Annotated in this window: 87 protein-coding genes, 1 tRNA gene and 2 pseudogenes (1 of these 90 cut by a window edge); 30 read left to right on the top strand and 60 right to left on the bottom strand. The window is 66.4% G+C overall.

Features of this window, described 5'->3' with window-relative positions:
• From ACIBW7_RS39140 to ACIBW7_RS39125, 4 genes are all read right to left on the bottom strand, one after another.
• Positions 1–2,382: the 5' portion of a type I polyketide synthase gene (locus tag ACIBW7_RS39140; RefSeq protein WP_397055500.1), read on the bottom strand. It extends 13,566 nt beyond the left edge of the window; 2,382 of the gene's 15,948 nt are visible here — the first part of the coding sequence; it begins with the start codon at positions 2,380–2,382; the stop codon falls past the left edge of the window.
• Positions 2,379–13,220 carry a type I polyketide synthase gene (locus ACIBW7_RS39135; RefSeq protein WP_397055498.1) on the bottom strand — a complete coding sequence of 3,614 codons (10,842 nt, stop codon included), beginning with the start codon at positions 13,218–13,220 and terminating at the stop codon, positions 2,379–2,381. Before ACIBW7_RS39135 ends, ACIBW7_RS39140 begins: the two co-directional genes overlap by 4 nt.
• Before the next feature lie 52 nt (positions 13,221–13,272).
• Entirely contained in the window at positions 13,273–27,978 is a 14,706-nt protein-coding gene (locus ACIBW7_RS39130; RefSeq protein ID WP_397055496.1) for an SDR family NAD(P)-dependent oxidoreductase, read from the bottom strand.
• A gap of 905 nt (positions 27,979–28,883) precedes the next feature.
• Positions 28,884–28,957, bottom strand: a tRNA-Met gene (locus ACIBW7_RS39125).
• A 100-nt stretch (positions 28,958–29,057) separates the two neighbouring features.
• Between ACIBW7_RS39125 and ACIBW7_RS39120 the strand changes: the two genes are divergently transcribed.
• Positions 29,058–29,471 (top strand): VOC family protein, encoded by a 414-nt coding sequence (locus tag ACIBW7_RS39120; protein WP_397055494.1) that lies wholly within the window; start codon positions 29,058–29,060, stop codon positions 29,469–29,471.
• Position 29,472: 1 nt separating this feature from the next.
• On the opposite strand, the gene ACIBW7_RS39115 is transcribed toward ACIBW7_RS39120, so the two are convergent.
• Together ACIBW7_RS39115 and ACIBW7_RS39110 are read right to left on the bottom strand one after the other, a co-directional pair.
• A complete protein-coding gene (locus ACIBW7_RS39115; RefSeq protein ID WP_397055492.1) occupies positions 29,473–30,189 on the bottom strand; it encodes a hypothetical protein in 717 nt (238 codons plus the stop codon).
• A gap of 50 nt (positions 30,190–30,239) precedes the next feature.
• Positions 30,240–30,707 carry a MarR family winged helix-turn-helix transcriptional regulator gene (locus tag ACIBW7_RS39110; protein WP_397055490.1) on the bottom strand — a complete coding sequence of 156 codons (468 nt, stop codon included), beginning with the start codon at positions 30,705–30,707 and terminating at the stop codon, positions 30,240–30,242.
• Positions 30,708–30,788: 81 nt separating this feature from the next.
• On the opposite strand from ACIBW7_RS39110, the gene ACIBW7_RS39105 reads away from it, so the two are divergent.
• Positions 30,789–32,048 carry an FAD-dependent oxidoreductase gene (locus tag ACIBW7_RS39105; protein ID WP_397055488.1) on the top strand — a complete coding sequence of 420 codons (1,260 nt, stop codon included), beginning with the start codon at positions 30,789–30,791 and terminating at the stop codon, positions 32,046–32,048.
• Here ACIBW7_RS39105 and ACIBW7_RS39100 read toward each other — a convergent pair.
• A complete protein-coding gene (locus tag ACIBW7_RS39100; RefSeq protein ID WP_397055509.1) occupies positions 32,021–33,559 on the bottom strand; it encodes a flavin-containing monooxygenase in 1,539 nt (512 codons plus the stop codon). The genes ACIBW7_RS39105 and ACIBW7_RS39100 overlap by 28 nt on opposite strands.
• A 96-nt stretch (positions 33,560–33,655) precedes the next feature.
• Here ACIBW7_RS39100 and ACIBW7_RS39095 point away from each other — a divergent pair, with 96 nt between their 5' ends.
• Positions 33,656–34,678: an AraC family transcriptional regulator gene (locus ACIBW7_RS39095; RefSeq protein ID WP_397055486.1), complete on the top strand. Its 1,023-nt coding sequence runs from the start codon at positions 33,656–33,658 to the stop codon at positions 34,676–34,678.
• Here the strand turns inward: ACIBW7_RS39095 and bla are convergent.
• Positions 34,667–35,575: a class A beta-lactamase gene (bla, locus tag ACIBW7_RS39090; RefSeq protein ID WP_397055483.1), complete on the bottom strand. Its 909-nt coding sequence runs from the start codon at positions 35,573–35,575 to the stop codon at positions 34,667–34,669. The genes ACIBW7_RS39095 and bla overlap by 12 nt on opposite strands.
• A 118-nt stretch (positions 35,576–35,693) precedes the next feature.
• Entirely contained in the window at positions 35,694–36,623 is a 930-nt protein-coding gene (locus ACIBW7_RS39085; protein ID WP_397055481.1) for a zinc-binding dehydrogenase, read from the bottom strand.
• Between the two features lie 134 nt (positions 36,624–36,757).
• Here ACIBW7_RS39085 and ACIBW7_RS39080 point away from each other — a divergent pair, with 134 nt between their 5' ends.
• Both ACIBW7_RS39080 and ACIBW7_RS39075 read left to right on the top strand, forming a co-directional pair.
• Positions 36,758–39,643 carry a BTAD domain-containing putative transcriptional regulator gene (locus ACIBW7_RS39080; RefSeq protein ID WP_397055479.1) on the top strand — a complete coding sequence of 962 codons (2,886 nt, stop codon included), beginning with the start codon at positions 36,758–36,760 and terminating at the stop codon, positions 39,641–39,643.
• Positions 39,644–40,027: 384 nt separating this feature from the next.
• Positions 40,028–40,731, top strand: a pseudogene (locus ACIBW7_RS39075) (flavodoxin family protein).
• Here ACIBW7_RS39075 and ACIBW7_RS39070 read toward each other — a convergent pair.
• Positions 40,722–40,850: a hypothetical protein gene (locus ACIBW7_RS39070; RefSeq protein WP_397055477.1), complete on the bottom strand. Its 129-nt coding sequence runs from the start codon at positions 40,848–40,850 to the stop codon at positions 40,722–40,724. The pseudogene ACIBW7_RS39075 and the gene ACIBW7_RS39070 overlap by 10 nt on opposite strands.
• A gap of 212 nt (positions 40,851–41,062) precedes the next feature.
• Here ACIBW7_RS39070 and ACIBW7_RS39065 point away from each other — a divergent pair, with 212 nt between their 5' ends.
• The 3 genes from ACIBW7_RS39065 to ACIBW7_RS39055 all read left to right on the top strand — a co-directional run bounded on the left by ACIBW7_RS39065 (position 41,063) and on the right by ACIBW7_RS39055 (position 43,997).
• Complete coding sequence (locus ACIBW7_RS39065; protein ID WP_397055475.1) at positions 41,063–41,608, top strand: YdcF family protein; 546 nt, start codon at positions 41,063–41,065, stop codon at positions 41,606–41,608.
• Positions 41,609–41,671: 63 nt separating this feature from the next.
• Complete coding sequence (locus ACIBW7_RS39060) at positions 41,672–43,264, top strand: GMC oxidoreductase (RefSeq protein ID WP_397055473.1); 1,593 nt, start codon at positions 41,672–41,674, stop codon at positions 43,262–43,264.
• A 10-nt stretch (positions 43,265–43,274) separates the two neighbouring features.
• On the top strand, positions 43,275–43,997 hold the full coding sequence (locus ACIBW7_RS39055) for a VIT family protein (protein WP_397055471.1): 723 nt from the start codon (positions 43,275–43,277) through the stop codon (positions 43,995–43,997).
• A gap of 50 nt (positions 43,998–44,047) precedes the next feature.
• Here ACIBW7_RS39055 and ACIBW7_RS39050 read toward each other — a convergent pair whose 3' ends face one another.
• Both ACIBW7_RS39050 and ACIBW7_RS39045 read right to left on the bottom strand, forming a co-directional pair.
• A complete protein-coding gene (locus ACIBW7_RS39050; protein ID WP_327095830.1) occupies positions 44,048–44,206 on the bottom strand; it encodes a hypothetical protein in 159 nt (52 codons plus the stop codon).
• A gap of 11 nt (positions 44,207–44,217) precedes the next feature.
• A complete protein-coding gene (locus ACIBW7_RS39045) occupies positions 44,218–44,709 on the bottom strand; it encodes a hypothetical protein (RefSeq protein ID WP_397055468.1) in 492 nt (163 codons plus the stop codon).
• A gap of 143 nt (positions 44,710–44,852) precedes the next feature.
• Between ACIBW7_RS39045 and ACIBW7_RS39040 the strand changes: the two genes are divergently transcribed.
• Positions 44,853–45,044: a heavy metal-associated domain-containing protein gene (locus ACIBW7_RS39040; RefSeq protein ID WP_062990687.1), complete on the top strand. Its 192-nt coding sequence runs from the start codon at positions 44,853–44,855 to the stop codon at positions 45,042–45,044.
• Here ACIBW7_RS39040 and ACIBW7_RS39035 read toward each other — a convergent pair.
• From ACIBW7_RS39035 to ACIBW7_RS39025, 3 genes and pseudogenes are all read right to left on the bottom strand, one after another.
• Positions 44,993–45,220 (bottom strand): annotated as a pseudogene (locus ACIBW7_RS39035) (helix-turn-helix domain-containing protein); the annotation flags it as partial. The gene ACIBW7_RS39040 and the pseudogene ACIBW7_RS39035 overlap by 52 nt on opposite strands.
• Positions 45,221–45,236: 16 nt before the next feature.
• Entirely contained in the window at positions 45,237–46,811 is a 1,575-nt protein-coding gene (locus ACIBW7_RS39030) for a Na+/H+ antiporter (RefSeq protein WP_397055466.1), read from the bottom strand.
• Between the two features lie 35 nt (positions 46,812–46,846).
• Entirely contained in the window at positions 46,847–47,872 is a 1,026-nt protein-coding gene (locus ACIBW7_RS39025; protein WP_397055464.1) for a DUF418 domain-containing protein, read from the bottom strand.
• A 198-nt stretch (positions 47,873–48,070) separates the two neighbouring features.
• Between ACIBW7_RS39025 and ACIBW7_RS39020 the strand changes: the two genes are divergently transcribed.
• Both ACIBW7_RS39020 and ACIBW7_RS39015 read left to right on the top strand, forming a co-directional pair.
• Positions 48,071–48,541 (top strand): MarR family winged helix-turn-helix transcriptional regulator, encoded by a 471-nt coding sequence (locus ACIBW7_RS39020; RefSeq protein ID WP_397055462.1) that lies wholly within the window; start codon positions 48,071–48,073, stop codon positions 48,539–48,541.
• Positions 48,538–48,906, top strand: a complete 369-nt coding sequence (locus ACIBW7_RS39015) for a DUF5313 family protein (RefSeq protein ID WP_397055460.1) — start codon at positions 48,538–48,540, stop codon at positions 48,904–48,906. Before ACIBW7_RS39020 ends, ACIBW7_RS39015 begins: the two co-directional genes overlap by 4 nt.
• A 238-nt stretch (positions 48,907–49,144) precedes the next feature.
• Here the strand turns inward: ACIBW7_RS39015 and ACIBW7_RS39010 are convergent, their stop codons facing one another.
• Positions 49,145–50,362: a cytochrome P450 gene (locus tag ACIBW7_RS39010; RefSeq protein ID WP_397055458.1), complete on the bottom strand. Its 1,218-nt coding sequence runs from the start codon at positions 50,360–50,362 to the stop codon at positions 49,145–49,147.
• 216 nt (positions 50,363–50,578) lie between these two features.
• Here ACIBW7_RS39010 and ACIBW7_RS39005 point away from each other — a divergent pair, with 216 nt between their 5' ends.
• The gene (locus ACIBW7_RS39005) at positions 50,579–51,136 is read left to right on the top strand and encodes a TetR/AcrR family transcriptional regulator (RefSeq protein WP_397055456.1); all 558 of its coding nucleotides are present in this window, start codon (positions 50,579–50,581) and stop codon (positions 51,134–51,136) included.
• A 132-nt stretch (positions 51,137–51,268) separates the two neighbouring features.
• Here the strand turns inward: ACIBW7_RS39005 and ACIBW7_RS39000 are convergent, their stop codons facing one another.
• The 13 genes from ACIBW7_RS39000 to ACIBW7_RS38940 all read right to left on the bottom strand — a co-directional run bounded on the left by ACIBW7_RS39000 (position 51,269) and on the right by ACIBW7_RS38940 (position 63,522).
• Positions 51,269–52,150 carry an aminoglycoside phosphotransferase family protein gene (locus tag ACIBW7_RS39000; RefSeq protein WP_397055454.1) on the bottom strand — a complete coding sequence of 294 codons (882 nt, stop codon included), beginning with the start codon at positions 52,148–52,150 and terminating at the stop codon, positions 51,269–51,271.
• A gap of 46 nt (positions 52,151–52,196) precedes the next feature.
• On the bottom strand, positions 52,197–52,919 hold the full coding sequence (locus ACIBW7_RS38995; protein ID WP_397055452.1) for a hypothetical protein: 723 nt from the start codon (positions 52,917–52,919) through the stop codon (positions 52,197–52,199).
• Between the two features lie 116 nt (positions 52,920–53,035).
• Positions 53,036–53,992 carry an MlaD family protein gene (locus ACIBW7_RS38990; protein ID WP_397055450.1) on the bottom strand — a complete coding sequence of 319 codons (957 nt, stop codon included), beginning with the start codon at positions 53,990–53,992 and terminating at the stop codon, positions 53,036–53,038.
• Positions 53,989–55,026 carry an MlaD family protein gene (locus ACIBW7_RS38985; protein ID WP_397055448.1) on the bottom strand — a complete coding sequence of 346 codons (1,038 nt, stop codon included), beginning with the start codon at positions 55,024–55,026 and terminating at the stop codon, positions 53,989–53,991. The genes ACIBW7_RS38990 and ACIBW7_RS38985 overlap by 4 nt, the downstream gene beginning before the upstream one ends.
• Positions 55,023–56,111 (bottom strand): MlaD family protein, encoded by a 1,089-nt coding sequence (locus ACIBW7_RS38980; protein ID WP_397055446.1) that lies wholly within the window; start codon positions 56,109–56,111, stop codon positions 55,023–55,025. The genes ACIBW7_RS38985 and ACIBW7_RS38980 overlap by 4 nt, the downstream gene beginning before the upstream one ends.
• Positions 56,111–57,118, bottom strand: coding sequence for an MlaD family protein (locus ACIBW7_RS38975; protein ID WP_397055444.1), 1,008 nt, complete (start codon positions 57,116–57,118; stop codon positions 56,111–56,113). Before ACIBW7_RS38975 ends, ACIBW7_RS38980 begins: the two co-directional genes overlap by 1 nt.
• Complete coding sequence (locus ACIBW7_RS38970; RefSeq protein WP_397055441.1) at positions 57,106–58,110, bottom strand: MlaD family protein; 1,005 nt, start codon at positions 58,108–58,110, stop codon at positions 57,106–57,108. The genes ACIBW7_RS38975 and ACIBW7_RS38970 overlap by 13 nt, the downstream gene beginning before the upstream one ends.
• Positions 58,107–59,141 (bottom strand): MlaD family protein, encoded by a 1,035-nt coding sequence (locus tag ACIBW7_RS38965; RefSeq protein WP_397055439.1) that lies wholly within the window; start codon positions 59,139–59,141, stop codon positions 58,107–58,109. Before ACIBW7_RS38965 ends, ACIBW7_RS38970 begins: the two co-directional genes overlap by 4 nt.
• Positions 59,142–59,144: 3 nt before the next feature.
• Complete coding sequence (locus tag ACIBW7_RS38960) at positions 59,145–60,011, bottom strand: MlaE family ABC transporter permease (RefSeq protein WP_397055437.1); 867 nt, start codon at positions 60,009–60,011, stop codon at positions 59,145–59,147.
• Positions 60,011–60,850 (bottom strand): ABC transporter permease, encoded by an 840-nt coding sequence (locus tag ACIBW7_RS38955; protein ID WP_397055435.1) that lies wholly within the window; start codon positions 60,848–60,850, stop codon positions 60,011–60,013. Before ACIBW7_RS38955 ends, ACIBW7_RS38960 begins: the two co-directional genes overlap by 1 nt.
• A 199-nt stretch (positions 60,851–61,049) precedes the next feature.
• The gene (locus ACIBW7_RS38950; protein WP_397055432.1) at positions 61,050–62,141 is read right to left on the bottom strand and encodes a calcium:proton antiporter; all 1,092 of its coding nucleotides are present in this window, start codon (positions 62,139–62,141) and stop codon (positions 61,050–61,052) included.
• Between the two features lie 122 nt (positions 62,142–62,263).
• On the bottom strand, positions 62,264–62,659 hold the full coding sequence (locus tag ACIBW7_RS38945; RefSeq protein ID WP_397055430.1) for a nitroreductase/quinone reductase family protein: 396 nt from the start codon (positions 62,657–62,659) through the stop codon (positions 62,264–62,266).
• Positions 62,660–62,718: 59 nt separating this feature from the next.
• The gene (locus ACIBW7_RS38940; RefSeq protein WP_397055427.1) at positions 62,719–63,522 is read right to left on the bottom strand and encodes a transglutaminase family protein; all 804 of its coding nucleotides are present in this window, start codon (positions 63,520–63,522) and stop codon (positions 62,719–62,721) included.
• A gap of 102 nt (positions 63,523–63,624) precedes the next feature.
• On the opposite strand from ACIBW7_RS38940, the gene ACIBW7_RS38935 reads away from it, so the two are divergent.
• Positions 63,625–64,275 carry a phosphate signaling complex PhoU family protein gene (locus ACIBW7_RS38935; protein WP_397055425.1) on the top strand — a complete coding sequence of 217 codons (651 nt, stop codon included), beginning with the start codon at positions 63,625–63,627 and terminating at the stop codon, positions 64,273–64,275.
• Here the strand turns inward: ACIBW7_RS38935 and ACIBW7_RS38930 are convergent.
• Positions 64,272–65,180 carry a LysR family transcriptional regulator gene (locus ACIBW7_RS38930; RefSeq protein WP_397055423.1) on the bottom strand — a complete coding sequence of 303 codons (909 nt, stop codon included), beginning with the start codon at positions 65,178–65,180 and terminating at the stop codon, positions 64,272–64,274. The two genes, ACIBW7_RS38935 and ACIBW7_RS38930, sit on opposite strands and share 4 nt — an antisense overlap.
• A 70-nt stretch (positions 65,181–65,250) precedes the next feature.
• Between ACIBW7_RS38930 and ACIBW7_RS38925 the strand changes: the two genes are divergently transcribed.
• Complete coding sequence (locus ACIBW7_RS38925) at positions 65,251–66,399, top strand: TDT family transporter (RefSeq protein ID WP_397055421.1); 1,149 nt, start codon at positions 65,251–65,253, stop codon at positions 66,397–66,399.
• 4 nt (positions 66,400–66,403) lie between these two features.
• On the opposite strand, the gene ACIBW7_RS38920 is transcribed toward ACIBW7_RS38925, so the two are convergent.
• Entirely contained in the window at positions 66,404–67,228 is an 825-nt protein-coding gene (locus ACIBW7_RS38920) for an acyl-CoA thioesterase (RefSeq protein WP_397055419.1), read from the bottom strand.
• Between the two features lie 29 nt (positions 67,229–67,257).
• Positions 67,258–67,857: a TetR/AcrR family transcriptional regulator gene (locus tag ACIBW7_RS38915; protein WP_397055417.1), complete on the bottom strand. Its 600-nt coding sequence runs from the start codon at positions 67,855–67,857 to the stop codon at positions 67,258–67,260.
• A 70-nt stretch (positions 67,858–67,927) separates the two neighbouring features.
• On the opposite strand from ACIBW7_RS38915, the gene ACIBW7_RS38910 reads away from it, so the two are divergent.
• Positions 67,928–68,815 (top strand): oxidoreductase, encoded by an 888-nt coding sequence (locus ACIBW7_RS38910; protein ID WP_397055415.1) that lies wholly within the window; start codon positions 67,928–67,930, stop codon positions 68,813–68,815.
• A 4-nt stretch (positions 68,816–68,819) separates the two neighbouring features.
• On the opposite strand, the gene ACIBW7_RS38905 is transcribed toward ACIBW7_RS38910, so the two are convergent.
• Together ACIBW7_RS38905 and ACIBW7_RS38900 are read right to left on the bottom strand one after the other, a co-directional pair.
• Complete coding sequence (locus ACIBW7_RS38905) at positions 68,820–69,704, bottom strand: RNA polymerase sigma factor (RefSeq protein WP_397055413.1); 885 nt, start codon at positions 69,702–69,704, stop codon at positions 68,820–68,822.
• Between the two features lie 84 nt (positions 69,705–69,788).
• Positions 69,789–70,661, bottom strand: coding sequence for a haloalkane dehalogenase (locus ACIBW7_RS38900; RefSeq protein WP_397055411.1), 873 nt, complete (start codon positions 70,659–70,661; stop codon positions 69,789–69,791).
• A 273-nt stretch (positions 70,662–70,934) separates the two neighbouring features.
• Here ACIBW7_RS38900 and ACIBW7_RS38895 point away from each other — a divergent pair, with 273 nt between their 5' ends.
• A complete protein-coding gene (locus ACIBW7_RS38895; RefSeq protein ID WP_397055409.1) occupies positions 70,935–72,050 on the top strand; it encodes an HNH endonuclease family protein in 1,116 nt (371 codons plus the stop codon).
• Between the two features lie 35 nt (positions 72,051–72,085).
• Positions 72,086–72,310, top strand: coding sequence for a hypothetical protein (locus tag ACIBW7_RS38890; RefSeq protein ID WP_397055407.1), 225 nt, complete (start codon positions 72,086–72,088; stop codon positions 72,308–72,310).
• A 6-nt stretch (positions 72,311–72,316) separates the two neighbouring features.
• Here ACIBW7_RS38890 and ACIBW7_RS38885 read toward each other — a convergent pair whose 3' ends face one another.
• The 3 genes from ACIBW7_RS38885 to ACIBW7_RS38875 are packed head-to-tail and all read right to left on the bottom strand — an operon-like array spanning position 72,317 to position 74,162.
• Complete coding sequence (locus ACIBW7_RS38885; RefSeq protein WP_397055405.1) at positions 72,317–73,336, bottom strand: NAD(P)-dependent alcohol dehydrogenase; 1,020 nt, start codon at positions 73,334–73,336, stop codon at positions 72,317–72,319.
• On the bottom strand, positions 73,333–73,725 hold the full coding sequence (locus ACIBW7_RS38880; RefSeq protein ID WP_397055403.1) for a cupin domain-containing protein: 393 nt from the start codon (positions 73,723–73,725) through the stop codon (positions 73,333–73,335). Before ACIBW7_RS38880 ends, ACIBW7_RS38885 begins: the two co-directional genes overlap by 4 nt.
• Complete coding sequence (locus tag ACIBW7_RS38875) at positions 73,722–74,162, bottom strand: hypothetical protein (protein ID WP_397055401.1); 441 nt, start codon at positions 74,160–74,162, stop codon at positions 73,722–73,724. The genes ACIBW7_RS38880 and ACIBW7_RS38875 overlap by 4 nt, the downstream gene beginning before the upstream one ends.
• Positions 74,163–74,285: 123 nt before the next feature.
• On the opposite strand from ACIBW7_RS38875, the gene ACIBW7_RS38870 reads away from it, so the two are divergent.
• Positions 74,286–75,113 carry a helix-turn-helix domain-containing protein gene (locus tag ACIBW7_RS38870; RefSeq protein WP_397055400.1) on the top strand — a complete coding sequence of 276 codons (828 nt, stop codon included), beginning with the start codon at positions 74,286–74,288 and terminating at the stop codon, positions 75,111–75,113.
• Positions 75,114–75,557: 444 nt separating this feature from the next.
• Here the strand turns inward: ACIBW7_RS38870 and ACIBW7_RS38865 are convergent, their stop codons facing one another.
• From ACIBW7_RS38865 to ACIBW7_RS38840, 6 genes are all read right to left on the bottom strand, one after another.
• Positions 75,558–76,481, bottom strand: coding sequence for a LysR family transcriptional regulator (locus ACIBW7_RS38865; protein WP_397055399.1), 924 nt, complete (start codon positions 76,479–76,481; stop codon positions 75,558–75,560).
• 286 nt (positions 76,482–76,767) lie between these two features.
• Positions 76,768–78,336: a hypothetical protein gene (locus ACIBW7_RS38860; protein ID WP_397055398.1), complete on the bottom strand. Its 1,569-nt coding sequence runs from the start codon at positions 78,334–78,336 to the stop codon at positions 76,768–76,770.
• Positions 78,321–79,085 carry an ABC transporter ATP-binding protein gene (locus tag ACIBW7_RS38855; protein WP_040687208.1) on the bottom strand — a complete coding sequence of 255 codons (765 nt, stop codon included), beginning with the start codon at positions 79,083–79,085 and terminating at the stop codon, positions 78,321–78,323. Before ACIBW7_RS38855 ends, ACIBW7_RS38860 begins: the two co-directional genes overlap by 16 nt.
• A gap of 105 nt (positions 79,086–79,190) precedes the next feature.
• Positions 79,191–80,399 carry an FAD-dependent oxidoreductase gene (locus tag ACIBW7_RS38850; RefSeq protein WP_397055397.1) on the bottom strand — a complete coding sequence of 403 codons (1,209 nt, stop codon included), beginning with the start codon at positions 80,397–80,399 and terminating at the stop codon, positions 79,191–79,193.
• 180 nt (positions 80,400–80,579) lie between these two features.
• Positions 80,580–81,227, bottom strand: a complete 648-nt coding sequence (locus tag ACIBW7_RS38845) for a PadR family transcriptional regulator (protein ID WP_397055395.1) — start codon at positions 81,225–81,227, stop codon at positions 80,580–80,582.
• Positions 81,228–81,282: 55 nt separating this feature from the next.
• Positions 81,283–83,316, bottom strand: a complete 2,034-nt coding sequence (locus tag ACIBW7_RS38840; RefSeq protein ID WP_397055393.1) for a DHA2 family efflux MFS transporter permease subunit — start codon at positions 83,314–83,316, stop codon at positions 81,283–81,285.
• Between the two features lie 177 nt (positions 83,317–83,493).
• Between ACIBW7_RS38840 and ACIBW7_RS38835 the strand changes: the two genes are divergently transcribed.
• The 3 genes from ACIBW7_RS38835 to ACIBW7_RS38825 all read left to right on the top strand — a co-directional run bounded on the left by ACIBW7_RS38835 (position 83,494) and on the right by ACIBW7_RS38825 (position 85,246).
• Positions 83,494–84,369: an oxidoreductase gene (locus ACIBW7_RS38835; RefSeq protein WP_397055391.1), complete on the top strand. Its 876-nt coding sequence runs from the start codon at positions 83,494–83,496 to the stop codon at positions 84,367–84,369.
• 50 nt (positions 84,370–84,419) lie between these two features.
• A complete protein-coding gene (locus ACIBW7_RS38830) occupies positions 84,420–84,875 on the top strand; it encodes a transcriptional regulator (RefSeq protein WP_397055389.1) in 456 nt (151 codons plus the stop codon).
• Between the two features lie 71 nt (positions 84,876–84,946).
• Entirely contained in the window at positions 84,947–85,246 is a 300-nt protein-coding gene (locus ACIBW7_RS38825) for a DUF3817 domain-containing protein (RefSeq protein ID WP_397055507.1), read from the top strand.
• Between the two features lie 376 nt (positions 85,247–85,622).
• Here ACIBW7_RS38825 and rdgB read toward each other — a convergent pair whose 3' ends face one another.
• The 10 genes from rdgB to clpS form a co-directional block, all read right to left on the bottom strand.
• Positions 85,623–86,234: an RdgB/HAM1 family non-canonical purine NTP pyrophosphatase gene (rdgB, locus tag ACIBW7_RS38820; protein ID WP_397055387.1), complete on the bottom strand. Its 612-nt coding sequence runs from the start codon at positions 86,232–86,234 to the stop codon at positions 85,623–85,625.
• Complete coding sequence (gene rph, locus ACIBW7_RS38815) at positions 86,234–87,004, bottom strand: ribonuclease PH (RefSeq protein WP_040687192.1); 771 nt, start codon at positions 87,002–87,004, stop codon at positions 86,234–86,236. The genes rdgB and rph overlap by 1 nt, the downstream gene beginning before the upstream one ends.
• Positions 87,005–87,046: 42 nt before the next feature.
• Positions 87,047–87,811, bottom strand: coding sequence for a cyclic nucleotide-degrading phosphodiesterase (locus ACIBW7_RS38810; protein WP_397055384.1), 765 nt, complete (start codon positions 87,809–87,811; stop codon positions 87,047–87,049).
• Positions 87,812–87,889: 78 nt separating this feature from the next.
• On the bottom strand, positions 87,890–88,606 hold the full coding sequence (locus tag ACIBW7_RS38805) for a rhomboid family intramembrane serine protease (protein ID WP_397055383.1): 717 nt from the start codon (positions 88,604–88,606) through the stop codon (positions 87,890–87,892).
• A gap of 90 nt (positions 88,607–88,696) precedes the next feature.
• Positions 88,697–89,659: a PLP-dependent cysteine synthase family protein gene (locus ACIBW7_RS38800; RefSeq protein WP_397055381.1), complete on the bottom strand. Its 963-nt coding sequence runs from the start codon at positions 89,657–89,659 to the stop codon at positions 88,697–88,699.
• Between the two features lie 8 nt (positions 89,660–89,667).
• Positions 89,668–89,940, bottom strand: coding sequence for a MoaD/ThiS family protein (locus ACIBW7_RS38795; RefSeq protein ID WP_040687190.1), 273 nt, complete (start codon positions 89,938–89,940; stop codon positions 89,668–89,670).
• A gap of 33 nt (positions 89,941–89,973) precedes the next feature.
• Complete coding sequence (locus ACIBW7_RS38790) at positions 89,974–90,396, bottom strand: Mov34/MPN/PAD-1 family protein (protein ID WP_040687189.1); 423 nt, start codon at positions 90,394–90,396, stop codon at positions 89,974–89,976.
• A gap of 173 nt (positions 90,397–90,569) precedes the next feature.
• Complete coding sequence (locus ACIBW7_RS38785) at positions 90,570–91,643, bottom strand: P1 family peptidase (protein WP_397055378.1); 1,074 nt, start codon at positions 91,641–91,643, stop codon at positions 90,570–90,572.
• 18 nt (positions 91,644–91,661) lie between these two features.
• On the bottom strand, positions 91,662–92,231 hold the full coding sequence (locus ACIBW7_RS38780) for a DUF2017 domain-containing protein (RefSeq protein WP_397055376.1): 570 nt from the start codon (positions 92,229–92,231) through the stop codon (positions 91,662–91,664).
• A 23-nt stretch (positions 92,232–92,254) separates the two neighbouring features.
• Positions 92,255–92,575 (bottom strand): ATP-dependent Clp protease adapter ClpS, encoded by a 321-nt coding sequence (gene clpS / locus ACIBW7_RS38775; RefSeq protein ID WP_040687186.1) that lies wholly within the window; start codon positions 92,573–92,575, stop codon positions 92,255–92,257.
• A gap of 120 nt (positions 92,576–92,695) precedes the next feature.
• Here clpS and ACIBW7_RS38770 point away from each other — a divergent pair, with 120 nt between their 5' ends.
• The 4 genes from ACIBW7_RS38770 to ACIBW7_RS38755 all read left to right on the top strand — a co-directional run bounded on the left by ACIBW7_RS38770 (position 92,696) and on the right by ACIBW7_RS38755 (position 97,940).
• Positions 92,696–93,991 carry a nicotinate phosphoribosyltransferase gene (locus tag ACIBW7_RS38770; protein WP_397055505.1) on the top strand — a complete coding sequence of 432 codons (1,296 nt, stop codon included), beginning with the start codon at positions 92,696–92,698 and terminating at the stop codon, positions 93,989–93,991.
• 308 nt (positions 93,992–94,299) lie between these two features.
• Positions 94,300–94,866, top strand: a complete 567-nt coding sequence (locus tag ACIBW7_RS38765; protein ID WP_397055374.1) for a nicotinamidase — start codon at positions 94,300–94,302, stop codon at positions 94,864–94,866.
• Positions 94,867–94,988: 122 nt separating this feature from the next.
• Positions 94,989–97,034 (top strand): ATP-dependent DNA helicase, encoded by a 2,046-nt coding sequence (locus ACIBW7_RS38760; protein ID WP_397055372.1) that lies wholly within the window; start codon positions 94,989–94,991, stop codon positions 97,032–97,034.
• 195 nt (positions 97,035–97,229) lie between these two features.
• Positions 97,230–97,940, top strand: a complete 711-nt coding sequence (locus tag ACIBW7_RS38755) for a methyltransferase domain-containing protein (protein WP_397055370.1) — start codon at positions 97,230–97,232, stop codon at positions 97,938–97,940.
• A 73-nt stretch (positions 97,941–98,013) separates the two neighbouring features.
• On the opposite strand, the gene ACIBW7_RS38750 is transcribed toward ACIBW7_RS38755, so the two are convergent.
• The 3 genes from ACIBW7_RS38750 to glgP all read right to left on the bottom strand — a co-directional run bounded on the left by ACIBW7_RS38750 (position 98,014) and on the right by glgP (position 102,984).
• On the bottom strand, positions 98,014–98,559 hold the full coding sequence (locus tag ACIBW7_RS38750) for a DoxX family protein (protein ID WP_397055368.1): 546 nt from the start codon (positions 98,557–98,559) through the stop codon (positions 98,014–98,016).
• Positions 98,560–98,671: 112 nt separating this feature from the next.
• The gene (locus tag ACIBW7_RS38745) at positions 98,672–100,033 is read right to left on the bottom strand and encodes an NCS2 family permease (protein WP_397055366.1); all 1,362 of its coding nucleotides are present in this window, start codon (positions 100,031–100,033) and stop codon (positions 98,672–98,674) included.
• Between the two features lie 380 nt (positions 100,034–100,413).
• Positions 100,414–102,984 carry an alpha-glucan family phosphorylase gene (gene glgP, locus ACIBW7_RS38740; protein WP_397055365.1) on the bottom strand — a complete coding sequence of 857 codons (2,571 nt, stop codon included), beginning with the start codon at positions 102,982–102,984 and terminating at the stop codon, positions 100,414–100,416.
• A gap of 199 nt (positions 102,985–103,183) precedes the next feature.
• Here glgP and ACIBW7_RS38735 point away from each other — a divergent pair, with 199 nt between their 5' ends.
• Genes ACIBW7_RS38735 through glgB form a run of 3 tightly spaced genes read left to right on the top strand, consistent with a single transcriptional unit; the run spans position 103,184 to position 108,053 of the window.
• Positions 103,184–103,858: a LysE family translocator gene (locus ACIBW7_RS38735; protein WP_397055363.1), complete on the top strand. Its 675-nt coding sequence runs from the start codon at positions 103,184–103,186 to the stop codon at positions 103,856–103,858.
• A gap of 38 nt (positions 103,859–103,896) precedes the next feature.
• Complete coding sequence (locus tag ACIBW7_RS38730; RefSeq protein WP_397055361.1) at positions 103,897–105,900, top strand: maltotransferase domain-containing protein; 2,004 nt, start codon at positions 103,897–103,899, stop codon at positions 105,898–105,900.
• Positions 105,897–108,053, top strand: coding sequence for a 1,4-alpha-glucan branching protein GlgB (gene glgB, locus ACIBW7_RS38725; protein ID WP_397055359.1), 2,157 nt, complete (start codon positions 105,897–105,899; stop codon positions 108,051–108,053). Before ACIBW7_RS38730 ends, glgB begins: the two co-directional genes overlap by 4 nt.
• 694 nt (positions 108,054–108,747) lie before the next feature.
• Here the strand turns inward: glgB and ACIBW7_RS38720 are convergent.
• From ACIBW7_RS38720 to ACIBW7_RS38710, 3 genes are all read right to left on the bottom strand, one after another.
• On the bottom strand, positions 108,748–109,596 hold the full coding sequence (locus ACIBW7_RS38720) for a tetratricopeptide repeat protein (protein ID WP_397055503.1): 849 nt from the start codon (positions 109,594–109,596) through the stop codon (positions 108,748–108,750).
• Positions 109,597–109,657: 61 nt separating this feature from the next.
• Complete coding sequence (locus tag ACIBW7_RS38715) at positions 109,658–110,035, bottom strand: DUF3817 domain-containing protein (protein ID WP_397055357.1); 378 nt, start codon at positions 110,033–110,035, stop codon at positions 109,658–109,660.
• A gap of 88 nt (positions 110,036–110,123) precedes the next feature.
• On the bottom strand, positions 110,124–111,302 hold the full coding sequence (locus ACIBW7_RS38710) for an acetyl-CoA C-acetyltransferase (RefSeq protein WP_397055355.1): 1,179 nt from the start codon (positions 111,300–111,302) through the stop codon (positions 110,124–110,126).
• Between the two features lie 196 nt (positions 111,303–111,498).
• On the opposite strand from ACIBW7_RS38710, the gene mce reads away from it, so the two are divergent.
• Both mce and ACIBW7_RS38700 read left to right on the top strand, forming a co-directional pair.
• Positions 111,499–111,972, top strand: coding sequence for a methylmalonyl-CoA epimerase (gene mce / locus ACIBW7_RS38705; RefSeq protein WP_397055353.1), 474 nt, complete (start codon positions 111,499–111,501; stop codon positions 111,970–111,972).
• Positions 111,973–112,058: 86 nt separating this feature from the next.
• Positions 112,059–113,063 carry a hypothetical protein gene (locus tag ACIBW7_RS38700; RefSeq protein ID WP_397055351.1) on the top strand — a complete coding sequence of 335 codons (1,005 nt, stop codon included), beginning with the start codon at positions 112,059–112,061 and terminating at the stop codon, positions 113,061–113,063.
• Between the two features lie 1,213 nt (positions 113,064–114,276).
• Here the strand turns inward: ACIBW7_RS38700 and ACIBW7_RS38695 are convergent.
• Positions 114,277–114,585 carry an ATP/GTP-binding protein gene (locus tag ACIBW7_RS38695; RefSeq protein ID WP_397055349.1) on the bottom strand — a complete coding sequence of 103 codons (309 nt, stop codon included), beginning with the start codon at positions 114,583–114,585 and terminating at the stop codon, positions 114,277–114,279.
• Positions 114,586–115,343: the final 758 nt, after the last annotated feature.

Below are 115,343 nucleotides of genomic sequence, written 5' to 3'. Positions count from 1 at the left end.
GACAGCTTCGAACTCGGCCAGCATCGGGTCCATCCGGTGGGAATGGAACGCATGCGACACCCGCAACCGCGATGTCTTGCGCCCGCGGTCGGCGAACCACTGCTCGAGCGCGGTCACCGCGTCCTCGTCACCGGAAACAACCACGGCCACAGGCGAATTCACCGCAGCGATGGACACTCCGTCGACGAGCGCCTCGGACACCTCGCGCTCGCTCGCCGCGACAGCCAGCATCGCACCGCCTTCCGGCAGCTGCCCCATGAGGCGACCACGCGCCGCGACCAGTCGGCACGCGTCCGGTAGCGACCACACACCAGCGATGTGCGCGGCGGCCAGCTCACCGATCGAATGCCCGATCAGGACATCCGGTGTCACGCCGAACGAGTCCAAGAGCCGGCTCAGCGCGACTTCGTATGCGAACAGCGCGGGTTGAGTGAACTCTGTCCGATTCAGCACACTGACATCAGCAGGGTCACCATCGGCCGGCTGACCAGTGAACATCACCTGTTTGAGCGAACCGTGCAGTAGGGGATCGAACTGCTCGCAGATCTCGTCCAACGCGGAAGCGAACACCGGGAATGCCTCGTACAGTTCACTTCCCATGCCGACCCGCTGCGCGCCCTGCCCGGTGCACAGGAAGGCTGCCTTACGCGTGACCGCCCGCCCCGTCGCCACGCCATTGGCGGAGCTCGCCGATCCGTGTTCGGCGAGTACTGCCAGTCCGGCGAGCATCGTGTCCCGGTCGTCGGCCACTACCGTGCCCCGCCAATCCAGCCGGGCACGGGTAGTCGACAGTGAATAGCCGATGTCATCGATTGTCAGGTCGGGGTTTTCGGTCACCCACGTCAGCAGTTTGGCCGCCTGCGCACGCAAGCCGTCCTCGGTTTTCGCCGACAGCGGCCACGGGGAGACACCGGACCCCACTGCCTGCGCGCCGCGGTCGACAGCATCGTCCGCCCGCTCGGCAGGGACCTCCGCCAGCGCGGCGGCCTCCTCCAGAATCACGTGCGCGTTGGTGCCGCTGGCACCGAAGGAGGACACGCCCGCGCGACGCACCCGCTCCCCCGCGGGCCACGGTTCCGCCGTGGTGAGCAGCCGCACCGTTCCCGCCGACCAGTCCACATGCGGGGTCGGAGCATCGACATGCAGTGTCGCGGGCAGCATTTCGTGGCGCAGCGCCTGCACCATCTTGATCACACCGCCGACACCGGCTGCGGCGGAGGTGTGTCCGATGTTCGACTTGAGCGAGCCGATACGCAGCGGATCTCCGGCGCGATCGCGACCATAGGCGGCGATCAGCGCCTGCGCCTCGATCGGATCTCCGAGGCTGGTGCCGGTGCCGTGCGCTTCGACCGCATCGACGTCGGCGGGCGTCAGACCGGCACTGGCGAGAGCCTGCGCGATCACCTTTTCCTGCGAAGGACCGTTCGGCGCGGTCAGCCGGTTGCTGGCGCCGTCCTGGTTGACCGCACTGCCGCGGATAACCGCGAGGACCCGGTGGCCGTGACGGCGTGCATCCGACAATCGCTCGACCGCGAGCATGCCGAGGCCCTCGGAGAATCCGGTCCCGTTCGCCGCCGCCGCGAAGGCCTTGCATCGGGCGTCGGGGGACAGCGCCCGCTGCCGGCCGAAGGCGATCAGCAGGGTGGGGTCGGACATCACGGTGACCCCACCGACCAGGGCGAGCGAGGTTTCGCCCTGACGCAGGGCCTGACACGCGAGGTGCAGCGCGACCAGCGACGACGAGCACGCGGTGTCCACCGAGATCGCCGGACCTTTGAAACCGAAGGTGAAGGCGACGCGCCCGGACAGGACGCTGGCCGAAACACCCGAGTAGGCATGGCCCTCCGATTCGGCGGTCAGGCCCGGCGAACCCACACGGGGGCCGTAGTCCTGATGGATCACGCCGGCGAACACACCGGTGTCGCCGCCGCGCAGCGACGCCGGATCGATGCCGGCGTCCTCCAATGCCTCCCATGCCGCTTCCAGGAACAGACGCTGCTGCGGATCCATCGCCGCGGCCTCGCGCGGACCTATTCCGAAGAATCCCGGATCGAAATCGCCCGCCGCATCCAGGAATCCACCTTCCCGGGTGTAGATGGTGCCCGGCGTTTCGGGGTCGGTGTCGAACAGACGCTCGAGGTCCCAGCCTCGATCGGCCGGGAAAGGACCGACGGCGTCGGTGCCGGAAGCGACCAACTCCCACAGCCGAGCCGGAGTGTCGACGCCGCCTGGATATCGACAGCTCATGCCGACGATCGCGATCGGTTCCCCGGCACGTTCTTCCAGGTGCTGGATGTGCTTCTTGGCGGCGCGGAGATCTCCGGTGAGCTTGCGCAGATACCGGCTGAGCCGTTCCTCGTTGCTGGTCTCGGGGTTGCTCATGCTGGGCCAAACTCCTCGTCGATCAGGTCGAAAAGCTCACTGTCGGAATGGAATTCGAGGTCGTCGTAGTCACCTTCCGGCGACTTGCCGGTCAGGTAGGTGCGCAGGCGCTCGTTGACGCCCCGCAATCCGGCGACGATCTCGTCGTTGTCGCTGCCGCCCGCGATAATCCGCTCGAGCATCGCCTCGAGCCGCGCGATGTCGTCGGACACCGTCGATGTCGGTTGCGTGGGTTGCGCAGGTGCCGTCACCACGGTCTGCGCCAGCAAGAACTCGGCGATATCTCCCGCGGTGGGGTAGTCGAACACCAGGGTCGAGGGCAGCGAGAGCCCCGTCACCTTCGAAAGCCGGTTGCGGAACTCCACTCCACCAAGGGAATCGAAGCCGAGTTCGTCGAAGCCGCGATCGGGTCCGATATCGTCGACCGACCCGTAACCCAGCACCGCCGCCACGTGTTCGCGCACCAGGTCCAGGACGACCCCGCGTCGCTTCGCCTCCGCCACACCGTGCAGACGCTCCCCGAGCGACGGTCCGTCACTCGATGTCGTGGCCGACCGGCCACGTGCGCGAACGAACCCGCGCAACGCTGCCGGGACCGCATCGGTATGCGCTTCCAGGCGCAGTTTGTCGGTATCCAAGTGCAATAGCGCTGACACCGGTTCCACGGCGGTCAGCGATTCGTCGAACAACCGCAGGCCGTCGGTGCGGTCCAGCGGGGCCAGGCCCAGTCGCTCCAACCGGCCCATGGCGGTGCGATCCAAAGCGCCGGTCATGCCGATGTCCTGCTGCCACGGACCCCAGGCGAGCGCGAGTCCCGGTAGCCCTTCGGCGCGGCGTCGCACCGCGAGGGCGTCCAGGAAGCTGTTCGCGGCGGCGTAATTCGCCTGCCCCGCCGAACCGATCATTCCGGCGATCGAGGAGAACAGCACGAACGCCGACAGATTCATGTCCCGGGTGAGCTCGTGCAGATGCCACGCCGCATCGGCCTTGGGCGCGAACACCCGATCGACCTGGTCAGCGGTGAGGGTGTGGAACGTGCCGTCGTCGAGCACGCCCGCGGCGTGCACGACGCCGGTGAGCGGGTGCTCCGCCAGCAGATCTGCAAGCGCGTCGCGGTCGGTGACATCGCAGGCGGCGATCCGCACCTCGGCGCCGTATCCGGACAGTTCCGTCGCGAGTTCCGCCGCGCCGTCCGCTCGCTCGCCACGGCGAGATACCAGCAGTAGCCGTCGCACGCCGTGCGCGGTGACCAGGTGCCGGGCCAGCAGCGCGCCCAATCCCCCGGTCCCGCCGGTGATCAGCACCGTCCCGGACCCGAACGAAACCTGTCCGGCCGCAACGGATGTCGCCGCCTCCAGCCGCGGTGCCAGGACACAGTCGCCCCGCAATGCCAGCTGCGGCTCTCCGGTCGCGATCGCGGCTCGGATCGAGTCGGCCGAAATATGCTGCGCGCCACCGGATTCGGCTGTGTCGAGCAGCACGATCCGCTCCGGATATTCGGTCTGAGCGCTACGTATCAGCCCCCATACCGCGGCCGATGCGGTATCCGGCACCTCATCGGGCAGGGCCGCCGCCCGTCCGGTCACCACAACCAGCTGCGACCGCGCGAACCGCTCGTCGGTCAGCCAACCGCGCACCAGGTGCTGGGCTGCCTTCACCCGATCGCTCGCGGACGGCTGCGAATCACCGTGCAGTGCAGCGGATTCGGACCAGACAACGACATCCGGGACAGTCGCGGCCGAAGCGAGCCCCGCCAGATCCGGATACCGCTCGTCGATTCCGGGCACCTGCGCGGTTCCGAGCACGGCTGCGCTCCCGATCGGGGCGATCCCGTCAGGCGTCCCGACCGCTGACCAGCGCAACGCGTACCGGGCCGCACGTCCACCCGACAGTGTGGCGCGGAACTGCTGCACGTCGTAGGAGCGCATGACCACTTCGTCGACGGAAACCACCGGATTTCCGTGTTGGTCGATCGCTACGACGGTGATCGCCTCACCGCTGCGCTGGATAGCCATCACCCGCAACGTCGTGACCTTGGATGTGGTGTGGAATTGCGTCGCGCCCCAGCGGAACAAGAGTTTGCCCTCGGCGGGATTGCCCTTGTCGTCCGACCAGATCAAACCGACAAGTCCGGCATGGAGTGCCATGTCGAACAGCGCCGGATGCAGCTGGAACCGTTCGGCCGAGACTTCCTGATTCAGGGTGACCTCGGAGAACATCGTGTCGCCACTGCGCCATGCGGCGTCGATGCCGATGAAGGAGGCACCGTATTCCAGTCCGGCGACACGCGCCACCTGGGCCGGAATCCAGTCGGCGGCCACCGGTTCGGCGTCGATCGGCGGCCACGGGCCGTTGCGCAACATGTCCATGAGTCCGATGTCGAGCAGCTGTTGACCGCTCAGCACGCCGCTGGCATTGCGCATCCACTCGCCGTCGGCGGCGTCGGTCAGGCGGTAGTGGAACGTGAACGATCGACGTCCCGTTGGATCCGGTTCCCGCACCAGTACCTGGAGTTCGACATCGCCGTCTGCCGGCGGGAGGATCGGCGCCTCGAGGGTGAGCTCTTCGACGGCGCCGCAACCGATTCGCCGACCTGCGACCAGCAGCATCTCCATGAGCGCGGCGCTCGGGACGAGCACCACACCGTAGGTGGTGTGATCGGCGATCCACGGATGGGTGCGCAGCGAGAGCCGTCCCGTGAACAGCCACTCGTCACGCTCGGCCACCCGCACCACGTCGGTGAGCAGCGAATGTTCCGACGCATTCCGGGGCTCCGCGAGGCCGGGTTCGAGCCAGTACCGCCGATGTTCGAAGGCATAGGTGGGCAAGGCGATTCGGGATACCCGGAGGGTGGTGAACAATCCGTCCCAGTCGACGGCGACCCCTGCGGTATGCGCCTGGCCGAGCATCGTGAGGAACTGCTCGACCTCGTCGTGATCCCGGCGGGCCGCCGCGGCCACCACAGATCGAGCCTCGACGTCCTCGGCAAGCGTGTGCCGCGTCATCGCCGCCAGCACCGCGTCGGGTCCGACCTCGAGGAACCGGCGCACACCCGAGTCCACCAGCGTCTCGACACCGGGCGCGAAACGCACCGCGGCGAGCACCTGCGCCACCCAGTACCCCGGATCCAGGATCTCGGCGCCCGCGATCCGGCCGGAAATGTTGGACACCAACGGAATACGTGGGGCGTTGCAGGTTACTCCCGCAACCAGGGTGGCGAACTCGGCCAGCATCGGCTCCATCCGATGGGAATGGAACGCATGCGACACCCGCAACCGGCTCGTCTTGCGACCCCGTTCGGCGAACTGCCGATCGATGTCGTCGACGGCGTCCTCGTCACCCGAGAGCACCACGGCCGCAGGCGCATTCACCGCTGCAATCGACACCCGGTCGCCGAATCCGGCGATCGCCGCGCCCGCTTCGGCCTCGGACGCGGCGACCGCGAGCATCGCGCCGCCCTCCGGCAGCGCCTCCATCAGCCGCCCTCGCGCCGCGACCAGTGCGCAGGCGTCTTCCAATGACCACACACCAGCCACATACGCCGCGGCCAGTTCACCGATCGAGTGCCCGATCAACAGATCCGGGACGACTCCGAACGACTCCAACAGCCGATACAGCGCCACTTCGAAAGCGAACAGCGCGGGCTGGGTCAGTCGTGTCCGATCCAGCATCCCGGTATCCTCGGCCACGCCCTGATCGTCGATCAGGTGTCCGGTGAACATCGCTTGCTTCAGGGAACATCCGAGCAGCGGATCGAACTGGGCACACACCTCGTCCAGTGCCGCGGCGAATACCGGGAAGGCCTCGGCGAGACCCGCGCCCATACCGACCCGCTGCGCGCCTTGACCGGTGAACAGGAAGGCGGTCTTCCCGGAGCCCACCGTGCCGGAAACCACTCCGGCAGAGGAGGATCCGGCGGCCAACTGCGCCAGCCGCGCCAGCAGTTCGTCGCGGTCACCGCCCAGGACCGCCGCCCGCGACTCGTGCTGCGCACGTGTCGTCGCGAGCGAATACGCCACATCCACCGGATCGGCGTCGGGGTGATCGATCAGCCACTTCCGCAGTTTCGCCGCCTGTCCCCGGAGGGCGGTCTCATTCTTGGCCGACACCAGCCAGGGCACCGTGCGTGGACGGTCGTTAGCCGGTGGCGCGACGACCGACGCTGGGGCGGGCGCTTCCTCGAGGATCGCGTGTGCGTTGGTGCCGCTGACACCGAACGACGACACGCCCGCTCGACGGACCCGGCCGCCGACCGGCCACGGCTGGGCCTCGGTCAACAGCTGGACATCGCCCGCGGACCAGTCCACATGCGGGCTCGGCTCGTCCGCATGCAGTGTCTTCGGCAGGGTTTCGTGGCGCAGCGCCTGCACCATCTTGATCACGCCACCGACACCCGCCGCAGCCACGGTGTGGCCGATATTCGACTTGATCGATCCGATCCGCAGCGGTTGTCCAGCACGATCCTGCCCATACGCCGCGATCAGCGCTTGGGCTTCGATCGGATCACCCAACGCCGTGCCGGTACCGTGCGCCTCCACGGCGTCGATGTCCGAGGGCTCGAGCCCGGCATTCGCCAACGCCGCCGCGATCACCCGCTCCTGTGACGGACCGTTCGGCGCGGTCAAGCCGTTGCTCGCGCCGTCCTGGTTCACCGCCGTCCCGCGCACGAGGGCGAGGACGTTGTGACCCAGGCGGCGGGCGTCGGAGAGACGCTCGAGCACCAGCACACCGACGCCCTCGGAGAAGGCGACACCGTCGGCCCCCGCGGAGAACGCCTTGCAACGACCATCGGGCGAGAGACCGCGCTGCCGCGCGAAATCGACGTAGAGGTAAGGACTGGCCGCGACCGTCACGCCGCTCGCCAGCGCCAGCGAACTCTCCCCCTGGCGCAGTGCTTGGCAGGCCAGATGCAGCGAGACCAGCGACGACGAGCAGGCGGTGTCCACGGTGACCGCCGGGCCTTCGAGACCGAGGACGTATGCCACCCGTCCCGACATCACGCTGCTCGTGGTGCCGGTGAGCCGGTAGCCCTCCAGGTCACCGGCCACCCGATCGACATAGCCCGAGTAGCCCGCTCCGACATACACGCCGGTGTCGCTGCCCCGCAACGACGTCGGATCGATGCCCGCGTCCTCCAGAGCTTCCCAGGACACCTCCAGCAGCAGACGTTGCTGCGGGTCCATCGCGGATGCCTCCCGTGGACCGATCCCGAAGAATCCCGGGTCGAAATCACCTGCGTTGTAGAGGAATCCGCCGCGTCGGGTGTAGACGGTACCGGGCTTGTCCGGATTCGCATCGAACAGCCGCTCCAGATCCCAGCCCCGATCCGACGGGAAATCGCCGGTCGCGTCGGTTCCGGAAGCAACGAGATCCCACAACTGGTCCGGTGATCCGATGCCGCCGGGGAACTGGCAGGCCATGCCCACAATCGCGATCGGCTCGTCCGCCCGGACTCGGCGGACGGCCTTCCTGAGGGGTTCGCCCACCGTCGGCTCGACGCGGGATTGCACCAGCTTCGCCACCGCCGCCGGGGTCGGATGATCGAACACCAGCGTCGACGGCAACTGCAGGCCGGTGGCCTTGCCGAGCCTGTTCCGGAACTCCACGCCACCCAGCGAATCGAAACCGATCTCGTCGAAGCGCTGGTCGGGCCGGATGTCGGCGGCCGAATCATGCCCCAGCACCGCCGCCGCCTGGGTGAGCACGACCTCCAGTACCACCTCGCCACGCCGCGCTTGCGGCACATCCGCCAACCGGGCGGCCAGCGAGCCCGCCGCCGCGGCGACCGCCGCCTGTTGCGTCGGGCGCGTCGAACGCCGCGCGAATCCGTGCAGCACCGCCGGAACCGCGTCGACATCGGACTCGCGACGCAAGACACTCGCGTCGAAGCGGATCGGAGCCAGACGCGCCTCCGAGTGCGCGAGCGCCGCGTCGAAAAGTCGCTTCCCTTCGGCATTTTCGAGCGGGCTCAGACCCAAGCGATCCCACCGCGCGAGGGCGGCGCGGTTCAAGCCACCGGTCATACCGCCGGCCTGGTTCCACGGTCCCCACGCCAGCGCCGTGGCGGCCGGCCCCGCGGCCCGCCGCCGCTGTGCCAACGCGTCCAGGAAACCGTTCGCCGCGGCGTAGTTGCCCTGCCCCGACGAACCCAGCACCGTCGCGATCGACGAGAACACCACGAACGCGGACAGATTCAGACCACGGGTCAGCTCGTCCAGATGCCATGCCCCGTCGACCTTCGGTGCCAGCACCCGGTCCACCTGATCAGCGGTCAGCGACTCGACGGTGCCGTCGTCCAGAATTCCCGCGGTGTGCACGACTGCGGTCAGTCCGGCGATCGAATCCAGCAGGTTCCGCACCGCGTCGCGGTCGGCGACATCGCAAGCGACTACCCGAACCTCGGCCCCAGCCTGCGCCAACTCGGCGGCCAACTCGGCGGCACCGGGCGCGTCGGATCCCCGGCGTGAGGTCAACACCAGACTGCGCACACCGTGCTCGGAAACGAGATGACGGGCGAACAACGCACCCAGTCCACCCGTGCCGCCGGTGATCAGCACGGTCCCATCCCCGAACGACGATCGCATCCCAGGGTCCGTGGCAGCGGACGCGCGCACCATCCGGGGAACCAGAATCTCCGTACCACGGACTGCGGTCTGCGGCTCGCCCGAAATCAATACCGCCGCAATGTGTTCCGCATCGAGCGGCCGGACCGGATCCGCGTCGACGAGAACGAACCGTCCCGGATGCTCCGACTGCGCACTGCGCACCAATCCCCACACCGCCGCGGCGGCCGGATCCGGAGCCTCGTCGGCCAACCCCACGGCGCCTGTCGTCACCACAACCAGCCGGACCTCGGACAGACGTTCCTCGGCGAGCAAGGACTGCACCGTCGCCAGCGCGCCATGCACGCTTGCCCGCACCGATTCCGGACCACCGACGGCCGAACCTGCCACGATCGGCTCGGTTGCCCGCCACACCACCACACCGGGAATACCTTCGGCCGCAACGACATCGGCGACCGACGCATATTCCGTGTCGATCCCCGCCACCGTCGTGTCCCCGAGTACCGCCAGGGATGGCCGACCGACTCCGGCAACCGACTCCGCGGTGGGCTCCCAACGCACCTGGTACAGGCCCGCCTCGTCACCGGCGAGGCTGCTCCGGAATTCCTTCACGTCGTACGGACGCATAACCACGGCGTCGACCGACACGATCGGATTGCCGTCCGGATCGACCGTCGCGACCGAAACGGTCTCGGGTCCGGTCGCGACCGCAATGACCCGAAGCGACGTCACCTCGGCCGGCCACTGTCCGCCATCCGTTGCCGACCTGTGGAAACGCGCACCACCCCACCGGAACAGCAACCTGCCGGTATCGGGGTCGGAATCCGCATCGCGCCACAGCAACCCGGAGAACCCCGCGTGCATGACCATATCCAGCAGGGCGGGGTGCAGGTCGTGGCGTCCCAGCTCCGGTGCTGCCTCGGTGTCCAGCACAATCTCGGAGAACACGGTGTCGTCGCGTTGCCACGCGGCACGCACACCGACGAACGCCGGGCCGTACTCGAGCCCTGCGAGCTTCGCGATCCGCTCCGGCAGCCCCGCAGTGTCCACGGCCTCGGCATCGACCGGCGGCCATTGCTCCTCCCGCAGCCGAGACAACAACGCCGAATCACCATCCCGCTGAGCCCCGAACGCACCGGTGGCGTTATGAATCCATTCGGCATCGGAGGACTTGCGGAAATAGAACTCGAACTGACGCCGCCCGGACTCGTCCGCGGCCTGCACCAGCACCTGCAACTCGACCTCGTCGTCCGCGGTCGGCAGAATCGGCGCCTGCAACGTGAGCTCCTCGACCACCCCGCAACCGATCCGACGGCCCGCGACGAGGAGGAACTCGATGAACGTCGCGCTCGGCACGACCACTACGCCGTAGGTCATGTGATCGGCGATCCACGGATGCGTACGCAACGAGAACCGGCCGGTCAACAACCACTCGTCGGTACCCGCCAACCCGACCACACCCGTCAGGATCGGATGATCCGTCGACGACGACGACGCATCGACAGCACCCGGCAACCAGAATCGGCGGCGTTGGAAGGCATAGGTGGGCAACGGAATCCGACGCGCCGCACCCCCCACGAACAACGAACGCCAGTCCACCCGCGCACCCGCGACATGAACCTGCGCCAGGACAGTGACGAACTGCTCCACCTCATCGACCGACCGCCGAGCGGCCGCCGCCACCGAAGACGCCGACTCGACGTCCGGGTGCTCGGCCAGACAGTCACGCGTCATTGCCGCCAGCACCGCATCAGGTCCGATCTCCACGAACCGCCGCACACCTGCCTCGACCAGAACGTCGATCCCCGGAGCGAACCGGACGCACCCCCGCACCTGCTCGACCCAGTACTCCGGATCGGTCAGCTCCGCAGCGACCACGACCGCCGAAACATTCGACACGATCGGCAGCGACGGCTCCCGATACGTCAATCCTGCGGCGACAGAACGGAACTCGGCCAACATCGGATCCATCCGCGCCGAGTGGAACGCATGACTGACCCGCAACCGATTCGTTTTCACACCCTCGGCGGACAGCAGCCGCTCGATATCACCGATGGCATCGACGTCCCCGGACAACACCGTCGACGACGGATCGTTCACCGCCGCGATCGACACCCGGTCGGCGAAATCGGCGACGATATCGACAGCTCGTCCTTCGCCGATCGCCACCGCGAGCATTGCCCCGCCCCCCGGCAAGGCACCCATCAACCGGCCCCGGGCCGCCACCAGCGCGCAAGCATCCGAGAGCGACCACACCCCCGCCACATACGCCGCCACCAACTCGCCGATCGAATGCCCGATCAGCACATCCGGTGTCACACCGAACAATTCGATCAACCGGAACAACGCCACCTCGAACGCGAACAACGCCGGCTGAGTGAATTCCGTCCGATCCAGCACACCCCCGGCATCAGCGAACATCAACTCTCTCAGCGAACACCCCAACAACGGATCGAACTCCGCACACACCTCGTCCAACGCCGCCGCGAACACCGGAAACGCCCCGTACAGGCCCGCACCCATCCCCACCCGCTGCGCACCCTGCCCCGTGAACAAGAACGCGGTCCTATCGGAACCGGCATTCCCTTCGATCGTGCCGTGCGAACCCGCGGCCAGATCGGCCAGACCGGCGAGCAGTTCGTCCCGGTCGCGCCCCACGACCGCACCGCGCCGGTCCAACTGTGCCCGCGAGGTCGCCAGGGAATACGCCATATCCCGCACATCAACGTCGGGATCGTCGATCAACCACTGCCGCAGTCGATCCGCCTGGGCACGGAGGGCTTCCTCGGACTTGGCCGATATCAACAGCGGAACGACATCGGCCACGATGGGTTTCGTGGCCGGTTCCAGCTCGGATTCGTCCGCCGACGCTACGGTGACCGGATGGGTGGGTGCTTCCTCGAGGATGAGATGTGCGTTGGTGCCGCTGGCTCCGAACGACGACACCCCGGCTCGCCGGATCCGGTCCCCCACCGGCCACGGCTCGTTGTCCTGCAGTAGCCGCACCGTGCCCGCGGACCAATCCACGTGCGGGGTGGGCGCATCCACGTGCAACGTCTTCGGTAGCACGCCGTGCCGCATGGCCTGAACCATTTTGATCACGCCGCCCACCCCCGCGGCAGCCGAGGTGTGACCGATATTCGACTTCAACGACCCCAGACGCAACGGCGCGCTCTCGCGCCGCGCGCCGTACGCGCTGATCAGTGCCCGCGCCTCGATCGGATCCCCGAGCATCGTGCCGGTGCCGTGCGCCTCTACCGCGTCGATATCCGACGGGGCCAGGCCCGCGTTCGCCAACGCGGCCGCGATCACTCGTTCCTGCGACGGACCGTTCGGCGCGGTCAAGCCGTTGCTCGCACCATCCTGATTGACAGCACTGCCACGCACCACCGCCAGCACGGTGTGACCGAGCCGCTGTGCGTCCGAAAGACGCTCCAGCACAAGCACTCCGAGACCCTCGGAGAATCCGGTTCCGTCAGCAGCCGCCGCGAATGCCTTACAGCGCGCATCGGGCGACAACGCACGCTGACGCGCGAACGCGATCAGCAAAGCCGGATCCGACATGACGGTCACCCCGCCCGCCAATGCCAGCGACGTATCGCCCTGCCGCAGTGCCTGGCACGCCAGATGCAACGCCACCAGCGACGACGAGCAGGCGGTGTCGACCGATATGGCCGGGCCTTTGAAGCCGAACGTGTACGCGATCCGACCGGACAGCACAGCGTTCGAAACACCCAGGTAGGCGTGGCCTTCGGTCTCGGCGGTGATATTCGGCGAGCCGATACGGGGACCGTAGTTCTGATGGATGACTCCGGCGAAGACGCCGGTGTCGCTGCCGCGCAACGACACCGGGTCGATACCCGCATCCTCCAACGCTTCCCAGGATGCCTCCAACGTCAGGCGCTGCTGCGGATCCATCGCCGCGGCCTCACGCGGGCCGATCCCGAAGAAAGCCGCGTCGAACTCGCCGATGGAGTCGAGGAACCCACCGTCGCGGGTGTAAATGCCGTTCGGCACATCGGGATCCGGGTTGAACAGCCGTTCCAGGTCCCACCCTCGATCGGCCGGGTAGTCCCCGATGGCATCCACACCGTCCGCCGTCATGTGCCACAGGTCTTCGGCGGAGCGCACACCGCCGGGATACCGGCAAGCCATACCGACGATCGCGATCGGTTCCCGCGACCGATCGGTGAGCGCGCGCAGTTGCTGTTTGGTCTCGTAGAGCTCCTTCGCGGTCTTCTTCAGATACCGGCGCAGCTCGTCGTTGTCGGCCATCGGTGGAACTCCAGATCGTGTTTGCTCAGCTCAGGTGGTTGCGGAACTTGCTTCAACTGATTTGGTCGATGAATTCGAATAGCTCGCGGTCGTCCGCGGATTCGAGGCTGTCGGCGCCGCCGCCCGGGCCGAATTCGCCGGTGTCCTTGTCTTCGAGCTCACGCAACAGCGCGGTCAACCTGCTCGCGATATCCGACCGGTCCACCGCCGACAGCTCGGCCGTGGCACAACTGCGCGCCAGCGACTCGAGCTCGGCCGCAATACGTTCCGCGGGGTCGTCGACCGGAACGATCTCCTGCCGGAGGTAATCGGCCAGCGCCTCCGGAGTCGGATAGTCGAACATCGCGGTCGCGGACAACTGCACACCGACAGCCGATTTCAGCCGGTTGCGGAATTCCATCACGCCGAGCGAGTCGAATCCGATATCGCTGAACGGCTTGTCCGGCGGGGTCGAGTTCGCACTCGTGTGTCCCAGCACGGCCGCGGCCTGGGCCCGGATCACGTCGAGGATGACGCGTTCCTGTTCGGCGGTCGAGCGGCCGAGCAGTCGCGTCAACAAAGACGCGGAGCCATTCGACGCTGCCGACGGCGCGCTCGTCGTATCGACCACCCGGCGGTTCGATGGCCGCGACAAGCCGCGCATGACCGCGCGCACATCGTCGGGATGCGCCTCGCCGAGAGCGGTCCGGTCGATCCGGACCGCCACGAACGCCGACCGGCCGCCCGCCAGTGCGGCGTCGAACAGCTCCATGCCGTCCGCGTCGCCCAGCGGAAGGAGACCTTCGCGCCGCAAACGGGCTAGGTCGGCCGCGCCGAGCGTGCTGGTCATACCGCCGCTCTGCTCCCACGGTCCCCATATCACCGACGTCGCGGGCAGACCGGTCACGTGCCGGTGTTGCGCCAGCGCATCGAGGAAGACATTGGCGGCCGCATAGTTCGCCTGGCCAGGATTGCCGATCACGCCCGCGATCGAGGAGTACAGCACGAACGCCGACAGATCCAAGTCCTTGGTCGCCTCGTGCAAATTCCAGGCCGCATCCACCTTGGGCCGCAATACCGTCGCGATCTGCTCGGGCGTCATGGTGGCGAGCAGACCGTCTGCCAGCACACCCGCCGCATGCACGACAGCGGTCAATGGATGCTGCGACGGTATTGCCGCCAACACCGCGTCCAGTGCGGCTCGATCGGCCGCGTCGCACGCGACCACGTCCACCTGCGCACCGAGCGCGGTCAGCTCGGCGGCGAGTTCGGCCGCGCCGGAGGCTTGCGGACCACGCCTACCCGCCAACACCAGCCTGCGCACACCATGGACGGTGATCAGGTGTCGTGCGGCCACCGCGCCCAGTCCACCGGTGCCGCCGGTAATGAGAACAGTGCCCTCGGGCCGCAACGGCACCGGCACGGTCAGCACGTTCTTGCCGATATGCCGGGCCTGGCTCAGGTACCGGTAGGCGTCCGGCGCCTGCCGCAGGTCCCACGCGATGGTCGGGAACGGCGCCAAAGCACCGGCATCGAAAAGATCGACCAGCGCGGTCAGAATCTCGTGCAGCCGATCCGGCCCCGCCTCCATCAGCATGAAGCTGTGGTAGTCCACCCCCGGATGTTCGGCGGCCACCTCGACCGGATCACGCCGGTCGATCATGCCCATTTCGACGAACCGGCCACCGCGCGGCAGCAGACGCAGCGACGCGTCCACGAATTCGCCTGCCAGCGAATCCAATACGATGTCGACGCCACGACCGTCGGTGGCGTCGAGGAACTTCTGCTCGAAATCCAATGTGCGCGAGTTCCCGATCTCAGCGTCGTCGAATCCCGAATCGCGCAACACATTCCATTTCGCCTCACTGGCGGTGACCAACATCCGCAGGCCCAGGTGTCGCGCGAGTTGCACGGCCGCCAGGCCGACGCCACCGGTCGCCGCATGCAGCAGCAGCGTCTCGCCGGGCTGCGCATCGGCCAGGTCGACAAGGCTGTAGTAGGCGGTCGCGTAGACGATCGGAATCGCCGCGGCCTGGGTGAACGACCAGCCGCGCGGCATCGGCGCAAGCAGTCGGCGATCGACCACCGCCACCGATCCGACACCCGGGATCAACCCGAAAACCCGGTCGCCGGGCGCGAATTCGGTCACATCCGGTGCGACCTCCAGGACGACCCCGGCTCCCTCACCACCAGGCCGACCAGCCTTGTCGGGGTAGGTGCCGAGCGCCATCAGCACATCCCGGAAGTTGAGGCCGACCGACCGCATACTCACCCGGACCTGCCCTGGTGCAAGCGGTTGCAACGCGGTTGGATGGTCGCTGAAGGTGAAATTGTCCGCGGTCAACGTGCCCTTGTCGCGCAGAGTCAGCGCCCATGCCGGGGCATTTCGCGACGCGACGTCGAGAGCGTTCGAACCACCGCGGTTCAGGCGCGGCGCATATGCCTTCCCGCGCCGCAGGGCCAGCTGGGGTTCGTCGACCGTAGCCGAAGCCAGGGTCACAGCGGGCCGATAGTCCGCCCAGTCTTCGACATCGATGAGGACAATCCGGTCCGGGTTCTCACTCTGTGCGGTACGCAGCAGACCCCACACCGCTGCAGTGGCCAGGTCCACCGGCTCGTGGGGACCTACCGCGACCCCCTGCCGGGTCACCACGACGATGAGCCGGTCCTGTATCAGCAGCCGCTGCACCTGCGCCGCGAGGTCGCTGATCAGATTCCGTACTGCCACAGGGAGATTGCCGTCGACGGCGGGAGAGTCGGTGCGCGACAGCTCATTCCATCGCGGAGCGTCGAGCCGCAACACCGTCGCGTCCCGCCCCGCGATCGTTATGGTTGCACCGTCATCGGCGGGGCTCCAGGCGTCGGCCGCGGTGAGCGCACCCGCAGGCTCGGGTAGCGCGACCCAGTCCAGCTCGTAGCCGACACCGTCGGTGCGACGGTGCACCGAGCCGAGCGCATCAGCGGACAAGGTCCGCAGCGTCAGTGCCTCCACGTCGGCCACGGCCATGCCCGCCGGATCGGCGAGGGTTACGGCGATCCGCTCACCCCCCGGCCCGGAGCCGGTCACAGCAGCACGGACCCGCACCGTGGTCGCGCCCGTCGCATACAGGGCGATGTTCTCCCATGAGAACGGGACCGCGATCGCACCGGCCCGGGTGTCGGGAACCAACCCACCGAGCAGGACCGCGTGCAGCGCGGCATCCAACAATGCCGGATGCACACCGAATGTCGAGCCGTCCGATCGTGCGGACTCCGGCAGTACGACCTCGGCGAACACCTCACCGTCGCGCCCCCACAGAGCGGTCAATCCGCGGAACGCCGGTCCGTACTCATAGCCCCGCTCGGCCAGGTCCGCGTACGCGTGATCGATCGCTATCGCCGTCGCACCCGCGGGCGGCCAGCTCACCGGGCCGGGGTTGATCGGGGGCATGTCCGACCCGGCGGTGACCGTCGCGACCGCGTGGCGAATCCATTGTCCCGCTTCGTCGTTGGGCAAGTCCGAATCATCGCTGTTCGACCGCGAGTACACCGACACCGTCCGCGCGCCGCTGCCATCCGGTCCGCCCGCCACGACCCGCAGGTCGACGGCCCCGGCGTCCGGTATCGGGAGGGGTGCCTCGATCACCAGCTCCGCCAGTCGCGGGCAGTCCACCACCGTTCCCACATGCAGGGCCAGCTCTACGAGCGCGGCTCCGGGCAGCAACACCACCCCGGTGACGGCATGATCGGCCAGCCAAGGATGAGCGGCTCGCGACAGTCTCCCGGTGAACACCACATCCTGGGAGTCCGGCAACCGCAGCATCGCGCCCAACAGCGGATGTCCCGCATCGTCCAGGCCCGACTGCCACAGGTCCGCCGCGTCGACCGGCCGCGCCCAGTAGCGTCGATGCTGGAACGCGTAGGTGGGCAACGTCATCCGATGCGTGGAGCGGCCCGCATACAGCGGCGTCCAGTCCACCCCTACGCCGACGACAGCGGTCTGTGCCAGCGCGGACACGAACTGCGTCGGCTCGTCGAGCGAGCGCCGGGCGGTCGCGACCACCGTCGACTTGGCCTCGACGGCCGGAGTCTCGACCAGACATTGCCGAGTCATCGCGGCCAGCACCGCATCCGGTCCGATCTCCACGAACCGCCGCACACCTGCCTCGACCAGGGTGTCGATTCCTGGCGCGAACCGGACGCACGCCCGCACCTGCTCGACCCAGTACTCGGGACCGGTCAGCTCGGCAGCGACCACGACCGCCGAAACGTTCGACACGATCGGCAGCAGCGGCTCCCGATACGTCAATCCTGCCGCGACAGAACGGAACTCGTCGAGCATGGGCTCCATCAACTCCGAGTGGAACGCATGACTGACACGTAGCCGGGAGATCTTCACTCCCTCCCCGACGAACCGATCACCGATCTCGTCCAGCTCCGACGCTGCCCCGGACAGCACCACCGACGACGGACCGTTCACCGCCGCCAACGACACCCGCTCGCCGTACGCGGCGAGCACCGCCACCACCTCGGCCTCCGGCAGCGCGACCGCGAGCATTGCCCCGCCCCCCGGCAAGGCACCCATCAACCGGCCCCGGGCCGCCACCAGCGCGCAAGCATCCGAGAGCGACCACACCCCCGCCACATACGCCGCCACCAACTCGCCGATCGAATGCCCGATCAGCACATCCGGTGTCACACCGAACAATTCGATCAACCGGAACAACGCCACCTCGAACGCGAACAACGCCGGCTGAGTGAATTCCGTCCGATCCAGCACACCCTCGCCGTCGGCGAACATCAACTCTCTCAGCGAACGCCCCAACAACGGATCGAACTCCGCACACACCTCGTCCAACGCCGCCGCGAACACCGGAAACGCCCCGTACAGGCCCGCACCCATCCCCACCCGCTGCGCACCCTGCCCCGTGAACAAGAACGCGGTCTTCCCCGAACCCGCCGCCCCCTCGATCGTGCCCGGCGCGCCTGCCGCCAAATCGGCCAAACCCGCCAGCAATTCGTCCCGATCCCGGCCGACGACGACACCCCGACGGTCCAGCAATGCCCGCGAGTCGACCAATGACCGTGCCGCCGACCAGATGTCGACCTCCGAACGATCGGCCAACCACGCCCGCAACCGCTGCGCCTGCGCCCGCAGGCCCTCCTCCGACTCGGCCGACAGCGTCCATGGCACCGCGGCGATATCGACGTCCGGTCCGGCCGCACCGCGCTCAGGCACCGAAACCGCCTGGGCCGGAGCCTCTTCGATGATCACGTGCGCATTGGTGCCGCTGATCCCGAACGACGACACCCCGGCCCGGCGCACCCTGTCGCCGACCGGCCACGCCTGCGCCTCGGTCAACAGCTGGACATCACCCGCAGCCCAGTCCACGTGTGGGCTCGGCTCGTCCGCATGCAGTGTCGTCGGCAGAGTTTGGTGCCGCAACGCCTGCACCATCTTGATCACACCGCCGACACCCGCCGCCGCCTGCGCGTGACCGATATTCGACTTGAGCGAACCAAGACGCAGCGGTTCTCCCGCACGGTCCTGCCCGTAGGTGGCAAGCAACGCCTGCGCTTCGATCGGGTCGCCCAGCGCCGTTCCCGTTCCGTGCGCCTCGACCGCATCCACATCCCGCGGATTCAACCCGGCATTAGCCAACGCCGCCGCGATCACCCGCTGCTGCGACGGACCATTCGGCGCCGTCAAACCATTGCTCGCACCGTCCTGATTGATCGCACTGCCACGCACCACCGCCAATACGTCGTGGCCCAGACGACGTGCCTCCGACAGGCGCTCCACGATAAGTACCGCTGCGCCCTCGGACCACGCGACACCGTCGGCCGCGGCCGAAAACGACTTACACCGGCCGTCTCGAGCCAGACCACGCTGTCGCGAAAATTCCTGGAACACCATCGGTGTCGCCATTACTGTCGCGCCACCGACCAACGCCAGCGAACTCTCCCCCTGACGCAGCGCCTGGCAGGCCAGATGCAGCGCCACCAGCGACGACGAGCAGGCGGTATCCACCGTCATCGCCGGTCCTTCCAGCCCCAGGGCATAGGCCACCCGTCCGGAAGCCACACTCCCCAAGCCGCCGGTGAGGACATACCCCTCGACCTCGGGACCGGCCTTACCCGTCACAGCCTCGTAGTCCTGGTACATCACGCCCGTGTAGACACCGGTGTCGCTGCCGCGCAACGACGTCGGGTCGATCCCCGCGTGCTCCAGCGCTTCCCAGGACACCTCCAGCAGCAACCGCTGCTGGGGATCCATCGCCGTCGCCTCGCGCGGGCCGATCCCGAAAAAGCCCGGATCGAAATCACCTGCGTCATAAAGGAATCCACCGCGACGGGTGTAGACCGTCCCCGGCTTGTCCGGATCCGGGTCGAACAGCCGCTCCAGATCCCAGCCACGATCCGACGGGAACTCGCCGGTCGCATCCCTGCCGGAAGCAACCAGATCCCACAGCGCATCCGGCGATTCGACGCCGCCGGGGAACCGGCAGGCCATGCCCACGATCGCGATGGGTTCGTCCACGCGGACGCGGCGCGACACCCGTGCCGTCCTGGCACCGGAATCCGTTCCCGCGATCGTGGAGTGCACAAGGGTGGCGACGGCCGCGGCGGTGGGGTGGTCGAAGACCAGGGTGGACGGCAACTGGACACCGGTGGCCTTCGCCAGCCGGTTGCGGAATTCGACGCCGCCCAGCGAGTCGAATCCCAGTGCGTCGAATCGCTCGACGGGACCGATGTCCTCGGCGGAACCGTGCCCCAGCACCGCCGCCGCGTGCTCGCGGACCAGGTCGAGCACCACCTCGGCGCGTTGCGCCTCCGGCACCCGGCTCAGTCGTATGGCCAGTGAACTCGACGCGGCCGCGGTCCGTTCCGTGGTGCGGGGCAGGAAACCGCGCAGCACCGTCGGCACCGCACCGTTGCTCGCTTCGCGCCGCAGCTCGGCCGGGTCGAACCGAATCGCCGCCAAGTGCGCGGCGGCGCGACCGGTAGCCGCATCGAACAGCCGCAGACCTTCGTCGTTCCCGATTGCGTGGAGACCGAGCCTTTCCCAGCGGGCGACGGCACTGCGGTCCAAACCACCGGTCATGCCGCCGGCGGAGTTCCAAGGCCCCCAGCCCAGTGAGATCGCGGGCAATCCGTCGGCACGGCGACTGTGTGCCAGCGCGTCGAGGAAGGCATTGGCTGCCGCGTAGTTGCTCTGTCCCGCCGATCCGATCGTTGCCGCGATAGACGAGAACAGCACGAAGGCCGACAGGGCGCGGTCGCGAGTGAGCTCGTGCAGGTGCCATGCGGCCGCGGCCTTCGAGCTGAACACACGCCGCAGTTGCGCAGTGGTCAGGCCCGCGAGGGTGCCATCGTCGACGACACCGGCCGCATGGACCACGCCGGTCAGCGGATGATCGGCCGCTATCGAATCGAGCAGGGAACGGAGGGCTTCTCGATCGCCCACGTCGCAGGCCGCCACTGCGACAGCAGCGCCGGATTCCGACAGCTCGGACACCAGTTCTCTTACGCCGTCGGCAGTTTCGCCACGCCTGGACACCAACAGCAGGTGGCGGACTCCGTGCGCGGTGACCAGATGTCGAGCCACCAGTGCGCCGAGGCCACCGGTGCCGCCGGTGATCAGGACCGTGCCGGCACCGAACGGCAGCGCCGCGTCGCGACTCGATGAGGTGTTGCGGTCGGGCGACGGCTGGGCCGGTCCCGGGTCGGCCTCGTGCTCCGCTCGCGCTCGCACCAGTCTGGGCACGAGCAATGCTCCGGCGCGCACCGCGGCCTGTGGTTCGCCCGCCGCGAGCGCCGCACCGACGAGTGTCGAGTCATCCATTGGCGCAACGGCCGACGGATCGGTGTCGACGAGAATGAACCGCCCAGGATATTCGGACTGGGCGCTGCGCATCAGGCCCCAGACGGCGGCCGCGGCGAGATCCGGTGCCTCGCCCGGCAGCGCGGCACCGTTCGCGGTCACCACGACCAGCCGGGTGTCGGCCAGACGACCCTCGGCCAGCCAGGCCTGCACCGTCGCCAACACCATTTCCAGGTGACCGCGAACGACCGCCGGATCGTCGGCCGCGGCGCTGTGCTCGGGATGCCAGCTCACGACATCCGGGATCTCTTGTGCCGCAGCGATTTCCGAGGGGCTCGGATAGCACGCGCCGATTCCGGCAACCGGCTCCGAACCGAGTACGGCCATCCGGTCCGCGGTGACACTCGCTGTCGCTGTCGGCGCGGGCGTCCACTGGACCTCGTAGAGGTCGGCGGCATCCCCGGCCAGGGTGCCGCGCAGCTGTTTCACGTCATAGGGCCGCATGACGACCGCGTCGACGGAGACCGCGGGCCGTCCCGAATCGTCTATGGCCGCAATGGAAATCGTCTCCGGTCCGCGCGCCGTGGCAATGACCCGCAGCGTCGTCGCCTGGACCAGCGGCCGGTGCAGTCGCGCTCCGCCCCAGCGGAACAGCAACCGGCCGGTGTCCGGATCGCCGTCCTGATCGCGCCAGAGGAGCCCGGCCAGCCCGGCGTGCATCACCAGGTCGAGCAGAGCCGGATGCAGCTCGAACCGCTCCGGTTCGGGCGCGGCCGCCGTATCGAGGGTGACCTCGGAGAAGACGGTCTCCCCCCGCTGCCATGCGGCACTGACACCGAGCAACGCCGGACCGTATTCGAGTCCGGATACGGTGGCGATCCGCTCGGGAATCCATGCCGGGTCGAGAATTTCGGCGTCGATCGGCGGCCAGGCCTCGTCCCGCAACAGGTCCAGCAGCGCGTCATCGCCGTCTCTGGTGGGGGCCAATACACCGCTGGCGTTGCGCACCCATTCGCCCGCTCGACGACCCCCCTGACGGAAGTAGAAGCTGAACTGCCGTCGCCCGGCTGGGTCCGGCTCCTGCACCGACACCTGGAGTTCGACCTCGTCGTCTTCCGACGGCGGTATCGGAGCCTCCAGGGTCAGCTCCTCGACGACGCCGCAATCTATGCTGCTGCCCGCAACGAGCAGAAACTCGACGAGGGCCGCGCTCGGCAGCACCACAGTGCCGTAGGTCATATGGTCGGCGACCCACGGGTGGGTCGCCAGCGAGAACCGGCCGGTGAAAACGAACTCGTCCTTACCGGCCACCGGCACCACACCAGTGAGCAACGGGTGGGCAAGGGCGTCGCCCGTGGCTTCGGGGCGCGGCGGCAACCAGAAGCGCTGGTGTTGGAAGGCGTACGTGGGCAGGGGAACTCGTCGTATCGCCCGGCGACGCAGCAGTGGCGTCCAATCCACCCGCACACCGAATGTGTGGGCGTGCGCCAGCATCGTCGAGAACTGTTGAGGCTCATCGTGATCCCGGCGCGCGGCCGCGGCCACCACCGAGGTCGACTCCGCGTCCACCGGAAGGGTCTGCCGGGTCATCGCCGCCAGCACCGCGTCGGGCCCCACTTCCAGGAATCGACGCACACCCGAGGCGAGCAACGTCTCGATGCCCGGCGCGAATCGCACCGCGGCCCGCACCTGACGAACCCAGTAGGCGGGTTCGGTCACTTCGTCCCCGGCAAGCTGACCGGACACATTCGACACCATCGGCAGGCGTAGCCGGTTGTAGGTCAAACCCTTTGCGACGGACTCGAATTCGGCCAGCATCGGCTCCATCCGATGCGAGTGGAAGGCATGGCTGACGCGCAGCCGCGACGTCTTCGCGTCACGCTCGGCGAATCGGCCTTCGATCTCGCCGACCGCGTCCTCGTCACCCGAGATCACCAGAGCCGCCGGCGCGTTCACCGCGGCGACCGACACTCGGCCGGGATACCGGGCGACAACATCATTCACTTCGGTTTCGGACGCTCCGATGGCCAGCATCGCTCCGCCCTCGGGCAACGCACCCATGAGACGTCCGCGCGCCGCCACCAACCGGCACGCGTCCGCGAGCGACCACAGGCCCGCGATGTAGGCGGCCGCGAGTTCTCCGATCGAATGGCCGATCAACACACTCGGGGTGACGCCGAACGACTCCAGCAAGCGATACAGCGCCACCTCGAAGGCGAACAACGCGGGCTGGGTGAACTCCGTCCGATCCAGCACCGTGACACCGGTATGGCCACCAGCGACGCCGCTGAACATGACCCCTTTGAGCGAGCACTCCAACACCGGATCGAACTGGGCGCACACCGAATCCAGCGCGTCCGCGAATACCGGGAACGCCTCATACAGGCCGGCGCCCATACCGATCCGCTGTGCACCCTGACCGGTGAACAAGAATGCCGTCTGCCCCGAACCGACGACGCCGCCGATCACACCGGTACCGGTCCCCGATTCGGCGAGATCCGCCAACCGCTCGAGCAACTCGTCCCGATCGCGACCGAGGACCACACTCCGCGAATCCAGCTGCGCCCGCGACGTCGCCAGCGCATAGGCCGCATCCGCGATGTCGACCTCCGGCCGCTCCGCCAGCCAGGCCCGCAGCCGGGCGGCCTGCGCACGCAAACCCGCCTCGCCCTTACCCGACACCAGCAACGGGGTGACCGGCACGGTAACTTCGGTGTCTTCCCCGGCGGCCGCTACCGGTGCGGCAGGTGCTTCTTCGAGGATCACATGCGCGTTGGTGCCGCTGATCCCGAACGACGACACACCCGCCCGGCGCACCCGATCTCCGGCGATCCACGGTTCGGCTTCGGTCAGCAGGCGCACGGCGCCCGCGGCCCAATCCACGTGCGGCGTCGGCGTTTCGGCGTGCAGCGTCCGCGGCAACCGCTCGTGCCGCATGGCCTGCACCATTTTGATCACACCGGCCACACCGGCGGCGGCCACGGTATGGCCGATATTCGATTTCAAGGAACCGATCCGCACCGGTTCCCGATCGCCACGATCCTGTCCGTAGGCGGCGATCAAGGCCTGTGCTTCGATCGGATCACCCAGACTCGTGCCGGTCCCGTGCGCCTCCACGGCGTCCACATCGACCGCCGAGATCCCCGCATTGGCGAGGGCCTGCGCGATCAACCGCTCCTGCGACGGACCGTTCGGCGCGGTCAGACCGTTGCTCGCGCCGTCCTGGTTCACCGCACTACCGCGAATAACGGCCAGGATGTCGTGCCCGAGCCGCTGCGCATCCGAAAGCCGCTCCAGCACAAGGACGCCCGAACCCTCCGACCACACCACACCGTCGGCGGCAGCCGAGAACGCCTTGCAGCGGCCATCCGGTGCCAGGCCGCGCTGGCGGGCGAAGTCCACGAACAGATACGGGCTGGCCGCGACGGTCACGCCACCGGCGAGAGCCAGCGAGCTGTCGCCCTGGCGCAGCGCCTGGCACGCCAGGTGCAATGCCACCAGCGACGACGAGCACGCCGTATCGACCGTCACCGCCGGGCCTTCCAGGCCGAACACGTACGCGACGCGCCCCGAGATGACGCTGTGCGACGTGCCGGTCAGCCGGAAACCCTCCAGGTCGCCGGTCACCCGTCGCGAGTAACCCGACGAGCAGGCACCGGCGAATACGCCGGTATCGCTGCCCCGCAACGACATCGGGTCGATACCCGCGTCCTCCAGCGCTTCCCACGAGGTCTCGAGCAGCAGCCGCTGCTGCGGATCCATCGCCGACGCTTCGCGTGGGCTGATGCCGAAGAAGCCGGGGTCGAAATCACCTGCGCTGCTGAGGAATCCGCCGTGGCGGGTGTAGACCGTGCCCGGTTTGTCGGGGTCCGGGTCGAACAGCCGGTCCAGGTCCCAACCCCGATCGGTGGGGAATTCGCCGATCACGTCCCGACCCGCGGTCATCAGGTCCCACAGGTCCTCGGCGGACCGCACACCACCGGGGAATCGGGCGCCCATGCCGACGATCGCGATCGGTTCGTCCGTGGTCGTGCGCCGCGATACCCGGTGCTTACCCCGGTCGTTTCCGGTGACCCGGGCTCGCAACAGCGTCGCGACCGCACTCGCGGTCGGATGGTCGAAGATGAGCGACGCGGGCAGCGGCACACCGGTTGCCCGTGTCAGCCGGTCCCGCAGCTGCACCCCACTGACCGAATCAATGCCGAACTCGGTGAACGGCAGGTCGGGGTCGATTGATCGGCCCGAATCGTGGCCTAGTACGGCGGCGGCATGCTCACCGACGATATCGAGAACTACTGTGTCACGCTGATATTCGGGGGCAGCCAGCAGTTTGCGGGCCAGCGGGCTGTCGTCCCACGCATCGCTGCGCTCCCGGTCTTCGGGAATTCGGACGTCGGAAATTTCGGGGAAGCCACCGGAAGTGACCAGCGCACCGGACCAGAAGTTACGGCGCTGGAACGCGTATGGCGGCAGGTCGACCCGCGCACCACCGGAGACCAGCGCGCGCGGTTGCACCGGCACACCGGCGCAGTAGGCCTGTGCCAGCGACGCGATGAACCGTTCCGGGCCGCCAGCACCGCGCCGCAACGACCCGACAACGAATACGCCCTCGGCCGCACCGGCCGCCTCGGCGGTCAGGGCGATCCCCATCGTCAGCACCGGATGCGGGCCGACCTCGATGAATCCGGTGATACCGGCGCCGATCAGCGCCGTAACGGCATCGGCGAATCGAATCGGTTCCCGCTCCGACCGATACCAATATTCGGCGTCCAGTTCAGCCGTGTCCAACCGGTCGGTGAATACCGTGGAAAAGAACGGCACCGACCCGGATCGTGGTCGGATCGGCTCCAGTTCGGTGCGCAGCCGATCGCGGATCCGCTCGATCGCCTTCGAATGCGACGCGTAATCGATCGGAACCCGACGGGCCCACACACCGTCGCGGGCGCAGTCGGCGAGGAATTCCTCCACCGCCGAAACGTCACCGGAAATCACACTTTGCGCCGGTCCGTTCACCGCCCCCAACGACAGCCGATCCCCATACGCCGAAAGACGTTCGCGGACCGCATCCGCGTCGAGTCCGATCGAGGCCATACCGCCCTGCCCGGCCAGCTCATCACCGAGCGCCCGGGACCGGAGCGCCACCACACGCGCCGCATCGGACAGCGATAGTCCACCGGCAACATGTGCGGCGGCGACCTCGCCGTGGGAATGGCCGATCACCACGTCCGGCTCCACACCGGCCGCTCGCCACATCCGGGCCAGTGAGACCATCACCGCGAACAGCGTCGGCTGCACCACATCCACGCGATCCAGCGCGGGCGCGTCACCTTCGCGACGCAGCACCGCCGTCAGCGACCAGTCCACGTACGGTGCAAGCGCCGCTTCACATTCCGCGATCGACTCCGCGAAAGCACCACCGGAATCCAGCAGGCCCAGCGCCATACCCTCCCACTGGCTGCCATTCCCCGGGAAGACGAACGCGACCCGCCGCTGCTCGGCCCGCCCGGTTGTCGGCTCGATCGCCATAGCGGGCGCGGTCGGGTCGGCCAGGGCCGCCAAACCCGCCAGCAGCTCCGCCCGATCTCGCCCGACAACGCTTCCGCGCCACTCCATTTGGGCTCGCGCGACCAGCAGCGAATGCGCCACATCGACCACATCCAGCTCCGGATGGCGCAGTAGCCACTGCCGCAGCCGGGCCGCCTGTGCACGCACACCGCCCTCGCTGCGGGCCGAGACCACCCACGGCACCGCAGCGGGCTTGCTGTCCACCGTGGAAGCGGCGGATCCGACGGCGGGCGCCTCCTCCACGATCACGTGGGCATTCGATCCCCTCGTACCGAACGACGACACACCTGCCCTGCGCACCTCAGCCACGGGCCAGTTCTCGGTGCCCGTCACGACCCGTAAACCCAAGTCCGCGAGCGGAATTCGCGGATTCTGCGTCTCGAAGTTCAGGCTCGCCACCAGTTCGCGGCGGCTCAGACAGAGCACTGTCTTGATGAGGCCCGCGATACCGGAAGCACCTTCCAGATGCCCGATATTCGTCTTGACCGATCCGACGGCCAGCGGCGCATCCTGCGCCCGGCGCACGCCGTAGGTTTCGCCGAGCGCCGCGGCCTCCACCGGATCGCCGGCGGGTGTTCCGGTTCCGTGCAATTCGACGTACTGCACCGACGGTGCCTCGACACCTGCCGCGGTCAGCGCGGAGCGGATCGCCGCCGCCTGCGCATCGCGACTCGGGGCGCTCAGCCCGCGGCGCTCGTTGTCGGCGTCGACCGCACTGCCGCGGATCACGGCATGAATCCGGTCGCCGTCGGCGACCGCCTGCGCCAAGGGTTTCAGCACCACAATGCCGCCGCCCTCGCCGCGCACGAACCCGTCGGCCCGCGCATCGAAGGTGTAGCAGGCGCCGAGCGCCGACGGCGCGCCCAACTGCTCGATGCGCTCACCGCTGCTCGGCGACAGGATCAGGTTCAGTCCACCGGCCAGGGCCATGTCGCTCTCGCCGCGACGCAGGCTCTCACAGGCCAGATGCACCGCGACCAGCGAGGATGCCTGGGCGCTGTCGACCAGGATGCTCGGACCGCTGAAACCGAAGTAGTTCGAGATGCGGTTCGCGATTTCGGCGAAATCGCTTCCGGTGCAGCCGAGGAAAACACCACCCCGCCGGGCATCGCGCGCCGTGGCTGCCAGGCCGGCGTCCTCGAGCGCCTCCCAGCTCAACTCCAGTGCCAGCAACTGCTGCGGATCGATTGCCCGCGCCTCATTCGGCGAGACCCCGAAGAAGTCCGCGTCGAACTCGCCTACGGTGTCGACGAATCCGGCCCGCTCGGTGACGCTCTGCCGCCCCGCTGGAGCTGTGCCGATCGCGGCACGCCCCTCGCTGAGCAGCTGCCAGTAACTGTCGAGATCGGCCGCGCCAGGCAGTCTGCAGGACATGCCGACAATAGCGACCTCGAACGCCGATCCGGTCACCTCTGAACATCCTTCCCAAGGCAGGCTGGGACCCGCCGTAAAGCCTCTGACGAGTGTGTATGTCGTCTGCGGCAAAGGAATCAGACGATTCCTATTTCGGACATAACGGATTTCGACGCGATCGAGGCTCAGCGAGGAGCCTTGAAGGATACGGAGCGTCTTCCGCAAGCGACCTGGGGCCCCGAGGAGACGGCGCGGGCTAGGCCCAAACTGGAAACGGTGTGCCGTCGGGCTCAGTGAAGAAAATAATCAGCAAACTACGCTGACGACTGAAGCGCTACGTGGGCACGCCAGAATGTCTAGGCGCACGTAAGAGGGGGCGGTGCCCGAAACATCTGCCGCGAGGTGCACACATAGCACCTATGCGACAGCGATGTGGATCAGCACAATGATCCTTCAGATTTTCGAACAGTAGAACACGATTCATCGTGCTGAACAGTAATTTGACGATCTTGACCTTGTCAACCGGCCAGTAGCTTCCCGTTGGTTACCGCGATCGAGGACGAGCAACAGGCTCGATCGAGGCGGTGATCACCAGCCGGCTCCGGTGCGATTGTGCGGTGTAAAGCATTGGTCTCCTCATGGCGTCGCTACACCAGAAATAGCAGACCTCGTCCGAGTGACCTTTCCAGATATGGGAAGGCGAACCGGTCCGCGTTCTGATCGTTTGCTACGACCGGGACATCCACCGAAGATGCTGTTCGCCGGGTCGAAGAACAAATCCAAGATTGAAGAAGCCCAGGGTTTGCGGCCACCACTGTCCCCATGGATATGCGCTGCTCGGGACGGGCCGCGACGCAGCGGTCAGCGGCGCGAATTGTCTACTGCGTGATTTCGAGTCGAACCCACTGCCGAGCAATAACGAAAAATGGCCCGGAACAATGTGTTCCGGGCCATTTCCCTTGTAGCGGGGACAGGATTTGAACCTGCGACCTCTGGGTTATGAGCCCAGCGAGCTACCGAGCTGCTCCACCCCGCGTCGGTAGGGATAACGCTACAGCATGGGTCGGCACTTACCTAAACGGCAGGTGGGAGGGGTTGACCAGCGGGTAATCGAGGTTGGGTGCGAGCATGCAGGTATGCCGATTGCCACTAGTGCCATTGCCCATGTGCGACTGACGGTTTGCGATATCGATCGGTCGCGAGCGTTCTACGAGAAGGTGTTCGGATGGCCCGTCGCGCTGGAGGTGCCTGCCGATGCGGACGAGGCGACGCGGGAGCAGCTCGGGTTTCTGTTCGGCGGGGTGATCTATCGGATGGAGCACGGGATGATCGGGTTGCGGCCGGTCGGCACCGACAGCTTCGACGAGAACCGGGTCGGGCTCGATCATCTCGCGTTCCCGCTGCACTCACTGGCCGAATTGGAGGCTGCCGCAGCGCATCTCGATGCCTGCGGCGTCGCGCACGAAGACATCAAGGACATCGGGTTCAGCCATATCCTCGAATTCCGGGATCCGGACAATATCGCGTTGGAACTGATCGTCCGCAAGTAGGCTAGGCCGCCTTCACCACCTTCTGCACCGCGGCGACGAAGAACTGATCGAAGGCCGCCTGGTCGAGCGAATCATCCAGCGCGGCAACGCGAACCGCGACCGTGATGCCCCGGACCTCGGCGTAACCCAGGTACGCATTCTGTGTCAGCGGAGTACCGCTGGCATCCGTCGTCGCGGTGCTGGTCGCGTGGTAGGCGATTGCGTTCGCGCCGTTCAGTTCCTGGGGCACAGGCCGGCTCGTGACGCGCTCCGATGCGGTGACCTGATGACCATCGTAGGTCGCGACCACCTCGACCGAACCGCAGCGCTTATTTCCGTCGGCGATCCGTTGCAGATCTCCGGTCCGCCCGGAGACGAATTCGACAAAGATCTGGCCCGACTTACCGGTCGCCGCGGAGATGGACGACTGCGCGAGCAGTTCCTTGGTCGCCGCCCCGAGATCCTGCTGTGTGGAGCCGCATTCCGCCGGTGTGAAGGTGGCGTTCTGCTGGGTTGCGGTGAGATCGCCGACCGTCGACTGCAGCTGCTCCGGCGGCAGATCGAGTTTCTTTGTGCCCGCGGGGAATTCCTCCGGGGTCAGCACCAACTGTTCGCGAGGCGTGGTCGGCGCCGAGGAATTCCGGTGATCCGCCGAGTCGTCCTTGCTGCTGCAGCCCGCGACGAGTACCGCTCCCGCCGCAATTGCCACTGCCCACCGTGCGTTACGCAATTCGATCATGGGGTGATCATGTCAGCTGTCGCCATGAGCACCCCCTTGCGGAAGGTATTTCAGAGCTTTGTGATCCGGGTGCGGTGGCGCTGCTGCAGCTCACGCGAGCGACGCAGATAGTCGAGGACGAGGCGCAGTTCCGCTGCGCTGTAGCGCGAGACCTCGCCAGCACCCTCCTCGGCGATCGGCCCGTAGATCCGCATGACCTTGGCCATCGCGGCGTCGGTCATGCGGATGACGACCTTGCGGCGGTCCCCCGGTTCGGGATGACGGACGAGGTAGTCGAGTTTGGCGAGACGGTCCAGCATTGTGGTCACGCTGCCGCTGGTCAGGCCCAGTTCGGCGGCGAGAGCGCCGGGGGTGGATTCGCCGTGCCACAGGATTTCCAGACAGCGCAGGTCGGTGCGGTTGACGCCGAGATTGGTCGCGGCGGCCTGGTCGACGGCGTCGACCGCGGCCTGTAGCGCCTGCGCTTCGCGGCCGAGCTCGGCACGCAGTTCTGCCAGCTCCAACTTTTCTCTTGACATTCAAGCCTCTTGATCGTCAAACTACCGATGCCTTGATAATCAAGATACAGCAGAGCCAAGAGAGATTTCGGGAGGCACACCATGAAGAAGGCGCTGATCATCGGGGGCGGGATCGCCGGGCCGGTCACCGCGATGGCATTGCAGCGGGCCGGACTGGAGCCGATTGTGTACGAGGCATACGCGGAGGCGGCGGCCGAGCAGATCGGCGCGTATCTGACAGTGGCGGTGAACGGACTGTCGGCGCTGGCGCTGTTGGACGCGCATCACGTGGTCACCGAGATCGGGCACCCGACCGCCACACTGTCGTTCGCGACCAGCGGCGGCAAGCACATCACCGATATGCCGATCGGCGGCACACTGCCCGACGGCACCGTCACGCACAGCATCAAGCGGCGCGATATGTATCGAGCGCTGAATGCCGAAGCGGTGCGGCGCGGCGTGCGGTTCGAGTACAACAAGCGGCTGGTGGATGCGACGTCGACCGAGGACGGCGTGCGTGCGACCTTCGCCGACGGAACCACGATGGACGCCGATGTACTGATCGGCGCCGATGGAATACGTTCCCGAACAAGGGAAATAATCGATGCGTCCGCCCCGAAGGCGCACTTCCTCGGCATCTACGGGCTCGGCGGATTCGTCACCGATCGAGGGCTGCACAGCGAACTCGGGTTGCGGCCCGGTGTGTACAACATGATCTTCGGTAAGAAGGCGTTCTTCGGGTACTTCGTCGCACCGGACGGCGAGATCTGGTGGTTCGCCAATATGCCCCGGATACAGGAACTTTCACCGACGGATTCGGTGGACTGGCGAACGCAACTCGTCGAAATGCTGTCGGCGGATCGCGGCCCGGCCGCCCGGATCGTCGCCGCCACAACGGATGACACCTTCGTCCCCGCCTTCAACCAGTACGACATGCCGACGGTCACCAAGTGGCACAACGACAATATGGTCATCGTCGGCGATGCCGCACACGCCGTAGCATCCTCCTCCGGCCAGGGCGTGTCCATGGCGGTGGAAGATGCCCTGACACTGGCGATCTGCCTGCGCGATATCCCGGATACCGCCGCGGCCCTGGCCGCCTTCGAAGACCGGCGCCGCGAGCGGGTCGAGAAGGTGGTCGCCTATGGCGCGGAGACCAGTAGCGATAAGGCGTCGAACGGACTCGCCCGCCTACTGGTCCGCCTGCTCACGCCCTACTTCCTGAAGAAGGCAGCCAAAGCCGGTGTCACCCCGCTGAACTGGATATTCGACCACCGGATCGACTGGACGCCCCAGCCGCTCACCCGCGAGATCACCACTGGATATGCGAAAGGTCAGCGGGTAACCGAGAGGTCGGCGTGACGGATGGCCGCGCGTGGCGTGGGTAAAAGCGTCTTGTGCAAACTGGTGCGCATGGTCGTGGCCGAGTCGAGCAGATAGTTCTGCCGCACCTTCCACGGATGCCGGTCACCCTGACGTGGGAAGTCGCCGATCGAGCGCTGAATATAGCCGGAGGCCAGATCGAGCAGCGGGCGCTCGCCGAGCAAGCCTTCCGGCTTCGGCATTACGGCCGCATAGTCATTGCGGTCCAGGTGTTTGATGACCTTGCAGACCAACCGCGAGGTCAGGTCGGCGCGCAACGTCCATGAGGCATTCGTGTACCCGATGCAGACCGCGAAATTCGGTACGCCGGTGAGCATCGCACCCTGCCAGACGAATTGCTCCGAGAGGTTCACCGCCTCTCCGTCGACCTGCGGCGCAATGCCGCCGAAGGCCAGCAATTGCAGCCCGGTCGCGGTGACCACGATGTCCGCCTCCAGGATTCGACCGGACTTCAGCCGAATTCCCTCGGGCACAAAGGATTCGATGTGGTCGGTGACGACCTGCGCCTTCCCCTTCTTCATCGCCTTGAAGAAATCGGCATCCGGTACGGCACACAGCCGCTGATCCCACGGGTCGTACTGCGGCGTGAAGTGTTCGGCAACAGCCTTCTCATCCTCGAGGATTCGCGCCGTCAGACCGGTGAGCAGTTTGCGCGCGGCCTCCGGACGGCGACGGCAGTACTGATAGAAACCAATGCTGAACAGGATTTTCTTGATGCGGACCACGCGGTGCGCGAGCTGCGGCGGCAGCAGCTCGCGGATCTTGTCGGCCTGCTTGTCCCGGCCGGGAACGGCGCTGATCCAGGTCGGCGAGCGCTGCAGCATCGTCACCGATTCGGCCTGGTCGGCCATCGCGGGCACCAGCGTGACCGCCGTCGCACCACTGCCGATGACCACGACGCGCTTGCCCGCGTAGTCGAGATCCTCGGGCCAGAACTGTGGATGCACGACCTGCCCGGCAAAGGAGTCGATGCCCGGAAAATCCGGGGAGTGACCCTGGTCGTAGTTGTAGTACCCGGCGCAGGCGTAGAGGAAATTACAGGTCAGCGTGCGCTGCGTGGTGCCGCCTGCAGCATCGCGCTGCTCGAGGGTGAGCGTCCAGCGCGCCGATGCGGTGGACCAGTCGGCCCCGACCACCTTGGTGCCGTAGCGGATGTGCCGGTCGATGCCGAATTCCGCGGCCGTCTCCTCGACGTAGCGCAGAATGGACGGACCGTCGGCGATCGACTTCGCATCCCGCCAGGGCTTGAACGGATAGCCGAGGGTGAACATATCCGAATCCGATCGAATTCCGGGATAGCGGAACAGATCCCACGTCCCACCCAGCGATTCGCGCGCCTCCAGCACAGCATAGGTTTTGCCCGGGCATTCGGTCTGCACCCGATACGCTGCGCCGATGCCGGATAACCCGGCGCCGACGATCACGACGTCGAGGTGGTCCGGAACTACGGCGGTCTCGGGCCCACCCGTAACCCGACCACCGCCCCTCATCGAATCGCTGCGCGATGCTGGCCTCATAGTTCCAGTCTGGGAGCACAGTGGACCGATTTCTTGACTTTCCGCGACAAGTATTTGATTCTGAGCGACATGTCGGTGATTCGGTCCGCGGGGTTGCGCGGATTTCGCGCGACGGTGGCCGAGCTGGGCGGGAACGCCGAGGAGTTCGCCACCGCTGTCGGACTGCCGATCGCCGCTCTGGATGCCGATGATCTGCTGGTACCGGATCAGGCGGTCGCTGCGGCGCTGGAGTTGGCCGCGCAGCGACTCGACTGTCCCGACCTCGGACTGCGCATTTCGCATCGACAGGATCTGGATATGCTCGGCGCGCTGGCCTTGGCCATCCGGAATTCGCCGACGCTTGCCGATGCCCTCGAATGCTGTTCGCGCTATCTGTTCCTGCACGCGCGGGCGCTCGACCTGACGCTCGAACCCGACCCGTATGGCGACCGCAGCGTGACCGCCTTGCGCTATGGCGTCCAGCCCGGCCGGCCGACACCGGTCCAAGGCACCGATCTCGGACTCGCCTTCGTGCACCGCACCTTTCAACGGCTGGTGGACGAGCGCTACGGGCTGCGCTCGGTCGAACTGCCGTACCGGCCGGCCGCGCCGATCCGTATCTATGAGGAGTTCTTCGGCGCACCGGTGCGAGTCGAGCGTCCCGCGGCGGCATTGCGAGTGCCGATCAGCCTGGCGACCCGGCCACTGAGCGGCGGCGACGAGAATCTGCATCGCTTGGCCTTGGCCTTCCTGGCCGAACAGTCCGGCGGCGCGGATGCCGCCATCGCACCGAAGGTCCGCGCCGCCGTGCAACAACTACTGGGTACTTCCCCGCCGGAAATCAATACTGTGGCAAGGCTTTTGACGGTCCACCCGCGCACACTGCAACGTCGCCTCGCCGCCGAGGAGACCTCCTTCGCCGGCATCCTCGATACGGTCCGCCGCGACGAAGCCCGCCGCTACCTGACCACCACCGATATGCCGATGAGTCAGGTCGCCTCGCTGATCGGACTGTCCGAACAGGCCACCTTCACCCGATGCTCCCGAAGATGGTGGGGCACAACGCCTACCGTGGTTCGGCGCGAGGGCGCGCAGCACCGGCTACCGCAGTAGACCGACCGCCTCTTCGGCCGCCTCCGCGACCAATGCATTGTCCGCCTGGGCAGCTGGACTGGAATGGGTGGTCAGCACCGCGATCACGATCGGTGCGGCGCTTCCGGCGGGCCATGTGACGGCGATATCGTTGGCGGAGCCGTAGTCGCCGGTTCCGGTCTTGTCGCCGGTCTTCCAATCATTGGGCAGGCCGGCGCGAATACGAGTGCCGCCGGTGGTGGTGGCTATCAGCCAGGCCGTCAACTGCTCGCGCTCAGGTGCGGCGAGTGCATCGCCGACCGTCAGTGCCCGATAGTCGGCCGCGATTGCCGCGGGCGTGGTGGTGTCGCGCTCGTCGCCGGGGATGGCGGTATTGAGCGTGGGCTCCGTACGGTCCAGTCGCGAGACCTGATCGCCGATGGACCGCAGGAACTGCGTCAGCGCCTGTGGGCCACCGAGCAGTTTCAGCAGCTCATTGCCCGCGGCATTATCGCTGCGGGTAATCGCCGCATCGCACAGTTCCGACACCGACATACCGCTATCGATCCGAGTGCCGGTGACCGCCGAACCGCCCGCGGCCGCCGCATCCGCCGCGGTGAAATGGATGATTTGATCGAAATACCCTGTGGCAAGCGGATGTTCGTGCAATAGCGCGGCACATGCGAGCGTCTTGAATGTCGACATCATCGCGAACCGCTCGTCCTGACGGAAGCCGACGGTCCTTCCCGAACCGGTATCGACGGCGAAGACCCCGAGCCTGGCCTGATGCTGCTGCTCGATACCGGCCAACTGGCCCACCGGAGTCGGCGTTGGGTCCGGATCTTTCGACTCGGTCCCACATGCACCGAGTAGCACCGTCATCACCAGGGCGAGCCCGATGCGAGCCGAGCCCCGCCCGCGTCTACCGATCTTTGTCATGGCCACACGACAACACAGTGCCGATCGCTCTGTCCAAGACCGACGTGGCCGAAAGCCGATATCGAAATCGATATCGTCCCAGCGTAAAGACCCGACAGAGGTCTCGGAGGACCGAAAATCAGGCAGCGGTCACGCGCAGCACCGCCTTACCGCGCAGGGTCCGTTCGGCCAGCGCTCGGAACGCATCGGCGGTCTGCTCCCAGTCGAGCGTCAGACCGATCAATGGGGTGAGCCGACCATCGGCGACCAGATCCACGAGGATTCCGAGATCCTCGCCCTTGGTCTCATCGGGAACCGGGCTGATGAAGCCGACGATATGCGCGTTCCAGCCCTGGGCATAGAAGTCGGCGAGGGTCAATTCGGCTGCGCCGCCGATATTTCCGTACCAGGCGAGATGTCCGCCGGGCGCAATGCGGCGAACAGCCTGGGCCGTGATCGGTCCGCCGATGCCGTCGAGTACCAGATGGAACGGGCCCAAACCTTCTTCGGCAAGGGAGGTTACGACATGCCGCGCACCGAGGGCACGCGCTTCTGCCTCGCGTTCTGGACTGCTGACGAGCGCCGTCACCCGAGCACCCGCCGCAACCGCGAGTTGCACCGCGTACTGGCCGACGCCGCCGGTGGCACCGGTAATCAATACCTGCCTGCCGAGCACGGCACCGCCGACGCGCAGTGCGCGCAATGCGGTCAGCCCAGCAATGGGCAGGGCCGCAGCCATTTCGAAGGACACGCGATCGTCGAGCACCGCCGTGCAGTGCACCGGCACCGCAACGCGCTCGGCCCAGCCTTCCCAGTCCAGGTAGCAGACCACCCGGTCACCGACGGCCGGGCCTTTGCCATTCGCAGCTGCCCGCACGACCACACCCGCGACGTCCTGACCAGGTCGCCAACCATCGGAGCGGCGGGCGATCAAATTGACCTCATCGTGATTGACGGCATAGGCACGCACCGCAACGACGACTTCATCGGCCGCCGGATCCGGCTCCGGCAGATCGCCGGCCAACCGTAATCCGCCACGTGCCGCCGGATCTGTGATGAAACCTCGCATGTTCGGCCACCCTATCGGCCGGCGGTCGAGGTGCAATCGCCGTAGCAAGGATCGATGAACATCGAATAGTCAAGGAATGAACAAGCCGTTCGCCGGATGCGCGCGTAAGCTCCCTGGTCCGGGAGGTCGGGTCAGTGCAGTTTTCAGTATTGGGTGAGGTCTGCGGGTGGCGTGGGGAGACCCCGCTCGAATTGGGACCTCCGCAACGTCGCGCGGTACTGGCCGCGCTATTGCTGCGTGCCGGAAAGTCGGTCACCGCAGCGGAATTGGTGGAGGGCATCTGGGGCGAGGATCCGGTGCCGCGCGCCATTGCCGCGCTGCGCACCCATGTCGCGCAATTGCGCCGGGTGCTGGAACCGGATCGGATTTCGCGCGCCCCCTCGACGGTGCTGGTCTCGGTCGGTGACGGTTACGCATTGCGGATCCCGCCGGGCTCGACCGATATCGAGGAGGTCGAGGCACTGGTGGCCACGGCCGGACGGGTGCGCGGCGAAACGCCGGACGCGGCACGCGAAGCATTGATCGACGCACTCGCCCACTGGCGTGGTCCCGCGCTCAGCGGATTGGCCGGACCTTTCGCCGAACGACACCGCACCCGCCTCGAGCAGTGGCACTTGGCGATCCTCGAAGACCGCCTCGCCCTCGATATCGAGGTCGGCCACGCGCCCGACGCTGTCGCCGAATTGGGTCCGCTGATCGATGAGCATCCGTTGCGCGAACGGTTCCGCGCACTGCTCATGGCCGCGTTGTATCACTGCGGCCGCCAAGCCGAGGCGCTCGAGGTGTTCGCACGGGCGCGCCGCGATCTGGTCGACGGGATCGGCGTCGAGCCCGGCCCGGAGCTGACCGCGATGCACGAACGCATCCTGCGCGCCGAAATGCCGGCACCGCGATCGAACGGCTACGGTCCGGAGCCGGTCGTGCCCGCGCAACTGCCGCCGGATATAGCCGATTTCACCGGCCGCGAGCAACTGGTCGAGCACATTGCCGAGCAGTTGACCGGCGGCGGCAGCGCGGTCGCCATCTCCGCGGTCGGCGGCATGGGCGGGGTCGGTAAGACCACCCTGGCCCTGCATGTGGCCCATCACGTGCGTGATCGCTTCCCGGACGGACAGCTGTATGTGAACCTGCGCGGCGTCGATCCGGTGCCGACCTCACCCGGTGACGCGCTCGGCGGATTCCTGCGTGCGCTCGGCATCGCGGAGGGCGAGATTCCGGGCGCCGTCGACGATCGCGCGGCCGAACTGCGCACCCGCCTCTCCGGTAAGCGCATGCTGATCGTCCTCGACAATGCCCGTGGCAGTGCGCAATTGACGCCGCTGCTCGCCGGAACACCCGGCACCGCCGTGCTGATCACCAGTCGTTCGGCGCTCACCGAGATGCCTGCCGTGCGCCGGACTCGCCTCGATGTACTGGAGCGCGACGAAGCCATCGCATTGCTGATCCGCATCCTCGGCCCGGAACGCGTTGCGGCCGAGGAAGGCGCGGCACGGCAGGTCGTCACGCTGTGCGGCTGCCTACCGTTGGCGGTGCGCATTGTCGGCGCGCGACTTGCGGTGCGGCCGCAATGGACGATCGGATCGTTCGCCGCGCGCCTGGCCGACGAGAAGGGTCGGCTCGCGGTGCTGGAGACCGGTGAACTCGGTGTCGAGGCGGCGTTCCGGCTCGGCTACGGGCAGCTGAACGAGCAGCAGGCCAAGGCTTTTCGCACGCTCGCGCTCGTCGACTTCCCGGATCTGCCGGTCGACGGCGTGGCCGCGGTGCTCGGCATCGCGGAGTCCGAGGCCGAGCGGATATGCGAATCGCTGGTCGACCTGAGCCTGCTCGAGACGACGGTGCCCGGCCGCTACCGATTCCACGATCTGCTGCGCCTTTTCGCCCAGAGCGTCGCCGACGAGGACGAGTCGGCGGTGCTGGTCCGGCTGCTGGACTACTACCTCGCGGGTGCGAAGAACCTGTTGAGCGCCATCGACTACAGCAACACCACGCGCCTGTTGATCCCGACCACGGTGCCCGGGCGACCGTTCGCCGGCGGCGCCGAGGGGCAGGTCTGGAACGACGTCGAGCGACCGGTGGTGATCGCGCTGCACCGGCAGGCCGCCAGGGTCGGTGGCCGCGCACTCCAGGTGGCGGCCGATCTGGCCTGGGTGATGGCCGAACTGATGGACGCGGGCACCCGCGCCAGGGAACTGGCCGAGGCGCTGACGGCCTTGCTGGACACCGCAATTCGCGAGTCGCACGCGAGCGAACGCCGCATCCGGGTCGCGCTCGGCGCGCTGCTGCAGGTCGGGCTCGGCGAGGTCGAGGCGAGTCTGAAATATCTCGACGCGGCGGCCGGACCACCCACCGACGACGCCGATCGCCGGATCGCGGTGCTTTCGGAGGTACTGCTCGGCATTGCCGATCGGCGACTCGGCGATGTCGAAACATCGCGTCGGCATTTCGAGAATGCGATGCGCTTCGCGCGTGAACTCGATGACCGGTCGATGCAGGCCTGGTGTCTGGCCTTGGTCACCCGAACCTATTGCGAGGCAGGGCGATACGACGAGGCGGTCGATATCGCGGGCCGGGCCATCGCGCTGGCGCAGGCGTCCTCGAATCCGGTCGCACTCGGTTGGGCCACCCACGAATTGGCCGCCACGCTTTCGATGCGCGACGAGCACGAACGCGCACTCGAACTCGGCCACGACGCCGTGCGGATCGCGCAGCGCAATGGTGTGCGACTCTGGGAGGGTTGGGCGCGAACGAGATTGGCGCAGATCCAGCTGCGCGCCGACAAGGTGGCGGATGCGGAAAGCCAAGCCGCGGAAGCGGTTCGGCAGCTCACCAAGGCCGCCGATCCGATCGATCGGGCGCGTGCCCTGGCTCTGCACGCGAGCGCGTTGGCCGCACAGGGACGCACCGGTCCGGCCGCGGCGGAGTTCGGCGAGGCCGCCGAGATTTTCCGGCGCGCGGGGCTGGCGCCGCCCACCATCGATCGGCTGTTCAGTGCCGCGCCGACCGCTGACGTCGCGGATTAGGCGGCGTTTATTCAACGTTTATCGGACGCTGATGGTTGCCTGGAATTCTCTGGGTCGATGCGATCGCCGTCGTGAGTGTCATCGTGCGGGCGCGCTATGTATCGACTTGTGTGCGAGGGGTACGCAAGGCGTATCGACATGTCCAACCGCGGTTTCCGATCGACAGGTTCACCCGATCGGGGGGGCGTCGCATCGACAGCGGCTGCGGGCCCGCCGGGTCCGGTCCACGCAGTCCGCGCACGCCGTGGTCGCCCCGGCAGCACCGGTTGCCGGTGCGCCCGGTCCGTCACCTTTCCGAAAGAACCTCGAGTCGCAATCTGACGAGTCCGTGACATGCCGGGCGAACTCCTTGTCGCGCCCCCCGGACCAGCACACACTGCGGAGATGACAACCTTCGACGACCTCCGGGCGCTGTTCGTCAACTGCACGCTCGAGCGCTCCCCCGAGCCGAGCAATACACAGGGTCTGATCGATGTCAGTGCCCACATCATGGCGAAGAACGGCGTCCAGGTTTCCCATATCCGCGCCGTCGATCACGACATCGCCACCGGCGTCTGGCCGGATATGACCGAACACGGCTGGGCCACCGACGAATGGCCTGCGCTGCAGCGCCAGGTGATGGACGCCGACATCCTGGTGCTGGCCGGACCGATCTGGCTCGGCGACAACAGTTCGGTCACCAAACGGGTGATCGAGCGACTGTACGGCAATTCGTCGATCCTGAACGAGCGCGGTCAGTACGCCTATTACGGCCGGGTCGGCGGCTGTCTGATCACCGGTAACGAGGACGGCGTCAAACACTGCGCGATGAATATCCTCTTAGCCTCCAACACCTCGGCTACACGATTCCGCCGCAGGCCGACGCCGGTTGGATCGGCGAGGCCGGCCCCGGGCCGTCGTATCTGGATCCCGGCTCCGGCGGGCCGGAGAACGATTTCACCAATCGCAATACGACCTTCATGACCTGGAACCTGCTCCATCTGGCCCGGATGCTGAAGGACAACAGCGGCATTCCCGCCCACGGCAATCAGCGCTCCGAATGGGATGCGGGCTGCCGATTCGATTTCGAGAATCCCGACTATCGATAGGGCTCAGCAGGTTCGGGCATGATCGCCGGAAACCCGCATGCGGTCACCAGATTCGCGCCGCCGAAGACGGCGATGCGGGTGATCGCACGGTCGGTGATGGTGCCGAGCAGTTCGACCACCTCGGCAGCCGGAAAATCGAGGATGTCGCGCAGCAGCAGAACCGCGCGCTGTTTGCCGGGGAGCTGTTACAGGCAGTCGATCAGGGCGAGTCGCAGGCTATCGCGGCTGGCGACGACGCTGGCTGGATCGTCGGTCGTACTGTGCCACACCGGGGTTCGGGTGTGAACTGCACCGATGTCAGATTCGTGTGTATTTGAGTATCGTCGGAACGGTGTCCGGCCTACGACGAGCTGGTTTGTTTTTCGGTGCGCTGCTCGCCCTGGTCGGCGTCTTCGGTGTGGCGGGTCTGCCGGTGTATGTGCATCCGCAGACCGACCCGTTGCGCCGCGCCGATGCGATCGTGGTGTTGGGCGGCACCGCCTATGAACGTTTCGATGTCGGCCTCGATCTCGCCGAACGCGGATACGCACCGCAACTGCTGATCTCCCGATCGACCGGCGAGGACGATTCGGTGATGGATCGGTACTGCGCGCCCCGATTCGAGTTCACCGTCAGCTGTTTCGTACCGGATCCGTGGACGACCGATGGTGAGGCACGCGAGATCGCGCGGCGGGCAAGCCTTTACGGCTGGCGCCACATCATCGTGGTGACCTATACCCCGCATGTGTCGCGGGCCAGGTACATCGTCGGCAAATGCTTCCACGGCGAGTTGACCATGGTGGCCAGTCCAAGTGACAGCGGCCTGAAGTTCTGGACCTGGATGTACATCCGGCAATCCGCGGGTTATGTGCGGGCATTCTTCAACCGAGGTTGTTGAACCGCGAACGTACCGATGTCGGTTCTCCTACGCTGGATACGGTTGTCGGGGAGAGGACCACCGTTGCGAATCGATGAGCTGCGAACGGTCGGTGACGACGAGCTGACCGCCGATATCGTCATTATCGGATCCGGGCCCGCCGGACTGACCGTCGCGACCGAACTGGCCGGCACACCATTACGCGTCCTGGTGCTGGAAAGCGGCGGGCTGACCGCGACCGAAGAGGTCGACGCACTAGCCGATATCGAGAATGTGGGCGCGCGCCGGGCGCAGTCGGATCGGGTCGCGGGCGATCGAATCCTCGGCGGCGCATCCCATACCTGGAGCGGTCGCTGCGGTCTGCTCGATGATCTCGATTTCAGTTGCCGCCCTTGGATTTCCGGCTCGGGCTGGCCGATCGGCGCGGCCGACCTCGAGCCGTATCTGGTGCGCGCGGCCGAACATATCGGCATCGGCTACGGCAGTGGCTTCACCGATGACGCGTTCTGGCAGTTGGCCGGACGATCCCGACCCGAGCACGCCCTCGATCCAGCGCGCTTGCGTCCGTACTTCTGGCAGATCAGCCGGGATCCGGCGGATCCGTTCGATTGCAAACGCTTCGGTGCGCACGTGAAAGATCTTGTCGCACCGAATGTCCGGGTGCTCATCGCTGCGACGGTCACCCATATCGACACCGATCCCGAAGGCACCCGGGTGGTATCGGTCCAGGTCGCCGGTGCGGATCCGCAGCCGCGGTCTGTGCGCGCACAGGCCTTCGTCCTGGCCACCGGCGGCATCGGAAATCCGCGGCTGCTGTTGGCATCTCGGCGAACCGTGCCCGGCGGCATCGGCAACCGGCACGACATGGTCGGACGCTATCTGATGGATCACCGCTGCGGTGCGGTCGGTGCATTGGATCCGGCCGTGGCCGGCGACTCGCTGGCACGTTTCGGCAAGTACGTGGTGAAGACGCCACACGGTAAGCACACCTTCCTGCACGGCGTCGCGCTCTCGCCGAAGATCCAGGAGGCCGAGGGCCTGCTCAACTGTGCACTGTGGCTGCAGGAGGTGCCCGCCGACGACGATCCATGGGAGTCGGTGAAGCAATTGCTGCGCGGACGCGGCGATCGACACGATGCGCGGGTCGCGATGAGCCACGCGGGATTACTGCTGGCGGGCGCGCGGGCCCGGCTCATCGAACACGCCGGACTGCCGCACAAACTCGATCGAATCGAATTGCGCTGCATGGTCGAACAGCTGCCGAACGCGGACAGCCGCGTCACCCTGACCGACCGCACCGATCGGCTCGGTGTACCGCTGTCCCGGGTCGACTGGCGGGTGAATCCGCAGGAAGACACAACTGTGCGCCGGGCGGCGGCGTTGACGGTCGAGGAGTTCGCGCGACTGGGATTCCCGGCCCCAACGCTGCACGACTGGGCGCGGGTGGACAGCAAGCTGCCGCTGGTGCTCACCGATTGGGCACATCCGACCGGGACCACCCGGATGTCCACGGACCCGCGCGACGGCGTGGTCGACACCGACTGCCGAGTGCACGGAACGGCGAATCTGTTCGTCGCGGGCAGTTCGGTTTTCCCGACCACCGGCCATGCGAATCCGACCCTGACGATCGTTGCGCTGGCGGTTCGGCTGGCTGATTCTTTGCGGACTTTCGCATAGTCTGCGGCTTATGGACAAGACGCCCGGTTCGCAGCACCCACATGAACCGCATCGGGAGGGTCTGGCCTCTCGGCTGAACTGGTTGCGGGCGGGCGTACTCGGGGCCAACGACGGTATTGTTTCGACCGCAGGTCTGGTTGTCGGTGTCGCCGCGGCGACGACCAGCGCCTCGGCCATTTTCACCGCGGGCATTGCCGGACTCACCGCGGGTGCCATCTCCATGGCCGTCGGCGAATACGTTTCGGTGAGCGCACAGCGGGATTCCGAGCGGGCGCTACTCGCCAAGGAACGCACGGAACTCAAGGAAGAACCGGACTTCGAGCTGGCCGAACTGGCCGATATCTATCAGTCGAAGGGTCTGACACCGGAGACGGCGCGCAAAGTGGCCGAGGAGCTGACCGCGCACGACGCCTTCCTGGCCCACGCCGAGGCCGAACTCGGTCTGGATCCGCACGAGTTGACCAATCCGTGGGCCGCGGCCGTCTCCTCGGCGGTCGCGTTCACCGTGGGTGCGCTGCTGCCGCTGCTGGCGATCATCCTGCCGCCGACCACGGCGCGCATTCCGGTCACATTCGCAGCGGTGCTGATCGCGCTGGCCATCACCGGGTCGGTCAGCGCGCGGCTCGGCGGTAGTAATCGCGGGCGTGCGGTGTTGCGAGTGGTGATCGGTGGTGCGCTGGCGATGGCGGTCACCTATGGCATCGGTCAATTGGCGGATGTCGCCGGGGTATGAGAACGGGCCGAAGGAACCCCTCGGCCCGTCCTGTGTTCAGCGGGTCGGCGTCAGTAGTAGTGCCGCCGACCGCCGACCGGGTGCCGACCCACCGACCCGACGAGGGCGAGTACAGCACCGATGATCAGCAATATGATTCCGGCCGTGGTGAGCAGACCGATGCCGAGTAGATACCCGACAATGAGGAGTATCAAGCCGAGGATGATCATCGTTCTTTCCTTTACTTGGTCGTCTTGACCGTTGTGCGGCCGGATGTTTCGACCGGTGCCGACCCGCCGGGCTGGCGCATGAACCGATTCCAGCTCCATACCGGCTTACCGCCCTTCGGCGGGGTGACCTGCGCGGCGGGTTTGGTCGCGGCGGGCGGCGGTGCCGCCGCCGGTGGCGTGCTTCGACGCTGCTCGGCGGCCTTTGCCGTGGCCTTCTCCTGGGCCGCCAACTCCCGGCGCGACTGCCGCAGATCGCGCCGCGCGGCGCTGCTGCGGCGGGAACTACGCCAGACACCCGCGAGTAGCAGGCTCAGGCCGAGCATCCCGATCGCTCCGATCGCGATCCCGTAGAGGAAAAGTTCCCCCGCGGAAGCGGTGAAGTGATAGTCGAATACCCCGAAATCGCTGGATGACGTACGAACTTCGCCCGTATTGGCCGCCACTCCGGCAACGCCGATAATTACCGCGCCGATGAGAACGACGAGCCCGATGATAATGATCATGACAATCCCGTTGCGCTGGTTGATATTACCTTCTGGCTATGCCCGGTAATTCCGAAATCAAACACCGGACCCGCGTGGCGTTTGGAAACTGCCGATTCGGTTATCTGCCCAACCGAAGGACAGCCACCTACAAGGAGGTCGCGATGACCTATACCTTCGATATGACCGATTACTCCGACGAACGCGCCGTAGTCGCCGAACGCGCGCTCTACAACCTCGGCGGCGTGCAATCGGTCGACGTCGACCGCACCTCGGAAACCATCACCGTAAATTCCACCCTTTCCTACGGTGAAGTACTCGACGCGATCCGCTCCGCGGGCGTCGGCGCGAAGTAGGCGGACCTGGTGTATTGGCTCGGGCTCGTCCCGCGCACGCGTTTGAATGCCGTGCTGAATCCGAAGGCATTCGCGTAGCCGACCCGGCGCGCCACCGCACGCACGGTGGCGCCGGGCTCGGTCAGCAGGTCCGCGGCGATCGTCATCCGCCAATCCGTCAGATAGACCGGCGGCGGTTCGCCCCCGACCGGTCTAACGCCGCCCGAGGTCGAGGCGGCGAGTCACCCGGTCGACCAGGTCCGGGGGCATGCCGGGTTCGCGGCGGGCGGCCATGGCTTCGCGGCGGCCCGCTTCCACCACATCGCTCTGGATGTCGCGAATCTTCATCATCAGCTTCAGGTCTCGGGCCGCGTGGGCCTTGGCGTCCTCGTCAGCGGCCTCCGGATCGGCTCGGGCCAGGCGTTGGCGGAGTTGGTTGCGCAGGCGTTCGTAGACGTCGTCGGGGAGGCCTTCGGTTTCGGCGATCTGCTCGAGGCAGCCGAGTTCCGCGCGGACGACACGTTCCCAAAGGCTCCGTTCCAGCAGCCGTTCCTTCTGGGAGTCGGCCTGAACACCGGTGAGCCGCACGACAAGTGGCAATGTCGGGCCCTGTAGCAGCAGGGTGAACAGGACGACGACGAAGGCCGTGAAGAGAATCTGGGTGCGGCCCGGAAACGGTTCGCGGGCATCGGTGAGCAGCGGCATGGCCAGTGCCAGTGCGATGGTCGCGACACCACGCATGCCCGCCCACCAGGTGACGATCGTTTCCTTCCAGGTGTAGGGCTCGTCGGCGTCCTCGTCGCGCCACCACCTGCGCAGGGAAAGGGTGGTCAGCAGCCACACCAGCCGCAGTCCGACCACCACGGCGACGACGACGCTCGCGAAGCCGAGCAGTCGCGGCCAGCCGTCGCCCGTATCGTCTAGTACGACACCGAGTTCCAGGCCGATCAATCCGAAAGCGAAACCGCTGATCAGCATTTCGGTGATCTCCCAAAAGGCATCGCCGACCAGACGGTAATCGCGATCGCCGAAATTGGTGCCCGCATCGGTCAGATACAGCGCGCACACCAGTACCGCCAGCACCGCCGACCCCGAAAACGCCTCGGCCACACCGTAAGCGGCGAACGGCAACAGCAGGCTCAGTGCCACCTGCCAGGACGCCTCCTCCAGCTTGCTGGTCAACTTGCTGCCCGCGTAGCCGAGCGCCATCCCGACCACGATCGCGACCACCGCCGAGATCACGAACTCACCGACCGCATGCCATGCCGAGAACTTGCCGGTGAGCACGGCCTGCACCGCGACGGAGTAGATGACGATCGCGGTCACATCGTTGAACAGACCCTCGCCACCTAGCGTCACCACCAGGCGGCGCGGCAGGCCCAGCTTGGCCGCCATGGCCGTCGCGGCCACCGGATCGGGCGGAGCGACAACAGCACCGAGCGCCAGGCAAGCCGCCAACGGCAGCGCCGGATACCAGGCGTGGAAGACCGCCGTCACCGCGGCGGCCGTCGCGAAAACCAACCCGACCGCGCGCAATGCGATCGGACCCCAATTCTCCGCGAACTGCCGCCATGAGGTCCGCCGTGCCGCGGCGTACAACAGCGGCGGCAGCACCAGCGGCAAAATCAGGTCGGGCGGCACATCTACCCGGGGAACCACGGGTATCAGCGCGAGCACACACCCGAATACCGTCATCAGGACCGCCGACGCGATACCGAGCCGCCGAGCGAGCGGTTCGGCCAGGATCGTGGCGAATAGCAAGACGAACATCAGCACCAACTGGTCCATGACGCCCCAGTCTGCGGTGGGTTGCTGAGTTTTCCCTAGCGCCCGCGCCCATACGGCACTGTGAGTTTCCGGCGTTCCTGTCGCGTCAGACGGTTGGGCACCAACTGCCACCAGGTCACACACCGCCACACCCATTCCAGCGGGCCGTAGCGGAACCAGCGCAACCAGTAATAACTCCACAGCGCCTGCACCGCAATAATGGCCGCAGCCAAGGCGAGCAGTGCGCCGTAGCGATTCGAATCGGATAGGCCGAGCCACGGATCAGCGGCCAGAACGAGTCCGGTTGCCGAGACGTAATTGGTCAGCGCCATCCGCCCCATCGGCTCGAGCACCTCCGCAAAAACCTCGCCGGTCTCGGTGCGCCGGAATAGCAGGAATCCGGTGAGATAGGCGAGCGCGCCGAGCAGGCCGGCCACCGGAGCCGCACTGCCGGTCCACAGCGCGATATACGGCGTGCGGTACTCCCACACCCCCGCGGCCACCGCTGCGGGCACGGCCAGCACGAACACCACCGCGATCCGCCAACCGCGATCGCGCAGGCTATCCGCGAGGCCGAAGCGGTCGGCGGCCAGACCGAGCAGGAACAGACCGGGCACCAGGCCGAGCCCACCGCCGATCGTGACCGGAACCCCGATCGTCGCGACCAACCCGCCGAGCAATATCCCCCAGCGCGGTAGCCCTGCGGCGGGCAGCAAAACCACCAGCCCGACGATCGCATACGGCAGCAACGCCTCACCCGGCTGGAACACATGGTGGATCAGACCGAACACACCGAGCGCGACGAGCCGCCGCGCAAGTACCAGCCGCGGACGGTCGCTTCGCTCGGCCGCGTGATCCAGGAACAGCGAAAAGCTGAGCCCGAACAGGAATGAGAAGATCGGAAAGAACCGTCCCTCGAACAGCACGGACAACACGTGCCGCATCGGATCCACAGTTCCGGCCCCGACCATCGCGCGCATATCGGTGAGCTGCCAGATATTCACCACCAGAATCCCGCACAGCGCGAAACCACGCGCGGCATCGAGCTCGTGGATGCGCGGGCGCGCACCGGCGGGATCCATATATCCACGCTAACGAGAACCCGATCCAGATCCGGTGAAGACAGCGCCGCTCAGTCCGGGTTGCGACGACCAGCGCGCGGCGAAAGCATCCTTCACCTGCCGCATCCGGTCCGTTTACGCATGCCGGTGAGCTCGAGCACTAATACTTCGTGCATTAACTATTCATGCGCTAAGGTTGATGGCGACCCAGGAGGTGCCATGGAGATCGACGATCCGTTGCGGCTGGATCGGCAGGTGTGTTTTGCGCTGGCCGTGGCCAATCGGGCAGTGCTCGGGGTGTATCGGCCGCTGCTGGAACCGCTCGGGCTCACGCATCCGCAGTATCTGGTGATGTTGGCGCTGTGGGGTGAGGCGCCGATGTCGGTGAAGGCGATTGCCGAGGCGATTCAGTTGGATTCGCCGACACTGTCGCCGCTGCTCAAACGGCTGGAGTCGGCCGGGTTGATTACGCGAGGCCGCGATAGCCGTGACGAGCGCAACCTCGTGGTGGATCTGACGCGGGCCGGACGGGCGCTGCGCAAACAGGCCGAGCAGATTCCGCCCGCCGTGGTGGAACAGCTCGGCGTGACATTGGCGGATCTGGAGGAGCTGCGCGAAGTACTGACCCGGGTCAACGAGGCCGCGCGTCGCGCGGGTGACCCTGCCACCTCACGAGGAGTGCACGCATGACCCGACCCAATCCCATCCAGTGGATCGGCTACGCCTTCGGGCGGCGCCTGCCGGATTCGTTGCGCGAGTGGGTGCGCAATGACCTCACCGGTAAGTACGCGACGCCACGTCATATCGTGCGCGGGCTGGTGCCGTTCGTGCCACTGTTCGCCGTATTCCTCTTGTTCCCGGGCGAGTTGTGGTTGCGCGGGTCCATGGTGTTGTTGGCATTACTGCTCGCACTGTTCTATACAACGGCCTTCATGCCGATGAATCGGGCGCATCGCCTGGCCGAACACGGCCTGCCTGCGGATTTGGAGAATCCGGAGCGGGCGCGACGACGGGCGCTGGAGCGCGCGACCTACGCGGCGCAGCATCCGCATTGAGACCGCGGCCCTGACTCGTGCCGAGCACCGCGAGCCGAACACGGTTGGTGGCACCGGTTTTCGTCATCGAGTTGCCGATATGCGTATCGACCGTGGACGCCGAGGTGCAGACGTTCGGCGATCTCGGCATCGGACAGGCTTGGTTCGACCGAGGTGAGCACGTCGGCTTCGCGTCAGGTAAGTCCCTGTGGCGCAGTAGCATCTGCCCGGAGGCCATAGTTCCGAAGCCCCCGAGGTGTCAGTGGACGGTGAGGTCCAGACGACAGTGGCGGCGCACGAAAATACTCGGAACCCATTGGGCTGCATCGGGATTCGACGACAATTCGAATAACGTGCTGCGGGTCAGGAGAGTTTGCAGAGCAACGCGGGCCTCCAACCGGGCCAAAGCCGCGCCGACGCAGAAGTGGATGCCCTTGCCGAAGGCAAGGTGATTACGTCGAGCCGGGCGGTCGAGGCGGATTTCGTTGGGGGCGGGGAAGAGTGCGGGATCGCGATTGGCGGCGGACCACAGTAGGAGGAGATGGCTGCCCGCGGGGAGTTCGGTGTCGCCGAGGGCGGTGTCGCGGACGACGTGGCGGTGGTGGGCGCGGAACGGAGACTCCAGCCGCAGGGCCTCTTCGAGGAATGTGCCGAGCAGATCGGGTTCGGCGCGGAGACGGGTCTGGAGGGTGGGATCGTCGGCGAGAATGCGGGTCGCATTGCCGATGAGGCCCGCGGTGGATTCGCCGCCCGCGCCGACGAGTTGGACGAGGATCAGGACGGCGACGTCCAGGGTGAGTTCACCTGCGGCACAGGCTTTTGCCAGGTCACCGAGGAGGTTCTCGCCCGGATGGTCGCAGGCTCGGACGAGTTGACGGCGCAGATAGCCGGCGAGTTCGGTTGCGGCGGTTACGACGACAACCAGCCGGTCGGTGGTGACTACGCCGTCGAGCAGTTCATTACTCGTATAGCCCCAGGCCAGCAACTGGGGAATGTCCGCGTCGGGCAGGCCGATCAGCTCGGCCACCAAGGTCATCGGCAACCGGTCGCCCATGGCCGACATCCACTCGATGTGTCCGTCACGGAAACCCTCCTCCCACAGTCGATCCGCCGCAGCGGTAATGGTGGGTTCCAGTGCGCGAATGCGCTTGGCAACAAGCGCAGGCAGCACCAGTTTGCGGTGCGCCTGGTGGGTCGGGTCGTCGCCGGTGGCCAGGACGTGGACGGCCTGTCCCCCGCCATCCAAATCGAAGACCGCCGCCGAACCATCGGGTCGGCGCACCAGGGCGGCGGTGAGGTTGGAGGAGAAGTCGGCGGGGCGCGTGGTCGCCGCCATGACCAGATCCCAGCGGATGACCAAGTAGAAATCGGTGTCGGCGATTCGGTGCACCGGCGATTCGGTGCGCAGCCGGTCGTAGAGCGGATACGGATCGTCGAGTGCCCCGGGGTCGAATAGGTCGATTTCAACTTGGGTCATTCGCTCGCCTCTCCGGCACGGTTTCGGTTTCCGCACACCAGATTTCGCGGTGTCGCCCGCCCTCGTCAATAGCCTCGGAAAACTGAGATTCCGGTACCGAATCCGCAGGTAGCACCATGTCTCGGAGCGTGCCGTCCACCTGCTCACGCACTGCGAATCCGCGCCTAGAATGTCTCATCCTGAGACAGATTTTTCGAACCGTATCTGGAGGTCGCGATGACCGGACACCCCGACTGGCTCGCCGGCGGCCACCGCCGCGATCTCGCGATCGAACGCATCCACGCCGCAGCGGCGGACCTCATCGCCCGCAAGGGCATGGCCGGACTGAATATCGACCACGTCGCCGCCGCGGCCGGATGCTCGCGCGCCACGGTCTACCGCTACGTCGGTGGGAAGTCGGCATTGCGCGATGCCGTACTGACCGGGGCCATCGCGCGCATCGCCGGGAGGATCCGGCGCGCCGTCGCCGCCCACACCGGGCCCGACCGCATCACCCACGCGATCCTCGCCGCACTCGCAGCGGTCCGCGCCGACCCGGTCGCCACAGCCTTCCTGACGACGACCAGCCCGAACGAGGTCGACACCTATCTCGCGGGCAATCCCCGATTGGCCGATGCCGCAACCGAACTCACCGGAACCGGTGGTGACCCGCCCGCGGGACAGTGGATCGTCCGCGTGGTCCTCTCGCTATTGTTCTGGCCCGCAACCGATCCCAGCGCCGAGCGAGCTCTCGTCGAACGCTACGTCCTGCCGGCCTTCACGATTCACCAGTAGCGACGACGCGCGGAGCGGCGGGCGGTGAAGTTGGGCGGCCTGGTCTCGGTCGACCTGGCGCGCCGACGGTTTCGCCAGGGGGCGTCCGCGGGGCGGGTGGCGTGGAGTCGTTTCTTTCGCATAGCGGGAGCGTCAGCGCAGGGCCCACGGGGCAATGGCCTGGACGGCGGGCCAGCCGAAGTCTTCGGTGTCCTCGTCTTCGACGAACCACAGCCAGTTCTGCACGGCGCGGACCAGCGTCCAGGCGCGAGCACGATCCGGATCGAGTCCGGCGATATCGACGACGGCGGCAAAGCGATCGTCGAGGGCGGATTCGGAGCGCCGGTTCCACAGCAGCGACAGCGTGGTGAATTCGAGATCGCCCACCAGGGGCTGCGGATCGATGACCAGCCATGGTTCACGGGTGCCGCCGAGGACGTTCTCGTAGTGCAGATCCTCGTTCACCAGCAGTCGGTCCGCGCTCGGACCGAGCTGAGCGCAGACGTCGACGGCCGCGTCGAGCAGCTTGCGCGGGAAGGGTCCGCCGAGGCGCTGCCAGTTCTTCGGCAGTTCCTCGACCAGGCGCTCGGCCTCGGTGCGCAGGTCGCGAGAGATTCCGGGTGGAGCGGGGATGGCAAGCCGACGCAGCAGGACGGAGATGATCCGAACCGCATCACCGATGGGCTCGAAGTCCAATGACCGGGTGGGATCGAGTCGTTCCAGCAGGAGTGCGCCGTGCTCGGCGTCGTTGTCGAGCAACCGCACGGCGCCATTGCCCGCCCAAGCGGTCAATGCGACCGGTTCGTCGCGAGTCTCGGGAGTGAGATGGCCGAGTTTGAGCACAAGCCGACTGCCATCCGCGCGCACGGCGGGCAGCACCAAGCCGCCGTAGCCATACATGGGTGCGCCCTCGAGCCGAAGCTCCCAGCGCTCGGCGAACCGAGCCGCGAGTTCGGGCAGACCATCGAGCCATGCCCGAGCCGCGGGCTCCAGCTTGGCGAGACGATCGGCGAAGAATTCGGGCACAACGATCACCAATCGAGCATCTCAGCCATGTCGAACGAATTTCGTTGTCGATCGGCTACGGCAGTCCGGGCAGCGGGGGCAGCGGGGGCAGGCCCGGGATGATGATCGGATTCTGCGGGACCGGGTTGGGGTTCGGGTTCTGCGGGACCGGGTTGGGGTTCGGGTTCTCCGGCACTGGGTTGGGGTTCGGGTTCTCCGGGACCGGGTTGGGGTTCGGGTTCTGCGGCACCGGGTTCTGCGGCGCCGGATTCTGCGGCACCGGATTCTGCGGCGCCGGATTCTGCGGCGCCGGATTCTGCGGCGCCGGCTGTTGCGGCACCGGTGGCGGTTCCGCGACACCCTGACCTTGCGGTATGCAGATCCAGCCGCCATCCGGCGACAGGCCCCATTGCGCGACGATCCCGTCGTGCGAGCAATCGTCGCCGACCTGGTGCTGATTGCGCGCCTGTTCCTGGGGTGCACAGACCCACAGGCCATTGCGCATATCCCATCGGGCGACGATCCCTTCGTGCGAGCAATCATCGCCGCGCTTGCGTGCCGGTTGTGCCGGCGAGGCCGTCGGGCGATTCGACGGAGGCACGAGCGGGGGCGCGGAGGCAGGGCGGCCGGTGCTTGATTTGGCGATCGACGTGTTCGATGTCGGTGCGTCGTGGTTCGAATCCTGATTCGCGCGCAGTAGCAGCGCGAACGCGACGACCAGTGCGAGCGAAGCGGCGATTACGGCCGCGATGGTCATAACGCGCCCATTATCGGGTCCGCGATCGTCGGGTTCCACCATCGCACCGCCTTCGTGCCGAGTAGGGACTACCTTCACGAAAAGCTCTGCTGGCAGGCTACCGAAGATCGCAGTGCGAAAGATCAACTTTGGCGACCTGTGTTTGCGCAGGTAGTGCCTTATTTGATGCCGACGCGCACCTCGACGGCGTCATCGCCGGTTTCGTGCAGCGCCTGACTGATCAGACTGCTGAGATCGATGCGCGGCGCACTGGCGGTGACCGCGTCGGCCAGCGGCTGCAGCCCCGGGATGAGCGATTTCAGCTCTGGCCCGACCTTGTCCATCCATTCGGTCACCCGCTGCAGGAACGGCACCAGGCCATCGCCTTCCAGATACATCTCCGGACCGTTCCCGGCCGTGACCAGCCGACCGACGGCCTCGACGAGATCGTCCAGCGACTGACCGAACCGCACCAGATCGGGCGCACCGATCGAGGTGGCCGGTCCGGCCCATTCGATATCGCCGGCGGCCAGCTGAAAGCTATTGAGCAGTTCGGCGATTTTCGGGGCCCTGGTCATGATGGTGGCGGCGAGCAGATCGCCCGAGCGTGCCAGTTCCGGCATAACCGCGGACGTGCCGGAGATCGACTTGCCGAGCGTATCCACGATCGAGCCGACCACATCGGGATCCAGCTGGTTCATGGTCTTGGTGACCAGCCGCGCCACCTCCGGAATCGATAGCGGTGTGCGAATGTCCTTGGTATCGAGCCGCTGTCCGTCCTTCAGATACGGTCCACCGTCGGTATTCGGCACGAACTGCACATAGGGCTCGCCGAGCGCGGAGAGCTGTTCGATGGTGACGGTGCTGTCGGTCGGCACCTGCTGGCCCTTGTCGACGCGGAAGCCGACCTCGACGCCCGCCGCCGTATTCTCCACCGAGGTCACCTTGCCGACCGGAATGCCGGTGAGCAGAATCGGCGAACCGACTCCCAGACTCCCCGAATTCCGCAGCACCATGGACGCGTCGGTGTAATCGGCGAGTGGATCGAACCGCACCACACCGAAGGTCAGATAGCCCGCGCCGAGGATCAGGATGGCGGCGATACCGCCGAGCGAGACCAGCGAACCTGCCTTCATCGGACCGCTCCGATCATGCGCAACGTTTGGATGATCCGATCGACCTGCTCAGGTTCGGATACCGCAGCGCCATCGGTCCTGATATTCAGCTTCGGCCCGCGCTCCACGAATGGAATGATCTTGTCGCGCAATAACGCGACGAGCATGGCCAGATTCGAGGGCGACCGCAGGTCCAGCGGCCCGCCGGTCAGCATCGGCACGAAGGCCTGCAGCATCGCGTCATCGGCCTGCACCACCGGCGCCAGCCAGGTCATCGAGCGACCGACCGGGCCGAGTACGCCGAAGATATTCGCCACTCCGGCGAACGAATTCGTCGCCGCATTCACCTGCTGTACCGACTCCGCACTGAGGATATTGTCCAGTTCGGGCCGAATATTGTGCAGCACTTCGGAATTGGTGAGCAGGCCGTACAGCAGCGAATCCACCCGGTCGAGATTCGCCGCCAGATCCGCGGCATCGCCGCCCATCACCTTCGAGATGCGCGCGGTCTCCCGCGGATCCTGCGGCAGTACGGAATTGAACCGATTGATGATGTCCTGCAGTTGGCCGATCGCTCCGCCCTGAACGAAGAAGGCCATGGCGGCCATGGTGTCCTCGAGCTGCACCGGCGGCTTGGTCCGCTCGATCGGAATCGTGTCGTCGGGTCCGAGCAGCGAACCGAAACCATCGGGCGGCGTGGTCAATGCGATGTGGATATCGCCGAGCACGGTGTTCTGCCGCAGCTCCGCAATGGTCGTGGCCGGCAGTTGCACCGACTTCGCGATATCGGCGTCGACAACAACGAATCCACCGCGGCCCGCGGGCGCATCGGCCGCCGGGACCACGGTCACCTTGTCGACCGTGCCGATCTGCGCACCATTGGCGATCACCTTGGCCTTGGCGGGCAGGTTCAAGACATTCGCGAATTCGATCTTCACGCGATAGGTGGCTCCGGATACCGATGTGCCGGGGACCGGCACCGATGACGGATCGAAAGCACAGCCGCCCAAGGCGAATCCGGCCGCAAGCACCGCCGCCACCAGACACTTTCTCATCGTCCACCTGCCAATCCCAGTACCAGCGGGACGAGTTGCATATCGACCATGCCGTTCGCGACACCCATGCATTTGCCCGGCGCGACGGCATTGACCGCGGCACAGACCTCTTCGGCGTTCTGCTGCGGAATGGCCACCTTCGGCGGCGCGTAGCTGATTCCCGGCGCACCATCGGAAACCACCGTGCGGAATGCCGAGGTGAGCGCGGGCGTCATGAGCACGACATCGCGCAGCGAACCGACACTGGCGCGCAAGAGCTTGATCAGCGGCACACTGGCGTCGAGCGCGCGCATGATCGGATCACCGAACATGGTGGTGATGTCATTGAGCATGGGCAGGATCTGGCGCAGGCCGTCGAAGAGTTGCACTGCCGGGCCGAGCAATTCGGTACTCGCCTGATCCAGTGCGGGGCCGATGCGAACCAGCATGGATTGCAGGTCGCCCCAATACTGGTTCACCTTCTGCGATACCGAGGCGAACGCATCGAAAATGCCTGCCAGATGGCCGATATCGGCATCGGGGGATTTCAGCGCGGAGCCGAGTTTGCGAATCAGTTCGTTGACCTGCGGACCGGTGCCCGCGGTCGCCGCATCGATCGAGGCGAGCCCCTCGGCCAGCGAATTCTGATCGGATCCGTTGAGCTGATCGGAAAGCGAGGACAGCGCGGTCAACGTTTCGGTGAGGCTCTTCGGGGTGAGGGTTTTGGTGATGCACTGACCGCTGTCCCAGCGCTGCATGTTCTTGCCGCTGGTCAGCACGGCCAGATTGCGATCGGCGACCACGGTGTCGGAAACGGTGGTGGCCGAGGCATCGGCGTACACCGGATGGTCGGCATCGACATCGAATTCGACCCGCACGCTCTTGCCCTGGTTCCGCACCGAGGTCACCGTGCCGACCGTGATGCCGCGCATCGTCACCTGGTTGCCCGGATACAGTCCGATGCTGTCGGGCATTATGGCGCAATAGGATTCGGTCTTCTGCAACGGATCGCAGGCGATGAAATACCCGCCGACAGCAAGCGCGGCGACAACAACAGCACCGGCGATCGACATGAACGCCTGCGAGCCGAGCACCCGATTCAGCATCAGCACGCCTTCCCGGGGAGCGGCACGCACACCGCACCGGACCGGTCCACCACGATCCCGCCCTCAGGAATCACCAGGCCTTGCAACTTCTGACTCAGATCGTGTGCGGAGGAGATGATCGGCTCCAACCGACCGCCCATCTGTTCCAGCCGCGGCAGGGCATCGGCCAACTGCTGCGCCTTGGGCTTCAGCGTGGAATCCCAAGAAGGCGCGAGTGCGGCGACCCGCTGAACCACGCTGTTGAGCAAGGCAATCGATTCGCGCAGCTCGGCGCGCTTATCGAGGAGTACGGTCTCGAGCAGATCGGCATTCTCCATCAACCTGCGCAGATCACTCTTCGCGCCGTCGTACATGGTCACGTATTCGTCCGCCACCGCAATGGCATTCGACACCTGGGTGCGCTGGCGGTCGATGGCATCGATATAGCTGCCGACGGTATCCAGCGTGGTGCGCAAGGTATCCGGCGCACCCGCCACCGACTTGTCCAGTGCGGCCAGATTGCGCCGCACGGTATCACCGTCGATCTTGCCGATCGGTGCGGTCGCATCCTGGAAGGTCTGAATCAGACTGTAGGGCAGGCGAACTCGATCGGCGGGAATCGGCTTGTCGCCGAGCGGCTCGGTGCCCGCCGGGAACAACGCGATGTAATGGCCGCCGACCACGGTGAGCATGCGCACGTCCAGCGAGGTCTGGTCGCCGATGAAAACATCGGAATCGACGGTGAACCGCATGACGACCTTGTCCGGTTTCAGCTCCAGCGATTTCACAGTGCCGACCGAGATGCCCGCCAATCGGATATCGTCGCCGGACTTCACCGACTGCGCCTCGGACAGCTCCGCGGTATAGGTCGTCTTGCCGAACGGAATCACGTAAAGCGCTGCGGCAGCGCCCATTGCGATGACCACGAGCACCGCGCCGATAATGCCGAGTCGCACCTCTTTGCGCAGCCGGGCCGGTTCGTCGAGGATCGGCGTATTTCCGCCGAACCACAGTCTCACCCGTTGCATACGGCCACCTGCTGTCCGCCGATCAGCACCTGCACCGGATTCGGCAGCTCCGCATTCCCTTTGCTGCACTCCGGTTTCCAGTCCGCGATGGTGCGCGGCACGGCGTTGTCGATCGAAGCGAGCAGCCCCGGTAGCTTGCCGAAAACATCGACGGCTTCCTGCGGGTCGGGGAAGAGTCTGCGGATGAGCCCGTCGATATCCGCGCCGCTGTCGGCGGTCAGGCCGACGGTGCCGAGCAGCCGGTCGAGCGGTCCGAGCACCGAAGGCGCGTTCATCGCGAATTCGGCGAGGCCGCCGATATTCGCCTGCAGCGCTTGGAAAATATCGGTCAGCCGGGCCAGTAGCGGAACCAGATAGTGCACCCGGCCACCGACCCGGTCGGCGAGTTCGGACATATTGCGCACCAGCGTCGCGACCACCGTCTGCCGATCGCCGACGTATTTGCTCAGCTTGCCGATGGCATCCATGGCCGGACCCAAACCCGAACCGTCGCCCTCGATCACCGCGAGCATGCTCTCGGTGAACTGGTTGACCGCCTCCGGAGACATGGTGGCGAGCACCGGTTTCAGGCCGTTGAACAGGCTGGTCACATCGAAGGACGGAAGCGTCATCTCGGTATCGACAACCGCGTTCGCGGGCAGTCGGACACCGGGATTCGGCTGCTGCTGCAGGTCGATATACCGCTGGCCGGTGAGGTTCTGATAGCGAATGGCCAGGGTGCTGTTGTCGTAGATCGGCGTCGAGGTCTGCACGGTGAGCCGGACCTTTGCCTTGATGCCGTCGAGCGATAGGCCCTCGACCTTGCCGACCTGCACGCCGTACATGCGCACGTCATCACCGACCTTCAGGCCATTGGCATCGGTGAACAGCGCGTCGTGCGCCTCGGTATCCCCGGCCACCGGCCGCTTGATGGCCGTCAGCACGAGCGAGAGCACCACGATCATCACCGCGGCGAAAACACCTAGCCGCCAAGCCGCGCCACGCACCGTCATCGCACACCCGCCTGACCGAGCAGCGGCACCGCGATGCCGGGCACGCCCCGCAGATCAACGTCGAGATTCAGCACCGGACCGTCGGGGGTATCCGGCATGGCGGCCCGCAGCCGCTCGAGCAGGGCGCGCAGTTCGGCCGCGGACTGCTGGGGCCGGGGGACCATCTGCGCCAACACATTCAGTATCGGCGCGAGCATGTCGGCACCCTCGGCGAAATGGCCGCCCGCGGTGGTCAGTGTGGTCCCGAGCGCGGGCAGGATGCTGCCGGTCAGCGCGGCGACACCGCGGTCGTAGTGCTCGCGATCGGTCTGCAGGATCTTGATATCGCGGATCTGATCGAGGACCTGGATGGTCGCGCCCGCGAATTTGCCGCCGCCGTCGAAGGCCGGGCCGAGTCTGCCGACGAGTTCGGAGGTCGGCATGGTCTGGTTGTCGGCAATGGTGCGCGCCACCGTGATCAGCGCCTGCATCAGCGGGGTGAATGCCTGGAAATCAGCGGAGACCTGGGCGATGACACTGGCCAGCTGCGGTGTGAATATGGTCGCGCCGACCTGGGACAGGCTGCGCAGAATGCTGCCCATCGTCGCGTCGTAGACATCCGCCGCGCGTCCGCCGGTCAGATCGATGGCCGCATCCGGTCGCAACGGCGAACCGCCCGGGCCGCGGCGCAATTCGAGTTCGCTGATACCGAACAGGTTTGCGGGCGCGTAGTCGACGCGCAGGCTGTCATCGATGCCGAAGAGCCGGGACTGGTCCAGCTGCAAGGTGATTCGCTGGGTGCCGCGCTCATCCGGCACGATCCGCGCCACCGTGCCGACCAGCACACCGTCGAGACGCACCTGCGTGCCAGCGCTGACACCGTCACCGATTTCCCGGGTGTGCAAGGCGATCCGCAAGCCCTCGTCCGCGCGCAGGTGCCGATAGAGCGTGGTCGCAAGAGCGACAACGGCGAGCAGCGCGATAATCGCTGATCCGACCGTCCGCGAACGCTTCTTATCCGCGGCAACGCCGGGCATTCCATACTTCGGCATCTGCTACCCCGTAAAACTGATCGCCGCGTTGAAGCCCCACAGCACAATGCTGAGCACCATGTCGATCGCGATAATGGCCACGAAACTCGTGCGCACCGCGCGACCCGACGCGATACCGACGCCCTCGGGCCCGCCCGTGGCGAAGAATCCGTAATAGCTGTGCACCAGGATCACCACCGTCCCGAAGATGGCGACCTTGATCACCGCGGCGATCACGTCGAAGCTGGAGACGAACTGGAAGAAGTAGTGGTCGTAGACACCCGCGGATTGGCCGTGTACGAGCGTGATGATGCCCCGGCAGGCCGCGTAGCTGAGGATCAACGCGATCAGGAAGGTCGGCACGATGGCCAACGCACCCGCGAGCACCCGGGTGGTGACCACGAACGGCACCGAGCGCAGACCGAGCGCCTCGATAGCGTCGATCTCCTCGGAGATGCGCATCGAACCGATCTCCGCGGTGATCCGGCAACCCGCCTGCGCGGCGAAACCGACCGCGGCCGCGATCGGCGCCAACTCACGAGTGGTGGCATAGGCCGAGACGATGCCGGTAACCGGCCCCATCCCGAGCATGCTCAGCGTCGCGAACGATTCGACCGCGACGGACGCGCCCATCACCAGACCGAGCACGATCATCATCGGCACCGTCCCGCCGCCGACCACGACCGAGCCCCGACCCCAGGTCATATCGGTGATGGCACGCATGGTCTCACCGCGATACCGCTTCAGCGTCAACGGAATCGCCGCGAGCACCTGCCAGACGAATACGGCGACGAAGCCGAATCCGTCGACCGCGCCGAGCACCCGGCTGCCGCGACGGAAATACCGCGTGACCCAGCCGAACCCCTTGGGGGCGTAGGACGAAATCGCCATCACGCCAGCCTCGTCGGCAGGAACATGGCGGTGACCTGCGTGAGCACCAGATTCACCACGGTGATCGAGACAACCGAGAGCACCACGGCGGCATTCACCGCATCGGCGACACCGCGCGGTCCGCCCTTGGCCTCGAGCCCGCGCTGACACGCGATGACTACCACGAGAAAGCCGAATATCAGCGCCTTCACCAGCGAGACCCACACATCTGCGGTGGTGGTGAACGAGCCGAAGGTGGCCCAGTAGCTACCCGGCGTGACGCCCTGGCCGCCGATGGCGACCGCGTACCCGGCCATGATGCCGACGAAGATGATCAGAATATTCAGCAGCGGTGCGACCACCAGCATCGCCGCCATTCGCGGGATCACCAGGCGGTGGATCGGGCTGATGCCCATGGTGTTCAGCGCGTCGATCTCTTCGCGAATGGTGCGTGCGCCGAGGTCCGCCGCAATGGCCGCCGCGCCTGCGCCGCCGAGCAGGAAGCCGGTCGCCATCGGGGCACCCTGCTTGATGACACCGAGTCCACCGGTCGCGCCGAGCAGCGAATCGGCGCCGAGGGTGTGAATGAGATTGCCGACCTGGATCGAGACGATCACGCCGAACGGTATCGCCATCAAGATCGCAGGGATGGTCGTGACGGTGATCAGCCGCCAAGCCTGGAGTAGGGCCTCGCGCCACTGGAATTGGCCGCGGGCGATATCACCGACCGCGCCGAAGACCGACTCCTGCGCGACGCCGAACGCCCGGCCGAAGGTGCGCAGCGACGAGACGACCGTATCCGAAAAGTTCTTCCGGACAACCGAACTCGCGGATTCGCGGATATGCAGGTCCGGCGTCACAGTCGGTGTCCCGGTGTCGCGCCTGCGGCACGGGCTGTGTCGAATTTCATGCCGCACTCTCCGGATTCGGCGTCGATGCCAACATCCAGCAAGCTAATCGTTACGGCGAGTCACAACAAAATCGACAAGCTGTGATGCTCGCCACTTATTCGCCGTTCGCCCCGCTCAGCGCGGTCATTCGTGGATCTGGTCACACTGGCTACGGACTGGCGGCGAGGAACACAAAAGCCGAGAACAGAGCCACATGGACACCGCCATGCAGCAGCGTCGCCCGACCTGGCACCACCGTCAGCACGCCGACGACGACCGTCAAAGCGAGCAGCACCATCTGCGTCGCACCGAGCCCGAGGACCAGCGGACCATCTAGCCAGATAGTTGCTACGGCGATCGCCGGAATGGTCAGGCCGATGCTCGCCATGGCGGAACCGAGCGCGAGATTGAGGCTGATCTGCACCTGATCGCGGCGTGCGGCACGCACGGCCGCAAGAGTTTCCGGCAGCAGCACGAGCAGTGCGATGACCACGCCGACCGCGGACTGTGGCAGGCCCGCCGACGCGACGGCCGATTCGATGGACGGCGACACCACCTTGGCCAGACCGACGATCGCGACCAAGGCGACCATCAACATGGCAAGGCTGAGCAGCGTCGCGCGCACCGTGGGCCGATCGCCGCGCTCGTAGGTGCCATCGAATTCCTCGACGGGCAGGAAGTCATCGCGATGCCGGACGGTCTGCACCATTACGAAGAGGGCATACAGCAGCAGCGAGGCCGCCGCGGCGAAGGCCAACTGCGCGGGAGAGAATTCCGGCCCAGGCTTACTGGTGGTGAAGGTCGGCAGGACCAGGCTGAGCGTGGACAGCGTCGCCACGGTGCCGAGTGCCGCGCCGGTGCCTTCGGCATTGAATACCGCCACCCGCCGCCGAACCGCACCGACCAGCAGGGCCAGACCGAAAATGCCGTTGCAGGTGATCATGACCGCCGCGAACACGGTGTCGCGGGCCAGCGCCGCGGACTTCTCCCCACTGGTCACCATCATCGTGACGATCAGCCCGACCTCGATCACCGTCACCGCCACCGCGAGCACCAGAGACCCGAACGGCTCACCGACCCGATGCGCGATGACCTCGGCGTGCTGCACCGCCGCCAGCACCGCACCGACCAGCGCGGCGACCACCACGACCACGCCGATTCCGGGCAGCGATCGCCCCCAGGTGGCGGCCAGGGTGATCGCGGCTAGGAGCGGGATGGATACGGTCCAGCGGGAAGTCAACGCACGGAGCATGACTTCCATCGTGTCAGCGAATCGTCCGCATCCGATCGCGTGTGATCAGGGGCATGCGGATCGGCGCGCGTCAGCGCTTTATCGCCGGAGCCCTGCGAACGAGGCGGGGCCGTGGCAGGCGATCCGCTATTTCAGTCGTCGAGATCGATGCGGACGGTCAGCAAGTCGGTGCCGACCAGGCGAACGGCCGCGCTATTGGCCTTGGGCAGCGCTCGCAGCCGGGCGCGCGGATCATCGTCCGGCAGCACGTGTGCGGTACCGGTATGCCAATGCCCATGCAGCCGCACTCGAACCCGGTTGTCGGCCTTGATATTTCGAATGTACTGCGACTTGTCACCGAATTCGGAGACGAGCCAGAACTCCTTGCCGACCAGTCGACCCCCGATCGGCGTAATCCGCGGCTGCCCACTCACGCGCCCGACGGTCTCCAGCAACTGCTGCGTCGGCAATCTGCGCAGAATCGGATTCCCCAACCGCCGCTGAAATGTTGTCACGACTCGGTGTTGAACATCACGCAAGTTCGCCATCTCCCGACGCTAGCACCGGCCGATCGCATTCTCCCGAAGCCGCGGCGGCCGGGTCTCGATCAGACGATCGAGACCGGGTCGACGCCATTGTCGAACGGCAGGTAGCCATCGATGATCGCATTGACCCATACGCTGTTCACGAAGACCTCTCCGCCGTGGTTGTCCATGAACGCGATATCGGAAGCGTCTCTGCCGGTGGCGATTCGGACCAGCGAGGATCGCGGGGCGAGGCCGGTGGCGTCGAATGCGCGCCACACGCCGTCGATATATGCCTCGGCAACCGAGTGGAAGTCCATCGGATACAGACCGGGCGCGTACACGGCGGCCAGTCGCGCGGGCACCTTGACCGCGCGCAGCAGTGCCACCACGAGGTGGCTGAAATCGCGGCAGACGCCCGCTCCGGACAGCAATGTCTCCACCGCGCCGTCGATCGGGTCGCTGCTGCCCGCGACGTAGCGCAGGCGGCGGCGCACCCATGCGGTCACCTCGGCGGCGAGTTCCGCGGGTGCGGCATTGCCGTCGAATTCGGTTGCGGCGAAGCCGAACATCTTGTCACTCTCGGCGAAACGGCTCGGGCGCAGGTAGACCGCGATGTCGTAGTCGGATGCCGGTTCGAGGGTCGCCGTGCCCACAACGGTGGCGCTGTAGTGCACCCGCAGATTGCCGGTGCCGGTGGCGAATTTGTGGATGCGGGTGCCGTGCGGCCCGGGAATCTCCTGCGGCCGGATCGTGCGGCCGTCCTGTTCGAATACCAGCGACTCATCGAGCTCGAGCCCGGGCAGCCTGGCGACGGCGAGTTGGAATTCGAGGGTGGTCGGCGCGGCTATACCGATATCGAGATGGGCCGAGACATCGCGCTTCACCTCACAATCCTGCCAGCCGAGCACCCACATATTCCGGCCATTGCGACGATCGACTCGAGATTTGTGTACTGGATAGCGTGGCGATAAGCGACAATGTGCGGAGTGCGGACCCAGTTCACTCGCGAGCTCGTCGCGTTGACCAATGATTTGACGCTCATGTGTCGGCTCGCCCACGATGCCGCCGAGCGTGCCACGGCCGCGCTCGGCGACGCCGATCTCGCCGCCACCTATGAGGCCTTCGCGATCGACGAGCAGCTACAGAAGATGTACTCCGCTTGTGAGGCCAGGACCGTGGTGCTGCTGGCACTGCAGGCGCCGGTCGCGCGCGACCTGCGGCATGTGGTCACCGCCATCCAGATCGCCGGTGAACTGTCCCGGATCGGCTCACTGATCAGCCGCGTCGCCGATCAGGTCTACAGCTACCATCCGGAACCCATTGCGCCCCAACCCCTTATGGATATCCTCACCGCCATGGGTCGGCTGGCCGCACACCACACCGCCCTCGCGGGCGAATCGGTCGCCACCGGCCGCCAACCCGTCACTCCCGAATCCGGGACCCCCGCGATGGAGCAACTCCATCGACAACTCCACTCGGCTCTGACCGAACGAACCGCCACCGAAGCCGCCATCGATATCGCCCTGGTGGGCAATAACCTCGAACGCTGTATCGACCACACCACCCGCATCGATCGCCTGATCCGCTTCCTGGACACCGGAATTCCGCCGACGGCCCAAACCTCCGACGCCGGCTAGGAAGTGCGGCGGGCGATGGCGTAGAGGTCGCGGGCGGGTCCGGTGAGGCGGTGACCCGCGGGCCAGACCGCGCGCAGGGTTCGGGTCAGATCCAGGCCGGTGACGGTCGGGGAAACAAGAGTGCCCGCGGCGATTTCGGCGGCGACAGCCAGGGAGCTGAGGACGGCGGGACCGACGCCGGAGGCAACCGCGGTTTTGATCGCGGTGGTGGAGGACAGTTCCAGCGCGACCGTGGGTTCCCAGCCCGCAATGGCCCGCGCGACAGCATTTTCGAACCAGGTCCTGGTACCCGATCCGGGTTCGCGTTGGATCAGCGCGGTTCGAGCGAGTTCAGCCAGGTCGACCAAGCCCTGCCTGGCCCAGCGGTGCTGCGGGGCAACCACGACGACCAGCTGATCGCGGGCGACGATATGACTCTCCAGCCCACGGAAATTCCGCGGGCTCTCGATGAAGCCGATGGCGTCCTTGCCGTCGAGCACCGCCTGCGCGACCTCGACGGAATTGCCGGACTGCAGCGCGATCGCGGTATCGGGTGCGGTGGTGCGCAGGGTCATGAGCCAGCCGGGGAACAGGTATTCGGCAACGGTTTGACTTGCCGCGACCCGCAGGTGCGAATCACGCTCGGAGCGCAAGCTGTCGATGCCCGCGTCCAATTGCTCCGCTGCATCGACGACCCCGCGGGCCCATTCGGCGATCAACGCCCCGGCGGGAGTCGGCCGGGAACCGAGGGTGGTGCGCTCCAGCACCGGCGTGCCGACCAGCTTCTCCAGATAGCGGATGCGGGAGGACGCCGAGGGCTGGCTGATGCCGTGCGCTTGCGCCGCGCGTCCGAGACTGCCTAGTTCGATGACCGAAAGCAGCAGGTCGAGCGCGGCCAGATCGGGGACACGCGGCGACAGGGGCATAGAACGAGTCTATGCATCCATAGGAATCCGGTGGCTACTCGACACCGCCGAACCCGACGAACCTGGAATTATGACCGCCATAGCAACCTTGCGCCCCGCACCCCCGCGGCATCTGCTCGGCGAGCTCGAACACGGTGCGACCCAGCGCGGCGCATCCCGCTCGCTGCGGTACCTCGGACCCAACTGGTTCGCCGCCGTAATGGGCACCGGAATTGTCGCCAATGCCGCCGCCACGCTGCCGCTGCAGCTCCCCGGACTGCGCGGCGCGGCGACGGTCGTCTGGGCGCTGGCCGCATTGCTGCTGGTGGCATTGAGCGCCGCCTGGGTCGTGCACTGGGTGCGCTATCCAGAGCAGGCCCGCAGCCACAAGGATCACCCGGTCATGGCGCATTTCTATGGCGCACCGCCGATGGCACTGGTGACCGTCGGCGGGGGCACCCTGCTGCTCGGGCGCGAGGTGATCGGCCTGGATGCCGCACTCACCATCGATTGGGTGTTGTGGTCGCTCGGCACCGCGCTCGGCTTGCTCACCGCCGTCGCCATCCCGTACCGGATGTTCACCTACCACCACATCGAGCCCGATGCCGCCTTCGGTGGCTGGCTGATGCCCGTGGTGCCACCGATGGTGTCGGCCGCCTTGGGCGCACTGCTGGTTCCCTATCTGCCCGAAGGCCAGTCGCGGCTCACCATGATCCTGCTGTGCCTGGCCATGTTCGGCCTGAGCCTGCTCGCCGCGCTGGTCATCACCACCATGATCTGGTCACGCCTGGTGCACCACGGCATCCCACAGTCGGGCATGGTGCCCACCCTCTGGCTCGTACTCGGCCCGCTCGGCCAATCCGTCACCGCCGCGGGCCTGCTCGCCGATGCGGGTCCCTCGGCACTGCCCGACCTCTATGCCAAGGGGCTGACCGTCTTCTCGGTGATCTTCGGCGTGGCCACCTGGGGATTCGCAATGCTGTGGGTGGCGCTGGCCACCGCCGTCACCGTAAAGACCGCTCGCGCAGGCGAATTGCGGTTCAACCTGACCTGGTGGGGCTTCACCTTCCCGCTGGGCACCTGCATCACCGGCAGCACCGTGCTCTACGGCCACACCGGCGCCGATCTCTTCGCCGTCGCCGCGGTCGTGCTGTATGCCGGACTTGTCAGCGCCTGGGCCATCGTCGCCGCCAAAACCATTCGCGGTGTGCTCACCGGGCCGCTGCTCCGGGCGGCCTGATCCGTCAGGCCTTGAAGTACACCAGCTGATGACTCGTCGCGAGCAACCCACCGTCGTGCGCCCAGAGTTCGGCCGACTGATCGAAGAAACCCTTGCCGAAATGCTGGGAGCGCGCGGTGGCCAGCAGCGGATGATCGGCTTGGGCGGCGAGGCGGTCGGTATCGGCGTGGAAATACACGGTCAGCGTGACGGTTCCGGCGGGTACGACGCGGCCGAGTCGCAGCATCACCCGCGGGAAGAACACATCGCTCAGTGCGGTGAGGGCCGGATAGTCCAGCGGGCGTGCGGGCCGGTCGCGGACCCAGAGCGTCGTGGTGGAAGTCGGTTGTGCCGCAGCGCCGTCGAGTTGGGTGATACCGCCCTCGATGAAGCGCATCTCGTAATTGCCCACCCAGGCAATGAATTCGGGCAGTGCGTCCGGCTCGACGGTGTCCGGCGGCGGGGCGGCGGGCGCGGTGGCTTCGGTAGCGGTCCAGGTCTCGCGGCGGGTGCCGAAAACCGCCGTGGCCGTGGTGGTCACGATGCCGTCCTGGCTCATCGACAGCGTCCAGTGCTGGGTGTTGCGGTTGGTGCGTACCGGTTGCGCCGCAATGGTGAAGGGGCCCTCGGCGATCGGACCCGCGAAGTTGACGGTGAGCGAGATCGGCTCACCGAGGCATTGCGGATGTTGTTGTACCGCACGCAATATGGTTGCCGCGGTGATGCCGCCGAACGGGCCGACCATATTGCCGTACTCGGGAGTCGTCCGACCGCTGAAGTTTCCGGCGCCGTCGGATGTCAGCGCGACCGCGCTGTCGAAGGCATGCCGTGCGGCAATGGTCGAAGTCATCTGTCTCCTCGCGTAGGTAGGCGCGCTGGTCAATCGCGGGGGCGCAGACCATAGGTCAGCTGGGTAATCGTTTCGGCCAGTGCCGCGTCCACGTGCTCAGCCTCGATGAACCCGGACCCGGCAAAGGTCGCCAATCCCTGCAGTGCCGCAATAGCGGCAATCCCGACCCGCATCGGATCGCCGGCAACGACTTCGCCACGCGCCTGCCCCTCGGCTACCAAGGCGAGGGGCACGGTGAACGCACGCCCGACCGCCGCCGCCATCTCCGCGCCCGAGGTCGGACTGTGCTTGCGCGCGAACATCAGCGCGAGCAAGGCCGGATTGTCGATCGCGAAATTCAGATAGGCGCGCGCGACGGCATGCAGCCGTTCGGAAAGGGATCCGGTCGGGTCGACCTGACTGTAGACCGCGGCGAGCCGATCGAAACCGACGAGCGCGAGCGCGTCGAGCAGCGCCTGCTTATCCCGGAAGTGCCTGCTCGGCGCGGCATGACTGACCCCGAGGTCGCGGGCGAGCTGACGCAATGAAAGTCCGTCCACACCGGACTCGCGCAGCGTGCTCTCGGCGCGCTGGAGCAGCTCGGCGCGCAGGTCACCGTGGTGATAGGAGCGGGAGCGGACAAAAGTCATAGTTGCTGCAGAATATCCGATACCCGTTGTTGGCATTGACTACTTTGTTGTCACTGCCTACATTGGCGCTATGACGAACCACAAGTGGACATCCGCAGATCTGCCCCGATTCGACGGCCGCACCGTCGTCATCACCGGCGCCAACAGCGGGATCGGCCTGGTGACGGCCCGTGAACTGGCCCGCGTCGGCGCCCGCGTTGTGCTCGCGGTGCGCGATATCGCGCGCGGCGAACAGGCGGCGCAGAGCATGTCGGGCCGCACCGAGGTGCGCGAACTCGACCTCGCCGACCTGGCCTCGATTCGCCGCTTCGCCGCGGACTGGTCCGGCGATATCGATGTGCTGGTGAACAATGCGGGCATCATGTTGGTCCCCGCCGGACGCACGAAGGACGGTTTCGAACGCCAATTCGGCACCAACCACCTCGGCCATTTCGCGCTGACCAATCTCCTGCTGCCCCATATCACCGACCGCGTGGTAACCGTCTCCTCGCAGGCCCACCGCCGCGGCAGCATCGACCTCGACGACCTCAACTGGGAAACCCGGACCTACAACTCCGTGGCCGCCTACGGGCAGTCCAAACTCGCCAATCTGCTGTTCACCCTCGAACTACAGCGGCGTTTCACCGAATCCGGATCCCGACTCGCGTTGAGCGCCCATCCCGGTTGGGCCGCAACGAATCTGCAGGGCCATTCCGGCAACCGAATCCTGCACGAGGCCATGCGGGTGGGCAATAAACTGCTCGCCCAGGATGCGAGTTCCGGCGCGCTGCCCACGCTGTTCGCCGCCAGCCAGGAGCTGCCGCCGGGAAGCTACGTCGGCCCGGACGGCCGGGGCGAAATGCGCGGTCACCCAAAGGTCGTCGGCCGCAGCACAGACGCCGGGAATGCCGACCTCGCAGCGGCATTGTGGACCAAATCCGAAGAACTGACCGATGTGCGATTTCCGGCCACCGCGTAATCGTTCAGTCGAGCATCGGGAATCTGCCCGAAGTCAGTAGTCCGGCGATCGCATCCATTTTCGCCTGCGGCGCAGCGTAATCGGGGTGCAGCCGGATTACCGCGGCGGCGTCGTGCAATCGGATCATCTGCTGTTCGGCCTCGGTGACACTGCGACCGCCCGTACTCACCGCATGCCGGGCGAATACCGGCCGCTTCGGATCGACGCGCCCCAGCGCCAATGCCTTGTCCACCCGACGGGAGCAGCGACAGAACGCCTCGGGATCGGCCACCCCGCAGGTCGCATTCAGGAATGTGCCGATGCGTTTCTTGGCTCGTTCCAACCGCTTTCGGAAGGCGGGTGCGGTGATGCCCAGAATCCAGGCCGCATCGGCGGAACCGAGTTCGAAAACGTCACCGAGTACGAAGGCGACCCGCTCGTCGCGGGCCAGGCACTGGAGCATGGCCTGACTGCAGTTCAACCGCACCTCATGGGTGAGCAGTTCGGCCTCGGGGCCGCGATAGTCCTCGGCAGCGAGCCCGTCCGCCAAACCGTCGCGGTAGGCGTCGAGGCTGACCTGTGCCGCCTCCTGGGGCGTCTGGCGCTTCAGGTTCAGCAGATAGTTGACGCCGATCCGGTAGGCCCAGGTCAGCAGTTTGGCCTCACCCCGCCACGTCGCGAGATTGCCGACCACTCGCAGCAGGATTTCCTGTGTCGCATCCTCGGCCTCGGCGGGTCGCCACACCATGCGCAGCGCCAGCCGGTACAGCGGATCCTGCAGCCGCCGCACCACATCCGAGATGGCGGCCGCGTCACCGGCAATCGCACGATCGACCAGTTCCCGCTCCCGAGCGATGTCATCGGTATTTTCTGCCGCAGGCGAGTCGGGATGCGATAGCTCGGGTTCCACCGCACAATCCTTCGGCGGTATCCGGCGTTACGCAAGTCCTATATGCGCCGCGCGGGTGACTCGCACCCGCGCGGCGCACCCGGCTCATGCACTCGCGGTCGCCGCCGTCAACGAGTGGGCGCGCAACCATGTCGCGACCGCGGTCCCGATGGCATCGGGCTGATCCTCCGGAGCGTGATGTCCCGCCTCGCCGACCGATACGACCTCGGCACTGGCGAACGTCTCGGCAGCCCAGCCGATCACCTCAGGCGAACCGAGGCCGACGCCATTGTCGAGCGCCATGATGAGCTTCGGCACCTCCGGCGAGTCCGCAGCCCAGCGGTCGTAGTTCTCCACCAGCGCGACCACATCGGCGGGTTCGCCTTCCAGCGGAAATTCGCGCGACCAGGCCAACATCGGCTTACGCGATTCCGGCGTCGGGAAGGGTGCCCGATAAACATCGTGATCTTCCTGCTTCAGATCGACAACGCCCTTCGGCAGGTTGAACTCGATGAACATATTCTCCGCCAGCACCATTCGCTCCCCGTCGGCCGTCCGGAATTTCCGGAACAGTTCGGCGCCGAGCGGCGGGAGTTCCTCCCAGCGCATCGGCCGCAGGAACGTCTCGATCAGTGCGATGCCCCGGATGCGCTCGGGATGCCGTGCCGCCCAATGCATACCGAGCGCGCCACCCCAGTCGTGGCCGACGATGACGACTTGGTCGAGGCCGAGTGCGTCGAACCAGGCATCCAGATAGCGGGCATGATCGGCAAGACGGTAGGCGCTGTCCGGCTTCCCGGACGCACCCATCCCGATCAGATCCGGTGCGAGCACCCGGGTTTGATCGGCGACGTGCGGGATCACATTGCGCCACAGGTGCGATGAGGTCGGGTTGCCGTGCAGGAACACCACCGGTACCGAACCGGTACCGAGGTCGGTGTAGTTGATGAACGTGTCGAGAACGTCGACGGTAGCCATGATGTGGGTCCTTCCTGGATCCGGCTTTTGTGCCTGCATCCGGTTTCGACACACGTTTCGGCCCCACTGTGACCGCCACCGAATGTGATGCTCATCACCACCCCGGAAGGCGTATGCGCGGCCGATCTCGACGCAACCGCAGGTAAACCTAACTTCCGTATGTGAGCCGTACATGTTTCAACCGGCCAACGCGCCATTCAGGAGATTCCCAGACTTAAGTAAAGCGATTGCAAAGGAATCTGGAATGATCTACTGTCTCTCTACGTAAGAACAATGAAGTTCACACAGACCGTCACGAGGAGTTATCCGCAGTACGACGGCACGACGAGACTTCCCTCATCAGCCTCGTGGCGCCGCGAGAACGGATCATCCGGCCTGGACAACCGGCCCGTTCATTCGGCCGCGCACGAGCTCATTCGTGACACGACCACCCCTGGAACGGCGCCGGCACGCCGAGTCAGGGGTGGTTTCACGTCTAGCGTCGAGTCCCCTTGCCACACCGCGCGTTCTTCGACTAGCTGTGCCGAACGTCATACGCGACAATCACATACGGGACGAGCCGCCGCAGGTAGCTTGACGCCCGACAAATTCATCGGTGCGAGGCTAGGAAGTTCGATCTTTGTGAAGTGGTTGTCGTCCCGCACCGCGCGTCGCGTACTCGCTGTTTGTGCACCCATCGTATTGGCTGTCGTTGTCGCCGTTGGCTGTTCGGCTGTCGACAAGTCCGGCACAGGATCCGGACCGGCGAATGCCGCGACGGTTTCCGGCAAGGACATCACCGACTTGCTCGGCCAGCTCGTCGATGCGCCCGAAGAGTCGATGGAGGGCTACAGCCGGGAGAAGTTCCCACACTGGGATACCAATAAGCCCGAGCACGGCTTCGGCGCCGATTTCACGCAGTACAGCAAATGCACCAGCCGTGACGTGATGATGCTCAGGGATGCGAAGGGCTCGGTCAAACTCGACCCGAAGACCTGTGAGCTGACGGTCGGTCGCGGCGGCGGCTGGCAAGACCAGTACGGCGTTCTGGATTCGAAGACCGGAAAACTCAAGCCGTACAAGTTCATTACCGACCCGGCCGGTGTCGATGCCGAACACATCGTGCCGCTGGCCGAGGCCTGGCGTTCGGGTGCGAATAAGCGCGATGAAGATACCCGCCGCCGGATCGCCAACGACGCCGTCAATCTGATCGCCTCCGATCCTTCGGCCAACAGGTCCAAGGGCGACCAGGACGCCGCGAACTATCTGCCGCCCGGAAATTTCCGGTGTGGCTATCTCGAGCATTACGTCAAGATCAAAGTAAAGTATGCGCTGAACGTTGATCCCGCCGAACACACCGCACTGCGCAACGCAGTCGCCGACTGCGTCAGTCGAGGAGAGTTCAAATAAGCGACATCATCGAGATTTCCGCCAAGGCCGCCGTCATGACCGAAGAGGAAGGCACGGTCTCCGGCGAGCTCGATGTGACCGTCGATGCGACGGGTAGAGGTCTGGTTCGCTATCGCAAGACCGAGACCTGGTACACCATCGGCAATCTCGAGGCGGAGCCACCGCGCACCTGGACCACCGTCACCGAGCTGGCGGCCGCCATCGAAGCCGCCGCCGGAACCCGCGATGCGGCCGGCAATACCGTGCCCTTCGAGGCCTGATCAGGGCTACGGCATGGTGATGACGACCTTGCCGAACGGATTGTCCTCGCGGAAGTAGCGGTACGCCTGCACCGCCTGGTCGAGCGGAAATGTTCGATCGATGACCGGGCGCATGCGGTGTGCGGTGATGGTGCGGTTCATCGCCTCGAAATCGTCGCGGCTGCCGACCGCGATCCGGCGGATGGCGAGATACGGTCCGACGAACGGATTCTCGAATGCCTCGCCTTCCGGCAGCTGTGTGGCGCCGATCATGGTGATCATCGCGTTGTAGCCCGCGGAGCGCACCGATTTCGACAGGGTGGGCAGTCCGACGGCCTCCACCACATGTTCGACGCCGTGGCCGTCGGTGAGTTCGAGCACCTTCTCGTTCCAGTCGGGCGTCGCGTTGCGGTCGATGGTCTCGTCCGCGCCGAGCTTGTGCAGCCGCTCCGCCTTGTCCGGGCCGGAGGTGATCGAAATGACCCGTGCGCCGAGCATTTTCGCATGCTGCACGGCGAACAACGCGACGGTACCGCTGCCGACAGTCAGTACCGTCTGGCCCGCGGACACCGGTACCGGTGTGGTCAGCGCGGCCCACGCGACGACTCCCGCGCAGGTCAGCGTGGCCGCCTCGACATCGGTGAGATGTTCGGGGACATGCACCACCGAATCCTCTTCGATCACCGCGTAGGTGGCGAGCATCCCGTTGTAGTTGGCGCCGTACTGTTCGGCGACCTGCGCCAGCCGCTGCGGGCCATTGATGAAGCGCACGAAGTACGACGCGGTTACGCGATCGCCGAGCGCGGCGCGAGTCACGTTGTCGCCCACCGCGATGACCTCACCGACACCGTCGGACAGCGGGATGATGCCGGGAGTGGCGGGCAGCGGGTAGACGCCGTCCATCAGCATGAGGTCTCGCCGGTTCAGCGAGGCCGCCCGAACCCTGATGACCACCTGATTCGGTCCCGGCTGCGGCAGCTCCTGGTCTCGGGCGGTCAAACCGGCGAGGCCCTGTAGTGGATCGAGGTGGTAGGCAATGGCTTTCATGATCTGCTTCCTCTAGTAGGCACGAACAGCGCCTCGAAGGGCGCTTCTCCGATACCGGTGGTGATGTGGCCGTGGCCGTCGGTGTCCTCGACATGGACTAGGTCGCCGGGCCCGAATCTGCGCTGAGCACCGTCGCTCGTCGTCACTTCGATCACGCCACGCAGCATCACGACCCATTGCTGTGCCGGAGCGGGGTGCGGTTCGCTGTCGAATTGCGCACTGCGCAGGTAGGTTACGGATGCCGCCGCCGACATTCCGGCGACGGCCATCGCGGGTACGCCCGCGGCGAGGGTTCGTCCGGTCAGTGCGAGTTCCGCGTCGACGAATCGGGAGCCGCCGTCCTCGGTGCGCACTATCCGGCTGAACCGCAAGGTCGCGCCGTCGGTCACCGCACACCTTCGATGAATTGGTGGTCGAAGGTGATGCGGCCGTCGGGGTCGAGGCCGATCACCTCGTAACCGCCGCCCGCGACGGAACCGTCGGCGAGCGAAATCATCGACCAGGGCAGGCCGATCAGACCGGCGGGCAGCCTGGTGGCGGCGCCTACCTCGAAGATGTACTCGCCGGGTGCCACGAACATCTCGTAAGCCCGGGACACCCGGGCTTGCATCGCGTCGTGGCCCCGCACTTCCAGGGCGGGGACCGCGAAATTCAGGTTCGCCGCCGCCTCGCGGATCTCCACCGGCGGATCGACCAGGGTCTGTGCACCGGCGGGTGCCCAGATCTCCTCGATCATCTTGCGGCGGATCTCCGGATCGGATTCGTTCCATTGGGCCATGTAGCGCTCTGCGAAGCGGGCCAGGTTGTTGTCGTCTTGGTTGCTCATGGCATCGAGTTTTGCGAGCGCGGCGCTGCGGCGCGATTCCCTCCAGGGAATGAAGCCGATGCGGGTCAGGTGATTCCCTCCAGGGAATGGCGCGCACACCGCGGGTCGGATATCACTGGATTCATGACGACAGTGATGGAGCCGAATCCATTCGCTCAGCAGTTGCGGCACTGGCGCACGCAGCGACATGTGAGCCAGCTCGACCTGGCCATTCGCGCGGACACCAGCCAGCGCTATCTGAGCTTCCTGGAGCAAGGCCGCTCGCGTCCGGGACGCACCATGGTGGTGCGGCTGGCCGAATCGCTGGAGTTGTCGCTGCGCGAGCGCAATGCACTGCTGCTCGCCGCTGGTTATGCCCCGATCTTTCCCGAATCCGACCTGGACACACCGGAATTGGGCCCGGTGCGGGTCGCATTGGAACGCATCCTCGAGGGGCACATGCCCTATCCCGCGGTCGTCACCCGTCCATACGGCCGACTGGTCGCGGCCAATGCCGCCTTCGATGTCCTCACCGAGGGTTGCGCTGCGGAACTGAGCACGCCGCCGATCAATGTCCTCCGCCTCGCCCTACACCCCGACGGCCTGGCACGACGCGTGCTGAATCTGCTCGAATGGGGCCGCCACGTCACCGAAAGCCTGCGCGGCAAGGCCCTGCGCAGCCCCGACCCCCACCTCGACGACTTCATCGCCGAACTCGAAAGCTACCTCCCCGCCGCCGCCCCCGGCCCCGACCACCTCGGCTTCGCCGTCCCCCTACGCCTGACCAGCCCCGACGGCGAACTCCGCCTCATCACCACCATTACCAGCTTCGCCACCGCCGTAGACATAACCCTCTCCGAACTCCACCTGGAAGCCTTCCTCCCCGCCGACGACCGAACCGCCGAATTCCTCCGCCGCCGCTCCGAACAGCGCCGAGCACACGCCGACCAGCATTTTGTCGCGCCGATGTGAACTCAGTGCGAACGCAGCACCCGTCATCGGTTCGACAGCCGTCGGCACCCGGTTGCTCCGCGACCCAGCACTGGGGCAACACCGGAGCAGCAGACCTTGGCTCACAACCGGTGCCCGCGTCGGCGTCAGTACCCGGCGACTCGTACCGGCCGCAGTCAGGGCCCGATGCGCGGACGGGTCGCGACGCGTCGGCGGCGGCGCGAAGCCTGCGCACGTACCTGAGCGGCGATTCACCAACTGCACGCGGTGACTCGCAAACCGTCTGCGAACCTGTCCGACGGACTGACAGGTCGCAGTGGTGCGAAACCCACGTATCCACCTCGGCGGCGGCAGTTCACCAAGTGCGCCCGGCGGCTCGTCGACCGGTCGCGGACCGGACCGCCACGTCCAACATGTCGCGGTGTGTTGGCAGCGACGGCTACCGACGTCCATGTCGCCAGTGGTTCACCACGTTCGGGCGGCGGCTCGTAGGTGGTTGTGGACCAGATCTAGGTGGGGGCGGGCGGTGGTGCCGGGGCGACGGACCAGGAAGCCGGTGTTGATGGGCGGGTCGTCGGGTTCGAGTAGGGGGACCAGGGTGCCTGCGGCGAGTTCGGGGGCGCAGAGGTAGCGCGGGAGGACGCTGATGCCTGCCCCTGCGGCGACGGTTGCCGTGATGGCGCGTAGGTCGGCGACGACCACAGCGGCTTCGGCGGCAAGGCGGACGCCGAAGACGTGTCGCCAATAGCGGCGGAGAATGGGCAGGTCGGCCGAGTAGCTGACCAAGGGTAGACCGGTGAGGACAGCGGGTCCGTCGGTGCGCAACCGCGCGGTATCGACGCGGGCGGCCAGTTGGGGGGCGGCGACCAGGACGAATTCCTCGTCGGCGAGCGGTTCGGCGACCAAGGCGCGGCCGCGGGGGCGCAGGGTGGACACGATGAGGTCGTAGTGTCCGGCGCGGAGTCCGGCCAGCAAATCCTCGGAAAGACCCGCGGTGACCGTCAGCCGGACACCGCGCTCGATCAACGGCGCGAGTGCCGGAAGTGCCTGCACCGCAAGCAATTCGGCGGGTCCGGCCAAGCGCACCGGCGGCTGTGGGACCGGTTCGGCCGGCACGGCCCGCACCGTAACCCCGTCGAGCGCATCCAACGGTCCGGCGACCCGCGCCGCCAACTCCACGGCAGCGGTGGTCGACGCCACCCCGCGCGACAACCGCTCGAACAGCCGATACCCCAGCCGCTTCTCCAGCGCCTGCAACTGCGTCGTCACCGTCGGCTGCGACAACCCCACCAACCGTGCCCCCGCCGTAATGGATCCGGCGCGATGCACCGCCAGGAACGTCCGCAGCTGATTCAGATCGAGACTGCCATCGGAATCCCTATCGCCCACCCAACAAGTGTATTTCTCTCCCAATACCCGCCCAGCCGATCGCCGATCCCATGCGCATTCACCTCTCGCTCGAGTCCCCGCGATGAGCACTGGACCATTCGATTCGCAGCCGGACGTGACCGGTGGTCCAGCGACTCGTATATCGAGAACTGGAACCCCAACGCCGACCAGCATCAACGCGGCTGCACAGCAGCAGAACCTCCGCGCCGCGCCCAGACGGTCGCGCCCCGGCAAGGCGGGGCGCCGAAGCCTGCACCCGTAATACCGATCGCGTTCCTGACTGGGATCAACGCGGCTGCACAGCAGCAAGGACCTCCGGTCCACGGGCGAACAACCGCTCTTCGGCGAGACGTGCACCGACCACTGCTCCGATGATCCCGATCGCGATCCCGACCGGCAGGGCCAGCCACAGCACGGCGGTCAGGTCAAGGACCAGGCCGATGATCAGCACGATCAGGACCGGGATCACCGCGACCAGTTGGCCAAGGCTGGTGGCGACCTGCACCAAAGCCTTTGCGCAGCCTGGATTTCCGGAGGACGCGAAGGGGTTTCCGGTACGCGGCGGCAGCGGGTAGGGCGCGGTCACCGACAGGAAGACGGCCGAACCCGCGCCGACGCCGAGCACAGCGAACAGCAGCGACAGCGTCCACGGGTACATTGACCAGCGGCCGAGCGCACCCGGCAAAACCACGGCCAGCAGTACCGACGGCAAGCCGATCACCAGTAGCAAGGCCAGCAGTCGCCCCCGCACGTCAGCGCGCACCGCGCCGGGCGTCACCAACGTCTGCCAGAGCGCGGTCCCGTCGTAGCCGTAGAGATTATTGGCGGCCAGGCCCGCGAACCACGCGGCACTCACACCCGCGAACACCGCACCGCCCGAGCCGTTGCCCTGTATTGCCGGAAAGACCGGCAGCAGAGCCCCCACCAGCAGCACGGGCAATAGCGCCGCCCGGCGTCGACTGTCGCGAGACCACGTTCGCAACTCCTTGACCACCACCGCGCCCACCGGCCCGGACGTCCGCACCCGGCCGAGCAGCATCCCACGCCCGCCCGTGCCGGATACCGAATCCAGCGGCGCGGTCAACCGCCGCCGCAACAACACCGACCATGCCTGCCACAGCACTGCCGTCAAGGCCAGCAATCCGACCAACGCGCCGAGCGCCACCAGCCAATCACCGCGCGCAGCTGCCCCCACCGCCACAGGTGCCCACCCGGATGGCAACGCGCGCAACACATTCGCCAACCACGGTGCCGATTCCCGCACCGAATCCACATGATTCAGCAGGAAGCTCATCGGGTAATAGGCCAACCCGGCAAGACCGGCGAGCAGCACCCCGAGATCGCGCCCCCTGCGCGAACGCATCGCGGCACCGATCCACGCCAGCACCACCCGCGAGAGCACCACCACGAATATCAACTGCAGCACCACACCGACCACCGCCACTGCGGCCGCACCCCAACTCAGCTGCGCTGCGAGCACAATCAGTCCGGAGAAGGCGAGCAGATTGATCACCGGCGCGGGCCCGACGAAGGCCGCCGCCAATAACCCGGCGGCCAACTGCCGATGACTCAGCGGCAGCAGCCGCAGATGTTCGGGCTGCACGGTCTCATCGCTGCTGCCCATCAATACCGGACCGCACAGCCAGCCGAGCGTCCATATCCCGAACCACGCGGCGGCCACCGTGATACCACCGGCCACGTCACCGTCGCGGGCCCCGAATCCAACGAGACCCGCTGTGCCGAGCGCGAATACGAGACCGATGATCACACCGCTGACGAACGTGACACCTTGCCAGCCATTGCTCAGAGCACGCTTGGTCAGCAACAACCGCATCCGAATCAGGACGCCAACCACGACAGCCCGTCCTCCCCGCCGACCCGGCCGCCGACCAGATGTACGAACGCCGTCTCCAAGGTGCTGTCTCCGCGCACCTCGTCGAGCGTTCCCGCGGCCACCACCCGCCCGGCGGTGATCACCGCGACCCGATCGCACAGGTTCTCCACCAGCGCCATCACATGGCTCGACAGCACTACCGCGCCGCCCGCCGCGACGAACCGCTGCAGAATGGTGCGAATCGTGCTCGCCGATACCGGATCCACGGCCTCGAACGGTTCGTCGAGCACCAGCAGTTTCGGCGCGTGCAGCAGTGCCGTCGCCAACCCGATCTTCTTGCGCATGCCCGCGGAGTAATCGACGACGAGAGTCCGTTCGGCACCGGTCAATTCGAAAACTCCGAGCAATTCCTCGGCACGTTCGGCCACCGTATTCGCGGGCAGTCCACGCAGTAAACCGGTGTAGGTCAACAGTTCCCGGCCCGTCAGGCGCTCCGGCAGCGCGAGTCCATCCGGCAATACGCCCGCCAAGGTCTTCGCCGCGATCGGATCGGCCCACACATCGACGCCGAAGATCCGCGCCTGTCCGGCGTCCGGCCGTAACAGGCCGCAGGCCATCGACAAGGTGGTCGTCTTGCCCGCGCCATTCGGGCCGACCAGCCCGAAGAACGAGCCCGGCGGCACCGTGAGGCCGACATCGTCGACCACCCACGGACCGCCGAATCGCTTATAAAGCCCGGTGAGCTGCAGCGCAGGATCGGTATGCACCATCTATCCCCCCTGGTGTTCGGTTCCCATCTCCTACGTTACGGACGAACCGGCCATCGGGTTCGAAATAATGCTGCCTGCCCCTGGAAGGGGCAGGCAGCACCAGCCCTACGCCCGCACAGTCGCCAACTCCTGCTGCACCGGCGCATCCCAATCGATCCGATACCGCTGCTCGACCCCCATGGTCTTCTCCGGGTTCATCCCTTTGATCAGCAGCGGCATCAGCATGGACATCATCCGGCGGGCCACCGGCCCCGGCGTCTTGCTGTGGTTGATCTTGCGTGCCCGCGCCGCGACACCTTCCACCCGCGGCCGCCGCACCCCTTCATAGGCAGCGAAGGCCGAGGTGTGGTCCGGCAGGTCCCGCAGACACCGTGCCAGCTGCACCGCACTCTCGATGGCCAGTGACGCACCCTGACCCGAGCTGTTGGACGGCGCATGAACCGAATCCCCGACCAGCACCATGCGTCCGCGATACCAGGTCGGCACCGGCGGCATAATATGCAGTGCCCCAGTCGTTTCCAGGTTTTCGGCGGTGGTCCTACGGGCGAATTCGCCGCCCGGGGTGTCCTCGGCGTAGGTCTCCCGCAGGATGGCCAACCAGTGCTCGGCCGGAATCGCGCGCGCCTCGGTCAGTGACAGATACTCCTTGTGCGGCAGATTGGCGCCCCACATGACCTTATCGCCGTCGACGGTTCCGTAGAGGTAGTACGCCTTCTTCCCGAATGCGAAAACCATTGTCTCCGACGGAATTCCGAAATCACCGTCGAGAATCGCGCCGAATCCGATCATCCCGGTGTACTCCGGTCCCGGATTATTCGGGTCGATGAGACCGCGCACCGTGGATCGAATACCGTCCGCGCCGATCAGCACATCGGCGGTCGCACTACTGCCATCGGCGAAATACGCGGTGACACCGTTCGCGTCCTCCTCGACACGCACGAGTCGCTTGTTGTACTCGAAAGGAACGCCGGCCGCGACCGCGTGATCGTGCAGCGTCCGGTGCAATTCATTGCGGTCGACCATCTTCAACGACGGAACGTCTGGCATTTCCGGCATCCGCAGCACTTTGCCGCCGACCGACAGCTGGGTATGCGATATCGGACTCGCTATCTCACGAACGAGGTCGCCGGCACCGACGATGTCGAGGGCGGCAACACCATTCGGTGCCAATGCCAGCCCGCTGCCGATGCCGTAGGTAGGACCCGGATAGGCCTCGTAGACGCGAGCGGCAATGCCCGCCTTGTGCAATGCGGTGGCGGTGACTGGTCCGGCGATACCACCGCCGATAACGATGGCCGTTTCTGTTTTGGACATGGGTGTACTCCAGTTACGTGCGATACGGATTTCTTCGAAAGCCCGAACCCACCGCCCCATCGCATACCCAGTTATCCTGTGGTTGCCAGCCTTGTAGCCGGGTGCGCGCATGCGGACGCGGTTCGAGACGGTTACATCGGGCTCGGCGGCGGTGTTGCCGCACCCCGCCGGGCCCGGTCTCTATTCCGTCATCCCCCTTTCCACCAGCTCCGCGACCTCGGCGGGCGACATGCCGACGGCATGCATATGCCGCCAGAGATCGACGCCGGGGAAAGCGCCGGCGGCGATCTCGTCACGCAGCGACGCGGCCCACGCCACCTCGGCCTCCAGCATCGCCACACCGTATTCGGCTTCGACGACGAACAGCCGGGGCAGATTGGCGGCCGCGAGTTGATCGAGTTCTCGGCGCGCAGCCTCGATGACGCGCCCCAGCGCGTCGATGCGCCGACCGAGCAACTCGACGACTTCATCCGGCGGCAGTGCCGCCACGACAGAGAGCCCGGCCGTGAACCGGTGATGTTCCGGCGTCGGCTCGGCAATCAATTCCCTTGTCCAGTCGGCCATTTCGGCGCGACCGGCATCGGTTATCGCATAGATCGTACGTTCCGGCCGAGCACCGTCGCGCTCATTGCCGACGACCTCGAGAAAGCCCGCCTTCTCCATGTTCTGCACGACTGTGTACAGCGAGCCCCATTTGATGTCCATATCGCGGTCCTTGCCGCGCTCACGCATCTGCGAGGCGATTTCGTAGCGGTGCATCGGCCGTTCGATGACGGTCGCGAGCACCGCCAGCGCCAGCAGATTGTTCACCTTGCGCTTCGCGGCCATGGACACCTCCTTACTCGTCTACGAATATACGTCTACGAGCATTCGTGCACAAGTACTAGGCGCGGACAGGCTCACGCTCTCTGGTCTCTTCGTCGAGCAGCTTGGCTGCAATGTTCTCCAGGGCCCGATCGAGCAACGCGCGGTCGGCCGGATCTGCGCAGTCCCAATCGTCGAGCCTGGTGTCGAGCCACTGCCGCCACGACGCCTGGATCCGATCGACCTCGGCCTGTCCGGCATCGGTAAGTCGCAGTCCCGCACCATCTTCGGCGAGATAGCCGCGGCCGATCACCCGGTCGTAGATAGGTTCGATGACCTCGTCCGGCACCTTGTGCCGCTGCGCGATCGCATCCAGCGTCGCCATCCCCCGGATACGGATGTGCATATAGACCTGCCCCAACGCCCAGGCTTCGCCGCGAGTCAGCCCGCTGCCCGAATCCGCGAGAATGCGCGGACCGATCGGCCCCTCCTCATGCGCGTTGCGCATGGTGTCGGCGACGGCGCGCTCCAGCAGCACCACACGATCCGGGGACTCCGGCATCGAAAAGCCCTCGCCCACATCGGTCGCACCCGCCCGGGAACTGTCGCGCAGTGGCACCTCCTGCAAGAACCAGGCGACCACGAAACCGGCCAGCGCGACCGGCACCACCCACAGGAAGACGTGGTCGATGGATTCGGCATAGGCATCGATGATCGGCGCGGACACCTCAGACGGCAGCGCACGCAACGACTTCGCATCCGCCGCGACCTCCGGCGAAACGACCCGGACCTGCATGAGCGCATCGGCCAGGTTCGGTCCGATCCGATTGGTGTACAGCGTGCCGAATATCGCTGTGCCGAAGGCGCTTCCGAGCGTGCGGAAGAAGGTGACACCCGAGGTCGCGGTGCCGAGTTGCGCGTACGGCACAGTGTTCTGCACGACGATGGTCAACACCTGCATACTCAGCCCGAGCCCGAGGCCGAGCACCAGCATGTACAGCGATTCCAACAAAACGCCGGTGTTGCGGCCCATGGTGGACATCAGGTACAGCCCCAGCGCCATCACCAATGTGCCGACGATCGGAAAGTACTTGTAGCGACCGGTCTTTCCCACCACCTGCCCGGACAGTATCGAAGTGATGAACAACCCGACCACCAGCGGCAGCGTGCGAATGCCGGACGCGGTGGCCGAAACCCCGTTCACATACTGCAGATACGCGGGCAGATACGTCATCGAGCCGAGCATCGCGAATCCGACGATGAAGCTGAGGATCGAGCACACGGTGAACACCCGGCTGCGGAACAGGCTCATCGGCAGCATCGGCTCCCTGGCCCGCAATTCGACCGCGACGAAAGCGGCCAGCAGCAGCACCGCCGCCACGAACAGGCCGATGATCATCGCGGAGCCCCACGCGTACTCCTGCCCGCCCCACTCCAGTCCGAGAATCAGGCAGGACACACCCGCCGCGACGAGTCCGATGCCCGCATAGTCGATGATCGGCTTGACCACCGAGCGCACCCGCGGGATGGTGCGCGCGGCCATGGCGATCATGATCACCGCGACGGGCACGTTGACGTAGAAGCACCACCGCCAGCTCGCGTGGTCGGTGAACAGTCCGCCGAGCGTCGGACCGATCACCGTGGTGACACCGAATACGGCACCGAGCGCGCCCTGATATTTACCGCGCTGTCGCAGCGGAATGGTGTCGGCGATCAGCGCCATCGCGGTGACCATCAAACCGCCCGCGCCGAAACCCTGGATGCCACGGGCGACGATCAGCAGCGTCATCCCATTGGCCAGACCGGCGATCATCGAGCCGATGATGAAGATCAGCGCACTGAGCTGGAAGATCAGCTTGCGGCCGAAGAGATCGCCGAGCTTACCCGCCAGCGCGGTCGCCACCGCCTCCGCCAGCAAATAGGCCGTGACCACCCACGCCATCTGCCCGGCCTCGCCCAGATCCGCGACGATCGTCGGCAACGCGGTCGACACGATCGTCTGATCCAGCGCCGCCAACAACATCCCGAGCACAATCGTGGCAAACACCACGTTTGTCTTGCCCCGACTCAACGGCTCGGCCGCCTTCTCAGCGACAGCAACAGCAGCGCCCATCCCCCAAGTATCACAATCCACAACCATCCACCTCCACCAGCGACACGACAGCAATCATCGAGAATGCGCTGGTGGCGGCTCCCTCTCGACATTTTGCTTCCACGAGCACATGGTGATCAAGGGTTCGTATTGCGTGTCGCCCTTCCCTCGGAACTTACTCCGAAGTAAGGTCGGCTCATGGCGTGGAACCCGAAAGATATCCCCAACCAGAGTGGGCGCACATTCATCGTCACCGGAGCCAACGGCGGCCTCGGCGTCGAGACCACCACGGCGCTGGCGAGCAAGGGCGGCACCGTGATCATGGCCTGCCGCAATGTCGCGAAGGCGCAGCCGATCGCCGACCGGATCGACGGCGACGTCCGGGTCGAGCAATTGGATCTGGCGGATCTGGCATCGGTGCGCGAATTCGCCGACAAGACCGGCGAATTCGATGTGCTCATCAATAATGCCGGTCTGATGAACATTCCGTTCTCCCGCACCAAGGACGGGTTCGAGACCCAGTTCGGCGTCAACCACCTCGGACATTTCGCGCTGACCGGACTACTGCTGGATCGGCTCCGGGACCGGGTGGTGAGCCTGGCGAGCATCGCGCACAAGCAGACTCCGAAGCTGTGGATCGACGACCTCAACTACGAGAACCGCCGCTACCAGCGCAATCTCGCCTACGCCCAGTCCAAGCTGGCCAACCTGATGTTCGCCCGCGAACTGCAGCGGCGACTGACCGAAGCAGGCTCCGACAAGCGCTCCTACGCGGTGCACCCGGGCGTCTCGGCGACCGATCTGTTCGCCAGGACCGAAACCCCACTGGACCGGATCAGCAAACCCTTCATCCGCATCATCGGCCATCCCCCGGCCAAGGCCGCTCACTCCACGCTTTTCGCGGCCACCATGCCCGATGCCGACCCAACCACCTACTGGGGTCCGAACCGGTTGTTCCAGAGCCAGGGCCCGGTCGAGCCCTCGCCGTCGAGCAAGCTGTCGAACAATCCGGAACTGCTGCGCCGCCTGTGGGAGGAATCCGAGCGCATGACCGGGATCACCTACAAGTTCTGAGGCCCCACCTGCTCCTACGTACCGTGTAGTAGACGGGTACCGTGGTATGCGTGTCCGCTCCACCTCGCCGCTCGGCACACAATCGCCCGGCCCTCATCGTGCTGGTGGTCGTGGCCGCCCTCGCCTGCCTGGCATTGGGATGGTGGCAGTGGGAGCGGTTCGAATCCGCGAGCGGCACCGGTCAGAATCTCGGCTACGCATTGCAGTGGCCGCTGTTCGCCGGGTTCGCGGTCTTCGCGTACTTCCGGTTCGTGCGGCTGGAATCCGAAGCGGATAAGGAGCCGGAAGCCGAACCGGCTCCCGCGAAGGCGCGCCGACCCGCGAAAGTCGATGCGCCGCGCGAGATTCCGGCCGGACTGCTGCCCGAGCGGCCCAGGGCCGCCCGCGACGATGATCCGGTGCTCGCCGAATACAACAAGTATCTGGCCGAGCTGCACGCACAAGATATCGACCAACACGTCCGGGACGCGGGCCTCGCCCACGACACACACAGGAGCGCCGGTTGACCACCAGCGAGAACTCGACCGAATCCGCCGCGACGCTCACCCCCGAGCCGACGGCCACGAATGTCGCGAAGATCAAGCCCGCATTGCTGCGCTACCGCGTGCTCGCCTGGACGACGGGTCTGTGGCTGCTGCTGCTCACCGGCGAAATGATCGCCAAGTACGGCTTCGACGTGCACACCCCGAACTGGATCGCGGTCGTGCACGGCTGGGTCTATTTCGTCTACCTGCTGGTCACCGCCGACCTCGCGGTCAAGGTGCGCTGGCCGATCCCGCGCACCGTCGGCACCCTGATCGCAGGCACCGTCCCGCTGCTGTCCTTCTTCGTCGAACACGTCAACGCGAACAAGGTCAAACAAGACTTCAACCTCTGACCCACCCCTGACGCCGCACCCGTCGCGGCTTCCGCACCCGTCGCGGCCTCCGCACCCGTCGCGGCCTCCGCGCCCGTTGCCGGGATCAGCACCGTCGCACTGCCGCTGCAAATTCCAAGTCCGGGCACGGCACCTGGGCCAGCACCGTTATGCAGGGATCACTACCCAATGCACGGCCCGCACCCGTTGCGCCGCCCCCGTTGTGGCACCTGCACCCTCCCGCCAGGCTCCGTACCCGTTGCGAAGCCTGCAACCTTCCGGCGGAATCAGCCCGTCGCGCAACCCGCGCCCTCCCACAGGAATCAGCACCCGTCGCGCGGCGCACATCCGTCGCCGGGATCCGCGGCGGTTGCGGGCCCTCGAGCGTGCGGCTGACTCAGGCCTCAGCGAGGGCCGCGAGCGCCGGGAGAAGCTGAGTCAGCGCGCGACCGCGATGGGACACGGCATCCTTCTCGGCGGGGGTCAGCTGAGCAGCGGTGATATCGCCGCCTGCCGGAATGAACAGCGGGTCGTAGCCGAAACCGCCGTCGCCCACCGGTTTCCGGCCGATCGCACCGGGCCATTCACCGCGGACCACGATCTCGGTGCCGCCGGGCACCACCAGCGCGCAAGTGGAAACGAACTGTGCGCCGCGCCGCTCGTCCGGCACGTCACCGAGTTGGGCGAGCAGCAGCGCGTTATTGGCCGCATCGTCGCCGTGCCCCCCGGACCAGCGCGCGGACAGCACACCGGGCATCCCGTTCAACGCGTCCACCGCGATCCCGGAATCATCTGCGACACAAGGTAATCCGGTGGCGGCGGCACCATCGCGCGCCTTCGCCAGCGCATTCTCCTCGAAGGTCGCGCCGGTCTCGGGCGCCTCGTCGTAGGCAGGCACATCGCCGAGTCCGACGATCTCGATGCCCGCGATACCCGCGTCGGCGAGGATCCGACGCAGTTCGTTCAACTTCTTGGCATTGCGACTGGCGACCAGGACGCGGCGCGACATCACTTCTTCTTCGACTCGGCAGGCTGCGGCAGCACACCCGGATACGGCAGTGCGAGCGCCTCTTTCTGGATGGCGAACAGCCGGTCGCATCCCGCAAGTGCGGAATCGAGCAGCTTGTCCAGGGTGGAGCGTGGGAAGGTGGCGCCTTCACCGGTGCCCTGGATCTCCACCAGGGTCCCGGTATCGGTGGCGACCACATTCATATCGACCTCGGCGCGCGAATCCTCTTCGTACGGCAGGTCCAACCGCACCCGGCCGTCGACGACGCCGACGCTCACCGCGGCGATCGCACACGAGATCGGCTGGGGGTCGGCCAATCCGCCTGCCGCGCCGAGGTAGGTGACCGCATCCGAGAGCGCGACGTACGCGCCGGTGATGGCCGCGGTCCGAGTGCCACCGTCGGCCTGCAGCACGTCGCAGTCGATGGCAATGGTGTTCTCGCCGATGGCCGCGAGGTCGATGCATGCGCGCAGTGACCGGCCGACCAGCCGGCTGATCTCCTGGGTGCGCCCGCCGACCTTGCCCTTCACCGATTCCCGTCCGCTACGGGTATGCGTGGCCGCGGGCAGCATCGCGTATTCGGCGGTGAGCCAGCCGAGCCCGGAATCGCGACGCCACGGGGGCACGCCCTCGGTGACGCTCGCGGTGCACATCACCCGGGTCTGCCCGAACTCCACCAGCACCGAACCGGCTGGATGCGTGGTGAAGCCACGGGTGATACGTACCTCGCGGAGCTCATCGTCCGCCCTGCCATCGGCTCGTCTCGACACGCGCCAAGCCTAGTCACATGGCCAACCGCGCGCGGCAACCGGTCAGATGTCGAAGGTCTCGCCCGGTGCGACGGCGTGCACCGGTCCGGAGAACTGCGCCTTCGCCTCGGCGATCACGTCCTCGCGGGAGGTCCACGGCGGAATGTGGGTGAGCAGCAACTCTTTCACGCCCGCACGCGCGGCGATAATGCCTGCATCGGTACCGGAGAGATGAATACCGGGGGGCCTGTTGGCCGGATCGTGCGTCCACGACGCCTCCGACATGAGAAGGTCGGCGCCCTGCGCGAGTTCGAGAACCGCATCGCACATCGCGGTATCGCCGGTGTAGACGAAGGTCCGCCCGGACGCGGTCGCGATGCGCAGCCCGTACGACTCCGGCGGGTGATACATCCGACGCGCGAGCACCGTATGGCCCGGACCGAATTCGATCGCCTCGCCCTCGACCCACGTCTGGTGATCGATGACGTCGGACCAGTCGTCGCATTCACCGCCGATCTCGGCGGAGGCATTGCCGATGCGCACCGCGCTATCGGACGGGCCGCGCACGATCGCCCGCCCCACCGGTGGTGTCGGGTGGTAACGCCGCCAGACCAGCAGTCCGGGCAGATCCAGGCAGTGATCGGCATGCAGATGTGTGAGGAAGATATCGACCTCACCGGGATCGGCGTAGCGCTGCAATGCCCCGAGCACGCCGGGCCCGAAATCGATGACCACCGGCGACATATCCGGTCCGGTCAATAGGTACCCCGACGCTGGGGAGTCCGGGCCGGACACACTGCCCGAGCACCCGAGGACGGTAAGGCGCATTCCCCCATGCTGCCACGACGATTTCTCACTCAAGAACCGATCCCCCACATTCCGCTACGAGTCGCGCAACGACCACGACTACGCATTGACTCCGGCTCGATCCCCGCGGCGGTTTCGGCGTGCATCACCAGAGAGTACCCAGCCGGCCAGCACTCCACCCATTGCCCCGAAAAGATGCCCCTGCCAAGAGATTCCGGGCTGTCCTGGCAGCACACCCCACAGCACCGACCCGTAAATCGCCAGCACAACCAGGCCGACGCCGATCTGCACGAGGTTGCGGGCGAACCAGCCGCGCGAGATCAGGAAGGTCAGCCAGCCGAAGATCAGCGACGACGCGCCGAGGTGCACCGAACCGGTGGCGCCGGTGAGCCAGACGCCGACTCCGGCCACGATCCAGATGATCGCGGTCGCGGCGAGTCCGCGCCCGATGCCCGCGAGCAGGGTGATGAAGCCGAGGACGATAACCGGAAGCGTATTGGCGAACAGGTGATCCCAGCCGTGGTGCAGGACCGGGGCCCAGAGAATGCCCCACAGGCCGTCCGCCTCGCGCGGTTCGATGCCGTTGTAATCGAGTTGGTTGTGGTCGAGTTCGTCGACACCTTCGATGCCGTAGAGCAGGGCGACGAATGCGGTGATGATGACGCCCGCGCGCAGCCAGAGCTGTCTGATCGGCGCGAGGCTATTCGGTTCGGCGGGCGTACCGGGAGTCGACACGCTCGGTTGCCCCAGTTGGGCGCGCAGTGCGGCGATCCGCTCCGGATCGAACGACGAACCGATTCCCGAACCGCCGGTCATCGCAACCTCCTCGTGGAGCGAGTCCTCGGCGCGCAAGGGCCCGCTCTTTCGAGAGTACCGGGCCATATCGCGACCCAGCGGCCGACGAACTCAGGCCCAGAGCTGGCCGTCGAGGCGTTCCTCGGCCTCTTCGAGAGTCCCGTCGTACGCGCCGGTCGACAGATACTTCCACCCGCCGTCGGCAACCACAAAGGCGATATCCGCCCGCGTGCCCGCCCGCAAGCATTTGCGCGCGACACCGAGCGCCGCATGCAGAATGGCGCCGGTCGAAATGCCCGCGAAAATGCCCTCTTCCAGCACCAATTCGCGGGTGCGCTTCACCGCATCAAAGGGACCGACCGAAAAACGAGTGGTCAGCACGGACTCGTCGTAAAGCTCAGGAATGAAGCCCTCATCGATATTGCGCAGTCCGTACACGAGTTCGCCGTAGCGCGGTTCCGCCGCGACGATTTCGATGCCGGGCACCTTCTCGCGCAGGAAGCGGCCGGTCCCCATGAGCGTGCCGGTGGTGCCCAGACCCGCGACGAAATGCGTGATCTCGGGCAGGTCGGCGAGAATCTCCGGGCCGGTGGTCTCATAGTGCGCCAAGGCATTGGCCGGATTGCCGTACTGGTACAGCATCACCCAGTCCGGATTCTCCGCCGCGATCTGCTTGGCCAGCGCGACCGCCTGATTCGAACCGCCCGCGGCCGGGGAATCGATGATCTCCGCACCGAACATGGTCAGCAGCTGACGCCGCTCGACCGAGGTGTTCTCCGGCATCACGCAGACCAGCCGGTAGCCCTTGAGTTTGGCCGCCATGGCCAGCGATATGCCGGTATTTCCGCTGGTCGGCTCCAGGATCGTGCGGCCGGGCGTCAGCAGGCCGTCGGCCTCGGCCTGTTCGATCATCCGCAGGGCCGGCCGGTCCTTGATGGAACCGGTCGGGTTGCGGTCCTCGAGTTTGGCCCACAGCCGCACCGGGTGATCACCGTCCCACTGCGGGGACAGGTTGCGCAGCCCGACGAGCGGAGTGTTGCCGAGGGTCGCGATCAGCGATTCGTAGCGCGCCACGGGGTGGATCAGCCTCCGGCGACGGCGGGCAGGATGGTGACGCTCGCACCCTCGGGCACCTCCGCGTCGAGGCCGCCCGCGAAGCGCACATCTTCGTCGTCGACGTAGATGTTGACGTAGCGGTTCAGCTTTCCGTCCTTGAGCAGCCGCTCCGCGAGGCCCGGATGGTTGGCGTCGAGATTGTCGATCAGCGCGGACAGGGTCGAGCCCTGCGCGTCGACACGCTTCTCGCCTCCGGTAAGGCCACGCATGATGGTCGGGATGGACACGGTTACCGGCATGGGAACTCCTCGAATTCGACGAACATAGGGGTACTAAACGGTCTCGTACGCATCGACGATCCGGACCGGCTCCTCGGTGACCTCACCGTCCACGATCCGGTAGCTGCGCAGCTCGTGCTGCTCGGGATCGCGGGTGGAGATCAACACGTAATGCGCGAACGGCTCGGACGCATAGGAGATATCGGTGCGGCTCGGATAGGCCTCGGTGGCGGTGTGCGAGTGGTAGATCACAACCGGGGTCTCGTCGGCATCGTCCATCGCCCGCCACACCTTCAGCTGTTCACCGGAATCGAACCGGTAGAAGGTCGGTGAGCGCTCGGCATTGACCATGGCGATAAACCGCTCCGGCCGATCCGAACCCTCCGGACCGGCGATGACGCCGCAGGCCTCGTCCGGGTGATCGGCGCGCGCATGCGCCACCATCGCCTCCACCAGGTCGGTCCTGATCACCAGCACGAGTCAAACCCTTCCGCATTCGGCATATCCGCTGCCGACACATCGCACCCGACAACGACCCAGAATATTCGGCTATTCCCACCCGCCTGTCGGCCGGTACCCTCCCCGGCGCTGTTGCCAACGCTCCCGCACACTTTCGCGGATTCCACCCGGCATCTCGGTATGGGAGCCCGCTAGGAGCGTGGGAAGAGGTCCGAGTAGGCAGGGATGCCTGCCACGGAGTGGGCGGAAAGGATGGCGTCGACGATGGCGCGCTCGACGCAGACGGCCGCCGCGGTGCAGACCTCGTCCAGCACCAGCAGGTCGGACGGGAAGGCGGGCGGCATCGGGGCGGCGGTGATTTCGGCGGTGCCGGTGGACAGCGCGAAAAGGGTGTCACCGTCGAGGGGTGAGTGGGCAGGGCGTATGGCGCGGGCGAGCCCGTCATGGGCGGTGGTGGCCATGCGCCGGCAACCGGCGGGGTCGAGGGGTGCATCGGTGGCGACCACGCCGATGGTCGTGTTGAGAACGGTGCCCTTGACCGGGAGGGCGTTGGCCACGGCCAGTTGGTCGGGCGTGGCGGGATCCAGGCCGAATACGTCGCGGCCCTCGGTGCCGACACCCCAAGGCAAGCCGGTGCGCGGATCGAAGACCGAGCCGACCGGATTGGCGACGACCAGCGCCGCCACCGTGACGCCCGCGGCAGCACCCGCGCCGAGCACAACGCTCGCGGTCCCCACGCCGCCCTTGATCGAACCGGCCCGCGCACCGACGCCCGCGCCGACGCACCCGCGCTCGAACTCCTCCGCCGCGGCCTCGGCCGCCAGGAAACCGAAATCGGCGGTCGGTCGAATTCGCCAGTCCCCCACCGGAAGATCGAAGATCACCGCGGCGGGAACGATGGGTACCACCCGGCTCGGATCGGCCGGATCCATCGGTATGCCCTCGTGATGTTCCTCCAGCCAACGCATTACGCCGTCCGCGGCCGCGAGTCCGTAGGCGCTACCGCCGGTGAGCAGGATCGAATTCACTTGGCGCACAGTGTTGCCCGGGTCGAGCAGATCGGTTTCCCTGGTCCCCGGTCCGCCGCCGCGCACATCGACCGCGGCGACCGCCCCGCCGGGGACGCGCACGACGGTGCAGCCGGTCGCCGCGCCGGAACCCAGCGTCGCATCCGGATCGAGCACATGATGGTGCCCGACTAGCAGGCTGGGGACATCGGTGAGCGAATTCCGCTGTCCCGCTTGCACATTCTCCTGGCTGCTCATCACGATCAACCCGGACCGTCAGGGCGCGAGGGCCTGCAGCAGGGAATCCTGCATCCAAGTCAGCCAGTGATAAACATCCAGATGCGGCCCACGCGGATCATCGGGCTCGAGGTGATCCGGTGTCTCGGCATCGATTCCGAGCACCGTGCCCAATGCCAGCCGCACATCGGTCAGCGCGGTCAACCAGGCGTCGGCCTGCTCCGGCGTCAGCACGATCTTCCCGCCGTCGGTCGGCACCGTTTTCAGCACCACCGATCCGGCCGCCAATTTGGCATCGATGATCTCCGGCTCGTGCAAGCCGCGCAGCGCACTGTTGAGATCGGCGCGATCGGCATCAGGAGAACCCGGTTCACTCCGGTGGAAATCCGGCAGCAGCCGGTGCAGCCGGGGATCGTCGGGCGGGGTCGTATTGCCGCTACGCAGCCCGGTGAGCTCGGCGAGCTCATCATCGGGTGCAGAATCGGCCCGCTCGGTCAGCAGGCCGGAAACGGCGCCGACCAGGGACCGCAGTACGCTCGCCTCACGCGCGTCCATTTCGGATCGCAATTTGAGGCCGCTCAGCGAGTTCTTCCGGCTCCACTTACGCACTGACGTCAGGGTAGTCGTACCGGTCAGTCGTCCCGCTGCATGGTCGCCCAGAGTCCCGCGGCATGCAGCCGACGCACGTCCTGTTCCATCTTGTCCCGCGAACCCGACGACACCACTGCCTTGCCCTCGTTGTGCACCTTGAGCATCAATTCGGTCGCCTTCGCTTTGCTGTAGCCGAACAGCTTCTGAAAGATGTAGGCGACGTAGTGCATGAGGTTGACCGGATCATCCCAGACGACCGTCACCCACGGACGGTCCTCGGCCTCCAGGATCTCGGTGTATTCGACCGCCTCCGGAGTCGCCTGTGCCGCCGACAGTGTCGCGTTCACTTCGCACAAGGCCATAACACTCAGGGTACGACTCGACTCCGGATACACAACACCCGCGCACCAGGAATCGACAGACACCCCGGCCACACCGGCCTATCATGCCCGCCGCGGCTGTCTACAGTGGCTTTCGTGGACATGCGCAGCACCGCACTGCTGACCGATCAGTACGAACTGACCATGCTCGCGGCCGCCCTGGGCGACGGCTCGGCGCACCGTCGCTGCACCTTCGAGGTGTTTGCAAGGCGGTTGCCGAATGGTCGCCGCTACGGCGTTGTCGCGGGTACCGGCCGACTGGTCGACGCGCTGGCGCATTTCCGTTTCGAGGAATCGGAGCTCGCGGTCGCGGCCGGTTTCCTGGACTCGAAAACCATCGATTGGCTGCGCGACTACCGCTTCACCGGCGATATCGACGGCTATCCGGAGGGCGAGCTGTATTTCCCGGGCTCCCCGATTCTTTCGGTGCGCGGCAGCTTCGCCGAATGCGTCCTGTTGGAGACCCTCGCCTTGTCGATCCTCAATCACGACAGCGCGATCGCCTCGGCCGCCGCCCGCATGGTGAGCGCGGCCGCGAGTCGTCGAATGATCGAAATGGGTTCGCGCCGCGCTCACGAACTCGCCGCGCCGTCCTGCTCGCGCGCCGCATATCTGGCCGGTTTCGACGCCACCTCCAATCTGGAGGCCGTGCGCCGCTTCGGCGTGCCCGGCGCCGGCACCAGCGCGCATGCGTTCACCCTGCTGCACAGCGCCGCGGACGGTGCGCACGAGGCGGCCGCGTTCCGCAGTCAGATCGAGGCGCTCGGCATCGGCACCACACTGCTGGTCGACACCTTCGACATCACCCAGGGGGTGGCGACCGCAATCGAGATCGCCGGACCCGAATTGGGCGGTGTGCGTATCGATTCCGGTGATCTCGGCGTACTGGCCAGGCAGGTGCGCGACCAACTCGACGGACTCGGCGCGACCAAGACCCGCATCGTGGTCTCCGGCGATCTGGACGAGTACGCGATCGCCGCACTGCGGGCCGAACCGGTGGACGCCTATGGGGTCGGGACGTCGCTGGTCACCGGGTCCGGGGCGCCCACCGCCGGAATGGTCTACAAGCTGGTCGAGGTGGACGGGCTGCCGGTCGCGAAGCGCAGCAGCCACAAGGAGTCGCGCGGCGGCACCAAGAAGGCGATTCGACTGTCCCGCAGGACCGGCACCCTGGTCGAGGAGATCGTGTACCCGGCCGCCGGAAACCAGCCCGCCGCAAACGGATTCGAGGTTCGCGAGCTGATGGCACCACTGGTGCGCGGTGGCGAACCGGTCGATGGGCTGCCCACCCTCGCGGACAGTCGCAAGTTGGTGGCGCGCGGGTTGGTCAGCCTGCCGTGGGAGGGCCTGAAACTGTCGGCTGGGGAGCCCGCGATTCCGACGACGTTTGTGAATTGACCCGAGCTGCGGCGTTGCGTCGGTTCGCCCATTCCACGATGGAGACGGCTACCAGCACGATCAGGACGCCCCGGAGCAGCAGCCGTACCCAGTCGACGACCTCGTCGGGCCGGTTGCCGAGCAGAAAGCCGACGGCGAGATAGGCCGTATAGCCGATGAAGAGTGCGATCGGAATTCTGACGGCGCTGCTCACGTGGACCTCCAGTGTTCGTAGCCCGCCCGATCGATCAGGCGGCACAATGTAATCCACAGACAGGTGCCGAGTGTTTACACCCTCGGTTCTCAGATCGTGGGAAAGTGAGGTCGACATGAACCGAGCGTTGATCATCGTCGACGTGCAGAACGATTTCTGCGAGGGCGGATCGCTGGCCGTCACCGGCGGGGCCACGGTCGCCCGGCGCATCACCGGCTACCTGAACTCCGCGCATTACAGTGCGGTCGTCGCCACCCGCGACTACCACATCGATCCCGGCGGTCATTTCTCCGAACATCCCGATTATGTGGACACCTGGCCACCGCACTGCCGAGTCGGCACCTCCGGTGCGGATTTCCACCCCGCCCTGAATACCGAGCAGATCCAGGAGATCTTCTCCAAGGGCCAATACTCCGCCGCCTATTCGGGTTTCGAAGGCGCAACCGAGGACGGCACCGGCCTCGCGGACTGGCTGCGCGAGCGCGCCATCGACGAACTCGACATCGTCGGCATCGCCACCGACCACTGCGTCCGCGCGACCGCACTGGACGCCCGCATCGAAGGTTTCGACACCAGGGTGCTGCTGGACTTCACCGCGGGCGTCGCCCCCGACACGACCACCGCAGCACTCGATCGCATGCGCGCGGCCGGAGTGGATATCGAGGGTTCGGTCGTTCACTGACGCAGACCGCCTGCCCCGACCTGCGCAGGACACGCCGAGTTCGCGTATGGAAGGTGTGCGAAGCAGGCCGAGGATCCGATCGGGCGGTGATCGGTGTCGGTCCCAAGCAGTAGGCTCGTCGCGTGCCCGAACTGCCGCCCGTTCCCGAGCTTTTGGCCACCGCTGTGCGCGCACTCGGCGGGAAGGAGCGCGTCGGGCAGGTGACGATGGCGGCGGCGGTGGATCACGCCATCGATACCAAGGAGCACCTCGCGGTGCAGGCGGGCACCGGTACCGGAAAGTCGCTGGCGTACCTGGTGCCGAGCCTGCGTCATGCGGTGCGCACCGGCCGGACCGTGGTGGTGTCGACCGCGACCATCGCGCTGCAGCGCCAACTCGTCGACCGAGATCTGCCGCGACTGGCCGAGGCGCTGAGCAAGCCGCTCGGCCGGGAGGCTAAATTCGCGATCCTCAAGGGGCGCAATAACTATCTGTGCCTGAACAAGATCAATAGCGTGATTCCGGACGAGCCCGCGGAGGCCGAACTCTTCGACGCATTCGCCATCTCGCGATTGGGCCGGGAGGTGCAGCGGCTCAACGAATGGGCCTCGAACACCGAAACCGGTGACCGGGACGAGCTCGCTCCCGGTGTCACCGATCGGGCCTGGCGGCAGGTCAGCGTGTCGTCGCGGGAATGCCTCGGCAAGTCGCGCTGCCAGTTCGGCCAGGACTGCTTCGCCGAACTGGCAAGGGCGGAATCGGCGCAGGCCGATGTGGTGGTGACCAATCACGCCCTGCTCGCCATCGATGCGATCAGCGGCATCCAGGTACTGCCCGAACACGATGTGGTCGTGATCGATGAGGCGCACGAATTGGTCGATCGGGTCACCGGCGTCGCCACCGCCGAACTGGCCGCATCGGCGATCAGCGCGGCAGCTCGGCGCTGCGCCAAACTCATCGACCAACAGGAAGTCGACCGGCTCGAGGAGGCCGCCGAGGCCTGGCACACGGTGCTCGACGAACTGCCCGCCGCCCGCTGGGACGCACTGCCCGACGGGATCGCGCCGGTACTCGCACTGGTCCGCGATGCCGCCTGGAATGCCCGCACCGCGCTCGCGCCGCAGGGCGGCGCCACCGCACAGGGTGATCCGGAAAGCGCCGCCGCCCGCACCCAGGCGCTGGCCGCCATCGATGAGGTGCACGACAGCGCGGTGCGCGCCTTGACCACCTTCGACGAATCCGATCCGGCCAAGCGTCACGATGTCATCTGGCTCGCCGCCGACGAGATCCGCGGCGTCACCCGGCGCACGCTGCGGATGGCGCCGCTGTCGGTGGGCGGGCTACTGCGCAGCAGACTTTTCGGCACCGCTACCGTCGTGCTGACATCGGCCACCCTGCAGATAGGCGGCTCTTTCGACGGACTCGCTATCACCTGGGGTCTCCCTGCACAATCGGGCAACCGCAGCGATACCGCAACCGCCAACGGCGCGCAGGCGCCCTCGGACGCGGAGACTGTGCGCTGGAGTTCGCTCGACGTCGGCTCGCCGTTCGACCATGCCAAATCCGGCATTCTGTATGTCGCGAAACATCTGCCCGCGCCCGGCCGAGACGGTCTGGCACCGGTCTACCTCGACGAAATCGAGCGGCTGATCGGCGCTGCGGGCGGGCGCACGCTCGGGCTGTTCTCCTCGATGCGCGCCGCACGCGCGGCCACCGACGCACTCCGCGAGCGGCTGAATACGCCTGTTTTATGTCAAGGGGACGACGCAACCGGCGCGCTGGTGCGCAAGTTCGCCGACGACCCCGAGACGTCCCTGTTCGGCACGCTGTCGCTGTGGCAGGGCGTCGATGTGCCGGGGCCGTCGCTGAGTCTGGTGATCCTGGATCGGATCCCGTTCCCGCGGCCCGACGATCCGCTGCTGACCGCGCGACAACGGGCCGTCGAGTCGCGCGGCGGCAATGGCTTCATGACCGTCGCCGCCAATCACGCCGCGCTGCTGCTGGCCCAGGGCACCGGCAGGCTCTTGCGCAGCGTCGATGACCGGGGGGTCGTGGCGATCCTGGATTCCCGTTTGGCGACCGCGCGCTACGGCGGTTATCTTCGTGCCTCACTGCCGCCGTACTGGGAGACCTCGGATCCCGAAGTCGTCACCAAAGCGCTGCGTCGACTGACCGCCGCAACCGCCTGATCTGGTGAAGCTGTGAGACCACTCACAAAGCATTCCAATATTTCCAGACAGAAGTAAATTCAGAATCGATACTTCGGTGGAACCCCAATTCCCACGCCGGATGTATCGGCGAGTCCCCGCGCCAAGCCCTGCACGCGGCGCGGGGACACCACAAATCCCCTGTCAGCGCTGGTCCGCCCATGAGACCGTTTCCCAATGACGCACCAGCCAGATATCGACACCCTCGGCGAATTCTTGATCAGCGCAAGATCTTTGGCCGAATACCGGGCGATCTTCGCACTCACCGAAACCGACCTCAGCGGACGCATGCTCGACTGTCCAGGCGGCGCAGCAAGTTTCACCGCGGAGGCGAGTGAACTCGGGGCCACGGTCATCGCGGCGGATCCGATCTACGCCCAACCCGCGGAGCAACTGCGCACCCTCGCCATCTCCGAAACCGATCGCGGAAACATTTGGGCGACAGCGCATCTGGACCGATATCGGTGGGACTTCTACGGCGATCCGCAGCAGCACCGAGCGATACGCCTGGCCGCGGCGGCCCGCTTCGGCGCCGACCTCATCGCGCATCGCGATCGATACGTCGCGGCGCTGCTGCCGTCGCTTCCCTTTGCCGACAACAGTTTCGATCTGGTCCTCAGCTCACATCTGCTCTTCACCTACGCCGACCGCCTCGATCCGGATTTCCACCTGGCGGCCCTGCTCGAACTCTCCCGAGTGTCCGTAGGCGAGACTCGCCTCTACCCACTGGTCGATCACACCGGCGCACGCCAAGACGATCTGGTCGCACATCTGCGAAAAGAACTACACGACAAGGGAATACGCTCGTCGCTCCGGGAGAGCGCCTACGAGTTCCATCACGGCGCGACCACGGTTCTGGTCCTGCACTCGAACCGTGACGAAACGTGAAAACGATTGCCACCCAGATGAAAGCGCGGCGCGGCGACCATCCTAGGTCACCGCGCCGCAATCTGTTACGAGATCAGAGCGTCCACTTGAGAATCAACGTGACGACAGCCGCGATCACGGCCACCGTGATCGCCGCCACGCCCCAGACAATGCCCTGACGCTGCCACGGACGGCCGTGATCGAGGGAAAACTTGCCGGGACCGGTGAACGCGACGACAGCGCCGACGGCGGCGAACAGCAAGGGCATTTCGTAGCCCTTACCGGACAGCAGGCCGCCACCCCAGGTGGCATTGATCGCATTGATCATGGTGCCGAGCACGATGGCCGAGGCCAGTGGCGTCAGCAGGCCGAGCAGCAGCAGGATGCCGCCGGTGAATTCGCTGAGCCCAGCGAGGGTGCCGAACAGTTTTCCGGGGTTGTAGCCCATGGAATCGAAGGCGGCGGCGTTGCCGCTCCAACCTATGCCGCTGAACCAGCCGAACAGTTTCTGAGCGCCGTGCGCCGCGAGCAGGCCGCCGAAGACGACGCGCAGTACCAAGAGGCCGATATCGGCGGCGGAGTTGTCGAGAGTCGCGCCACTCGGATGAGCGGGGCGTTCGAGTGTGCCGTTGGAAGACATGCTGGTCCTCATCCGTGCATCGGTTATGAACAATGGCTCTTTAGCCTCGGCAATGAATCGGACTGCGGTCCGATTATCGCACAGTTCAGCCCAACCGCGCGATAGGCGAGGCTTATTTCGCGAGGAAGAAGAAGTATCCGAGGAACATCACCATCAGCGCCCACATCGCCGGATGCACGTCTTTGACGCGCCCCTTCGCGACCATGACGATCGGATAGAACAGCATCCCCATCGCCAGTCCATTCGCGATCGAGTAGGTCAGCGGCATCATGACGACGGTGATGAACGCCGGAATCGAGTACTCCAGCCGATTCCAATCGATCTCGCCGAGCGCGCGGGCCATCAGCACGCCGACCACGATCAGCGCAGGTGCGGTGATGGCCGCCGAACCGGCGACGACCGCGAAGATCGGATAGCAGAACATGGCGATCAGGAACCAGCCCGCCGTGGTCACGGCGGTCATACCGGTCCGTCCGCCCGCTGAGACACCCGCGGTCGATTCGACGTAGGCGGTGGTGGTCGAGGTCCCGATGACCGCGCCCGCCATGGTGCCCACCGAGTCCGCGGCCAGTGCACTGGCCGCGCGCGGCAGTTTGCCGTCCTTGTCGAGCAGTCCGGCCTGGTTGGCGACGCCGATCAGGGTGCCGGAGCAGTCGAAGAAGTCGACGAAGAGCATGGTGAGAACGACGACGGCCATCTGCCCGGTGAACGCATCGGGCAGATGGATGATGGCCTGACCGAAGGTGTGCTCGAGGCCCTGCGGCATTGCGACGACACCGTTGGGCAGCTCGACCAGACCGCTGATGACGCCCACAATGGCCGTGAGCACGATGCCATAGAGCACCGCGCCGTGCCAGCCGATGACCAGGAATACCACGGTCATCACGAGGCCGAACAGTGCCAGCAGCGTGGTGCCCTTGGTGAAGTCGCCGAGGGTGACGAGAGTGGCGTCGCTATTGACGACGATGCCCGCGTTCTTCAGACCGAGGAATGCAACGAACATCCCGATGCCCGCGCCGACGGCTAGCTTCATCTGCATCGGAATCGCATTGAGGATGCGTTCGCGCACCTTGGTGATCGCGAGCACGAAGAAGATCACCCCGGACAGGAGAGTCCCCGACAGCGCCACCTGCCACGGGATCCCCATCCCGAGCACCACCGAATAGGCGAAGAAGGCATTCAGGCCCATGCCTGGCGCGAGTGCGATCGGATATCTGGCCCACACCCCCATGACCAGCGTGCCGAAGACCGCGGCGACCGCCGTCGCGGTGAAGACCGCCTGCATGGGAATGCCCTTGGCTCCGAGCGGACCCTCGTCACCGAGCACCGACGGATTCACGGCGAGCACATACGACATGGCGAGGAAGGTGATGGTTCCGGCCATCAGCTCACGCTTCATGGTCGAACCGTTCGAACTGATGCCGAAGTACGCGTCGAGGCGTCCTCGGGTTCGCGTCAGAACGTCGGTGACCATGAGCTCTCCAGTCGAAAAACGAGTACGGGGGTGCCAGGGCACGGTAACCGACAATTCACTGAGCTCGAGAACCCGCCCCCATCAGCAGGTATAGGTGTTCGTGAGCAGCGTCACGGTAGCCGTCTCAGACAGATCGATCTACCACCATCGACGTCCCCGCAGGCAGATTCGACGCCTGGCAGGTCAAGGCCAAACCCAGCTTCGCCCACATCGACGGCCTGCTCGACAAGGTGATCCACGGCATCTTGCCCGCCTTCAACCTGCAATTCGACGGCGCGTCGCCGCACCGCATGCTCCGCTTCAGCTTCCCGATCGGACCGTTGCCCTGGGACCCGAAGGGCCTGGTCCAACTGAGCTGCGAGTAGGTCCCGGATTCGACATCAGCTGTTGGGGGCGATTACCAAGCCCAGTTCGGCGTCGCTGGCGAGTAGTTCGTTGTGGGGTAGGACCCGGACCGTGTAACCGACGGCGCCGGACAGGGGGACCGGGGTTTCGACGGTGAAAAGGTCTACGCCGGAGTCGGATCCGGTGTGGGTCATGGGGAAGGTAGTGGTGTCGGAGAGGTCGTCGGTCGGTGAGACTCGGCCGAGTACCGCCTGCACGGTGACATCGGCGGGGGTGAGGCCGGCGAGGTCGATGCGGGCGGCGAGCGAGAGTTCGGCGCCGATGATCGGGGTGTCGGGCAGCCCCGCGCTGTCGACCTGGATGATCTTGACCGAGGGCCAGGCGGCGTCGACTCGGCGGCGGTACTCCGAAACCGCTCGGGCACCGGCGAATTCGTCGGCGCTCGCGCGTTTACCGGCGGATGCGGCGGGGGCGTAGTACTCGACGGCATAGTCGCGAACCATGCGGGAGGCCAGCACCTTCGGACCGAGCGTTTGCAGGGTGTGGCGCACCATCTCGACCCAGCGCACCGGCATATCGGAGCCGTCGCGGTCATAGAAGCGCGGTGCGACGGTGCGTTCGAAAAGGTCGTAGAGGGCGGCGGCCTCGAGGTCGTCGCGGCGGTGTTCATCGGAGACGCCGTCGGCGGTCGGTATGGCCCAACCGTTTTCGCCGTCGTACATCTCATCCCACCAGCCGTCGCGGATGGAGAGGTTGAGGCCGCCGTTGAGCGCGGACTTCATACCGGAGGTGCCGCAGGCCTCCAGCGGACGCAGCGGATTGTTCAGCCAGACATCGCAACCCCAGTACAGGTAGCGGGCCATCGACATGTCGTAATCGGGCAGGAAGGCGATCCGATGACGCACTTCCGGATCGTCGGCGAACCGAACGACCTGCTGAATCAGCGCCTTGCCGCCATCGTCGGCGGGATGACTCTTACCCGCGACGACCAGTTGCATCGGCCTATCGGGATTCAGCAGCAGCGCACGCAAGCGCTGCGGATCGCGCAGCATCAGGGTCAGCCGCTTATAGGTCGGCACCCGGCGCGCGAAACCGACGGTCAACACATTCGGATCGAAAACGCTGTCGACCCATCCCAATTCAGCCGAAGCGGCACCACGTTCCAACCAGGACGCGCGAACCCGGCGGCGCACCTCGGCAACGAGGACGGCGCGCAGAGCATTCCGGGTCGACCACAATTCACCCAAGTCGAAATCGCGCAGCTTCTCCCAGCCGCGCGCCTCCTCGACCAGCTCGGGACCGATGTGTTCGCGTGCCTTGTCGAACCATTCGCGCGCGGCCCAGGTCGGGGCATGCACACCATTGGTGACCGAACCGATCGGCACCTCGGTCGCGTCGAAGCCCGACCACAGCGGCGCGAACATGGCGCGGCTCACCTCGCCGTGCAGTTTGGAAACACCGTTGGCGCGCTGGGCAAGTCGCAGACCCATATGCGCCATATTGAACACCGACGGATCGGCTTCGCGGCCGAGCGCGACGATCCGGTCGACGGAAAGCCCTGGCAGCATGGCGGATTCGGATTCCCCGTGGCCACCGCCGAAATACCTGCGCACCAACGGCATCGGGAACCGGTCGATACCGGCGGGCACCGGCGTGTGCGTGGTGAACACGGTAGCGGCCCGCACCGCAGTCAGGGCGGTGTCGAAATCCAGTCCGGCCGAGACGAATTCACGGATCCGCTCGACACCGAGGAATCCGGCGTGACCCTCGTTCATATGGAAGACATCGGGATCCGGCACACCCGCGGCGCGCGTATAGGCGCGCACCGCCCGCACGCCACCGATACCGGCCAGGATCTCCTGCTTGATCCGATGGTCCTGATCACCGCCGTAGAGCCGGTCGGTGACCGCGCGCAGTTCCGGATCGTTCTCGGCGATATCGGAATCCAGCAGCAGCAATGGCACCCGCCCGACCTGCGCGATCCACACCCGCGCCCGCAGCACCCGCTGATCGGGCATGGCCACATGGATCAAAACCGGCGAACCTTCGGTGCTCAGCAGCCGCAGCGGCAGCCCCTGCGGATCCAGCGCCGGATAGTGCTCGGACTGCCAACCGTCCGCGGTCAGCGACTGCCGGAAGTAGCCGGAGCGGTAAAGCAATCCGACGCCGATCAGCGGCAGTCCCAGATCCGATGCGGACTTCAGATGATCACCGGCGAGAATCCCGAGGCCGCCCGAATAGTTCGGCAGGACCTCGGTGACGCCGAACTCCATCGAGAAATAGGCGATGCCGCGTACCGGCTCATCGGTCTGCCGCTGGAACCAGCCCGGCCGCGTCAGATAGTCGCGCAGATCCGCGGCGGCGGCATCCACTCGCCCGACATAGTCCGTATCCGCGGCGAGCTCGTCCAGCCGCGCCGCGGGCACCTCGCCCAGCATCCGCACCGGATCGTGGCCGAGCTCGCGCCACAGCTCCGGATCGAGCTCCGCGAACAGATCCTGGGTAGCCCAATGCCACGACCAGCGCAGATTCGTGGAAAGTTCGCCCAGGGCCGCCAAACGCTCGGGCAGATGGGCACGGACGGTGAAACGACGGAGTGCCTTCACCAACCGAACCCTACCCAATGCCGCAGCACCAGGTTGCCCCAGCGGGCACAGGTCACTGGACCGTACGCACCAACCGGCACGATCGCGGCTCCGAGCCGGCCGGCGGGCCTGGGTCGGACACGACGAACTACCCGGCGCCGCTGCTCACCGCACCGGAATATCGCTGGCGACGAACCGGCGTGAATGAGAGCATCGGCTGATGCCGCACTGGATCGATGTGCTCCCCCAGTTCCTGCTGGCCTGCCTCATTCTGGCCGCGCTACCCGGGCCTGCGACGGCGCTGTTCCTCCAGCGCGCGGTGCGCGACGGTCGCGCGGCCGGGCTTGCGGCGGTGGCCGGGAACGAGATCGGCGTGTTCGGCTGGACGCTCGCCGGTGGCGCGGGTCTGTCGGTGCTGCTGGTCGCGAACCGGTTCATGAATACGGCGGTGCACGTCATCGGTGCGATGGTGTTGATCTGGCTCGGTGTGCAGGCCTGGCGCGGTGCTCGCGGTGCGGACGAATTCGGCAGCACGGCGCTTACCCGCCCCGCCGGCAGCGGTCCCCGGGCGACCAAGCTGCTACCCGCCGGCCGCACCCCCGGTTCGGCGTTCCGCGCCTCGCTGATCTCGATCGCGGCGAATCCGAAGGCGGCCGTCTTCGGCCTGACGATCCTGCCGCAGTTCCTGCCGTCGAGCGGTCCGGTGCTGCCGACCGTGCTGATCCTGGCGGGTATCCAGCTGGTCATCGATACCGCCTGGTGCATCGGCATCGTGCTGGCGGCGGACCGCGCCGGGGCCTGGTTGCGGCGAGCCGGAATCCGGCAGCGGTTGGAGCGCGCGCTCGGCGCGATCTTGGTCGCACTCGGTCTCGGTCTGGCGGCCGACGCACGCTGATCCCGTCCGACCGCCCCGCACCCGGTAGGTTGGTCGACGTGACCGGCCGCATCGCAATCGATGACACCGCCCCTGCGATACCCGGCGGCCGCTCGGCCAAGGCCGTGGTCGGCGAGGTCTTTCCGGTGCGCACCGTGGTCTGGCGCGAGGGGCACGACGCCGTATCCGCCACGCTGGCGGTGCGTGGCCCCGGCTCATCGCGGATCACCCGCATTCGCATGACGCCGGACTACGAACCGGATGTCTTCAATGCCACCTTCGTACCGAACCTGCCCGGTGCGTGGACCTACCGCATCGAGGGCTGGAGCGATCCGATAGCAACCTGGCGGGCGGCGGTAGAGGCCAAGCTCGCCGTCGGACAAAGCGCAGCGGACCTCGCCAACGACCTCGAGCTCGGCGCCCGGCTGTTCGAACGGGCCGCGCAGGCGGTGCCCAAGAAGCAGTTCGAGCGCTTGCGCGCGGCCGCGACGGCATTGCGCGCCGACGAACAGCTGCCCGCCCGGGTCGCCCCCGCCTTCAGCGCGGAGGTCGCCGAGATCCTGCGCGATACACCGTTGCGGGACATGGTCACTCGCGGCCCGCAGCACTCGGTACTGGCGGAACGTCAACGCGCACTGTACGGCTCGTGGTACGAATTCTTCCCGCGCTCGACCGGCGGCCGTGATGCCGCAGGCAACCCGATCCACGGCAATTTCGCTACTGCCGCAAAGGAATTGCCGCGCATCGCGGGCATGGGCTTCGATGTCGTCTATCTACCTCCGATCCACCCGGTCGGCGAGATCAACCGCAAGGGCCGCAATAACGCGCTCGCCGCCGAACCCGGCGACGTCGGCTCCCCGTGGGCGATCGGGTCGAAGGACGGCGGGCACGACGCGATCCATCCCGCACTCGGCACCACCGCCGACTTCGCCGAATTCGTCACCACCGCAACCAAACTCGGCCTCGAAGTCGCGCTCGACCTGGCGCTGCAGTGCGCACCGGATCATCCGTGGGTCGCCGCGCACCCGGAGTGGTTCACCACCCTCCCGGACGGCACCATCGCCTACGCCGAGAATCCACCGAAGAAGTATCAGGACATCTACCCGGTCAACTTCGACAACGATCCCGACGGGCTGTACGCGGAGGTACTGCGCGTCGTCCGGCACTGGATCGGCTTGGGCGTCAAGATCTTCCGCGTCGACAACCCGCACACCAAGCCCGCCGATTTCTGGGAATGGCTGATCGCGACCGTGCGGCGCACCGATCCGGACGTGATCTTCCTCTCCGAGGCCTTCACCCGACCGGCCCGGCTCTACGGTCTGGCCCGCCGCGGATTCAGCCAGTCCTATACCTATTTCACTTGGCGCGTCGCGAAATGGGAGCTGACCGAATTCGGCAACGAACTGGCCGCCAAGGCCGACGAGGCCAGACCGAACCTGTTCGTCAACACCCCTGACATCCTGCACGAAAGCCTGCAGCACGGCGGGCCCGGCATGTTCGCCATCCGCGCGGTGCTGGCCGCGACCATGGCCCCGACCTGGGGTGTCTACTCCGGATTCGAACTCTTCGAGCATCAGGCGGTGCGTCCGGGCAGCGAGGAATACCTGGATTCGGAGAAGTACGAGCTGCGCCCGCGCCCGTTCGCCGAGGCGCTCGCGCGCGGAGAATCATTGGAGCCGTGGATCACTCGCCTCAACGAGATCCGTCGCGCGCATCCGGCACTGCAGCAGTTGCGCTGCATCCACTTCCATCACGTCGACAACGACGCGCTACTCGCGTATTCAAAGGTCGATCCGGCCGGCGGTGACGCCGTGCTGGTCGTGGTGAATCTGAATCCCTATGGGGCCGAATGGGGCATGATCTCGCTCGACCTGCCCGCCATCGGCCGCGAATGGCACGACCATCCGGTGGTTTTCGACGAGGTCAGCGGCGAGGAATACCACTGGGCGCAGACCAACTACGTGCGGCTGGATCCGGCCCACGCGGTCGCCCACATTCTCACGCTGCCCGCGGTATCGCAGCAGGCGCGCGCGGAACTGGCGTTCCGGAAGACATTTCGATGAAGCGCCGCGATCTGATGTTGCTCGCGGCGGGCACCCACACCGATCCGCATACCGTGCTCGGCGCGCATCCGCATCCAGACGGCACGATCGTTCGGGTGCTGCGCCCGCATGCCGATACGGTGTTGGCCCGGGTCGGCGGCGTCGACCATCCGCTGAAGTCGTTGGGACACGGCATTTTCGCCGGTATCGTACCGCATCCGGACCTGATGGATTACCGCATCGTCACCAATTACCAAGGCGGACAGACGATCATCAGCGCGGACGGCTACCACTTCCTGCCCACCGTCGGCGAGCTGGACCTGCATCTCATCGGCGAGGGCCGCCACGAACACCTTTGGGATGTGCTCGGCGCGCACCCGCGTCACTACACCACCCTCGACGGCGAGGTGGCTGGAACCTCGTTCGCGGTCTGGGCACCGAATGCCCGGGGTGTCACCGTGATCGGGGACTTCGACGGGTGGAGCGGGACTACCGCACCGATGCGTTCGCTCGGATCCTCCGGGGTATGGGAGGTCTTCGTACCGGGTGTCGGTGTCGGCACCAAATACAAGTTCCGGGTGCACGGCGCGGATGGACGCACCGTGGATCATGCGGATCCGCTGGCCTTCGCGACGGAGCTGCCACCGGCGACGGCATCGGTGGTCACCGAAAGCAATTATGTGTGGTCCGACGGTGATTGGGTCTCGACCCGCGAACGCACCGACCCGACCCGCGCCCCGATGAGCGTCTACGAAGTGCACCTGGGCTCCTGGCGCCCCGGCCTCGGCTACCGCGAATTGGCCGATCAGCTCGCCGATTACGTGCGCGCGGCCGGATTCACCCATATCGAGCTGCTGCCGATCGCCGAGCACCCGTTCGGCGGCTCCTGGGGCTACCAGGTCACGTCGTACTACGCGCCTACCGCCCGCTTCGGCTCCCCCGACGATTTCCGAGCCTTCGTCGACCGCATGCACGCCGCAGGCATCGGCGTACTGCTCGACTGGGTGCCCGCGCACTTCCCCCGGGACGAATGGGCGCTCGCGCGCTTCGACGGGACCGCGCTCTACGAGCACGCCGACCCGCGCCGCGGCGAGCAACTCGACTGGGGCACCTACATTTTCGACTTCGGCCGCAATGAGGTGCGCAACTTCCTGGTCGCCAATGCGCGGTACTGGATCGAGGAATTCCATATCGACGGACTGCGCGTCGACGCGGTCGCCTCCATGCTGTACCTGGATTACTCACGCGCCGAAGGCGAATGGGAACCCAATGTGCACGGCGGCCGGGAAAACCTGGAGGCCGTCGACTTCCTGCAGGACCTGAACGAAACCGTGCACCGCCACCATCCCGGCGTCGTCACCATCGCCGAGGAATCCACCACCTGGCCCGGTGTCACCCGCGGCGCCGATGTCGGCGGCCTCGGCTTCACCATGAAATGGAATATGGGCTGGATGCACGACACCCTGGGCTATTTGGGGCGCGATCCGATCCACCGCTCCTGGCACCACAACGAGATCACCTTCTCGCTGGTGTACGCGTGGAGCGAGAACTATGTGCTGCCCATCAGCCACGACGAGGTCGTGCACGGCAAGGGCACCCTCTGGACCAGGATGCCCGGCGACGATTTCGCCAGGGCGGCGGGCGTGCGCGCACTGCTGGCCTACATGTGGTCGCATCCCGGTAAGCAATTGCTGTTCATGGGCCAGGATTTCGGCCAGTTCCGGGAATGGTCACACGACCGCGGCCTGGACTGGCATGAACTGGAAAACCCACTGCACCAGGGCATTACAGCCGCCGTCCGGGATCTGAACGCGGTCTACCGCGCCCATCCCGCGCTGTGGAGTCAGGACACCAGCCCCGGCGGCTACTCCTGGGTCCAGGCCGACGATCGCGAAAACAATGTGATCGCCTTCCTCCGCTACGGCTCCGACGGTTCGGTGATCGCCTGCGTTTTCAATTTCTCCGGCTCGATACACGGCGAATACCGCGTCGGCCTGCCGAGCGCAGGCACCTGGCGCGAAATCCTCAATACCGACGCCGCCGAATACGGCGGCTCCGGCATCGGAAATCTGGGCGGTGTCAAGGCGACCGATGAGCCGTGGCACGGTCGACCGGCTTCGGCGACCGTGGCACTGGCCCCGAATACCGCGATCTGGCTCGCTCCAGCGTCGTAGCCACCACAGGGGTGAGTCCAGCACGCGCCACCCCCCGCAGCGCTCAGCCGGCTTCGGCCACAGTCGCGCAGGCCCGAACACCGCAATCTGGCTCGCACCAGGGTCATAAACCACCACACGGGAGAGTCCAACAGGCGCCACCCCGCAGCGCTCAGCCCGGCTACGGCCACAGTCGCGCCGACCCGAACACCGCAATCTGGCTCGCACCAGGGTCATAAACCACCACACGGGAGAGTCCAACAGGCGCCACCCCGCAGCGCTCAGCCCGGCTTCGACCACAGTCGCGCCGACCCGAACACCGCAATCTGGCCTCGCACCAGGGTCATAAACCACCACACGGGAGAGTCCAACAGGCGCCACCCCGCAGCGCTCAGCCCGGCTACGACCACAGTCGCGCAGGCCCGAACACCGCAATCTGGCTCGCACCGGAGACAGAAGCCGTCACGCGGGTAGATCGAGCGGGCCGAGCCGCCGCCCCCGGCGGCGTCCAGCTACGCCGGTGCGGGCGGACGTCGTGCGATCCCAAGGGGCTCTGCACCGGCGTTGTCGACCAGGACATCCAGACTGCCGTCGGCCTCGCTGCCGATCACCGTGCTCAGCGATCGACCGCATCGCCGCGATCGGCGGAAGAGCCATCCGCCGATGCCAAACATGGCCGCCGAACGGACAGCGAGCGGCGCTACGAGCGGCTCGGTCAGTACAACGCGGCGGCCAGCTTGCGGCGAGCAGCAACCACGAAAGGCTCTGCCGGGTCGAACAATTCGAAGAGTTCGAGCAGCCGGGTGCGCGCCTTGGTGCGATCATCGCCGGCCGTCTTCTTGATCACGGCGATCAACCGGTCGAACGAGGCCTCCGGCTGCTGGCTCATCATCTCCACATCGGCGGCATCCAGAGCCGCGTCGACATTGGCCGGATCGGCGTCGGCAGTGGCGATCGCCGAGTCCGAAATGGTCTGGGCACGGGACAGGAAGCGCACCTGACGCAGCGCGTTCTTTGCCTCCTCATTGCCCGGCTCCGCGGCGATGATGGCCTCATAGGCCGCTTCGGCACCGGCCATGTCGCCGCGCTCGAGCGCGGCCTCTGCGGCGGTGAAACGCGGGTCCTCTACGGCCGGGGGCTGCTCACCGCCCTCGAGCTGCCCGCCGACCGCCTCGACGACCGCGCTCAACCACTGCCGGACCTGCGGCTCCGGCTGGGCGCCCTCGAAATCCGCGAGCGGGCGGCCACCGGCCACCGCGATCACGGTCGGAATGCCCTTCACACCGAACGCCTGCGCGATCCGCATATTGGCCTCGGCCTCGACCGTCGCCAGATCCCATGCGCCCGCGCCCTCCTGAACGAGCCGCTCCAGGGTCTGGACCAGCTCGACGCTACCCGGGCTGCGCTGCGAATACAGCGCGACGACCACCGGCACCTGGGTGGACCGACGCAGCACCTTCGTTTCGAAATCCGCCTCGGAGACGGCGTAGTCGCCGCCGCCTCCCGCACCCGACGCACCGGCCGGGGGCTGCTTCAGGCTGGACAGATCCACCGCACCGGACATGGCGGCGGCGACGGCTGGCGAAGGGCGGCGGGCAGCAGGTCGAGTCACGGCTTCCAGTTTGTCACGGCGTGACCGACGCCGGGGCTCCGGAGTCGACGGAAGTCACGTCGCTCAGCTCACCGAGCTTGCCCGCACGCACCGCCCACACCTCGAAGAGGACCGTGAAAAACGGCGGAATGCTCGACAGCAGCGCGAGGACCGTCGTCTTGGTGTTCCACGCCAGCTCACGCGCCGCGAGGATCGCGGTGATGACGAACAGGACGAAGATGATGCCGTGCGTCATCCCGAACACCTTGACCGGCCACAGCACCGGTTCGGGGAGGCGCTTGAACACCATGCCGACGATCAGGAAGACCCAGGAGATCGCCTCCAGCACGGCGATGAAGCGGAACCGCTTGGCCACGGTGCTCAAGTCGAAGAAATTGCCCATGGCCACCATTGTGCCGGACTGCTACGACGGGTCGTAGTTGAACCGGTCACACCTGAACTCCGCCGAACCGGTATATCCGGGCCGACGGAGCCGAGAATTACACCTTGATGATCAGCGCGTCACCCTGACCGCCGCCACCGCACAGCGCGGCCGCGCCGACGCCGCCACCGCGCCGCTTCAGCTCCAGCGCCAGATGCAGCAGGATGCGCGCACCGGACATGCCGAGTGGGTGACCGATGGCGATCGCGCCACCGTTGACGTTCACCTTCTCCGGATCGATGCCCAGCTTGCGGGTGGACGCGATGCCGACCGCCGCGAACGCCTCGTTGATCTCCACCAGATCCAGCTCGGCGGGCGAAATGCCTTCGCGCGCACAGGCCTTGGCGATCGCATTGGCGGGCTGATCCTGCAGCGTCGAATCCGGACCGGCCACCACGCCTGCGGCGCCGATCTCGGCGATCCAGCTCAGCCCGAGCGACTGCGCCTTTTCCTTGCTCATCACGACCACCGCGGCCGCGCCGTCGGAGATCTGCGAGGCGGTGCCCGCGGTGATGCTGCCGTCCTTGCGGAAGGCCGGGCGCAGCTTGGCCAGCGATTCGACGGTGGTGTCCGCGCGAATCCCCTCGTCCGTGCTCACCACGATCGGATCGCCCTTGCGCTGCGGCACCGACACCGGGACCACCTCGTCATCGAAAACGCCGTTCTTCCACGCCGCCGCTGCACGCTGATGCGACGCCGCCGCGAACGCGTCCTGATCCTCCCGGCTGACCGGCTCGGCGTCGTTGCGCTGTTCGGTCAGCGCACCCATCGGCTGGTCGGTGAAGATGTCGTGCAGACCGTCGTAGGCCATGCTGTCGCGCAGCGTCACATCACCGTATTTGTAACCCTCCCTGCTCTTTTCGAGCAGATGCGGGGCCTGGCTCATGGATTCCTGACCACCGGCGACGACGATCTCGTACTCGCCGGCGCGGATCAGCTGATCCGCGAGCGCGATCGCGTTGATACCGGACAGGCACACCTTGTTCACCGTCAGCGCGGGCACATCCATCGGGATGCCCGCGGCGACCGCCGCCTGCCGCGCCGGGATCTGCCCCGCACCCGCGGTGAGCACCTGGCCCATGATCACGTAGTCGACCTGCTCCGGCGCGACGCCGCCCTTCTCCAGCGCCGCCTTGATTGCGAAACCGCCCAGGTCGGAACCGGTGAAGTCCTTCAGACCCCCGAGCAGCCGACCGACCGGGGTACGCGCACCGGAGACGATCACGGTTGTGGTCACGACGAGCCTCGCATTCATTGATCGAACAGCGTCGCGCACCGAGCACCCGCGACGTCAACCTCTGAACTCAACGGTAGCTTGCCCAACTCGAATGCCCCCTACCAGGTACGCGGTGCCCTCGCCTACGCTCGGCCAAGCGCAAGGGACTATGACGGCCTCCGGCCGACTGTGTCGGATCAGACGCTACGTTCGAGGGGTGAGCAATGTTATCGACCCGTCGAATTTCATCCCCGGCGACTACATCATCGCCGTCGACCACGTGGGCATCGCGGTACCCGACCTGGATGCCGCAATTGCCTGGTATGCCGACAATCTCGGCATGATCGAGACCCACCGGGAGGTGAACGAGGCCCAAGGTGTGCACGAGGCGATGCTGTCTTTGCCCGGCGCACCGGACGGCGCGACTGCCCTGCAGTTGCTGGCGCCGCTCAACGCCGACTCCACCATCGCCAAGTTCATCGATCGCAGCGGACCGGGCCTGCAGCAACTCGCCTATCGAGTTACCGACATCGAAGCAGTTTCCACGTATATTCGTGATCGAGGTCTGCGTTTGCTGTACGACGCCCCGCGTCACGGAACCGCGGATTCTCGCATCAATTTCATTCACCCGAAGGATGCTGGCGGTGTGCTGATCGAGTTGGTCGAGCCGAACGCGAATGTTACGCACTAGTATCAAGATCGGGCCTGAAAAACTCGTCCGGATCACATTCGCGGTCGAGTCACCATGAGGTGCAAGTAGGCTGTAGTTTGTGTGCCATGTCGTCACCTGAGTCCGATCGCAATCGCTTCGTTGCACTGCCCTTCACCGTTGTGCGCAAGGGTTATGCGCAAGACGAGGTACGCAACTACTTCGACCGTTTCGATGCCGAGTTAAGGGTCACCGCCACAGATCGGGATGCCGCTGCGGCGCAAGCCCGTAACCTCGCCAGCCAGCTGGAGGACGCGCGGGACGAGATCGACGAGCTCCGTAAGGAAGTCGATCGCCTTTCGGTTCCGCCGACCACTGCGGAAGGCATGTCCGACCGCATCTCTCGGATGCTGCGCCTGGCTTCCGACGAGGCGTCCGAGGTCCGCGCGCTCGCGCAGGCCGAGGCGGCGGAAATGGTGTCGATCGCCGAGCAGCAGGCCACCGAAATGCGTGGTAAGTACGAATCGCTGCTCGCCGAGACCAAGGAGAAGCGCGAGGCGCTCGAAATCGAATTCGAGCAGACCCTGGCGAATGCGCGTACCGAGTCCGCCAAGATCATCGAGGCCGCTCAGGCCGAGGCCGATCGCCTCGGCAAGGAAGCCGATGCCAAGCGCAAGGCGACCCAGCAGGACTTCGAGGCCACCATGGCTGAGCGTCGCACCAAGCTCACCCGCGCCATGGAGGAGCTCGAGGCCACCAGCCGCGCCGAGGCCGCTCAGCGGATCAAGGACGCGACCGACGAGTCGAACCGCCTCATCACCTCCGCCACGCAGACCTCCGAGCGCAAGATCGCGCACGCCAAGGAGCTCGCCGAGGAGATGCGCGTGCTGCGTGGCCGGGTGCTCGCCCAGCTGCTCGGCATCCGCGGCCAGCTCGACTCGGTGCCCGCCATGCTCGCGGCCGTCAACCGGGAAAGCGAACTGCTGGACGGGGTTCCGGATCAGCGCAAGTCCATCGGTGGTGGCACCAAGTCGGTCACCAGCGGTTCGCGCACCAAGGCCATTCCCGAGGTCTCGGCCGAGGAAGACGACATCGACGCCGACGAGCGCGAGAACGCCGAAATCACCAACTGACGACGGCGGGCTGAGCGGCGACAAACGCAACACCCCAACCGAATTCACACCAAGGCCGCCCCACACCGGGGCGGCCTTCCTAATCCGAGTAACCGGACACCGCCCCGCTACGGCGACATACGCCGCCACAACGACGTTCCGGCCCGCCGAGACACCCATCGCCCCTGGCACATTCGGCCTTGCGGCCCCTTGCCTACCCCAGAAATCCTCAGCCCCAAGGTAATCCACAGACCCGCCGGAATCTCTCCGGCCGCCTGACGACCGGGTTCCGCGTCCGGGCTTCCGATGTGGCCCCACGTCCACCAGCAATGCCCGGCACGGCACGACGACTCCGCTGTTCCAGAGATGCTCAGCCCCAAGAGAATCCACAGAATCGTGCAATTCCTCACAGGCGCACGCTTCAACCGCAGGCCCGACTTCTTGGTCCCGTAGAGGCCCCGAGCGGCCGCAAGCGGAGCCTTCACCGGACAGGCCCGTGCCGCCCACGCAATGCTGCGCACTGCCCGCAGCAGAGTCCTGTCGGTAGGCGTGCCCCGTTAGTCCGCAGACTCACCTCCTGCCCATAGACACCACACCCCCTTGTCCACACTCTCCACCTCGGCTGCCCTCTCCGTGCGATGGTGTGCCCGCGCACTCAGGCGCGCCCGTCATCCGTGACGTCCTCCGCACAGGTGCGCCTCCTGCCCCACAACCGCCCCTCTCTGCCCGCCATCTCTACTGGGGGCGCGTCTCCTGTCCCAGGCAGGTGTGGCGCTCATTGACCGCAGGCGGGCCCCACGACGTCCTCCGCACAGGTGCGCCCTGTCCCACAGCGCCCCCTCTGCCCGCACTCTCTACCTGGGGCGCGTCTCCTGCCCCCGGCAGGTGTGGCGCTCATTGACCGCAGGCGGGCCCCACGACGTCCTCCGCACAGGTGCGCCCTGTCCCACAGCGCCCCCTCTGCCCGCACTCTCTACCTGGGGCGCGTCTCCTGCCCCCGGCAGGTGCGGCGCTCATTGACCGCAGGCGGGCTCCACTTGTCCGCAAGAAGGGTTCACGTGCAGTCGCTGCCCGCAGTCTCGTCCATACGCCGCAGGTGCGCCTCTGTCTGCGCGCACCCCCAGCACCTTCTGACTGTAAACACGCACCGTTCGTCGTAGCCGCATACCGTCTGCGCGGGGTATGCGGCGGCGACGCGGCGTGCGCAGTGGGTTGCTCTGGGGCGCAGGGGGATTCAGGACCAGCGGCGGGTTATTCGGCGGGTCCGGCGGCCGTTCCAGCAGCCGCGGTGCCAGTGTCTGCGGTCGTCTTCGCCGCCGTCGATCGCCCAGGCGACGATATGGGCTACACCGGGCGGGATTTCGTGATCGCAGCCGGGGCAGCGATAGGTTTTGATGGCCCGGCTACCTGGGATGGTTCGCACGATGTACATGTCGTCGCTGTCCGGTCCGGCCTCCCGCCTACCGAAGACATCGCCGATCGGCGGGTTGCCCTCCTGCGAGCGGCCCACCTGGCGTTCCGTCCACGGTTTCCGTCGGGGCATCCCATTAGCCTAGGTCGTGGCCTAGTTCACACAGCGCCCGCAGTCCACCCCTTCCCACGCACCACCCCGCATGCCGCGCACGTCAATACCCGACGAATCCCTGCGCACCCACGCACCGAAGAGCAGTCCGCAAATCCATGCCCAGCCCACGTCCCCACCCCCGCGCACGAACCTTGACCAGCCCCAGAGTCATACGCGGCAGTCAAAACAGTGCACATCCGCGGCGCACGAACTCATCCGCCACGGCAAAGCCATGCGGGGCGCACGAACCCGTGCGCGACCGACGAACCCGTGCGCGGGTCGTGAACGCATGCGCGGTCGTGAACGCATGCGCGGCGGGCAAAGCCGTGCACGGTCGCCAACACATGCACGGCAACCGAACATAAGCACCGCGGGCGGACCTCAGGTACCAGCAACGCACTCCGCCCCTCTTGTGCAACACCTGCCGCGCCGCGCACGTTTACCCGGCGAATCCATACGCGGCGCACGAACTCCTGCGCCGCGGGCAAACCGATACGCACGAACAAAGCCGTGCACGGCCACCAACACATGCACGGCGGCCAAACATAAGCACCGCCGACGACTTCACGCACCGCCGAGGACCTCAGGTACCGGCAACGCACTCCGCCCCTCCTGTGCAACACCTGCCGCGCCGCGCACGCTTACCCGGCGAATCCATACGCGGCGCACGAACTCCTGCGCCGCGGGCAAACCGATACGCACGAACAAAGCCGTGCACGGCCACCAACACATGCACG

Origin of the sequence: Nocardia sp. NPDC049526, assembly GCF_044465765.1 — a bacterium.
Lineage (GTDB): Bacteria > Actinomycetota > Actinomycetes > Mycobacteriales > Mycobacteriaceae > Nocardia.
The sequence above is the reverse complement of the archived record's forward strand: the minus strand, read 5'-3'. Positions and strand labels throughout refer to the sequence as shown.

Excerpts from the sequence above, each read along its gene's own strand:
- ACIBW7_RS39135 (WP_397055498.1), bottom strand. The coding sequence starts at position 13,220 with ATGGCCGACAACGACGAGCTGCGCCGGTATCTGAAGAAGACCGCGAAG.
- ACIBW7_RS39120 (WP_397055494.1), top strand. The coding sequence starts at position 29,058 with ATGCCGATTGCCACTAGTGCCATTGCCCATGTGCGACTGACGGTTTGC.
- ACIBW7_RS39115 (WP_397055492.1), bottom strand. The coding sequence starts at position 30,189 with ATGATCGAATTGCGTAACGCACGGTGGGCAGTGGCAATTGCGGCGGGA.
- ACIBW7_RS39110 (WP_397055490.1), bottom strand. The coding sequence starts at position 30,707 with ATGTCAAGAGAAAAGTTGGAGCTGGCAGAACTGCGTGCCGAGCTCGGC.
- ACIBW7_RS39105 (WP_397055488.1), top strand. The coding sequence starts at position 30,789 with ATGAAGAAGGCGCTGATCATCGGGGGCGGGATCGCCGGGCCGGTCACC.
- ACIBW7_RS39100 (WP_397055509.1), bottom strand. The coding sequence starts at position 33,559 with ATGAGGGGCGGTGGTCGGGTTACGGGTGGGCCCGAGACCGCCGTAGTT.
- ACIBW7_RS39095 (WP_397055486.1), top strand. The coding sequence starts at position 33,656 with ATGTCGGTGATTCGGTCCGCGGGGTTGCGCGGATTTCGCGCGACGGTG.
- bla (WP_397055483.1), bottom strand. The coding sequence starts at position 35,575 with ATGACAAAGATCGGTAGACGCGGGCGGGGCTCGGCTCGCATCGGGCTC.
- ACIBW7_RS39085 (WP_397055481.1), bottom strand. The coding sequence starts at position 36,623 with ATGCGAGGTTTCATCACAGATCCGGCGGCACGTGGCGGATTACGGTTG.
- ACIBW7_RS39055 (WP_397055471.1), top strand. The coding sequence starts at position 43,275 with ATGGACAAGACGCCCGGTTCGCAGCACCCACATGAACCGCATCGGGAG.
- ACIBW7_RS39050 (WP_327095830.1), bottom strand. The coding sequence starts at position 44,206 with ATGATCATCCTCGGCTTGATACTCCTCATTGTCGGGTATCTACTCGGC.
- ACIBW7_RS39045 (WP_397055468.1), bottom strand. The coding sequence starts at position 44,709 with ATGATCATTATCATCGGGCTCGTCGTTCTCATCGGCGCGGTAATTATC.
- ACIBW7_RS39040 (WP_062990687.1), top strand. The coding sequence starts at position 44,853 with ATGACCTATACCTTCGATATGACCGATTACTCCGACGAACGCGCCGTA.
- ACIBW7_RS39030 (WP_397055466.1), bottom strand. The coding sequence starts at position 46,811 with ATGGACCAGTTGGTGCTGATGTTCGTCTTGCTATTCGCCACGATCCTG.
- ACIBW7_RS39025 (WP_397055464.1), bottom strand. The coding sequence starts at position 47,872 with ATGGATCCCGCCGGTGCGCGCCCGCGCATCCACGAGCTCGATGCCGCG.
- ACIBW7_RS39020 (WP_397055462.1), top strand. The coding sequence starts at position 48,071 with ATGGAGATCGACGATCCGTTGCGGCTGGATCGGCAGGTGTGTTTTGCG.
- ACIBW7_RS39015 (WP_397055460.1), top strand. The coding sequence starts at position 48,538 with ATGACCCGACCCAATCCCATCCAGTGGATCGGCTACGCCTTCGGGCGG.
- ACIBW7_RS39010 (WP_397055458.1), bottom strand. The coding sequence starts at position 50,362 with ATGACCCAAGTTGAAATCGACCTATTCGACCCCGGGGCACTCGACGAT.
- ACIBW7_RS39005 (WP_397055456.1), top strand. The coding sequence starts at position 50,579 with ATGACCGGACACCCCGACTGGCTCGCCGGCGGCCACCGCCGCGATCTC.
- ACIBW7_RS38995 (WP_397055452.1), bottom strand. The coding sequence starts at position 52,919 with ATGGTGGAACCCGACGATCGCGGACCCGATAATGGGCGCGTTATGACC.
- ACIBW7_RS38990 (WP_397055450.1), bottom strand. The coding sequence starts at position 53,992 with ATGAAGGCAGGTTCGCTGGTCTCGCTCGGCGGTATCGCCGCCATCCTG.
- ACIBW7_RS38985 (WP_397055448.1), bottom strand. The coding sequence starts at position 55,026 with ATGAGAAAGTGTCTGGTGGCGGCGGTGCTTGCGGCCGGATTCGCCTTG.
- ACIBW7_RS38980 (WP_397055446.1), bottom strand. The coding sequence starts at position 56,111 with ATGCTGAATCGGGTGCTCGGCTCGCAGGCGTTCATGTCGATCGCCGGT.
- ACIBW7_RS38975 (WP_397055444.1), bottom strand. The coding sequence starts at position 57,118 with ATGCAACGGGTGAGACTGTGGTTCGGCGGAAATACGCCGATCCTCGAC.
- ACIBW7_RS38970 (WP_397055441.1), bottom strand. The coding sequence starts at position 58,110 with ATGACGGTGCGTGGCGCGGCTTGGCGGCTAGGTGTTTTCGCCGCGGTG.
- ACIBW7_RS38965 (WP_397055439.1), bottom strand. The coding sequence starts at position 59,141 with ATGCCGAAGTATGGAATGCCCGGCGTTGCCGCGGATAAGAAGCGTTCG.
- ACIBW7_RS38960 (WP_397055437.1), bottom strand. The coding sequence starts at position 60,011 with ATGGCGATTTCGTCCTACGCCCCCAAGGGGTTCGGCTGGGTCACGCGG.
- ACIBW7_RS38950 (WP_397055432.1), bottom strand. The coding sequence starts at position 62,141 with ATGGAAGTCATGCTCCGTGCGTTGACTTCCCGCTGGACCGTATCCATC.
- ACIBW7_RS38945 (WP_397055430.1), bottom strand. The coding sequence starts at position 62,659 with ATGGCGAACTTGCGTGATGTTCAACACCGAGTCGTGACAACATTTCAG.
- ACIBW7_RS38930 (WP_397055423.1), bottom strand. The coding sequence starts at position 65,180 with ATGCCCCTGTCGCCGCGTGTCCCCGATCTGGCCGCGCTCGACCTGCTG.
- ACIBW7_RS38925 (WP_397055421.1), top strand. The coding sequence starts at position 65,251 with ATGACCGCCATAGCAACCTTGCGCCCCGCACCCCCGCGGCATCTGCTC.
- ACIBW7_RS38920 (WP_397055419.1), bottom strand. The coding sequence starts at position 67,228 with ATGACTTCGACCATTGCCGCACGGCATGCCTTCGACAGCGCGGTCGCG.
- ACIBW7_RS38915 (WP_397055417.1), bottom strand. The coding sequence starts at position 67,857 with ATGACTTTTGTCCGCTCCCGCTCCTATCACCACGGTGACCTGCGCGCC.
- ACIBW7_RS38910 (WP_397055415.1), top strand. The coding sequence starts at position 67,928 with ATGACGAACCACAAGTGGACATCCGCAGATCTGCCCCGATTCGACGGC.
- ACIBW7_RS38900 (WP_397055411.1), bottom strand. The coding sequence starts at position 70,661 with ATGGCTACCGTCGACGTTCTCGACACGTTCATCAACTACACCGACCTC.
- ACIBW7_RS38895 (WP_397055409.1), top strand. The coding sequence starts at position 70,935 with ATGAAGTTCACACAGACCGTCACGAGGAGTTATCCGCAGTACGACGGC.
- ACIBW7_RS38890 (WP_397055407.1), top strand. The coding sequence starts at position 72,086 with ATGACCGAAGAGGAAGGCACGGTCTCCGGCGAGCTCGATGTGACCGTC.
- ACIBW7_RS38885 (WP_397055405.1), bottom strand. The coding sequence starts at position 73,336 with ATGAAAGCCATTGCCTACCACCTCGATCCACTACAGGGCCTCGCCGGT.
- ACIBW7_RS38875 (WP_397055401.1), bottom strand. The coding sequence starts at position 74,162 with ATGAGCAACCAAGACGACAACAACCTGGCCCGCTTCGCAGAGCGCTAC.
- ACIBW7_RS38870 (WP_397055400.1), top strand. The coding sequence starts at position 74,286 with ATGACGACAGTGATGGAGCCGAATCCATTCGCTCAGCAGTTGCGGCAC.
- ACIBW7_RS38855 (WP_040687208.1), bottom strand. The coding sequence starts at position 79,085 with ATGGTGCATACCGATCCTGCGCTGCAGCTCACCGGGCTTTATAAGCGA.
- ACIBW7_RS38850 (WP_397055397.1), bottom strand. The coding sequence starts at position 80,399 with ATGTCCAAAACAGAAACGGCCATCGTTATCGGCGGTGGTATCGCCGGA.
- ACIBW7_RS38845 (WP_397055395.1), bottom strand. The coding sequence starts at position 81,227 with ATGGCCGCGAAGCGCAAGGTGAACAATCTGCTGGCGCTGGCGGTGCTC.
- ACIBW7_RS38840 (WP_397055393.1), bottom strand. The coding sequence starts at position 83,316 with ATGGGCGCTGCTGTTGCTGTCGCTGAGAAGGCGGCCGAGCCGTTGAGT.
- ACIBW7_RS38835 (WP_397055391.1), top strand. The coding sequence starts at position 83,494 with ATGGCGTGGAACCCGAAAGATATCCCCAACCAGAGTGGGCGCACATTC.
- rdgB (WP_397055387.1), bottom strand. The coding sequence starts at position 86,234 with ATGTCGCGCCGCGTCCTGGTCGCCAGTCGCAATGCCAAGAAGTTGAAC.
- ACIBW7_RS38810 (WP_397055384.1), bottom strand. The coding sequence starts at position 87,811 with ATGCGCCTTACCGTCCTCGGGTGCTCGGGCAGTGTGTCCGGCCCGGAC.
- ACIBW7_RS38805 (WP_397055383.1), bottom strand. The coding sequence starts at position 88,606 with ATGACCGGCGGTTCGGGAATCGGTTCGTCGTTCGATCCGGAGCGGATC.
- ACIBW7_RS38795 (WP_040687190.1), bottom strand. The coding sequence starts at position 89,940 with ATGCCGGTAACCGTGTCCATCCCGACCATCATGCGTGGCCTTACCGGA.
- ACIBW7_RS38785 (WP_397055378.1), bottom strand. The coding sequence starts at position 91,643 with ATGAGCAGCCAGGAGAATGTGCAAGCGGGACAGCGGAATTCGCTCACC.
- clpS (WP_040687186.1), bottom strand. The coding sequence starts at position 92,575 with ATGGCCTTGTGCGAAGTGAACGCGACACTGTCGGCGGCACAGGCGACT.
- ACIBW7_RS38770 (WP_397055505.1), top strand. The coding sequence starts at position 92,696 with ATGCGCAGCACCGCACTGCTGACCGATCAGTACGAACTGACCATGCTC.
- ACIBW7_RS38765 (WP_397055374.1), top strand. The coding sequence starts at position 94,300 with ATGAACCGAGCGTTGATCATCGTCGACGTGCAGAACGATTTCTGCGAG.
- ACIBW7_RS38755 (WP_397055370.1), top strand. The coding sequence starts at position 97,230 with ATGACGCACCAGCCAGATATCGACACCCTCGGCGAATTCTTGATCAGC.
- ACIBW7_RS38750 (WP_397055368.1), bottom strand. The coding sequence starts at position 98,559 with ATGTCTTCCAACGGCACACTCGAACGCCCCGCTCATCCGAGTGGCGCG.
- ACIBW7_RS38745 (WP_397055366.1), bottom strand. The coding sequence starts at position 100,033 with ATGGTCACCGACGTTCTGACGCGAACCCGAGGACGCCTCGACGCGTAC.
- ACIBW7_RS38735 (WP_397055363.1), top strand. The coding sequence starts at position 103,184 with ATGCCGCACTGGATCGATGTGCTCCCCCAGTTCCTGCTGGCCTGCCTC.
- glgB (WP_397055359.1), top strand. The coding sequence starts at position 105,897 with ATGAAGCGCCGCGATCTGATGTTGCTCGCGGCGGGCACCCACACCGAT.
- ACIBW7_RS38720 (WP_397055503.1), bottom strand. The coding sequence starts at position 109,596 with ATGTCCGGTGCGGTGGATCTGTCCAGCCTGAAGCAGCCCCCGGCCGGT.
- ACIBW7_RS38715 (WP_397055357.1), bottom strand. The coding sequence starts at position 110,035 with ATGGTGGCCATGGGCAATTTCTTCGACTTGAGCACCGTGGCCAAGCGG.
- ACIBW7_RS38700 (WP_397055351.1), top strand. The coding sequence starts at position 112,059 with ATGTCGTCACCTGAGTCCGATCGCAATCGCTTCGTTGCACTGCCCTTC.
- ACIBW7_RS38695 (WP_397055349.1), bottom strand. The coding sequence starts at position 114,585 with ATGCCCCGACGGAAACCGTGGACGGAACGCCAGGTGGGCCGCTCGCAG.